99 protein-coding genes, 1 pseudogene and 2 riboswitches (1 of these 102 cut by a window edge) are annotated in these 113,329 nt (G+C 72.3%); of the genes and pseudogenes, 43 read left to right on the forward strand and 57 right to left on the reverse strand.

Annotation, left to right across the window (positions count from 1 at the left end; genetic code table 11):
• Positions 1–250 precede the first annotated feature (250 nt).
• Complete coding sequence (locus tag AB0J08_RS06495; RefSeq protein WP_360627830.1) at positions 251–1,615, reverse strand: NAD(P)-binding domain-containing protein; 1,365 nt, start codon at positions 1,613–1,615, stop codon at positions 251–253.
• A 119-nt stretch (positions 1,616–1,734) separates the two neighbouring features.
• On the opposite strand from AB0J08_RS06495, the gene AB0J08_RS06500 reads away from it, so the two are divergent.
• Positions 1,735–2,088, forward strand: coding sequence for a metalloregulator ArsR/SmtB family transcription factor (locus AB0J08_RS06500; RefSeq protein WP_360627833.1), 354 nt, complete (start codon positions 1,735–1,737; stop codon positions 2,086–2,088).
• Between the two features lie 50 nt (positions 2,089–2,138).
• Entirely contained in the window at positions 2,139–2,612 is a 474-nt protein-coding gene (locus AB0J08_RS06505; RefSeq protein WP_360627836.1) for an N-acetyltransferase family protein, read from the forward strand.
• A gap of 55 nt (positions 2,613–2,667) precedes the next feature.
• Here AB0J08_RS06505 and AB0J08_RS06510 read toward each other — a convergent pair whose 3' ends face one another.
• Together AB0J08_RS06510 and AB0J08_RS06515 are read right to left on the reverse strand one after the other, a co-directional pair.
• The gene (locus tag AB0J08_RS06510; RefSeq protein WP_360628259.1) at positions 2,668–3,381 is read right to left on the reverse strand and encodes an MIP/aquaporin family protein; all 714 of its coding nucleotides are present in this window, start codon (positions 3,379–3,381) and stop codon (positions 2,668–2,670) included.
• 103 nt (positions 3,382–3,484) lie between these two features.
• Positions 3,485–3,796 (reverse strand): metalloregulator ArsR/SmtB family transcription factor, encoded by a 312-nt coding sequence (locus tag AB0J08_RS06515; RefSeq protein ID WP_360627839.1) that lies wholly within the window; start codon positions 3,794–3,796, stop codon positions 3,485–3,487.
• 229 nt (positions 3,797–4,025) lie between these two features.
• Between AB0J08_RS06515 and AB0J08_RS06520 the strand changes: the two genes are divergently transcribed.
• The gene (locus tag AB0J08_RS06520) at positions 4,026–4,448 is read left to right on the forward strand and encodes an arsenate reductase ArsC (protein WP_360627842.1); all 423 of its coding nucleotides are present in this window, start codon (positions 4,026–4,028) and stop codon (positions 4,446–4,448) included.
• Positions 4,449–4,582: 134 nt separating this feature from the next.
• On the opposite strand, the gene AB0J08_RS06525 is transcribed toward AB0J08_RS06520, so the two are convergent.
• Both AB0J08_RS06525 and AB0J08_RS06530 read right to left on the reverse strand, forming a co-directional pair.
• Complete coding sequence (locus AB0J08_RS06525; RefSeq protein WP_360627845.1) at positions 4,583–4,864, reverse strand: hypothetical protein; 282 nt, start codon at positions 4,862–4,864, stop codon at positions 4,583–4,585.
• Positions 4,861–5,676 (reverse strand): phytanoyl-CoA dioxygenase family protein, encoded by an 816-nt coding sequence (locus tag AB0J08_RS06530; RefSeq protein WP_360627848.1) that lies wholly within the window; start codon positions 5,674–5,676, stop codon positions 4,861–4,863. Before AB0J08_RS06530 ends, AB0J08_RS06525 begins: the two co-directional genes overlap by 4 nt.
• Positions 5,677–5,822: 146 nt before the next feature.
• Here AB0J08_RS06530 and AB0J08_RS06535 point away from each other — a divergent pair, with 146 nt between their 5' ends.
• Positions 5,823–6,647, forward strand: coding sequence for a helix-turn-helix transcriptional regulator (locus AB0J08_RS06535; protein ID WP_360627851.1), 825 nt, complete (start codon positions 5,823–5,825; stop codon positions 6,645–6,647).
• A 254-nt stretch (positions 6,648–6,901) separates the two neighbouring features.
• Here the strand turns inward: AB0J08_RS06535 and AB0J08_RS06540 are convergent, their stop codons facing one another.
• Genes AB0J08_RS06540 through AB0J08_RS06555 form a run of 4 tightly spaced genes read right to left on the reverse strand, consistent with a single transcriptional unit; the run spans position 6,902 to position 12,223 of the window.
• A complete protein-coding gene (locus tag AB0J08_RS06540; RefSeq protein WP_360627853.1) occupies positions 6,902–9,271 on the reverse strand; it encodes a glycoside hydrolase family 3 N-terminal domain-containing protein in 2,370 nt (789 codons plus the stop codon).
• On the reverse strand, positions 9,268–10,089 hold the full coding sequence (locus AB0J08_RS06545; protein WP_360627856.1) for a carbohydrate ABC transporter permease: 822 nt from the start codon (positions 10,087–10,089) through the stop codon (positions 9,268–9,270). Before AB0J08_RS06545 ends, AB0J08_RS06540 begins: the two co-directional genes overlap by 4 nt.
• Positions 10,089–10,985 carry a sugar ABC transporter permease gene (locus AB0J08_RS06550; RefSeq protein ID WP_360627859.1) on the reverse strand — a complete coding sequence of 299 codons (897 nt, stop codon included), beginning with the start codon at positions 10,983–10,985 and terminating at the stop codon, positions 10,089–10,091. The genes AB0J08_RS06545 and AB0J08_RS06550 overlap by 1 nt, the downstream gene beginning before the upstream one ends.
• Entirely contained in the window at positions 10,982–12,223 is a 1,242-nt protein-coding gene (locus tag AB0J08_RS06555) for an extracellular solute-binding protein (RefSeq protein WP_360628262.1), read from the reverse strand. The genes AB0J08_RS06550 and AB0J08_RS06555 overlap by 4 nt, the downstream gene beginning before the upstream one ends.
• 235 nt (positions 12,224–12,458) lie before the next feature.
• Between AB0J08_RS06555 and AB0J08_RS06560 the strand changes: the two genes are divergently transcribed.
• Together AB0J08_RS06560 and AB0J08_RS06565 are read left to right on the forward strand one after the other, a co-directional pair.
• Positions 12,459–13,496, forward strand: a complete 1,038-nt coding sequence (locus AB0J08_RS06560; protein WP_360627862.1) for a LacI family DNA-binding transcriptional regulator — start codon at positions 12,459–12,461, stop codon at positions 13,494–13,496.
• 122 nt (positions 13,497–13,618) lie between these two features.
• The gene (locus tag AB0J08_RS06565; protein ID WP_360627865.1) at positions 13,619–15,070 is read left to right on the forward strand and encodes an endo-1,4-beta-xylanase; all 1,452 of its coding nucleotides are present in this window, start codon (positions 13,619–13,621) and stop codon (positions 15,068–15,070) included.
• Between the two features lie 149 nt (positions 15,071–15,219).
• On the opposite strand, the gene AB0J08_RS06570 is transcribed toward AB0J08_RS06565, so the two are convergent.
• Both AB0J08_RS06570 and AB0J08_RS06575 read right to left on the reverse strand, forming a co-directional pair.
• The gene (locus AB0J08_RS06570) at positions 15,220–16,506 is read right to left on the reverse strand and encodes a glycoside hydrolase family 6 protein (protein ID WP_360627868.1); all 1,287 of its coding nucleotides are present in this window, start codon (positions 16,504–16,506) and stop codon (positions 15,220–15,222) included.
• Between the two features lie 106 nt (positions 16,507–16,612).
• The gene (locus tag AB0J08_RS06575) at positions 16,613–17,584 is read right to left on the reverse strand and encodes a glycoside hydrolase family 6 protein (RefSeq protein ID WP_360627871.1); all 972 of its coding nucleotides are present in this window, start codon (positions 17,582–17,584) and stop codon (positions 16,613–16,615) included.
• A gap of 305 nt (positions 17,585–17,889) precedes the next feature.
• Here AB0J08_RS06575 and AB0J08_RS06580 point away from each other — a divergent pair, with 305 nt between their 5' ends.
• Together AB0J08_RS06580 and AB0J08_RS06585 are read left to right on the forward strand one after the other, a co-directional pair.
• The gene (locus tag AB0J08_RS06580; protein WP_360627874.1) at positions 17,890–18,921 is read left to right on the forward strand and encodes a LacI family DNA-binding transcriptional regulator; all 1,032 of its coding nucleotides are present in this window, start codon (positions 17,890–17,892) and stop codon (positions 18,919–18,921) included.
• A 257-nt stretch (positions 18,922–19,178) separates the two neighbouring features.
• Positions 19,179–19,610 (forward strand): hypothetical protein, encoded by a 432-nt coding sequence (locus AB0J08_RS06585; RefSeq protein ID WP_360627877.1) that lies wholly within the window; start codon positions 19,179–19,181, stop codon positions 19,608–19,610.
• A gap of 133 nt (positions 19,611–19,743) precedes the next feature.
• On the opposite strand, the gene AB0J08_RS06590 is transcribed toward AB0J08_RS06585, so the two are convergent.
• The 12 genes from AB0J08_RS06590 to AB0J08_RS06645 all read right to left on the reverse strand — a co-directional run bounded on the left by AB0J08_RS06590 (position 19,744) and on the right by AB0J08_RS06645 (position 31,489).
• Positions 19,744–20,463, reverse strand: coding sequence for a FadR/GntR family transcriptional regulator (locus AB0J08_RS06590; RefSeq protein ID WP_360627880.1), 720 nt, complete (start codon positions 20,461–20,463; stop codon positions 19,744–19,746).
• Entirely contained in the window at positions 20,454–21,467 is a 1,014-nt protein-coding gene (locus tag AB0J08_RS06595) for an aldo/keto reductase (RefSeq protein ID WP_360627883.1), read from the reverse strand. Before AB0J08_RS06595 ends, AB0J08_RS06590 begins: the two co-directional genes overlap by 10 nt.
• Before the next feature lie 62 nt (positions 21,468–21,529).
• Positions 21,530–22,630, reverse strand: a complete 1,101-nt coding sequence (locus AB0J08_RS06600; RefSeq protein WP_360627886.1) for a sugar kinase — start codon at positions 22,628–22,630, stop codon at positions 21,530–21,532.
• Positions 22,627–23,256, reverse strand: a complete 630-nt coding sequence (gene eda / locus AB0J08_RS06605; RefSeq protein WP_360627888.1) for a bifunctional 4-hydroxy-2-oxoglutarate aldolase/2-dehydro-3-deoxy-phosphogluconate aldolase — start codon at positions 23,254–23,256, stop codon at positions 22,627–22,629. The genes AB0J08_RS06600 and eda overlap by 4 nt, the downstream gene beginning before the upstream one ends.
• A complete protein-coding gene (locus tag AB0J08_RS06610) occupies positions 23,253–24,014 on the reverse strand; it encodes an SDR family oxidoreductase (RefSeq protein ID WP_360627891.1) in 762 nt (253 codons plus the stop codon). The genes eda and AB0J08_RS06610 overlap by 4 nt, the downstream gene beginning before the upstream one ends.
• On the reverse strand, positions 24,011–25,054 hold the full coding sequence (locus AB0J08_RS06615; protein WP_360627894.1) for an alcohol dehydrogenase catalytic domain-containing protein: 1,044 nt from the start codon (positions 25,052–25,054) through the stop codon (positions 24,011–24,013). Before AB0J08_RS06615 ends, AB0J08_RS06610 begins: the two co-directional genes overlap by 4 nt.
• Positions 25,051–25,488: an RbsD/FucU domain-containing protein gene (locus tag AB0J08_RS06620; protein ID WP_360627897.1), complete on the reverse strand. Its 438-nt coding sequence runs from the start codon at positions 25,486–25,488 to the stop codon at positions 25,051–25,053. Before AB0J08_RS06620 ends, AB0J08_RS06615 begins: the two co-directional genes overlap by 4 nt.
• Positions 25,479–26,378: an amidohydrolase family protein gene (locus AB0J08_RS06625; protein WP_360627900.1), complete on the reverse strand. Its 900-nt coding sequence runs from the start codon at positions 26,376–26,378 to the stop codon at positions 25,479–25,481. Before AB0J08_RS06625 ends, AB0J08_RS06620 begins: the two co-directional genes overlap by 10 nt.
• Positions 26,371–27,693: an L-fuconate dehydratase gene (locus tag AB0J08_RS06630; RefSeq protein WP_360627903.1), complete on the reverse strand. Its 1,323-nt coding sequence runs from the start codon at positions 27,691–27,693 to the stop codon at positions 26,371–26,373. The genes AB0J08_RS06625 and AB0J08_RS06630 overlap by 8 nt, the downstream gene beginning before the upstream one ends.
• A gap of 89 nt (positions 27,694–27,782) precedes the next feature.
• Positions 27,783–28,826 carry an ABC transporter permease gene (locus AB0J08_RS06635; protein WP_360627906.1) on the reverse strand — a complete coding sequence of 348 codons (1,044 nt, stop codon included), beginning with the start codon at positions 28,824–28,826 and terminating at the stop codon, positions 27,783–27,785.
• Complete coding sequence (locus AB0J08_RS06640; RefSeq protein WP_360627909.1) at positions 28,819–30,381, reverse strand: sugar ABC transporter ATP-binding protein; 1,563 nt, start codon at positions 30,379–30,381, stop codon at positions 28,819–28,821. The genes AB0J08_RS06635 and AB0J08_RS06640 overlap by 8 nt, the downstream gene beginning before the upstream one ends.
• 46 nt (positions 30,382–30,427) lie before the next feature.
• The gene (locus AB0J08_RS06645) at positions 30,428–31,489 is read right to left on the reverse strand and encodes a sugar ABC transporter substrate-binding protein (protein WP_360627912.1); all 1,062 of its coding nucleotides are present in this window, start codon (positions 31,487–31,489) and stop codon (positions 30,428–30,430) included.
• Positions 31,490–31,956: 467 nt separating this feature from the next.
• On the opposite strand from AB0J08_RS06645, the gene AB0J08_RS06650 reads away from it, so the two are divergent.
• The 4 genes from AB0J08_RS06650 to AB0J08_RS06665 all read left to right on the forward strand — a co-directional run bounded on the left by AB0J08_RS06650 (position 31,957) and on the right by AB0J08_RS06665 (position 40,722).
• Positions 31,957–34,188 (forward strand): alpha-L-fucosidase, encoded by a 2,232-nt coding sequence (locus tag AB0J08_RS06650; protein ID WP_360627915.1) that lies wholly within the window; start codon positions 31,957–31,959, stop codon positions 34,186–34,188.
• A gap of 177 nt (positions 34,189–34,365) precedes the next feature.
• Positions 34,366–35,919, forward strand: a complete 1,554-nt coding sequence (locus tag AB0J08_RS06655) for an RICIN domain-containing protein (protein ID WP_360627918.1) — start codon at positions 34,366–34,368, stop codon at positions 35,917–35,919.
• 189 nt (positions 35,920–36,108) lie between these two features.
• Complete coding sequence (locus AB0J08_RS06660; RefSeq protein WP_360627921.1) at positions 36,109–37,212, forward strand: ricin-type beta-trefoil lectin domain protein; 1,104 nt, start codon at positions 36,109–36,111, stop codon at positions 37,210–37,212.
• Positions 37,213–37,653: 441 nt separating this feature from the next.
• The gene (locus AB0J08_RS06665; protein WP_360627924.1) at positions 37,654–40,722 is read left to right on the forward strand and encodes an RICIN domain-containing protein; all 3,069 of its coding nucleotides are present in this window, start codon (positions 37,654–37,656) and stop codon (positions 40,720–40,722) included.
• A 354-nt stretch (positions 40,723–41,076) separates the two neighbouring features.
• Here AB0J08_RS06665 and glnA read toward each other — a convergent pair whose 3' ends face one another.
• Positions 41,077–42,489 (reverse strand): type I glutamate--ammonia ligase, encoded by a 1,413-nt coding sequence (gene glnA / locus AB0J08_RS06670; protein ID WP_360627927.1) that lies wholly within the window; start codon positions 42,487–42,489, stop codon positions 41,077–41,079.
• A gap of 259 nt (positions 42,490–42,748) precedes the next feature.
• On the opposite strand from glnA, the gene AB0J08_RS06675 reads away from it, so the two are divergent.
• Positions 42,749–43,216: an RDD family protein gene (locus AB0J08_RS06675; protein ID WP_360627930.1), complete on the forward strand. Its 468-nt coding sequence runs from the start codon at positions 42,749–42,751 to the stop codon at positions 43,214–43,216.
• A 136-nt stretch (positions 43,217–43,352) separates the two neighbouring features.
• On the opposite strand, the gene AB0J08_RS06680 is transcribed toward AB0J08_RS06675, so the two are convergent.
• From AB0J08_RS06680 to AB0J08_RS06710, 7 genes are all read right to left on the reverse strand, one after another.
• The gene (locus AB0J08_RS06680; RefSeq protein ID WP_360627933.1) at positions 43,353–44,042 is read right to left on the reverse strand and encodes a DUF4191 domain-containing protein; all 690 of its coding nucleotides are present in this window, start codon (positions 44,040–44,042) and stop codon (positions 43,353–43,355) included.
• Between the two features lie 126 nt (positions 44,043–44,168).
• Entirely contained in the window at positions 44,169–44,354 is a 186-nt protein-coding gene (locus AB0J08_RS06685) for a hypothetical protein (protein WP_360628265.1), read from the reverse strand.
• Between the two features lie 216 nt (positions 44,355–44,570).
• Complete coding sequence (locus AB0J08_RS06690) at positions 44,571–45,527, reverse strand: lipoyl synthase (RefSeq protein WP_360627936.1); 957 nt, start codon at positions 45,525–45,527, stop codon at positions 44,571–44,573.
• A gap of 150 nt (positions 45,528–45,677) precedes the next feature.
• Positions 45,678–46,475 carry a lipoyl(octanoyl) transferase LipB gene (gene lipB / locus AB0J08_RS06695; protein ID WP_360627939.1) on the reverse strand — a complete coding sequence of 266 codons (798 nt, stop codon included), beginning with the start codon at positions 46,473–46,475 and terminating at the stop codon, positions 45,678–45,680.
• A 260-nt stretch (positions 46,476–46,735) separates the two neighbouring features.
• Positions 46,736–48,703, reverse strand: coding sequence for a GAF domain-containing protein (locus tag AB0J08_RS06700; RefSeq protein WP_360627942.1), 1,968 nt, complete (start codon positions 48,701–48,703; stop codon positions 46,736–46,738).
• A gap of 123 nt (positions 48,704–48,826) precedes the next feature.
• Positions 48,827–50,206 carry an MFS transporter gene (locus AB0J08_RS06705; RefSeq protein ID WP_360627945.1) on the reverse strand — a complete coding sequence of 460 codons (1,380 nt, stop codon included), beginning with the start codon at positions 50,204–50,206 and terminating at the stop codon, positions 48,827–48,829.
• Between the two features lie 437 nt (positions 50,207–50,643).
• On the reverse strand, positions 50,644–51,405 hold the full coding sequence (locus AB0J08_RS06710) for a 3-hydroxybutyrate dehydrogenase (protein ID WP_360627948.1): 762 nt from the start codon (positions 51,403–51,405) through the stop codon (positions 50,644–50,646).
• 309 nt (positions 51,406–51,714) lie between these two features.
• Here AB0J08_RS06710 and AB0J08_RS06715 point away from each other — a divergent pair, with 309 nt between their 5' ends.
• A complete protein-coding gene (locus tag AB0J08_RS06715) occupies positions 51,715–53,703 on the forward strand; it encodes a regulator (protein ID WP_360627951.1) in 1,989 nt (662 codons plus the stop codon).
• A 53-nt stretch (positions 53,704–53,756) separates the two neighbouring features.
• On the opposite strand, the gene AB0J08_RS06720 is transcribed toward AB0J08_RS06715, so the two are convergent.
• From AB0J08_RS06720 to AB0J08_RS06730, 3 genes are all read right to left on the reverse strand, one after another.
• On the reverse strand, positions 53,757–54,986 hold the full coding sequence (locus AB0J08_RS06720; protein WP_360627954.1) for a cation:proton antiporter: 1,230 nt from the start codon (positions 54,984–54,986) through the stop codon (positions 53,757–53,759).
• A gap of 105 nt (positions 54,987–55,091) precedes the next feature.
• Positions 55,092–56,423, reverse strand: a complete 1,332-nt coding sequence (locus AB0J08_RS06725) for an NAD(P)/FAD-dependent oxidoreductase (RefSeq protein ID WP_360627957.1) — start codon at positions 56,421–56,423, stop codon at positions 55,092–55,094.
• Positions 56,424–56,886: 463 nt separating this feature from the next.
• Positions 56,887–57,792, reverse strand: a complete 906-nt coding sequence (locus tag AB0J08_RS06730; protein ID WP_360627960.1) for a TIGR01777 family oxidoreductase — start codon at positions 57,790–57,792, stop codon at positions 56,887–56,889.
• A 73-nt stretch (positions 57,793–57,865) separates the two neighbouring features.
• Between AB0J08_RS06730 and AB0J08_RS06735 the strand changes: the two genes are divergently transcribed.
• Entirely contained in the window at positions 57,866–58,363 is a 498-nt protein-coding gene (locus AB0J08_RS06735; RefSeq protein WP_360627963.1) for a GNAT family N-acetyltransferase, read from the forward strand.
• 193 nt (positions 58,364–58,556) lie between these two features.
• Entirely contained in the window at positions 58,557–59,624 is a 1,068-nt protein-coding gene (locus AB0J08_RS06740; RefSeq protein WP_360627966.1) for a DUF2510 domain-containing protein, read from the forward strand.
• A 67-nt stretch (positions 59,625–59,691) separates the two neighbouring features.
• On the opposite strand, the gene AB0J08_RS06745 is transcribed toward AB0J08_RS06740, so the two are convergent.
• The 7 genes and pseudogenes from AB0J08_RS06745 to cobU all read right to left on the reverse strand — a co-directional run.
• A complete protein-coding gene (locus AB0J08_RS06745; protein WP_360627969.1) occupies positions 59,692–60,207 on the reverse strand; it encodes a DUF4240 domain-containing protein in 516 nt (171 codons plus the stop codon).
• Positions 60,208–60,475: 268 nt separating this feature from the next.
• Complete coding sequence (gene sucB / locus AB0J08_RS06750) at positions 60,476–62,293, reverse strand: 2-oxoglutarate dehydrogenase, E2 component, dihydrolipoamide succinyltransferase (protein WP_360627972.1); 1,818 nt, start codon at positions 62,291–62,293, stop codon at positions 60,476–60,478.
• A 56-nt stretch (positions 62,294–62,349) separates the two neighbouring features.
• Positions 62,350–63,756 carry a dihydrolipoyl dehydrogenase gene (gene lpdA / locus AB0J08_RS06755; protein ID WP_360627975.1) on the reverse strand — a complete coding sequence of 469 codons (1,407 nt, stop codon included), beginning with the start codon at positions 63,754–63,756 and terminating at the stop codon, positions 62,350–62,352.
• A 465-nt stretch (positions 63,757–64,221) separates the two neighbouring features.
• A complete protein-coding gene (locus AB0J08_RS06760; protein ID WP_360627978.1) occupies positions 64,222–65,727 on the reverse strand; it encodes a leucyl aminopeptidase in 1,506 nt (501 codons plus the stop codon).
• A 302-nt stretch (positions 65,728–66,029) separates the two neighbouring features.
• Positions 66,030–66,827, reverse strand: a complete 798-nt coding sequence (locus AB0J08_RS06765) for an adenosylcobinamide-GDP ribazoletransferase (protein WP_360627981.1) — start codon at positions 66,825–66,827, stop codon at positions 66,030–66,032.
• Positions 66,828–66,939: 112 nt separating this feature from the next.
• Complete coding sequence (locus tag AB0J08_RS06770) at positions 66,940–68,055, reverse strand: nicotinate-nucleotide--dimethylbenzimidazole phosphoribosyltransferase (RefSeq protein ID WP_360627984.1); 1,116 nt, start codon at positions 68,053–68,055, stop codon at positions 66,940–66,942.
• A gap of 28 nt (positions 68,056–68,083) precedes the next feature.
• Positions 68,084–68,638: pseudogene (cobU, locus tag AB0J08_RS06775) on the reverse strand (bifunctional adenosylcobinamide kinase/adenosylcobinamide-phosphate guanylyltransferase); the annotation flags it as partial.
• 217 nt (positions 68,639–68,855) lie between these two features.
• Between cobU and AB0J08_RS06780 the strand changes: the two are divergent.
• On the forward strand, positions 68,856–69,059 hold the full coding sequence (locus AB0J08_RS06780) for a hypothetical protein (RefSeq protein WP_329487330.1): 204 nt from the start codon (positions 68,856–68,858) through the stop codon (positions 69,057–69,059).
• 85 nt (positions 69,060–69,144) lie between these two features.
• On the opposite strand, the gene AB0J08_RS06785 is transcribed toward AB0J08_RS06780, so the two are convergent.
• Both AB0J08_RS06785 and AB0J08_RS06790 read right to left on the reverse strand, forming a co-directional pair.
• On the reverse strand, positions 69,145–69,843 hold the full coding sequence (locus AB0J08_RS06785) for a methyltransferase domain-containing protein (protein WP_360628268.1): 699 nt from the start codon (positions 69,841–69,843) through the stop codon (positions 69,145–69,147).
• A 200-nt stretch (positions 69,844–70,043) separates the two neighbouring features.
• A complete protein-coding gene (locus tag AB0J08_RS06790) occupies positions 70,044–70,643 on the reverse strand; it encodes a DUF3043 domain-containing protein (protein WP_360627987.1) in 600 nt (199 codons plus the stop codon).
• Positions 70,644–70,943: 300 nt separating this feature from the next.
• Between AB0J08_RS06790 and AB0J08_RS06795 the strand changes: the two genes are divergently transcribed.
• Positions 70,944–71,747, forward strand: a complete 804-nt coding sequence (locus AB0J08_RS06795) for a PspA/IM30 family protein (protein ID WP_360627990.1) — start codon at positions 70,944–70,946, stop codon at positions 71,745–71,747.
• A 38-nt stretch (positions 71,748–71,785) separates the two neighbouring features.
• On the forward strand, positions 71,786–72,079 hold the full coding sequence (locus AB0J08_RS06800; RefSeq protein ID WP_360627993.1) for a hypothetical protein: 294 nt from the start codon (positions 71,786–71,788) through the stop codon (positions 72,077–72,079).
• 74 nt (positions 72,080–72,153) lie between these two features.
• Here AB0J08_RS06800 and nadA read toward each other — a convergent pair whose 3' ends face one another.
• On the reverse strand, positions 72,154–73,338 hold the full coding sequence (gene nadA / locus AB0J08_RS06805; RefSeq protein WP_360627996.1) for a quinolinate synthase NadA: 1,185 nt from the start codon (positions 73,336–73,338) through the stop codon (positions 72,154–72,156).
• A gap of 222 nt (positions 73,339–73,560) precedes the next feature.
• On the opposite strand from nadA, the gene AB0J08_RS06810 reads away from it, so the two are divergent.
• From AB0J08_RS06810 to AB0J08_RS06820, 3 genes are all read left to right on the forward strand, one after another.
• Entirely contained in the window at positions 73,561–74,484 is a 924-nt protein-coding gene (locus AB0J08_RS06810) for an NADP-dependent oxidoreductase (RefSeq protein WP_360627999.1), read from the forward strand.
• 139 nt (positions 74,485–74,623) lie between these two features.
• On the forward strand, positions 74,624–75,088 hold the full coding sequence (locus AB0J08_RS06815; protein ID WP_360628002.1) for an Lrp/AsnC family transcriptional regulator: 465 nt from the start codon (positions 74,624–74,626) through the stop codon (positions 75,086–75,088).
• Positions 75,089–75,328: 240 nt separating this feature from the next.
• Positions 75,329–76,696: a pyridoxal-dependent decarboxylase gene (locus AB0J08_RS06820; protein WP_360628006.1), complete on the forward strand. Its 1,368-nt coding sequence runs from the start codon at positions 75,329–75,331 to the stop codon at positions 76,694–76,696.
• A 134-nt stretch (positions 76,697–76,830) separates the two neighbouring features.
• Here AB0J08_RS06820 and AB0J08_RS06825 read toward each other — a convergent pair whose 3' ends face one another.
• Entirely contained in the window at positions 76,831–77,700 is an 870-nt protein-coding gene (locus AB0J08_RS06825; RefSeq protein WP_360628009.1) for a GNAT family N-acetyltransferase, read from the reverse strand.
• A 246-nt stretch (positions 77,701–77,946) separates the two neighbouring features.
• On the opposite strand from AB0J08_RS06825, the gene erpA reads away from it, so the two are divergent.
• Positions 77,947–78,300 carry an iron-sulfur cluster insertion protein ErpA gene (erpA, locus tag AB0J08_RS06830; RefSeq protein ID WP_329487322.1) on the forward strand — a complete coding sequence of 118 codons (354 nt, stop codon included), beginning with the start codon at positions 77,947–77,949 and terminating at the stop codon, positions 78,298–78,300.
• 60 nt (positions 78,301–78,360) lie between these two features.
• Here erpA and AB0J08_RS06835 read toward each other — a convergent pair whose 3' ends face one another.
• Together AB0J08_RS06835 and AB0J08_RS06840 are read right to left on the reverse strand one after the other, a co-directional pair.
• Entirely contained in the window at positions 78,361–79,086 is a 726-nt protein-coding gene (locus tag AB0J08_RS06835; protein ID WP_360628012.1) for a hypothetical protein, read from the reverse strand.
• A 114-nt stretch (positions 79,087–79,200) separates the two neighbouring features.
• Positions 79,201–79,398 (reverse strand): hypothetical protein, encoded by a 198-nt coding sequence (locus AB0J08_RS06840; protein ID WP_360628015.1) that lies wholly within the window; start codon positions 79,396–79,398, stop codon positions 79,201–79,203.
• A 271-nt stretch (positions 79,399–79,669) separates the two neighbouring features.
• On the opposite strand from AB0J08_RS06840, the gene AB0J08_RS06845 reads away from it, so the two are divergent.
• Positions 79,670–80,647 carry a carbohydrate kinase family protein gene (locus tag AB0J08_RS06845; RefSeq protein ID WP_360628018.1) on the forward strand — a complete coding sequence of 326 codons (978 nt, stop codon included), beginning with the start codon at positions 79,670–79,672 and terminating at the stop codon, positions 80,645–80,647.
• Positions 80,648–80,665: 18 nt separating this feature from the next.
• Here the strand turns inward: AB0J08_RS06845 and AB0J08_RS06850 are convergent, their stop codons facing one another.
• Entirely contained in the window at positions 80,666–82,072 is a 1,407-nt protein-coding gene (locus AB0J08_RS06850) for an aminotransferase class V-fold PLP-dependent enzyme (RefSeq protein WP_360628021.1), read from the reverse strand.
• 368 nt (positions 82,073–82,440) lie between these two features.
• On the opposite strand from AB0J08_RS06850, the gene coxB reads away from it, so the two are divergent.
• The 4 genes from coxB (at position 82,441) to AB0J08_RS06870 (ending at position 86,913) form a co-directional block, all read left to right on the forward strand.
• Positions 82,441–83,295, forward strand: coding sequence for a cytochrome c oxidase subunit II (coxB, locus tag AB0J08_RS06855; protein WP_360628024.1), 855 nt, complete (start codon positions 82,441–82,443; stop codon positions 83,293–83,295).
• Positions 83,296–83,381: 86 nt separating this feature from the next.
• Positions 83,382–85,067: a cytochrome c oxidase subunit I gene (ctaD, locus tag AB0J08_RS06860; protein WP_360628271.1), complete on the forward strand. Its 1,686-nt coding sequence runs from the start codon at positions 83,382–83,384 to the stop codon at positions 85,065–85,067.
• Entirely contained in the window at positions 85,067–85,483 is a 417-nt protein-coding gene (locus tag AB0J08_RS06865; RefSeq protein ID WP_360628027.1) for a cytochrome c oxidase subunit 4, read from the forward strand. The genes ctaD and AB0J08_RS06865 overlap by 1 nt, the downstream gene beginning before the upstream one ends.
• A gap of 167 nt (positions 85,484–85,650) precedes the next feature.
• Positions 85,651–86,913, forward strand: coding sequence for an Ig-like domain-containing protein (locus tag AB0J08_RS06870; protein ID WP_360628030.1), 1,263 nt, complete (start codon positions 85,651–85,653; stop codon positions 86,911–86,913).
• A gap of 65 nt (positions 86,914–86,978) precedes the next feature.
• Here the strand turns inward: AB0J08_RS06870 and AB0J08_RS06875 are convergent, their stop codons facing one another.
• From AB0J08_RS06875 to AB0J08_RS06895, 5 genes are all read right to left on the reverse strand, one after another.
• Complete coding sequence (locus AB0J08_RS06875) at positions 86,979–87,362, reverse strand: GntR family transcriptional regulator (RefSeq protein ID WP_360628033.1); 384 nt, start codon at positions 87,360–87,362, stop codon at positions 86,979–86,981.
• A gap of 119 nt (positions 87,363–87,481) precedes the next feature.
• Complete coding sequence (locus AB0J08_RS06880; protein ID WP_360628036.1) at positions 87,482–89,146, reverse strand: ubiquinol-cytochrome c reductase cytochrome b subunit; 1,665 nt, start codon at positions 89,144–89,146, stop codon at positions 87,482–87,484.
• The gene (locus AB0J08_RS06885; RefSeq protein WP_360628039.1) at positions 89,143–90,201 is read right to left on the reverse strand and encodes a Rieske 2Fe-2S domain-containing protein; all 1,059 of its coding nucleotides are present in this window, start codon (positions 90,199–90,201) and stop codon (positions 89,143–89,145) included. The genes AB0J08_RS06880 and AB0J08_RS06885 overlap by 4 nt, the downstream gene beginning before the upstream one ends.
• An 8-nt stretch (positions 90,202–90,209) precedes the next feature.
• On the reverse strand, positions 90,210–91,019 hold the full coding sequence (locus AB0J08_RS06890) for a c-type cytochrome (protein ID WP_360628042.1): 810 nt from the start codon (positions 91,017–91,019) through the stop codon (positions 90,210–90,212).
• Positions 91,020–91,207: 188 nt separating this feature from the next.
• Positions 91,208–91,828, reverse strand: a complete 621-nt coding sequence (locus AB0J08_RS06895; protein WP_360628045.1) for a heme-copper oxidase subunit III — start codon at positions 91,826–91,828, stop codon at positions 91,208–91,210.
• Positions 91,829–92,223: 395 nt separating this feature from the next.
• Here AB0J08_RS06895 and AB0J08_RS06900 point away from each other — a divergent pair, with 395 nt between their 5' ends.
• The 3 genes from AB0J08_RS06900 (at position 92,224) to AB0J08_RS06910 (ending at position 95,609) form a co-directional block, all read left to right on the forward strand.
• A complete protein-coding gene (locus AB0J08_RS06900) occupies positions 92,224–92,649 on the forward strand; it encodes a hypothetical protein (RefSeq protein WP_360628048.1) in 426 nt (141 codons plus the stop codon).
• Positions 92,650–92,773: 124 nt separating this feature from the next.
• Entirely contained in the window at positions 92,774–93,850 is a 1,077-nt protein-coding gene (gene trpD / locus AB0J08_RS06905; RefSeq protein WP_360628051.1) for an anthranilate phosphoribosyltransferase, read from the forward strand.
• A gap of 211 nt (positions 93,851–94,061) precedes the next feature.
• A riboswitch (SAM riboswitch) is annotated at positions 94,062–94,179 on the forward strand.
• Positions 94,180–94,229: 50 nt separating this feature from the next.
• On the forward strand, positions 94,230–95,609 hold the full coding sequence (locus tag AB0J08_RS06910) for an aminotransferase class V-fold PLP-dependent enzyme (protein WP_360628054.1): 1,380 nt from the start codon (positions 94,230–94,232) through the stop codon (positions 95,607–95,609).
• Positions 95,610–95,619: 10 nt separating this feature from the next.
• On the opposite strand, the gene AB0J08_RS06915 is transcribed toward AB0J08_RS06910, so the two are convergent.
• Complete coding sequence (locus AB0J08_RS06915; protein ID WP_329487307.1) at positions 95,620–95,901, reverse strand: Lrp/AsnC ligand binding domain-containing protein; 282 nt, start codon at positions 95,899–95,901, stop codon at positions 95,620–95,622.
• A gap of 41 nt (positions 95,902–95,942) precedes the next feature.
• The gene (locus tag AB0J08_RS06920; protein WP_360628057.1) at positions 95,943–96,725 is read right to left on the reverse strand and encodes a rhomboid family intramembrane serine protease; all 783 of its coding nucleotides are present in this window, start codon (positions 96,723–96,725) and stop codon (positions 95,943–95,945) included.
• Positions 96,726–96,927: 202 nt separating this feature from the next.
• Here AB0J08_RS06920 and AB0J08_RS06925 point away from each other — a divergent pair, with 202 nt between their 5' ends.
• The 6 genes from AB0J08_RS06925 to AB0J08_RS06950 all read left to right on the forward strand — a co-directional run bounded on the left by AB0J08_RS06925 (position 96,928) and on the right by AB0J08_RS06950 (position 104,211).
• The gene (locus tag AB0J08_RS06925) at positions 96,928–97,188 is read left to right on the forward strand and encodes a hypothetical protein (protein WP_360628060.1); all 261 of its coding nucleotides are present in this window, start codon (positions 96,928–96,930) and stop codon (positions 97,186–97,188) included.
• Positions 97,189–97,325: 137 nt separating this feature from the next.
• Positions 97,326–98,810: an NYN domain-containing protein gene (locus tag AB0J08_RS06930; protein ID WP_360628063.1), complete on the forward strand. Its 1,485-nt coding sequence runs from the start codon at positions 97,326–97,328 to the stop codon at positions 98,808–98,810.
• Positions 98,811–99,023: 213 nt separating this feature from the next.
• Positions 99,024–100,067, forward strand: coding sequence for an NlpC/P60 family protein (locus tag AB0J08_RS06935; RefSeq protein WP_360628066.1), 1,044 nt, complete (start codon positions 99,024–99,026; stop codon positions 100,065–100,067).
• 322 nt (positions 100,068–100,389) lie between these two features.
• Positions 100,390–100,545: riboswitch (cyclic di-AMP (ydaO/yuaA leader) on the forward strand.
• A 10-nt stretch (positions 100,546–100,555) separates the two neighbouring features.
• Positions 100,556–101,734, forward strand: coding sequence for an NlpC/P60 family protein (locus AB0J08_RS06940; protein ID WP_360628069.1), 1,179 nt, complete (start codon positions 100,556–100,558; stop codon positions 101,732–101,734).
• 225 nt (positions 101,735–101,959) lie between these two features.
• Positions 101,960–103,018 carry an NlpC/P60 family protein gene (locus tag AB0J08_RS06945; RefSeq protein ID WP_360628072.1) on the forward strand — a complete coding sequence of 353 codons (1,059 nt, stop codon included), beginning with the start codon at positions 101,960–101,962 and terminating at the stop codon, positions 103,016–103,018.
• A gap of 47 nt (positions 103,019–103,065) precedes the next feature.
• Complete coding sequence (locus AB0J08_RS06950; protein WP_360628075.1) at positions 103,066–104,211, forward strand: hypothetical protein; 1,146 nt, start codon at positions 103,066–103,068, stop codon at positions 104,209–104,211.
• A 71-nt stretch (positions 104,212–104,282) separates the two neighbouring features.
• Here the strand turns inward: AB0J08_RS06950 and AB0J08_RS06955 are convergent, their stop codons facing one another.
• Positions 104,283–105,707, reverse strand: a complete 1,425-nt coding sequence (locus tag AB0J08_RS06955; protein WP_360628078.1) for a glycosyltransferase 87 family protein — start codon at positions 105,705–105,707, stop codon at positions 104,283–104,285.
• A 244-nt stretch (positions 105,708–105,951) separates the two neighbouring features.
• Between AB0J08_RS06955 and AB0J08_RS06960 the strand changes: the two genes are divergently transcribed.
• On the forward strand, positions 105,952–107,088 hold the full coding sequence (locus tag AB0J08_RS06960) for a glycosyltransferase family 4 protein (protein WP_360628081.1): 1,137 nt from the start codon (positions 105,952–105,954) through the stop codon (positions 107,086–107,088).
• A 46-nt stretch (positions 107,089–107,134) separates the two neighbouring features.
• Here the strand turns inward: AB0J08_RS06960 and AB0J08_RS06965 are convergent, their stop codons facing one another.
• Positions 107,135–108,928 carry an AMP-dependent synthetase/ligase gene (locus AB0J08_RS06965; protein WP_360628084.1) on the reverse strand — a complete coding sequence of 598 codons (1,794 nt, stop codon included), beginning with the start codon at positions 108,926–108,928 and terminating at the stop codon, positions 107,135–107,137.
• Positions 108,929–109,249: 321 nt separating this feature from the next.
• On the opposite strand from AB0J08_RS06965, the gene AB0J08_RS06970 reads away from it, so the two are divergent.
• The 5 genes from AB0J08_RS06970 to AB0J08_RS06990 all read left to right on the forward strand — a co-directional run.
• Entirely contained in the window at positions 109,250–109,684 is a 435-nt protein-coding gene (locus tag AB0J08_RS06970; protein WP_360628087.1) for an SRPBCC family protein, read from the forward strand.
• Positions 109,685–109,709: 25 nt separating this feature from the next.
• On the forward strand, positions 109,710–110,882 hold the full coding sequence (locus tag AB0J08_RS06975) for an ArsA-related P-loop ATPase (RefSeq protein WP_360628090.1): 1,173 nt from the start codon (positions 109,710–109,712) through the stop codon (positions 110,880–110,882).
• A gap of 193 nt (positions 110,883–111,075) precedes the next feature.
• A complete protein-coding gene (locus tag AB0J08_RS06980; protein ID WP_360628093.1) occupies positions 111,076–111,435 on the forward strand; it encodes a DUF5304 family protein in 360 nt (119 codons plus the stop codon).
• Between the two features lie 192 nt (positions 111,436–111,627).
• A complete protein-coding gene (locus AB0J08_RS06985; protein WP_360628096.1) occupies positions 111,628–112,572 on the forward strand; it encodes an ROK family glucokinase in 945 nt (314 codons plus the stop codon).
• 127 nt (positions 112,573–112,699) lie between these two features.
• Positions 112,700–113,329 carry the 5' portion of an endonuclease/exonuclease/phosphatase family protein gene (locus AB0J08_RS06990; protein ID WP_360628099.1) on the forward strand. The gene runs 114 nt beyond the window's last position, so the window shows 630 of its 744 coding nt (coding positions 1–630); the start codon lies at positions 112,700–112,702; the stop codon falls past the right edge of the window.

Consider the following 113,329-nt stretch of genomic DNA (forward strand, 5'->3'; position numbering starts at 1 on the left):
GCCCACCCACCCCGCTTCCCTCCCGGCCTGCCCCCGCGGCTGGCCCGGCCCCCCCGCGGCCGCGCCGCGGCCCCCCCCCCCGCGGCCGTACGGCGATCGTGGGGCCGCGCCGCCGAGGACTCCGGCTCGGCGGCCCTCGATTCCGCTTCCGAGATCGGGAAGGCGGCCCTCCGGTCCGGTGGCGACGGCGGAGCCGCGGACGGCTGGATGCCGCTGCTGGCCCGGCCGTACGGCGGACGGTGGGCGCCGGTCAGCAGCCGGTCGAGGACCCGGCGGGCGCTCCCAGGCCGATGCTCAGCACCTCGGGTGCGGCGGGTACCGCGCAGCAGCCACCGCCGGCCTGCCCGGCTTCGGGCTCGTCGAAGAGTCCGGCGCCGCCGCACACCCCGGTCTCGGGAAGGGTCAGCTCGACGCGGGCCGCGGCCTCGTGGTCGCCCGCGAGGTGGGCGGCGACGGAGCGGACCTGCTCGTAGCCGGTCATGGCGAGGAAGGTGGGCGCACGCCCGTAGGACTTCATGCCCACCAGGTACACGCCGCTCTCGGGGTGGGCGAGCTCCTTGGCGCCGTGCGGGTAGACGGTGCCGCAGGAGTGCTGGTTGGGGTCGATCAGCGGCGCCAGCTCCACCGGCGCCTGGAGGCGTTCGTCGAGACCGAGGCGGACCTCGGAGAGGAACGACAGGTCGGGGCGAAGGCCGGTGAGGACGACCACCTCGTCCAGGGGCTCACTGCGGCGGCCGTCCTCGGAGACGAGGACCACCCGGTCGCCGTCCCGCTCGACGGCGCTGGTGCGGAATCCGGTGAGCGCGGTGGCGTGCCCGGCGTCGACGGCGGCCTTGGCCCGCAGGCCGAGCGCACCGCGGGCGGGCAGCTCGTCGGCCTCGCCGCCGCCGAACGTGGCGGAGCCGATGCCCCGTCGGAGGACCCACACCGCGTGGGTGCCGGCCTCCTCGGCGGCGAGGTCGGCAAGTCCGGCGAGGGCGGTGAACGCGGAGGCGCCGGCGCCGACCACAGCGGTGCGCCTGCCCGCGTACCGGGCCCGTACGGCGGCGTCCTTGAGGTCCGGGACGCGGTAGGAGATCCGCTCGGTGTGGGTGCGCTCCCCGAGCGCGGGCAGGCCGTCGGAGCCGAGCGGGTTGGGGGTGGACCAGGTACCGGAGGCGTCGATGACCGCGCGGGCCCTGATGCGCTCCTCGCCCCCGTCGGCGGTGGTGACATGGACGGTGAACGGCTGCTCGGCCCGGCCGGAGTCGACGATGCGGTCACGCCCCGCGCGGGCGACGCCACCGACCCGGGCGCCGTAGCGCACGCGCCCGCCCAGGACGTCGGCGAGCGGCTGCAGGTACCGCTCGGCCCAGTCGCCACCGGAGGGGTAGGCCGTGCCGTCCGGGCGGACCCACCCGGTGGGGGCGAGCAGCTTCTCGGCGGCCGCGTCGACCACCTCGGCCCACGGGGAGAACAGCCGCACGTGGCTCCACTCGCGCACCGCGGCCCCCGCCGAGGGGCCTGCTTCCAGCACGAGCGGTTCGATGCCCCGCTCGATCAGGTGCGCGGCGGCGGCCAGGCCGATCGGGCCGGCGCCGATGACGAGGACGGGCAGGTCGTGGTCTTCGGACATGGCGCTGGTCCCCTTCGAGGCGGGCCGGGTGGCTGCGACCACCCAGCTGATTCGACGAACGTCGATGTGATGACGGTCCCGACCTTGCCACTCGAATAGATGGCTGTCAACATAGACACATGTCGAATCCTGAGGTGGCCCTGCTGGAGCCCGAGGCGGTGCCGTGCTGCGCGCCGCTCGCCTCGGCCGAGCTGTCGGTGGAGGACTCGGTGCGGACGGCGGCGATGTTCAAGGCCCTGGGCGATCCGGTGCGGCTGAGGCTGTTCTCCAAGGTCGCCTCGCACGAGGGAGGGGAGGCGTGCGTGTGCGACATCCAGGACGTCGGCGTCTCCCAGCCGACCGTCTCCCACCACCTGAAGAAGCTGCGGGAAGCCGGGTTGCTGACCAGTGAGCGCCGGGGCACCTGGGTCTACTACAAGGTGGCGCCGTCCGTGCTCGCGGGCATGTCCGCCCTGCTCGACCTGAACCGCTGACCGCGGCCATGGAGCACACGGCGCCGCGTCCCACGCTCACCGTCGCCCCGATGGAGCACGGTCACGCCCGGCCGGTCCTGGCGATCTACCAGGCGGGAATCGACGAGGGCAACGCCACCTTCGAGACCGCCGCACCCTCCTGGGAGGCGTTCGACGCCGCCCGGCTGCCCGGCCACCGGCACGTCGCCCTGGGCGCCGGTGGCGAGGTGCTGGGGTGGGTCGCGGTCGGCGCCGTTTCCGCTCGGCCCGCTTACGCCGGCGTCGTGGAGCACTCCGTCTACGTCCATCCCGAGGCCCGCGGTCTCGGGGTCGCACGTGCTCTGCTGGAGGCGCTGATCGACTCCACCGAGGCGGCCGGGATCTGGACGATCCAGTCCGGGGTGTTCCCCGAGAACGCCGCCAGCCTCGCCGTTCACGCCAGGGCCGGGTTCCGGGTCATCGGTACCCGCGAGCGCGTCGCCCGCCAGCGTGGCGCCTGGCGCGACGTCCTGCTGATCGAACGTCGCAGCCCGGCCGTCGACTGACCCTGGGCCGCCGGCATCGCCCCGAGCGCCAGCACCTGAGCGCGCCGGACCTCGTTCACCTCGTACCGGCCGTGCGGCGGCGCTGGTCGAAGATCAGCGCGACCAGCGCGAGCCCCAGTGCGCCACCCACCAGCTGTACGCCGATGAAGCCGGGTACCGAGGCGGGGGCGATCCCGGCGAAGGTGTCGGTGAACGCGCGGCCGATGGTGACGGCGGGGTTGGCGAAGGAGGTGGAGGAGGTGAACCAGTAGGCGGCGCCGATGTAGGAGGCGACCGCGGCGGGGGCGAAGCGCAGCTGGCCGGTCTTGGCGAGGCCGAAGATCAGCAGGACCAGGCCGGCGGTGGCGACGATCTCGCCGAGCAACAGGTGCCCGGCGGAGCGGTCGTGCGTGGACCACTCCACGAGTGCCCGGCCGAACATGGCGTCCGCCAGGACCGCGCCGCCGATGGCGCCGGCGATCTGCGCCGGGATGTAGGCGGCGGCCTCGCGGAGCGTCAGGCCGTGCGGGTCCTTGCGGCCGTTCCACCACTCGGCCAGCGTGACGACGGGGTTGAAGTGTGCGCCGGAGACGGGGCCGAGCAGCAGGATCAGCACACCGAGGCCGAAGACGGTGGCCAGCGAGTTGGCCAGCAGCTGGAGGCCGACGTCCCGGCTCAGTTCGGTGGCCTGGATGCCGGAGCCGACGACGACGGCCACCAGGGCTGCGGTGCCGACCAGTTCGGCCGTCACCCGGTTCAGCAGGGGCGTTGCCGGGGGCTCGGCGGTCAGTGGTCCGGCCTCGGTGGTCTCGGGCTCGGCCTCGGCTGTGGCGCTCAACAGATGTGCTCCTCGTGCGGGGTGGGGCAGGCCGCCAGGGTGGGGCGGGAGTGGTTCAGCAGGACCGTCTGACGCCGGCCTCGGCGGTCAGCCGCGCTGCGGAGGCCAGCGCGGCGAACTCCGCCGACAGGGCCTCCAGGGCTTCGGGGCGGAGCGAGTAGTACGTGAAGCGCCCGCAGGGCTCGGTGTCCACGAGCCCTGCCTCGCGCAGGATCCTCAGGTGGTTCGACAGGTTGGTCTGCTTGGCGCCGGTCTCCTCCGCCAGGTGGGTCGTGCACAGTGCCTCCCTGGAGAGGAGCGCGACGATCCGCATCCGGAGCGGGTCGGCCAGGGCTTTCAACACATCACTGTCGACTGAGGTCACCATGGGCTGATACGTTACCCGGGTCGGCCCGCGCAGGCGAGCCCCTCCTTTCCGGCCGCCGCCGGGCACCCCGCGCGGCGCCCCGGTCGAGCGGGTGCGCGCGATCCGCGACCGGACCGGCTCCGCGTTCAGCCCCCCTGGCCGGCCTCACCACCGGGGCGAGGTGACCCGCCGCCTCCCGCGCCCGGACCACACCCGGACGCGCCCGCCCCGCACAACCGAAGGGACCACGATGACCACCGCCCCCGCCGCCTCCGTCCTGTTCGTCTGCATCCACAACGCCGGCCGCTCGCAGATGGCCGCGGGCTTCCTGCGCCACCTCGCGGGCGACCGGGTCGAGGTCCGCTCGGCCGGCTCGGTCCCCGGTGACCGGATCAACCCGGCCGCGGTCGCGGCGATGGCCGAGCTGGGCATCGACATCTCGGACCAGCGGCCGAAGGTCCTCACCACCGAGGCCGTGCGGGCGTCGGACTACGTGATCACCATGGGCTGCGGGGACGCCTGCCCGTACTTCCCCGGCAAGGAGTACCTCGACTGGAAGCTGGCGGACCCGGCCGGTCAGGGCGTCGAGGCCGTCCGCCCGATCCGCGACGAGATCAAGGGCCTCATCGAGAACCTGATCGCCGAGATCGACGCCAAGTCCGTGCGGGGGTAGTTGACCACTCCGGGGCCGACACCGCCCGGACCGGCGGGGTGGCACGGCGACGTGCGCGAGATCGTCACCGTCGGCTCCGGCCCCGCCGCGCTCCCCATCGCCCGCGCCCGCCGGGGCTGCCCGCCGCGCCGCGGTCAGGGCTCGACGATCCGCTCGAAGAAGAACTCGTGCTTGAGGAAGGAGACGTCGTACTCGTGGCCCGGGTACGGCGGGATCAGCTGGGCGGCCTGGAACAGCCGCCAGCCGTCCCGGAGCGCCGCCACCCCCGTTTCGTACGGCGGCTCGTCGCTGTCGCCGGTGGTGGGTGAGGTGCGGCCGGTGCCGTCGTACCGCGACCAGCCGACGACGTGGGAGTCCAACGCCGAGCTGGACAGGTAGAGCACCAGCACCTGCTGCCGGGCCGACTGTGACGTCATATCGCCTGCTCCTTGGGGCGGTTGGACACCCTGGTCACCCAGTGGTCGAGGTCGTAGCCGTCGTCGCCGGTCAGCGACCGCCACAGCAGGATGCGGTTGTACCGCTCCAGCCGGCCGGTCGCCCCCTCGTACCACGGGAACACCGTGTCCAACTCCGCGTTCACCCGCGGGTCGTGGAGATCCGTGGTGTCCCAGAGCCGTTGTTGGCGCACCCTCGGATTGAAGCGGATCTTGAACATGTAGCGCATCGTGTCGCTGTCGTTGCGCCGGCCTCCGTGCCAGAGGCCGTGGTGCAGAAACGCCACCGTCCCGGCCGGGCAGACCAGCCGGTCCTGGCCGCGCAGGTTCTGGTAGCGGCCGGTGTCCGACTCGTTGGTCCGGCGGAGATGGCTGCCCGGAACGCTGAGCGTGCCACCCATCTCCAGTGTCACCGCCTGCGGGTAGTACATCAGTTGGACGTCGAAGGCGTCCGGCCGGACGTCGATGATGGCGTCCCCGTGCAATGGCTGGGCGTCGCCGCCGTGCGGCTCGCGGGTGTGCACGGCGTGGTGGTCCACCCACGGATCGGGGCCCACCAGGCTGCGCAGTGCCCCTGCGACCTGCGGCAGTTCCAGCAGCCTTCGGACGAAGGAGCCTTCCGGGTACGCCGTGGACACCGGCGTCCCGTACGGCACCGGCGGTACGCCGTCCGCCAGTACCGTCAGGCCCTCGGCGTTCAGCTCCGTCGGGACCACCGCGTCCAGCCGCAGCGACCCGCGCGCGACGAAGCGCGCCATCTGGACCGAGTTGAGCAGTTCCTGCCTCTTCTCCATGACGGCCACGCTAGGACCGCCCGCCGCCCTGCCGGGTGGGCCGCGTTCACTCACTACTGGTCGATTCTCACCACCCCGCCCCGCGGAAGCGGATCGAGGATCGTGGCCCTGGAAGGGGTCGCGGGGGCTGTGGTAGACACGTGACCATGCGCACGGTCATCGCCCACCTCGACGAGCCCCCGACTCTCGCGGCCGTCGGAATCGGCGCGCACGGACCGGCCGGCCAGGTGGACGTGTTCTCGCTGCCCGACCTCTGGCAGCTCCATCTGTACGGCTACGAGGCCGACTTGACGGTCGACGGCACCGAGCACGCGATCCGTCCGGGGCGGGTCAGCCTCGTACCGCCCGGGGCCGAGGTCCGTTACCGCTACCGGGGCCGCTCCCAGCACCTCTACGTCCACCTCCGTCTGGGCGCCGGGGGAGCGCCCACGAGCATCCCGGTGATCCAGCAGGCTGGTCCCGAACTTGCCTTGCTCACGGCACAGTTGCAGCAGGCGCTGGCCTCCTGGCCGCACACGCCGGCGCGGGCCGTGGCCGAAGTGTGGGGGGCCCTGTGGCGGGTCGCCCGGCTGACCCCGCCAGGGGAGCGGACCGCGCGAGCCGTCCATCCTGCCGTGGCGGCCGCAGTGGCCCTGATCGAGGCGCGGCTGACGGGACCCCTGACGGTGCCGGAGATCGCGAAGGCGGTGGGCATCTCCCACAACCACCTGACCCGGCTGTTCCGGGCCGCCACGGGGGATACGGTGGTGGGCTACATCCGGGCCCGGCGGATGGAGCGGGCCCGCCACTTCCTGCGCGCCACCACACTCTCCATCCCCGCCGTCGCCGCCTCGGTCGGCATTCCCGACCTCCAGGCCTTCAACAAGGCCTGCCGCCGCGAACTCGGCACGTCCCCACGCGGCATCCGTGCCGCCCCGCCCGCCCAGGGGGCGCCGGTTCCGGTGCCCGGCCTCCCGCGGGGCGCTTCCTGATCCGGGAGCCTCGGCAACCTTTCCGTCTCCGGCGGCGACAGGGCGGTGGACCACCGACCCGGTCTCCCGCCACCCCCTGGCAGGCCCCGTACGTCGAACTCACCTACCGAATAGGTCTGTTGACCCATACCAACGGCACCCGCCGACCCGCCCGGGAACGCCGCGCCGCCGACCGTCCCGACGGTCGGCGGCGCGGGCCGTCGCCGGTGCGGCGGTACCCGGCTCGCCCGCCCCCGTCCGCTGCCGCGTGGTCCTCACAACTCCCGGAGGGCGAAGGTCGGATGGAGGCGGCGGGTGTGGTCGAGCGGGCGGACCGGGCCGGTGAGGCTGAGCGGCACGGTGAAGCGCGCGTCGGTGCTGGAGGCGGAGATCCGAAGCTCCAACCCGCCCGGTTCGACGATCCGGTGGCCCTCGCGGCCGGTGAAGGAGGCCAGGTCGGCGGGGAGCGTCAGGCTCACGCGGCACCCGGCGCCGGCCGCCAGCTCGATCCGCCGGTAGCCGACCAGCCGCTGTACCGGCTGCACGACGCTCGCCACCGGGTCGTGCAGGTAGAGCTGCACGACCTCGCTGCCCGCCCGGTCCCCGGCGTTGCGCAGCTCGAAGGCGAGTCGGAACTCGCCGTCGGTACCGGCCTCGACGGTCTCCGGCACCAGCCCGGACCAGCTGAACTCGTCGTAGCCGAGCCCGTGTCCGAAGCCGAACGCGGGCGTCGGGTCGGTGCTGGAGACACCGCTCGCCTGGGCGAGCCGCGCGGCGAGGTAGGTCGAGGGCTGGGCGCCCGGGTGCGCGGGGATGCTGACCGGCAGCCGTCCCGAGGGGTTGACCCGCCCGCTCAGCACACCGGCCAGCGCCTGGGTGCCGGCCTCGCCGGGGAAGAAGCACTGCACGATGGCCCCGGCCTCGGTCACCGCGCGCCCCAGTGCGTACGGCCGCCCGGCCAGTAGCGTGACCACGAGCGGAGTGCCGCAGTCGAGCAGCGCGTCGAGCAACTCGCGCTGTCGCCCCGGCAGGTCGAGCGACTCGGCGTCGCAGCCCTCGCCGCTGGTGCCCCGGCCGAACAGCCCGGCCCGGTCGCCGAGGGCCAGCACCACCACGTCGGCCTGCCGCGCGACCCGGACGGCCTCGGCGATCCCGCTCGCGTCCTCCCCGTCCACGCTCACCCCGTCGACCGTCCAGAGCTCGCTGCCGGTGAACTCGGCGGCCAACGCCTCGCGCAGGGTGGGGAGTTCGATGCCGAGCGGCATCTTCGGGTGCTGGCTGCCGACGTGCACCGGAAAGGAGTAGCAGCCGAGCACGGCGGTGGGTTCGTCGGCGTTGGGCCCGATCAGCGCGATCCGGGCGGGTCGGTGCAGCGGCAGCAGGCCGTCGTTGCGCACCAGGACCACGGCCTGCTCGGCGAGTTCGGCGGCGAGCGCGCGGTTGGCGGGCTGGTCGAGGTCGACCAGGCCGCGCAGGGCCTCCGGGTCGCTCAGGTCGGTGTCGGCGAGGACGTCGGGCACCGGGTCCCAACCCGGGTCCAGCAGCCCGAGCTGGGCCTTCTGGACGAGCACCCGGTGCAGCGCCCGGTCGATCAGCCGCTCCGGGACGGTCCCGGCGGCGACGGCGTCGAGCAGGGGCTGCCCGAAGGTCTTCACGGTCGGCAGTTCGACGTCCACGCCGCTGCCGAGGGCCAGCGCGGCGGCGTCGGACCAGTCCTCGGCGACGCCGTGCAGGGCCTTGAGGAAGGCGATGCCGAAGTAGTCGGCGACCAGCGTGCCGGCGAAGCCCCAGGTGTCCCGGAGCAGGCCGGTGAGCAGGGCCTCGTCGGCGGCGGAGGGCATGCCGTCGGTGTCGGTGTAGGCGTGCATGACCGAGCGGGGCCGGCCCTCGCGAACGGCCATCTCGAACGGTGGCAGGATGACGTCGGCGCGTTCGCGCGGGCCCATCGAGACGGGGGCGAGGTTGCGTCCGGCGCGGGAGGCGGAGTACCCGGCGAAGTGCTTGAGGGTGGCGACGACCCCGGCGGACTCCAGGCCCTGGACGTAGGCGGTGGCGACCGTGCCCACCAGGTACGGGTCCTCGCCGATGGTCTCCTCGACCCGTCCCCACCGGGCGTCGCGCACCACGTCGAGGACCGGCGCGAGGCCCTGGTGCACGCCGACGGCCCGCAGGTCGCGGCCGATCGCGGTGGCCATCGCCCGCACCAGTTCCGGATTGAAGGTGGCGCCCCAGGACAGCGGCACCGGGTAGGCGGTGGCGCCCCAGGCGGCGAAGCCGGCCAGGCACTCCTCGTGGGCCAGGGCGGGGATGCCGAACCGGTTGGCGGCCGCGATCCGGCGCTGGGTCCGCAGCAGCGAGAGCGCGCCGAGCGCCGGATCGACCGGCGCGGTGCCGAACGGTCTGGTCAACTGGCCGAGCCCGTGCGGGAGTAGCGCATCGAGTTCGGGCGGCTCCTCCATCTCGTGCTGGTACGGGGCGACTTCGTCGCCCCCCTCCCCGGCGGCGACCCAGACGCCGATCAGCTGGGCGGTCTTCTCCCGCAGGGTCATCGCGGCGATCAGGGCGTCGGCCCTGGCCTCCGGGGTGAGCGTGGTGTCCCGCCAGGCGGGGGTCTCCTCGGGCGCGGGGTCGTGGGTGGTGCTCATTTCCCTCCAACGCCCGTCAGGCCCTGGACGAGGGCGCGACGGGCGAACAGGTAGACGAAGAAGACGGGGAGCGTGGACAGCACCACGGCACTGAGCAGACCGGGTACGTCGACGCCGTGTTCGGTCTGGAACTCGTACAGGCCGAGGGTGACGACCTTGGTGGAGTCGGACTGGGTGAGGATCAGCGGGAACAGGAAGCCGTTCCACGCCTGGAGGGCGGCGAACACCACGACGGAGGACAGGCCGCCCTTGGACAGCGGCAGCACCAGCTGCCGGAAGACCCGGGCCGGGGAGGCGCCGTCCATCGCCATCGCCTCGTAGAGCTCGGGGCTGATGTCGCGCATCGCGCCGGTCAGCACCAGGGTGCAGACCGGGAGGCAGAAGGCGGCGGTCGGCAGGATGACGCCGATCAGGTGGTCGTACAGCCCGGCCTTGCTGATCAGGTAGAACATCGGCACGATCACCGCCTGGGCGGGGATCGCCAGGCCGAGCAGGAACATCCGGAACACCCAGCCGGTCGCCCGGCCGCGGGCCCGCACGATCGCGTAGGCGAGCGGCGGGACGACCAGCAGCACGATGGCGACCACGCTGGCGGTGACGGCCAGGGTGTTGAGGAAGTCCTGCCCGAAGCCGTTGGAGAGGTCGGTGAGGTAGTTCTGCAGGGTCCACTGCGCGGGCAGGCTGAGCGGGCCCTCGGTGGAGTAGTCGGCGCGGGTGCGGACGGTGGCGAGCAGCAGCACGTACAGCGGCAGACCGACCAGCAGCAGCCAGATCAGGGAGCCCAGTCCGGCCAGGACGTTGGGTCGTTGACGCGGCATCACAGGCCCTCCGTCGTCCCGTGCATCCGGTCGTAGCCGGTGAACCTGACCACGGCCAGCGAGATCAGGGTGGCGACGGCCACCAGGACCAGGGCGATGGCCGATCCGCCTCCGAAGTCGAAGCTCTTGAAGGCCTTCTGGTACATGTAGAAGGCGCTGACGGTGGTGTCGGTGCCGGGGCCGCCCTGGGTCAGGATCAGCACGGTGTCGAAGGTGGTGAGGCCGCCGACCACCATCAGCACCGACGAGGTGATGGCGGTGTTGCGCAGCTGCGGCAGGGTGATGTGGAAGAACTGCCGGACGGTGCCCGCCCCGTCGATCGCCGCGGCCTGGTAGAGCACCTGCGGGATGGCCCGGGCGCCGCCCTGGTAGATCAGTGCGTGCAGCGGGGTGAACTGCCACACGCCGACGAAGGCGAGTACCGCGATCGCTCCGCCTCGGCTGCCGAGCAGGTTGCCGTCGCCGAACAGCCAGGTCAGTTGGGACGGGACACCGAAGTTGGGGTCCAGGACGGCCCGCCACACCACGGACACGGCGGTCGCCGACAGCAGCAGCGGTACGAAGTAGATCGCCGAGAGCACGGCCCGGTTGCGCTGGTGACCGGCGGCCCAGACGCCGAGCAGGATGCTGATCGGCGTCTGGAGGACCACACCGAGGACGGTGAGCAGCAGGGTGGTCCCGATCGACTGGATCATCACCGGGTCGTCGATCAGCGCGGTCCAGTTGTCCAGGCCGTTGAAGCGCGGCTCGGTGATGCCGTCCCAGTGGGTGAAGGAGAGCACGGCGACCAGGAGCAGCGGCACGATCGCGAAGAGCGTGAAGAACACGGCGGCGGGCGCCGCCCAGACGAAGCCCGGGCGGGTCACCCCCGCGCCGGACTTCGGGGCGGCCGTCACTCGGTGGGCAAGGCCTGCATGGCCTTGATGAAGCCGTCGGCGTCGAGCTTGCCGTTGAAGAACTGCTGGACGGCCGTCTGGAGCGGGGTTATCGCGCTCGGCGGGTAGGCCTGGTCCCAGGAGAGCTGGAACGACGGCGCGGCCTTGACCAGCTCGTACTGGTACTTGGAGTACGCCGGACTGGCCGCGGTGTCCAGGTACTCGACGGTGTTGACGGTGGTCGGCAGGTTGCCGGCGGCGAGCTGGGCCTTGACGAACTCCTCGGAGTACATCAGCTTCAGGAACGCGGCGGCGGCCTCCGGGTGCTTGGACTTCTTGAGCACCGAGTAGAAGTTGTTGGTGTTGCCGACCACGTCGGCCGCGTCGCCCTGGCCGCCGTCGATGGTGGGGAAGCCGGTGTAGCCGAGGCCCGACTTGGCGAAGTCCGGGTTGCCGTCCTGCTGGGTGGAGTAGTACCAGGAGCCCATCAGCTCGAAGGCGGCCTTGCCCTTGGCCACCAGGGCCGGGGAGCCGCCGTCGGTGAACTTGACGGAGTCGAAGTTGGTGCCGAAGGCGCCCGTGTCGACGAGTTCCCTGAGCGTGGCCAGCGCCTTGCGGCTGTCCTCGCTCGCCCAGGCGGCCCGGTCGCCGCCCACCGCCTTCTGGAGCAGGCCGGGCCCGGCGATCCGGTCGTAGAGGTACTCGAACCACATCAGGGTGGGCCACCGGTCGGCGCCGCCGAGCGCGATCGGGGTGATGCCCTTGGCCTTCAGTGTCTTGGCGTCGGCGATCAGTTCGGGCCAGGTCTTCGGCGGGGTCAGGCCGGCATCGGCCAGCACCTTCTTGTTGTGGAACAGCAGCACCGGCTGGGTGCCGCGCATCGGGATGCCGTACGGCTTGCCGTCCACTACGGCCGAGTTGAACACCGACGGCAGGAAGTTGTCCTTCAGGCCCGGATCCTGGGCGATGAAGTCGTCCAGCGGGAGCAGCAGGCCGGCCTTGACGAACGGCTGGATGGATCCGCCGCCCCAGTTGAAGAAGACGTCCGGGGCCTGCGGGGTGTTGATGACGGTCTGCAGCTTCTGCTGGTAGTCCGCGCCGGGGACGGTGTCGAGCACCACCTTGACCTTGGAGGTCCGGTTGAAGGTCTCGACGATCTGCTTCTCGACCTTGTTGGTGGCGTCGCCGTAGACCAGCACGCGGATCGTCCCGGCACCCCCGTCGGAGGAGGAGCCGCCCGACCCGCAGGCCGCGGTCATGCCCAGGACGAGCGCGGTGGCCGCAGCGATCGCGGTGAATCTCGATCCCATACTCTGCCCCTCGTACGAATGTTGCGATGAAGTTACCGAATGTTGTGGGAAACCTAGGGCCACCCCCTTCGCCCGTCAAGGGTTCCGGCGGGATCCGGTCCGACCGGTCGACCGGCTAGCATCCGTGCCGTACGGACAGCCACAGCAGCGGAATTCGCCCGACAGGGCGGTGCAGGAGGACCTCGTGACCAGAGCCGCGACGCTCGCCGAGATCGCGCGGGAGGCGGGAGTCTCGGCCCCGACTGTTTCGAAGGTCCTGAACGGCCGGGCCGACGTCGCCCCCGCCACCCGGGAGCGGGTGGAGGACCTGCTGCGCCGACACGGCTACCGGCGGCGCGGCGGTGCGCGGACCAGCCCGCTGCTCGACCTGGTCTTCCACGAGCTGGAGAGCTCCTGGGCGACGGAGGTGATCCGCGGCGTCGAGAACGTGGCACGCGAGGAGGGTCTGAGCATCGTGCTCTCCGAGTCCGCCGGCCGGCTCACCCCCGGTCAGTCCTGGGTCGACGGGGTACTCGCCCGCCGCCCCACCGGCGTCCTGCTGGTCCTGTCCGGTCTGGACCGCTCCCAGCGGGACCAGCTGGCCGGCCGCGACATCCCGTTCGTGGTCATGGACCCGGCCGGCGACCCCGGCCAAGGGGTGCCCGCCGTCGGCGCCACCAACTGGGACGGCGGCCTGGCCGCCACCCGGCACCTGGTCGACCTCGGCCACCGCCGGATCGGCCTGATCGGCGGGCCGGGCCGGATGATGTGCAGCCGGGCGCGGGCCGACGGTTACCGGGCGGCCCTCGACATGGCGGGCCTCGCGTACGACCCCGAGCTGGTCCGCGAGGGCGACTTCCACCACGAGGCGGGCCACCGGGTCGGGCTGGAACTGCTGAGCCTGCCCGACCGGCCGACCGCCGTGTTCGCCGGGAACGACCTCCAGGCCCTCGGGCTCTACGAGGCCGCCCGTGAGCTGGGGCTGCGCATCCCCGAGGACCTCAGCGTGGTCGGCTTCGACGACCTGCCGCTGGCCCGCTGGGTCGGCCCGCCGCTGACCACCGTCCGCCAGCCGCTGACCGAGATGGCCGAGGTCGCCGCCCGCCTGGTGATCGACCTGGCCCGGGGCGCCCGGCCCGCCGCCCTGCGGGTGGACCTGGCCACCAACCTGGTCGAGCGCAGCAGCACCGCCCCGCCGCGAAAGTCGTCCCCGACGGTTGACGGAGCGCCGGCCCGGCCCTAGGGTCGCCGCTGGAATCGGCGGAGATTCCGAAAGTTTCGGTCCTTTCGGGTCTCCCTAGCCTCAGCGTTCCACGCACCACCGCACGTCCGTCTCTTGCCACCCACAGAGAAGGGACCACGCCGGTGTCACTCCGGACGCTCCACCTCACCCGCTCCGGGCGCGCCCTCGGCGCCGCCGCCGTCACCGCGATCGCCGCCCTGGCCGCCGTCACCGCGATGCCGACCGGCCAGGCCGGCGCGGCGGGCACCGCCCTGCGCTCGCTCGCCGAGGCGAAGGGCATCTACTTCGGTACCGCCATCACCCAGGGGGACCTGAACAACCCCGCCCTCACCGCCGTCGCCGGCGGCCAGTTCGGCATGCTCACCCCCGGCAACGAAATGAAGTGGGACACCGTCGAGCCCTCGCCGGGCAGCTTCAACTTCGCCCCGGCCGACCGGCTGGTCTCCTTCGCCCGGACCAACTCGATGAAGGTGCGCGGCCACACCCTGGTCTGGCACAACCAGCTCCCGTCCTGGGTGAACAGCCTGGCCGGCGACCAGGTGAAGCCCGCCATGCAGAGGCACATCACCAACACGATGGCCCACTACAAGGGCGGGCTCTACGCGTGGGACGTGGTGAACGAGCCCTTCAACGAGGACGGCAGCTTCCGGGCCGACGCCTTCTACCGGGCGATGGGCACCGGCTACGTCGCCGAGGCGCTCCGCACCGCCCGAGCCGCCGACCCGGGCGCCAAGCTCTACCTGAACGACTACAACATCGAGGGTCTGAACGCGAAGAGCGACGCCATGTACAACCTGGTGAAGTCGCTCAAGTCCCAGGGCGTCCCGCTGGACGGTGTCGGCTTCCAGGCCCACTTCGTGCTCGGCCAGGTCCCCTCCTCCCTGAAGGACAACCTCCAGCGGTTCACCGCACTCGGAGTCGAGGTCGCGATCACCGAGCTGGACGACCGCATCAAGCTCCCCGCGACCGGTGCCGACCTCGCCAAGCAGGCGAGCGACTACGCCTCCGTGATCAACACCTGCCTGGCCGTCACCGGCTGCGTGGGCATCACCCAGTGGGGCGTCGGCGACGCGGACTCCTGGATCCCGGGCACCTTCCCCGGCGAGGGCGCCGCCACCATGTACGACAACGGCTACCAGCCGAAGCCCGCCTACACCGCCTCCGCCAACGCCCTCGGCGGCAGCACCCCCAGCCCCTCGCCGACGCCCACTCCGACTCCTACGCCCACCCCGACCCCCACTCCTACGCCGGGCGGCGCCTCCTGCAAGGTGACGGCCACGGCCAACACCTGGAACACCGGCCTGACCACGGACATCACCGTCACCAACACCGGCTCGACCACGGTCGACGGCTGGGCCCTGGCCTTCACCCTGCCCTCCGGCCAGACCGTGACCAACACCTGGAACGCCTCCATCACCCCGGCCGGCGGCCAGGTCACCGCCGGGAACCTCGGCTACAACGGCACCCTGGCCCCCGGCGCCGCGACCTCGTTCGGCTACCAGGCCACCCACACCGGCAACACCCAGCTCCCCACCCGGTTCGCCCTCAACGGAGTTGTCTGCGCCACCGCATGACGTTCCATCAGCGGCCGAGGGCCCGCACTCCGTCCGGGGTGCGGGCCCGCCGTCCGCGCGGCAGCGGACGGCGCCGGGGGACCGGCCCTGCCCTCCTGGAGGGTGGACCGGTTCCCCCGGCGCCGGGATCCCGCCGGGGCGGCCGCCGGTCAGCGCCAGGCGGTGTTGAAGCCCAGGGCCGGACTGGCTTCGCGCACCAGGGACTTGGCCTGCTCCGGCCACCAGACGCCGGCCGCCGGGTCGACGACGCCGTACTCGGGGTCGACGGTGCCGCCCGGGATGCTGCGGTTGCACTGGCCGTCGGACTGGCCGACGGTCTTGATCCACAGGAAGGCGTCGGCGAGCGGCACGCCGGTGTTCACGGTCGGCCGGTCGCCGACCCCGCGCCCGGGCGCGTTGCACCAGGTCTGCGGGTCGCCGCTGTACTTGCCGGCCGGCGGGGTCCAGCCGCCGCGGCCGGCGCGGCCGGTGTCGACGACGAAGTGAGTGAGCTCGGCGGCGGGCGGGGTGCCGACGTTCTCCCGGTACCACTGGTCGGTCCAGTGCCAGGTGGACGGGTCGTCCGCATTCACCGCGTTTCCCGGCTGCCCGTCGTTCGGCGCGGACGGGGAGTAGTACTGGCTCGCGCACCGGTCGGGGTGACCCTTGGCCCAGTCCGGGCCCTTGGTGGCGAACCACAGGCACTGCGAGATCCAGGTGCCGTAGTGCGTGGACCGGTCGGTGGCGAAGTAGTTGGAGACGTTCAGCGAGAAGCCCTGGGCGCGGCCGACCCCGGCCTGCGTCAGGCGCTCGGTGATCGCGCCGACGCCGTGCCAGTGGCTGTTGCCCGCGTCCAGGTAGACCACGCTGTTCGGCTGCTGCTCCAGCACGTCGATCGCGTGGTTGAGGTCGGCGATCCGGCCGGCGGTCAGCTCGCCGGTGGGGTCGGCGCCGGGGGCGCAGTCGGCGGGGAGGTTGGCCAGCCCGTCGGGCTCCAGCACGACCACGGCCTTGCTGCGGCCCAGGCCCCGGGCGAACGCGCCGATCCACGCGCGGTACTCGGCGTCGGACTGCGCCCCGCCGGCGGAGTACTGGGAGCAGTCGCGCAGCGGGATGTTGTACGCGACCAGCACGGGGACGGTCCCGGTGCGCTCGGCGCGCCGCACCAGGGTGCGCACCCTGGACTCGACCTGGTCCGGTGTGCCGTCGGTGAACCACGCGGCCTCGGGCCAACTGGCCAGCTTCGTCATGGCGGTGGCGCCGTCGTAGTCACCGTGGAGCAGGTCGGTGAAGGCCTGGTGGGCCGCGTCGCTGTCGGGGTCCACGTAGAAGCGGGTGTCCGGGGCGAGCGTGTGGGAGGCCGGCGCGGGGCGCGCCTCGGCGGCGGCCGGGGCGGCGGCGACCAGCAGCGCGAGCGCGCTCGCGGGCAGGACGGCGCGGTGCAGGGGGATACGCACGGGGATTCCTTCGGTCGGGGCGTTCGGTGTCACGGGCCCGGGGCGGCGGGGGAGCCGGTGCCGCGTCAGGCGGCCTTCGTCCGGGCGGAGGCCGCCTGGCGGGGCATCAGTAGCCGTAGATCATCTTGTAGGCGACCTCCGGCAGGAACTGGCCGGCCGAGGAGCCCGCTCCAACGCCGCAGTTGCCGTCGGACTCGCCGGGAATCTTGATCCACAGCAGCATCTCGGCGCCGCCGCCGGTCCGGGTGGGCGTGCCGATCCGGCGGCCGCTCGGGTTGCACCACTGCCCGTTGGAGCCGTTGCCGTTGCGGCTGGTGTCCACCGCGAACGGCTTGGTGTAGCCGTACGCGCTCAGGGCGCTGTTGACCGCGTTGCCGTAGTTGGTGTTGTCGCCGGTGGGGTAGTAGTTCGAGACGTTGAGCGAGAAGCCGTGGGCTGCGCCGACGCCGGCGGCGGCGAGGTGCTGAGCCATGGTCTGGGCGCCGATCCAGCCGGGGTTCCCGGCGTCGAGGTAGACCCAGGTGTTGGGGGCCTTGGCGTTGAACTGCGCGATGGCGTTCTTCAGCATGGCGTTGCGGTCGGCGATCTGGGCGGGCGTCAGGCAGCTCTGGTCGCCGAGCGCGTCGGGTTCGAGGATGACGACGGCCGGGCGGTTGCCGATGCCGCTCGCGAAGGCGGCGATCCAGCTGTCGTACGCGGCGCGGCTGCCGGCGCCGCCGCCGGACTGGCCTCCGCAGATGTCCCGGTTGGGGATGTTGTAGGCGACCAGGATCGGCAGCTTGTCGGAGGCGTCGGCGCGGCCGACGTAGGCGCCGGTGGCCGTGCCGATGTCCCCGCTCCAGTTGCCGAACCAGCGGGCCGCCGGGGTGTTGGCGATGGCGGAGCGGATCGCCTGGGCCCGGCCGTCGCCGGGATTGGCGTTGGCCCAGCGCAGGGCGGAGTTGTCGGGGTCGACGTAGAAGCCGCTGGTCATGGTGGTGGGGTCGGCGGCGTACGCCGGGCCGGCGCCGACCAGCGCGAGGCCGGCGGTGAGGGCGCCGGCCAGCAGCGCGGATGCGGTGCGGATGGACTTGCGCATGGTGCTTCCTCCGATGGGTGGGGGCGGAGAAGTGGAAGCGCTTCCAGTTCAGCGCGAATCGGATCGCGTCGTTGGGATGATTGAGCCAGCCGACGGAACCTGTCAATAGCTTGCGCAGCAGGCACTTCAACGATCTTCGCCTTGCCAGCTGGGGGCACCGAAGGCGGACGGGTACGCTGAAAGCGCTACCAGATTTCGGAGGCCGGATGGTCGGAAGGCGCCGCCCCCGCACAGGTCCGGAGCGGGCCGGCGCGTGGAATCATGGCCCTGTCCGCCGCCCGCGAGCCTGAGGAGCAGCCGTTTCCATGGAGCCGACGCCCAAGCGCATGCCGACCCTCGACGAGGTGGCTCAGCGCGCCGGTGTGTCGCGCACGGCGGCCTCCCGGGCGATCAACAACGCGCCGCACGTCAGCCGGGCCAAGCGGGAGGCAGTCGAACGGGCGGTGCGCGAGCTCGGCTTCGTCCCCAACCCGAGCGCACAGGCGCTGGCCACCCGCCGGGTCGGCGCGGTCGTGCTGGCGGTCTCCAGCGACGAGCCGGGGCTGTTCGCGGACCCGTTCTTCGCCGAGGTGATCGTCGGCGTGAGCGCGGCGCTGGAGCAGACCGACCTGGAACTGATCCTGCTGCTGGCCAACAGCCCGCGCGGCCGGGAGCGGTTCGAGCGCCTGCTGCGCTCCCGCCGGGCCGACGGCGTGATGCTGATGGCGCTGCGCGGCGACGACCCGCTGGGCCGCCTCGCCGAGGAGGCCGACCTCCCGGTCGTCTTCGGCGGCCTGCCACTCGCCGGCGAGCCCCGGTGGTACGTGGACGCCGACAACCGGGGCGGTGCCCGGCTGGCCGCCGACCACCTCGTACGCAGCGGGCGCCGGCGGCCCGTCATGATCACCGGGCAGGTGGACACCAGGGTCGCCGTCACCCGCGAGCAGGGCTTCACCGAGGGCCTGAAGCTGGCCGGTGTCCCGCTGCTCGGCGTCGAGGCCGGCGACTTCACCGAGGAGGGCGGAGCCGCGGCGATGGAGCGCCTGCTCGCCGGCCGTCCCGCGCCCGACGCCGTGTTCGCGGCCTCCGACGCGATGGCGATCGGCGCACTGCGCACCCTGCGGCTGCACGGGCTGCGGGTGCCCGAGGACGTCGCGGTGGTCGGCTTCAACGACCTGGCGAGCGCCCGGCACACCAATCCGCCGCTGACCACCGTGCACCAGCCGGTGCGGGCGCTGGGGCAGGAGATGGCCAGGATGCTGGTGGGCGCCATCGAGGGACACGACCCCAGTCCGCTGATCCTGCCGACCCGCCTCTCGGTGCGCGAGTCCGCCCCCGACGTGCCCGCCCGGGCCTGACCCTCGCGGACCCGTCGAGCACCGAGCCGGGCATCGGCGCAGCCGCCGGGGGCCCGGACCGGACAGGACACCGGCGAGCGTCTGTCGGTCCGGCCGGAACGCGCGCGACACCGGCTGCCGTCGCCGGCCGGCAGGCGGTTTGTGTGTGTCCAGTCAAGGCAATGCAAAGGTCCACTCGACCTTCCTCGGTGCGGCGACCGGCTCCCTAGACTCGCTGGCACTCGCCGGGCTGTCCGGACGAGCCCTAGGGAGGTCACATGATGCGCCACAGGATCGCGGCCCTGACCACAGCCACCCTTCTCCTCGCCGGCGGCGCACTCGGCGGCGCGACGTCGGCATCTGCGACCGTCGACCCCGGCACCAGCTGGGACCACACGTGGACGACCTCGGACGCCGATCACGGCGGCACGGTCTACGTCGAGGAGCACGGCGACATCGTCTCCGTCTGCGACTCGGCAGCCGACGGGATGGCCCCCAGGGTCGAAGTCTTCGTCCAAGGCGGCTCCGGCCAGTACAACCCCCGCTACACCATCGCGGCCACGGGCGGGCTCGGATCATGTACCACCGTCAGTGCTTCCGACGGGGGCGCGTACGACCTTCCGGAGAACGTCAGCATCATGGTCTCCATCTGGCTGGGCACGTCCGTGGGGCATTTCGGAAGCGAACACGTCTACCTCAACGACCACTGAACCCCGGCCGCTCCGCGCCGAACGGGCCACTGAACAAGTGGTTGGGGTGGGTAGGTTGGGGCCCCGGCCGACGGACGTCCTGCCCCGTCGACTGACCCTCGGTCGGCCGACGGGCAGCCGGCCCCACCCCTCACTACTCGGCGGTCGTGCCCCACGGGAGGGCTTCTCCCGACCGCACGTGGTCCCTCAGCCACAGCTCGGTGTTGCTGACGTGCAGCATCGCGGCGGCCTGGCTGAGGAAGGCGTCGCGGGCGGACAGTGCCCGGAAGATCGCCTCGTGCTCGGCGAGGGTCCGGTCCGAGGCCTGGATGTCGACCAGACCGCGCCAGATGCGGGCGCGCAGGGTACGCCCGGAGATACCCTCCAGGAGCGTGAGCAGGCTCTCGTTGCCCGTGGCGGTGATGATGGCGCGATGGAAGGCGGCGTCGTGAGCGTTGAGCCGCTCCACGTCGTCACGGGCTTCGCGCATGGCCTCCAGGTGCCGCTCGACCTCGGCCAGCTGCTCGTCGGAGATCCGGGTGGCGGCCAGCGCGGTGGCGACCGGTTCCAGGAGCCGCCGCGTCTCCATGAGGTCCTGCAGCGCGGTCGAGTCGCCCTGCAGCAGTTCCACCGCACCGCCGAGCCCCTCCAGGAGCAGGCTCGGCTGCAGGCTGGTCACGTAGGTGCCGTCGCCGCGCCGGACCTCCAGGACCCGGGCGACGGCCAGCGCCTTCACCGCCTCCCGGGCCAGGTTGCGGGAGAGGCCGAGCTGGGCGGCCAGCTCCTGCTCCGGCGGGAGCTTCGAGCCCGGTGGCAGCGCCCCGCTGAGGATCAGCTCCCGGATCCGCATGATGGCCTTGTCCGTCAGAGACACCGCGCACTCCTTCCGGGCCCGTTCGCCGCGGGCACGTCCGACCTGATGAGTCCTCGGGCGCGGAGATCGTCCCAAAGACCTTCGGGGATGTGCTGATGGTGGAGTTCCACGTTCCGCCTGACCTCTTCCGCGGTCCGCATCCCAAGGGTGACGTTGATGATAGTGGGATGGCTGTACGGGAAGGCGACGGCTGCTGTGGGCAGCGTCGTACCGTGCGCCGCGCAGACCTCGGCGACCGCCAGGGCGCGGGTCACCAAAGCCGGGGGAGCCTCCCGGTAGTCGTACATCATGCCCGCGGTGGGCTGGTCGAGGGAGAGCAGGCCGGAATTGAACACGCCGACGGCCACCACGCTCTTGCCGAGTTCCGCCGCGGCGGGCAGGACGTCGTCCAGCGCCGACTGGTCCAGGAGGGTGTAGCGGCCGGCGAGCATGACCACGTCGGCCGCCGTCTCGCGCAGGAAGCGGGCGAGCATGGCCGACTGGTTCATCCCGGCGCCGATCGCGCCGATCACGCCCTGGTCGCGCAGCTCCGCGAGCGCGGGCATGGCCTCGTCGGCCGCCTGCCGCCAGTGCTCGTCCGGATCGTGCAGGTAGACGACGTCCAGGCGGTCCAGGCCGGTGCGCTGCAGCGTGTCCTCGATGGAGCGCAGGACGCCGTCACGGCTGAAGTCCCACTGGCGGCGCAGGTCGTCGCGTACGACGAAGCCCTCGCCGTCGACGCCGCGGGGCTCCTCGTTGGGCACCAGCAGCCTGCCCACCTTGGAGGAGACGACGTACTCGTCGCGCGGGCGGCCTCGTAGGGCGGCGCCCAGGCGGCGTTCGGAGAGGCCGAGGCCGTAGTGCGGTGCGGTGTCGAAGTACCGCAGGCCGGCCTCCCAGGCCTGGTCGACGGCGGCCGCCGCGTCCGCGGCCGGGGTGACCCGGTAGAGGTTGCCGATGGTGGAGGCCCCGAAGCCGAGTTCGGTGAGCTCGACGGGGGTGCCGCCGACCTTCCGGCGCGCCATGTTCCGGTGTGTCAACTGTTCTCCCTCAGAAGCGGGTGCGGCATGACCGCCCCGGGGGTCCGTCACCTTCTGACGGCGGCCGAGCCGCCTGCCATGAGGGCCTCCACCTCGGCGCGTGAGGCCATGGACACGTCGCCGGGAGTGGTCATGGTGAGGGCGCCGTGCGCGGTGCCGTAGGCCAGGGCGCGGCTCAGTGCGGCGGCGTCGAGGCCCGCCACGGGCCCTGCACCGCACTCCGATCCGTCCTCTTCACTGTCGGTGGTCAGCAGTCCGTAGATCAGGCCGGCCGCGAAGCCGTCGCCGGAGCCGATGCGGTCAAGGACCTGCAGGCCGGCCATCTGTGGGCCGCGGACGAACCCGGCACGGGCCGACCAGGCGGCCGAGGACCAGTCGTTGACCCCGGCGGAGGGCACTTCCCTCAGGGTCGTCGCGAGCACCTCGGCTCGGGGCAGGAGGCCGGCCACCTCGGCGAGGGCGTCCTGCACCTCGTCCGCCTCGACCCGCAGCGCCCCTGGGCAGGGTCCGGCCAGGCCCAGGGCGCCGACCACGACATCGGCGTGACGGGCGAGCCGCAGGTCGGCCTCGCGGGCGGCCTCCGGGCCGCCGCGGCCGGCCCAGAGGCTCGGGCGGTAGTTGGGGTCGTAGGAGACCGTCACGCCGTGCCGTCGCGCGGCTGCCATGGCCTCGTCCGCGACGTCCACGGTGGTGTCGGACAGACCGGCGAAGACGCCGCCGGTGTGGAACCAGCGCGGGCGCGGTCCCGAGGAGAAGACCGCGTCCCAGTCGACGTCCCCCTTGCGCAGCTGCGAGACGGCCGTGCCCGCGCGGTCGCTGACGCCCACCGCGCCGCGGATGCCGTAGCCGCGTTCGACGAAGTTCAGACCGTTGCGCGCGCCGCGGCCGATGCCGTCACCGGGTACCCAGCGGATCAGCGAGGTCTCGACCCCGCCCTGCAGGATCAGGTCCTCGACGAGCCGGCCCACCTGGTTGTCGGCCAGGGCGGTGACGACGGCCGTGCGCAGACCGAAGCAGCGCCGCAGTCCCCGGACGACGTTGTACTCGCCGCCGCCCTCCCAGACCTGGAAGGTGCGGGCGGTGCGGATGCGCCCCTCGCCGGGGTCGAAGCGCAGCATCACCTCGCCGAGGGCCACCACGTCGGTCATGTCACGCTCCCGTGCACGGCCTCGGCGGTCAGCCGGCGGATCTCCTCGTACTCGCCCCGCCGCAGATGGGCGGCGGTGGCCATCCAGCTGCCGCCCACGGCGAGGACGGCCGGGGCGGCGAGGTAGGCCGGCAGGCGCGGAGCATCGATGCCGCCCGTCGGCACGAACCGTGCCCGGGGGAAGGGCGCGGCGAGGGCGCGCAGCATCGGGATGCCGCCGAGCGGTTCGGCCGGGAAGAGCTTGACGGTGTCGAGGCCGGCCCGCAGGGCGCGCATCAGCTCGGTGGCGGAGGCGATGCCGGGCAGCACGGGCACTCCCAGCTCGCGGCACCCGGCGACGACGTCCTCGTCGAAGCCGGGGGAGACGACGAAGCGGGCCCCGGCGGCCACGGCCCGCTCCGCCTGCTCGGGTGTGAGCACCGTGCCGGCGCCGACGACGAGGCCGCCGTGGGCGGCCATCGTCCTGAGCACCTGCTCGGCGTCAGGGGTGCGGAAGGTGACTTCGGCGCACCGGGCGCCTCCCGCCGCGAGCGCTTCGGCCAGCGGGCCCGCGGTCGTGGCGGAGGGCACGGTCAGCACCGGCATGACGCGGGCTCCGTCCAGCACGGAGGCCAGGTCGGCGGTCATCGGCCGAGCCAGCCGCCGTCGACGGGAAGGACGACGCCGTGGACGTAGGCGGCGGCGTCCGAGGCGAGGAACACGGTGGCGCCGGCGAGGTCGTCCGCGCCGCCCCACCGTCCGGCCGGGATGCGGTCGAGGATGGCCTTGCTGCGCACGGGGTCGTCCTGGAGCGCCCGGGTGTTGTCGGTGGCGATGTAGCCGGGGGCGATCGCGTTGACGTTCACGCCGTGCGGGGCCCACTCGTTGGCCAGCGCCTTGGTCAGTCCCGCGACGCCGTGCTTGGCGGCGGTGTAGCCGGGGACGGTGACGCCGCCTTGGAAGCTGAGCAGCGAGGCCGTGAAGACGATCTTTCCCTGGCCGCGTGCCACCATCGTCGCGCCGACGGCCCGGGTCAGTGCGAACTGCGCACTGAGGTTGACCTGGAGCACCAAGTCCCAGTCCGCGTCGGTGTGTTCGGCGGCCGGGGTGCGGCGGATCGTGCCCGCGTTGTTGACCAGGATGTCCACCGGCCGCTCGCGCCCGGCCAGGTCCGCACCGAGGGCCCGGACGGCCGCGGGGTCGGCGAAGTCGGTACGGACGGCCTCGAAGGTGCGGCCCGCGGCGAGGACGTCCTTCTCCACGTCGCTGCCGGTCTCCTCCAACCGGGCACTGACCCCGATGACGTCCGCGCCGGCCTCGGCGAGTGCGCGGGCCATGGCCCGGCCGATGCCGCGCCGGGCGCCGGTGACGACGGCGAGCCTGCCGGTGAGGTCGAAGGCGCTCATGCGGTCGCTCCCCGAGTGTCGTCGGCGCAGTCGACGAGGATCTTCATCACGTCGCCGCCGCCCTCCAGGGCCTCGAACGCGGCGGGCGCCTCGGTGAGCGGGACGACCTTGCTGATCAGCCGCTCCGCCGGAACCGTCCCGTCGGCCACCAGGGCCACCGCGCGCTCGAAGTCGGAGCGGTCGTACAACCTGGCTCCCACCAGGGTGAGTTCACGCCAGAAGAACCGGTGCAGGTTCACCTCGCGGGGGCGAGGGTGGATCGCCACCAGGCAGAGCCGCCCGCGCACACGCAGCACGTCGACCGCCGTCTCCACACCACCCGCGGCACCCGACACCTCGAACGCCACGTCCGCGCCCGCGCCTTGGGTCCACTCCTGCACCAGCGCCGACACGTCGTCACTCGCCGGATCCCAGGCGGTGATCCCCAACTCCCCGGCCAGCAGCCGTCGGTGATCACTCAGCTCAGCCACCCGCACCTCGGCGCCCGCAGCCCGCGCCACCAGTGCGATCAGAAGGCCGACCGGACCACCACCGACCACCACGACCCTCTCGCCGGCACGCACCCCGGCCCGGCCCACATCGTGCACCGCGACGGCGGTGGGCTCGACCAGCGCGGCCCGGTCCAACGGCAGCGATTCGGGCAGCCGCACCAGCGTCGAGGCCGGTACCGTCCAGCGCTGCTGCATCGCGCCCGGGGAGTCGATGCCGAGGAAGTCCAGGTTGTGGCAGACGTGTTGATTTCCCATCAGGCAGGCAGGGCAGGTGCCGTCCCAGCGCAGCGGCATCACGGTGACCGCGTCACCCGCCTGCCAGCCCTCCACACCCGCACCGACACGCACCACCCGCCCGGACATCTCATGCCCCAGCACGGCGGGCGCGGCCACCCGGGCGTCCATGTCACCGTGGAAGATGTGCAGGTCGGTGCCACAGATCCCGACGAACGCGGGCGCCAACTCCACCTCGCCGGGGCCCGGAGGCCGGGCTTCGGCCGGGGCCGTATCCAGAGTCCGGGCAGCCGTGTAACGCACAGCGAGAGTCATCGTGTCGTCAGGGTCCCTTCGGCGCGGACGCCGATCGTCAGCAGCAGGTTGGCGTAGGTGCGGGTGTCGGCGGTGACGATTGCCAGCGCCAGGTCGGGCGAGCGGGCGGCCTCGTAGAACTCGAAGCGGCCCAGCGTGTCGACCGGCAGGGTCGCCAGCATCGAGCGGTACTCGGCGATGGCGGGCGGTTCCGGTTCGCCCTCGGGCGGCACCATCACGTGGGCCGCCTCGACCGGCAGGGCGCGCAGCAGGACGTCGAGCACGGTGGTGACGTCGAGCAGTCCGGGGGCCAGGTTGAGGTGGACGGTTCTGGCGTGCGCGCCGGTGGCGGTGCTCGCGGGGTAGTGGCCGTCGGCGAGCAGCACCCGGGCGCCGTGGCCGGCGCCGGCGAGGGATTCGAGGATGCCGGGATGCAGTAGTTCGGTCAGGAGCACGGGAGCGTCCTCTCCTTCGGGTCGGGCAGGCGGTAGAAGGCGGTCGCCGTACCGGAGAGCACCGCCTGCTTCTCGCTCTCGGAACAGTCGTTCAGCAATTCCTCGACGGTGACGGCCCAGCGGTCCCAGCCGCCCGCGAGGACGCAGACCGGCCAGTCCGAGCCGAACATCAGCCGGTCGGGGCCGAAGGCGGAGAGCAGCACGTCCCACACCGGCCGGAGGTCGTCGATCGTCCACCGCGCGTGGTCCGCCTCCGTGATCAGCCCGGAGACCTTGCACCGCACCTGGGAGCCGTCGGCCAGAACGCGTACCTTCCTTTCCCAGTCGGCGAGTTCGCCGTCGGCGATGGACGGCTTGCCCGCGTGGTCGAGCACCTGGGGAAGGTCCGGGAAGCGTTCGGCGAGCCGGATCGCCTGGTCGAGCTGGTGGCTGCGGACCAGTACGTCGTAGCCGAGCCCGCGATCCCGGACCGCCGACAACCCCCGTTCGACGTCGGGGCGTTGCAGCCACTCCGGGTCCGTCTCGCCCTGCACGACGTGACGCAGGGCCCGCAGGTACCCGCCGTCGGGTGCCGAGAGCAGGGCGTCGAGTACGTCACCGATGGCGGGCGAGGTGAGGTCCGCCCAGCCGACGACGGCGCCGATCAGCGGGTCCTGGTCGGCCAGGGCCAGCAACTCCCGGGTCTCGGAGACGGAGGTCACGCACTGGACGAGCACGGTGCTCGCCAACCACCGACCGGCGATCGGGCGGGTCGCGGCCAGGCGCAGGTCGTCGACGCCGTACGTACGACGGATCGGCTGGTGGCCCGGCTCGTCCAGCCAGGGCTGGGGGCGACGGTCCAGGTCCCACACGTGGTGGTGGGAGTCGACCAGGGGTGGCAGGTCAGACACGGGCGGACCAGACGGGGCCGTCGGGGTAGGAGTACTCCTTGAGGGACTCGGGGTGCATCTGGGCACTCAGTCCGGGCAGGGTCGGCGCGAGGTAGTGGCCGTCGGCGACGCGGACCGGGTCGATGAAGTGCTCGTGGAGGTGGTCGACGTACTCGATGACGCGGTCCTCGGTGGTGCCGCAGACGGCGACGTAGTCGAACATCGACAGGTGCTGGACCATCTCGCACAGGCCCACGCCGCCCGCGTGCGGGCAGACCGGCACGCCGAACTTGGCGGCGAGCAGCAGGATCGCGATGTTCTCGTTGACCCCGCCGACGCGCGCGGAGTCGATCTGCACGATGTCGACCGCGCCGGCCTGGAGGAGCTGCTTGAAGACGACGCGGTTGGCGATGTGCTCGCCGGTGGCGACCTTGACGGGGCTGACGGCCTTGCGCACGGCGGCGTGGCCGAGGATGTCGTCGGGGGAGGTGGGCTCCTCGATCCAGTACGGGTGGTAGGGGGCCAGGGCGCGCATCCAGTCGATCGCGGGCTGGACGTCCCACCTCTGGTTGGCGTCCACCGCGATGCGGACGTCGTCGCCGACCGCCTCCCGGGCGGTGTGCATGCGCCGTACGTCGTCCTCCAGGGAGGCGCCGACCTTCAGCTTGATCTGGGTGAAGCCGTCGGCGACGGCCTCGCGGGACAGGCGGGCGAGCTTCTCGTCGGAGTAGCCGAGCCAGCCGGGGGTGGTGGTGTAGGCGGGGTAGCCGCGGTCGAGCAGGCCGTCGATGCGCTGTTGGCGGCCGGGTTCGGCGCGGCGCAGGATCTCCAGGGCCTCCTCGGGGGTGAGGGCGTCGCTGAGCCAGCGGAAGTCGACCTGTGCGACGAGGTCCTCCGGCGACATCTCGCCGAGGAAGCGCCATACGGGCTTGCCGGCCCGCTTGGCGGTCAGGTCCCAGGCGGCGTTGACGACCGCGCCGGTGGCCATGTGGATGGCGCCCTTCTCCGGGCCGAGCCACCGCAGTTGGGGGTCGTGGATGAGGGAGCGGGAGAACGCGCCGAGGTCGCCGCAGACCTCCTCGACCGAGCGGCCGACCACGTGCGGGGCGAGTGCCGCGATGGCGGCGGCCTGCACGTCGTTGCCGCGTCCGGTGGTGAAGGCCAGGGCGTGGCCCTCCAGCCCGTCGCCGGCGTCGGTGCGCAGCACGACGTAGGCGGCGGAGTAGTCGGGTTCGGGGTTCATCGCGTCCGACCCGTCCAGGTGCTCGGACGTCGGGAAACGCACGTCCAGCACCTCCAGGGCGGTGATGCGGGCAGCGGACGGGGAGGCTGACATGGCGGCGACTCCTGGGAGGACAGGGGCGGTTCGGGCCCGTGCGACGAGGTGTGGGGCGGTGGTGGAGGGTGTCGGGCCGGCCGCCCGGTTCACTCCTGGACCTTGCCGCCCGTGATGCGCGAGATGCTGAGGGCGACCAGGATGATCAGGCCGTTGAGAGCGCCGATCCACTGGGCCGGGACGCCCGCCAGGGTGAGCACGTTCTGGATCATGAAGAGCAGCAGGATGCCGCTGAACGCCCCGAACATCGTGCCCTTGCCGCCGTTGAGGCTGATCCCGCCGATCACGGCGGCGGCGAAGACGGTGAAGATGTAGCCGTTGCCCTGCGCGGAGGCGACCGAGGCCAGGCGTCCGGACAGCATCAGTCCGGCGAGGGCGGCGAGCACACTGCCGGTGACGATGACGATCCACAGCACCCGGTCGGTGCGGATTCCGGCCGCCTTCGCGGCGTCGACATTGCCGCCGATGGCGTACAGCGAGCGCCCGAAGCTGGTCCAGCCCAGGACGACGACGGCGACGGCGAACAGGGCCAGGCAGATCCAGATGGAGGCCGGCATCCCGAACCACTGGGCGGTGCCCAGGTAGAGCATCGACGGCGGCAGTTGGAAGAAGGTCTGGCCGCCGGAGATGCCGGTGAGGACACCGCGCAGCACGATCAGCATGCCGAGGGTCACGATGAAGCCGTTGAGACCGAACCGGATGATCAGCAGGGCGTTGACGACGCCGATGAGCGCGCCGACGGCGAGGGTGACGAGGACCGCCGATGCTCCCGGCAGGAGCCCGAGACCGTGCCCGACGCCGGTGGGTACCACCAGCCAGGCCGCCACGCCGGGCGCCAGGCCCATGGTGGACTCCAGGGAGAGATCCATCTTCTTGACGATCAGGATCATCGTCTGGGCGAGGACCAGCAGGGCGATCTCGGACATGGTCTGCAGGACGTTGATGAGGTTGTCCGGCTGCAGGAAGACCGGGTTGACGATCTGGCCGACGATCGCGATGACGACGATGGCCGGGACGAGCGCGAGATCGCGCAGTCGTGCCAGGGGTATCCGGCCGCCGAACAGGCCCGTCCGGTTGGCGGGAGAGCCGGCGGCCTTGGGGGCGGACGTCTCCGCGAGGACGGTTTCAGGCATTGAGGTCCACTCCTTCCATCGCGGCCACGAGGTCGTGGTCGTGCCAGCCGCGGGCGATCTCTGAGGTCACTCGGCCCTGGAACATCACCAGGACCCGGTCGCACATGCGCAGGTCGTCGAGTTCGTCGGAGGCGATGAGCACGCCCGTGCCGGTGTCCGCGGTCTCCTCGACCTTGCCGAGGAGGAACTCCTTGGAGCGCACGTCCACGCCCGCGGTCGGGTTGATCAGGACCAGCAGACGCGGGTCGTCCGCCAGGGCGCGGGCCATCACGACCTTCTGCTGGTTGCCTCCGGAGAGCGCGGAGACGGGCAGATCGGGGCCGGGGGTCTTGATCGCGAGGTTCTCGATCATGGCCTCGGCGAGCCGGTCCCGGCGGCTGCGGTTCAAGAACCCGTTCGTGCCGAGCCGTTTCGGCACGGACAGGGTGGCGTTGTCCGCGATCGACATGTCGGGGACGAAGCCCTGGTGGTGCCGGTCCTGGGGGACGAAGCCGGCGCCGGCGGCGAGCGCGGCGGGCACGCTGCCCGGCCGGGGCCGGTTGCCGGCGATCTCCACCTCGCCCGCCGCTGCCGCCCGCAGCCCCACGACGGTTTCGGCGACCTCGGTGCGCCCGCTGCCGGCGGCGCCCGCGAGCCCGACGATCTCGCCGGCCCTCACCTGGAAGCTGACATCGTCGTAAGCGTCGCCCCGCAGGGCGCGGATGCTCAACGCGGCCGTGGCGCCCGGGTCGAGGGTGCCCGGCCGTTCCTCCCGCCGGTCGGCCGTCGCCTCGCCGGTCATGGCGGCGACCAGGTCGGCGCGCGGGAGTTCGGCGACCGGCGCGGTCACGATGTGCCGGGCGTCGCGGAAGACCGTCACCATGTCGCAGATCTCGTAGATCTCCTGGAGGTGATGGCTGATGAACAGGAACGTCACGCCCTGGCGTTGCAGGTCGCGGATGCGGTCGAAGAGACGGTTGATCGCGGCCCCGTCGAGCTGGGCGGTCGGCTCATCGAGGATGATGAACCGTGCCCCGAAGGACAGCGCCCGGGCGATCTCGACGAACTGCCGCTGCTCGACCGTGAGTTCACCGGCGGCGGTCTGCGGGTCGACGTCCACCGACCACGTCGACAGCAGGTCCTGGGCGCGGCGCCGGGTGGCCCGCCAGCTGATCAGCCGGCCGCGTCCGTGGTCGTGCCGGTTGATGAAGAGGTTCTCGGCGACGGTCAGCGTGGGGATGATCGTCGACTTCTGGTAGACGCAGGCCACGCGTTGCCGCCAGGCGTCGCGGTCGCTGACGCGGGGGGCCGGCTCGCCGCCGAAGGTCACCGTGCCCTCGTCGGGGGTCTGAAGGCCGGTGAGGACGGAGACCAGGGTCGACTTGCCGGCTCCGTTGCGGCCGACGAGCGCGTGGGTCTCGCCGGGCCTGATGGTGATCCGGGCGCCGTTCAGGGCCACCGTCGAACCGAATCGTTTGACTATGCCCGTCGCCTCGACGACAGGCGGGTCCGCCGGGACCGGTCCGCCGCCCGCCGGGGCGGGCGCGGGGCTGACTGCTCGCTCCCCGTCGCTCATCTCAACCGCCTTGTTCTCGTGAGCCGTTGCCTGCCGGATGGGGGAATCAGCCGACGTTGTTGCCCCACAGGGACTTGTCGTCGCTCTTGAGGCTGGGCACGCCGCCGTAGGTGCCGCCGTCGGCGGTGACCAGCGGAGCGGCGAGCTGGTCCTCGAGCAGCCCGTCGCGGACCTTGATGATGGTGCTGTCGTGGTCGGTCTTGCCGGGCTCGAAGGTCTTCCCGTCGATCGCGGCCTTCAGGTAGTACAGGGAGTACTTGGCGTAGAGGTCGGCCGGCTGGGAGACGGTGGCGTCGATCTGCCCGGCGGCGATGTCCTTGAGCTCCTCGGGGATGCCGTCGTTGGAGACGATGAACACGTGCTTCTTGTCCTCGGGACCGACCAGCAGGCCCTTCTGCTTGAGGACCTGGAGGGTGCCGGAGAGCGCGAAGCTGGACTGCATGTAGACGCCCTTGATGTCCGGGTTGGCGGTCAGGTCCGTCTGGAGCTTCTGCGCGGCGACCGCCCCGTCCCAGTTGGTGGCCTCACCGAACACCTTGATGTCCGGGAAGTTCTTCTTCATGCACTCGTTGAACGCGTCGGTGCGGTCCCGGCCGTTGATGGAGGCGACGTCGCCCTGGAGCATGACGACCTTGCCCTGGCCGCCGAGCTTGGCGCCGAGGTACTGGCACGCCTTCTCGCCGTACGCGCGGTTGTCGGCCCGTACGACCATGTAGACCCTGCCGGTGTCGGGGCGGGTGTCGACGGTGACGACGGGGATCTTCTTCGCCTCCAGCTGCGCGAGGGTCGGGGCGATGGCGGCGGTGTCCTGCGGGGCCATCGCGATGCCCTTGACGCCCTGGCTGATGAACGCCTGCGCGTTGGCGGTGAGTTTGGCGACGTCGCTCTGCGAGTTGGTGGTCTTCAGCTGCAGGCCCAGGTCCTTGGCGGACTGGGGTGTGTACTTGATGTAGGAGTTCCAGAAGTCGGTGTCGGAGCGGGGGTAGTCGACGCCGATCAACGGCGAGCCACCCGACGACGCCGAGGTGGTGGAGCCGCTGCCGCACGCGGTGAGCAGTGCCAGCGCGGACAGGGTGGAGGCGGCACAGAGGGCGGTCCGGAGTCTCATGAAGGGGCTTCCTCACGCTGGTCCCGTAGCGGGAGATGTTGCACCTCGACGACAGCGGTGTGTCGCCGTGCAGTAGAGATGGGATGTTTATAGGTCTGGCTGTGGTCCGCTGTCTAGGCTTCGCGCTGATTCCTCCAAGAAACCCCAGTTCGCGTCCCGAAGGGGAACTGAGTCGGCGTCGAGGATCAAGGATCCATCCCATCAACTCTCGCTGCTCGATGGCACGATCCGGATGCTGAGCACCCGTCAGACATGCCATGTTTGCGGGACCTCAATGTCTGCCAAATGGGAGTAAAGCGAACAACTCGCTTGTCTGCAGGGCGCTTTCATCCCTGCACGCCTGTTGACATCCCATGGATACATGAACGACCTTCATGCGTAACAGGCGGCGCCCCGGGCACAGCAGCGGCGCCGACTCGTACGTCGCTCCATTCCCTCCTGTCCCCTTCCGCATCAGGGATGTGTCCATGTCGAGCTCGATCAACAGGCGCCAGTTCCTGGCCGGCGCGACCTTCGTGGCCACGACTGCCCTCGCCGGCGGCTTACTCGGCGCCGGCGGCGCCCAGGCGGCGCCCAGCACGTACACGCCCGACTGGAACTCGGTCGATCAGCACCCGGCGGCGCCGGAGTGGTTCCAGGACGCGAAGTTCGGGATCTACTTCCACTGGGGCGCCTTCAGCGTCCCCGCCTTCCACAACGAGTGGTACCCGCGCAACATGTACGAGGCCGACAGCTACGCCAACAAGCACCACGTCGCCACCTACGGCCAGCCCTCGGCCTGGCCGTACCACAACTTCATCAACGGGGCGCAGGACCTGGCGGGCAACCCCGTGAAGTTCGCGCCGAAGCTGAAGTCGGCCGGTGGCAACTTCGACCCGGACGAGTGGGTGCGGCTGTTCGTCGACGCCGGCGCGAAGTTCGCCGGGCCCGTGGCCGAACATCACGACGGCTTCTCCATGTGGGACAGCCAGGTCAACGAGTGGAACTCGGTGAACAAGGGCCCGGGGCTCGACCTGCTGAAGATCTTCTCGACGGCGATTCGCGCCAAGGGCCTGAAGCTGCTGGTGGCCATGCACCACGCGTACCACTACAACGGCTTCTACGAGCACGTCCCGGCGCAGACGGACCCCAGCCTCAAGAAGCTCTACGGACAGCTGGGTGCGGCTGCGGAGAACCAGCTCTGGTACGACAAGCTCAAGGAGGTCATCGACCGCTCCCAGCCCGACATCCTGTGGCAGGACTTCAAGCTGGACGGCGTCGACGAGAAGCAGCGCCTGAACTTCCTGTCGTACTACTACAACCAGGCCAACAGCTGGGGCCGGGAGGTCGTCGCCACCTACAAGGACGGCATGAACGGCAAGGGCGAGGTCTTCGACTACGAGCGCGGCGGCCCGGGCGACACCACTTCCCCGTACTGGCTGACCGACGACAGCATCTCCAGCTCCAGCTGGTGCTACACCCAGGGCATCGGCTACTACAGCACCCAGGAGATGCTGCACTCGTTCATCGACCGGGTCAGCAAGAACGGCAACGTGCTGCTGAACATCGCGCCGATGGCCGACGGCACCATCCCCCAGGCGCAGAAGGACATCCTGCTCGGCATGGGGGACTACCTGAAGCGCTTCGGCGAGTCGGTGTACTCCACCCGCGCCTGGACGGCGTACGGCGAGGGCCCGACGAAGATGGGCGGTGGCTCGTTCACCACCCCCCACGCCGGCACCGCGCAGGACATCCGCTTCACCCGCAACAAGGCCGACAACGTCCTGTACGCCACCGTCCTCGGCTGGCCCGGGAGTTCGCTGACGATCAAGACGCTCGGCGCGGACCGGATCAACCTCTCGTCGCTGACCTCGGTGAAGCTCCTCGGTACCACCGCCGGCACCTACATCGACCTGCCCACACCCACTCAGAACGCCGCCGGCCTCACGGTCGCCCTGCCGTCCACGGCGCCGTACGCCGCCAACGCCTACGTCCTGAAGCTCGCCTTCTCCGGCACCATCCCGGGCCTGCGGCCCGCGGCCGGTGCCATCGCCTTCGCGGACGTCGGCTACACCGGCGCCTCCGCCACGCTCGCCCTCGGCGACTACACCGCGGACGCGCTGACCGCGGCCGGGCTGGGCGTGCGCTCCCTCTCCTCGGTCCGGCCGGCCCCCGGCTACCAGGTGATCGGCTACTCCGGGGACAACTTCACGGGGGCCTCCTGGACCTTCACCGCCGCCAACCCCGACCTGCGGGTCACCGGCAACAACGACCAGATCACCTCGCTGCGGGTGCAGTTCAATCCGGCGACGTACTTCCGGATCACCAACGTCACCGACGGCCTCGCCCTGGACAGCGGCGGCAACGTCGCCTCCGGCTCCAGCCTCAAGCAGTGGACCTGGGACGGCAGTTCGAACCTGCAGTGGCAGGCGGTGGACCTCGGAGGCGGTTACTACAAGCTGGTCAACCGGACGAACGGCATGGTCGCCGACGGCTGGGGCGCCACCGCCAACGGCTCCGAAGTCAAGCAGGCCGCCTGGAACGGTGGCACCAACCAGCAGTGGACGGTCACCCACCGGGGCGGCGACACCTACTCGATGGCCAACCGCACCACCGGCCTGGTCCTCGACGGCGGTGGCAGCGTGACCTCGGGGTCGGTCACCAAGCAGTGGACCTACGGCAGCAGCACCAACCTGCTGTGGAGCTTCACCGCGCTGTAGGCGGTGGAGCGCTGCCGCCGCGGTGGAGCGCCGCCGCTGACGTGGGGCGCGATCCGTGCCAAGCGAACCGGACCCGCTCGGGGTGCGTGTCCCCGGGGCGCACTCGGTGAACGGAACGCTACGTGTCCCCGGGGCACATTCAGTGAAGAGGAGCACGCTCATGAGGATGGCATGCATATGACACTCAGTCCGCGATGGCGCCGCCGCGGGAGGCGTACGGGGGTGCTGACCGCGGTGACCGCCCTGCTGGCGGCTCTGCTGTCCGGGCTGGGTGCCGTCGGGACGGCGCGGGCGGCCACCGTGGATACCGGCGCGTGGTACGTGCTGGTCAACCGTGGCAGCGGCAAGGCGCTCGACGTGTCGGGCGCGAGTACTGCCGACGGGGCGGCCCTCGTGCAGTGGGCCCGCCACGACGGCGCCAATCAGCGGTTCCAGTTCGTCGACTCGGGTGACGGTTACTACCGGCTGAAGGCGCAGCACTCGGGCAAGGTGCTGGACGTCTACGGCTTCTCCACCGTGGACCGCGCGGACATCGTGCAGTGGAGCGATGCGGGCAGCGTCAACCAGCAGTTCCGGTTGGCGGATTCGCCGGACGGATACGTCCGGCTGATCAACCGCAACAGCGGCAAGGCCGTCGAGGTCGACAACGGCTCCACCTCGGACGGCGCCAAGGTGGTCCAGTCCGCCGACCGGGGCGGGGCCGATCAGCAGTGGCAACTGGTCCGCGTGTCAGGGGTGTTGGCTCAGGTGCACACCGCGGGTCGGGTCAAGGACGCCGGCGGTACGGTGCAGTACAGCTGGCCCGGCGTGTACTTCGAGGGCAGGGTCAGCGGCACCGGCGTGGGCGTCGTGCTCAACGACTCGGCTGCCGACTACGACGTCCAGATCGACGGAAACACCGTCGCCACGCTCGTGACGCCGGGCGACACCACGCACTGGATCAACGGCCTGTCGAACAGCACGCACACCGTCCGGCTCGTCAAGCGCAACGACACCCCGGGGGACACCGGCACGTTCGGAGGCTTCGTCGCCGCGCCCGGCGGTGCCGTACTGAGCAAGCCGGCTGCCCGTAGCCGCCAGATCGAGTTCATCGGTGACTCCCTCACGGTGGGCTACGGCAACCTCTCGACCTCCCGCAGCTGCACCGGGGACCAGCTCCGGCGGAGCACCAACGCCGACGTGAGCTACGGCGCCCTCACCGCCCGGCAGTTCGACGCCGACTACCAGATCAACGGCTACTCCGGCCTCGGTATGGTGCGCAACTTCAACGGAGGCTCACCGGACGTCACGTACCGGAGCTTCTACGACCGTGCCCTGCTGAACGTGTCCGGCGACGTCTGGCAGAACCCGGGCACCTGGCGGCCTCAGGTCGTGGTGGTCAACCTTGGCACCAACGACTTCTCGACCGCCGTCAACCCCGGTGAGCCGTGGACGCCGGACAGCCTCGCGGCCGGCTACCGCACCGCCTACGGCGACTTCCTCCAGAAGCTGCGCACGCGCTACGGAGCCGGGACGACCCTCGTGGCGGTCGGCGCCGGCCAGTACGCCGGCCTCGTCCAGCAGACGGTCAAGGCTCGCAACGACGCCGGCGACGGCGGGGTGCGTTACTGGCCCCTCGACGGCTCGGACCTGGACTTCCTCGGCTGCGACTGGCACTACTCGGCCCATGACGACCGGCTCATCGCCGACCGGCTCACCTCGTTCGTCTCCGGCCTGCCGACAGGCTGGTGACGGCGCGGACCGATCACGGTCCGACGATCGAGAAGGCCGATCCGCTCTCAGCACAAGAGGCTCCCCCCATACCGTTCTGACGGTACGTCAGGCAGCTGCCGAGGCCGACGGCACGGCGGCCGAACTGCTGACACGAACGGTTCATCAGCCCCGTTGATCCAGCCCCCACTCGCAGAAGAGGACGCCTGCATGAAGAAGTCCTGGGTTCTACCGCTGATCTCGCTCGTCGCTGCCACGCTCGGGGTGACGGCAGGTGCGACCCCCGCCTCCGCCGCCTCCAACACGCCCTTGCGGGTCATGCCGTTGGGCGACTCGATAACCTGGGGCGTGGGAGGCAGTACGGGCAACGGCTACCGGGGTCCGCTGTGGGACAAGCTCGCGACGGACGGCCATCCACTGGACTTCGTCGGCACGCTGCGGGGCGGTTCGATGTCGGATCCCGACAACGAGGGCCACTCCGGATACCGCATCGACCAGATCGCCGCACTCGCCGACGCTCCGCTGACCCGGTACCGGCCCAACGTCGTGACGCTGGAGATCGGCACCAACGACCTCAACGGAAACTACCAACCCTCCACGGCCGCCGCCCGGCTGAAGTCGCTGGTCAACCAGATCACCGCCGACGTCCCCGACGCAACGGTCCTCGTGGCCTCCCTCGTCGTGTCCACCAGCGGATCGGAGGAGCGGTACCGGGCCGCGTACAACCAGGCCATCCCCCAGATCGTGAGCGAGGCACAGGCCGCGGGCAAGCACGTCGCGTACGTGGACATGAGCAGCCTGACCACGGCCGACCTCGCCGACGCCCTGCATCCCAACGACGCGGGCTACCAGAAGATGGCCGACGCCTTCCACCGCGGTATCCAGGCGGCGGACAACGCCGGGTGGCTGAAGAACCCGGCCCCCGCCGCCGCGCGCGTGCAGTCCGACATCGCCGGCAAGTGCCTGGATGTCAACGGCGCCGGCACCGCCGACGGGACCGCCGTGCAGACCTGGGGCTGCAGCGGCGGCGTCAACCAGCAGTGGTCCGCCTACCTCGACGGCACCCTCCGCGCCATGGGCAAGTGCCTCGACGCCGCGGGCGGGGGGACGGTCAACGGCACCAAGGCGCAGATCTGGGCCTGCCACGGCGGCGCCAACCAGGTCTGGCAGCCCTACAACGGCGGCTACCGCAACCCCGCCTCCGGCCGCTGCCTCGACGTCCCGGGCTCCTCCACGGCCGACGGCACGCAGCTCCAGCTGTGGGACTGCCACGGCGGCTCCAACCAGAAATGGACCACCCTGACCGCCGGATGACCGCCACCTCCCGGGGGCCTGAGCCCGCTTCGGGCCCAGGCCCCGGGGAGACCGTTGGCTCGTATGACTTGACACAGCGTCGGTCCGGGCGGACCGTACCGGCTCACCAGACGGCTGTCGATCTGGCTGCGATCGCAGAGCGTGACGACAGCGAAGCATTTTGCCAGCTGAAACCTGTGCGTAACCAGTGCTTGACGACATACAGCTACAAGGTCTACTTTCATCGCCAGCGCCACAGGTGAGCTCTCTGCACACACCCCCGGGTCGAACAGCGATACCTCAGTCCCGAATTGGCCTGTTCGCCTCGTCGCACGGCCTGCAGCCTTCCATCCGCACACCGACAGCCGCGCTACCAGCTGGGCACCGACGATCGAGGAAACCTGCGGGGCGAATTGTTAGCGCTAACAATCGCAAGATCACTGATGCTCGGGAGATGTTCACATGCATCGACGCATACTGCCGCCCCGCAGGCCAGGCCCCTCGTGGTGTTCCAGGATCACGGTGGCGCTGCTCGCCGCCGCGGTCGCGGCTCCGGTCGCGGCGGCCTCGCGGCCCGCATCGTCGTCCCTCCCCGCCGCTCCCGTCGCGTCGGTATCGGACCTCAACGGCTTCACCGCCGGTAATGGTGCGACCGCTTCGGTGGACCTGTCCGGGACGTGGAGCTTCACCCCGGCGGGCAAGAGCGCGACCTCGATCACGGTGCCCGGCGGCGGTTGGTACAAGCAGGGGTTCACCGACGTGCGCGAGGCGGTGTACTCGCGCAGCATCACGGTGCCGGATTCCGGACAGCCGCAGTCGGTGTGGATCGAGTTCGGCGCGGTGAACCACCAGGCGACGCTGTCGGTGGACGGCCGGGTGGTGGCGACCCAGACCACGGCGTTCACCCCGTCGAACTTCGACATCAGCGCCTATGCCGCCCCGGGCACCACGCACACGATCAGTGTGGACGTGAAGGGCCGCGAGGCCCTGAGGAACCCGAACGGCTCGTACCTCGTTCCCGACGCCGCCGAGTGGGCGGAGTCGGTACCCCAGGGGATCTACCGCTCGGCGTACCTGCGGGTGTACCCGGCGGTGTACGTCAGTGACACCTTCGTGCACACCTCCGTGGCGAACCGGACGCTCAGCTACGACGTGTCCGTCACCAACACCTCCGCGAGCGCGCGGTCGGTGACCCTGACCGGGTCGCTCGCCTCGGACAACGGTACGTCGTTCAGCTACCCGACACTGCCCGGCGCCACCGTCAACGTGGCGGCCCACTCGACCGCGAAGGTCACCGTCGGGCCGGTCGCGTGGAATCTCGGTACGACCTCCTACTGGTGGCCGAACGTGCCCTACCGGTCGGGCTACCGTGCCCAGTTGCACGACCTGGCGGTGCACGCGGTCACGGACAACGGCCGCACCAGCGACGCCACCTACCGGTTCGGGTTCCGCGAGTCCACCCAGAACGGCGAGTACTACTACCTCAACGGCACTCGGGTGAACCTGCGCGGTGACAGCCTGCAGGGCGCCGACTTCGACCGGATCGACAACGGTGGCAAGGGCGACGCCTACGACACCCTGCCCGGCTTCCTCCCGGCGTCGCAGGGCAACGGCGGCTGGCGGCAGACGGTGGACAACTACCAGCGGCTCAACTACAACGTGGTCCGCATCCACCAGGAGCCCGGCAGCCCGTACATGCTCGACGTCGCCGACGAGATGGGCCTGATGGTCATCGACGAGACCGCGATCCGGGGCTCCAGCAACCTCCAGGACTTCGTCAACGGCCACGACAACATGGTCAACCACGCCCGCGCCCTGACCCTGCGCGACCGCAACCACCCGGCGGTCGTGCGCTGGAGCCAGAGCAACGAACCGGGCCTCGGCAGCTACGACTCCGAGCAGTTCGAAAAGGACCTGTACGCGGCCGTCAACGGCGCCGACGGCACCCGGCCGATCAGCGTCGACTCCGGTCCCGGCGCACCGGCCGACCCGTACCCCACGATGACCTACGGCAACTTCGCCGTCTTCGGGCACTACCTCGACGGCCTCGGCACCTACGGCGAGAGCCTGCCGTCGATCGTCGGCCGCCCCGACGGTGAAGGCGAGTACGTCTGGCCGGCGTGCAACACCAAGCAGGGCTTCGAGTGGTTCGCCACGGAGACGGCCGCCAAGCGGGGCAAGGACGCCAGCGACCTGCGCCCGTACACCCTGCTGTCCGGCTGGACCGGCTTCGTGCCGGGCGTACGCACCGCCGACTTCACCGTGGAGGAGGGCGGCAGGCCCATCTACGGCGCCGACAACCTGCCCGACCCCTGGAGCAACCCGCAGATCCAGCGGATACAGGCAGCCTTCAACCCGATCGCCGCGATCGACCTGCCCTACTGGTCGGCCTCCGGCGCGTCGGACACGAACGGCACCTTCCCGCTCCCGAACTCGGTGGACTCCTACCCCTACAACAGTGCGGTCACCCGCAACGTCACGGTGTTCAACGACGACCTCAGCAACACCACGGTCGGCTTCTCGTGGACGGCGCGGCTCGACAGCCCCACCGGCACGGTGGTCGGCTCCGGCAGCACGAACCTGACCATCCCGCTGGGCTCCCGGACCACCCAGCAGATCTCCTTCACCGCTCCGGCCAACGGCTCGCGGGTGTACCTCGTCCTGTCGACCACCAAGGTGGGCAGCACCACGTTCACCGACTCCGTCGAGTACCTCAACCTGGGCAGCTCGACCAAGGTGGACGACGCCGACTCCAAGGTGACCTACGCCGGCGGCTGGGGTCACACCACCGGCGAGTCGGGCCCGTACAGCGGAACCAACTCCTACAGCAACGTCACCGGCGACACGGCGACGCTGAGCTTCACGGGTACCACGGTCACGCTGCACGCCGTGACCGCGCCGAGCCACGGCATCGCGGCCGTCTCCATCGACGGCGGGACCGAGGTGCTCGTCGACGAGTACTCCGCGGCCCGCACCGGCGATGCCGCGGTGTGGACAAGCCCCCGGCTGTCCTCCGGCACCCACACGATCCGTGTGCGCGTGACCGGTAGCCGCCAGGCCGCGTCGACGGGCAACTGGGTCACCATCGACCGCTTCGACGTCGACAACCAGCCCGTGGCGGGCACCGACTACCGCATCGTCAACCGCGTCAGCGGCAAGCCGCTCGCCGTGGCGGGCGGGTCGACGGCCGACGGCGCGTTGGCCGTCCAGCAGACCGGCGGCGCGGCCTGGACCGTCAACGCCGCGCCCGGGGGCTCGTACACCCTGAGCTACACCGGAAGCGGCAAGCTGCTCGATGTCAACGCGCACTCCAGCACCGTCGGACTGCAGTTGCAGCAGTGGACCGCCACCGGCGGCACCAACCAGCAGTGGTACCTGAAGCCCACCACCGACGGGTACTTCACCGTCGTCGCCTTCGACAGCGGGCTGGCTGCGGACGACTACGGCTGGGACGGCAGCGACGGCGCCAAGGTCGTGCAGTGGACCGCCTCCGGCAGCGCCAACCAGCAGTGGCAGCTGGTCCCGGCCTGAGCAGAGGCTGAGTCTTGATCCGTAGCCTCCCGCAGCGTCGCTCATAGTGTGATGTGAGCGCATCGGAAGGGCAACAGGCGTCGCCGGCAGCTGAGTTCGAGGTGGTCCTTCCCCACCTCGACCAGCGCCGGCGGCGCCTGTTCACATCGTCACGTGAGCGCAGGTTGCGCTGTGGGGCTCAGGTCACCGAGAGGTCCTGTGCTGAGTTCGATCCCCGCGCACTCTCATGTCCCACCGCGAGCCGTCAAACCTTTGACGCCGGGCCTTCCCATGGATGTTTCCGCAGGTCAGCAAGGCGCTGACCCGCGGAAACGATGAGAGGCCGACCTGCGTTCCCGCAGGTCAGAGGTACCCCTACAGGTCGTAGTACAGCTCGAACTCGTGCGGGTGCGGGCGCAGCGCGATCGGGGCGATCTCGTTGGTGCGCTTGAAGTCGATCCAGGTCTCGATCAGGTCCGGCGTGAAGACGTTGCCGGCGAGCAGGTACTCGTGGTCCGCCTCCAGGGCCTCCAGTACGGCCGGCAGCGAGGACGGCACCTGCGGCACGTTGGCGTGCTCCTCGGGGGCCAGCTCGTACAGGTCCTTGTCGACCGGCTGCAGCGGCTCGATCTTGTTCTTGACGCCGTCGAGGCCGGCCATCAGCATCGCGGCGAACGCGAGGTACGGGTTGGACGACGGGTCCGGCGCGCGGAACTCGATGCGCTTGGCCTTGGCGTTGGACCCGGTGATCGGGATCCGGATCGCGGCCGAGCGGTTGCGCTGCGAGTACACCAGGTTGACCGGCGCCTCGAAGCCGGGCACCAGCCGGTGGTAGGAGTTCACCGACGGATTGGTGAAGGCGAGCAGCGAGGGGGCGTGCTTGAGCAGGCCGCCGATGTAGTAGCGGGCGGTGTCGGAGAGTCCGGCGTAGCCCTGCTCGTCGTAGAAGAGCGGTGAGCCGTCGGTCCACAGCGACTGGTGGACGTGCATGCCCGAGCCGTTGTCGCCGAAGATCGGCTTCGGCATGAAGGTGGCGGTCTTGCCGTTGCGCCACGCGACGTTCTTGATGATGTACTTGAACAGCATCAGGTCGTCGGCCGCGTGCAGCAGCGTGTTGAACTTGTAGTTGATCTCCGCCTGGCCGGCCGTGCCCACCTCGTGGTGCTGGCGCTCGACCTCCAGCCCGGCCGCGGCCAGTTCCAGCGACATCTCGGCGCGCAGGTCGGCGAAGTGGTCGACGGGCGGGATCGGGAAGTAGCCGCCCTTGTACTTGACCTTGTAGCCGCGCGCGTCGCCCTCGGCGGAGCCGGTGTTCCAGGCGCCGGCCTCGGAGTCGATGTGGTAGTACGACGCGTTGGCGCTGGTGTCGAAGCGCACCGAGTCGAAGACGTAGAACTCGGCCTCGGGGCCGAAGTACGCGGTGTCGGCGATGCCGGAGGAGGCGAGGTACGCCTCGGCCTTCTTCGCGACGTTGCGCGGGTCGCGGCTGTAGGCCTCGCCGGTGACCGGGTCCTGGATGAAGAAGTTGATGTTGAGGTGCTTTTCCTTGCGGAACGGGTCGAGCCGGGCCGTGGCCAGGTCCGGGACGAGTGCCATGTCGGACTCGTGGATGGCCTGGAAGCCGCGGATCGACGAACCGTCGAACATCAGGGTCTCGGACGGGTCGAAGGTCGCCGCGGGCACGGAGAAGTGCTGCATGACGCCCGGGAGATCGCAGAACCGGACGTCGATGAACTTGACATCGTTGTCCTGAATGAACTGCTTCACTTCGGCGGCGTTGTTGAACATCCATCCTCCTCGGCGTGCGAATGGGGCGGGCTCACCCTAGGAACGGCCCGTTTCCAACCGGTGACCCGGCCGTTTCCTGAATGTTAACCGCCACCCGTGGGCGGGCGGCAAAGTCGTACGCTCCGGGGCAAAATGCTTCGCCGGCCCGGGTTGCGGGCGTTGAGTGGTCTGGACCACTTGGGGTGCCCCCGGGAGAAGCGATTCACCCTCCGGGGGTGCCGGTGCCGGGCCGCGGTGTCCGCCCGGTTAGTGTGGATTCGTGGACACCAGAGAAGCGTTGGGATCGTGGATCGACGGCCCGAAGGCGGCCGCCGAGAAGATGGGTGCCGACTTCGGCCACCGCGGTGAGCGCCTCGGACTGCCCCGGGAGGGCGCCGGCTCGATCGCCGGCCCGGGCCGCCGGGTGGGCGCGCTGTTCGTCGACGGCTGGCTGGTCGCCCTGGTCGCCTACGGGCTGCTCGGCAAGGGCTCTCCGGGCTCGGCGAACCTGTGGACCACCCCGCTGTTCTTCGCGGTCACCGTGCTGCTGCTCGCCACCACGGGGACGACCGTCGGCAAGCGGCTGTTCGGTCTGCGGGTGGTCCGCCTGGACGGCCGCCGGGCCACCATCCCGCAGGTCCTGCTGCGCACCGTGCTGCTCTGCCTGGTGGTGCCGGCGCTGGTCTGGGACCGCGACACCCGCGGCCTGCACGACAAGGCGGTCGGCACGGTCGAGGTCCGCATCTAGGCCGTACGGCCCGGCCGCCCGCGGCCGGTGCGGCGAGCGGCGCCGGCCGACCCGGTCGACGCACCGCTACCCGAACGACGAACGGCCCCGCAGCGGAGAATCCGCTGCGGGGCCGTTCGTGTCGATGGGGAGGGGGTCAGCGGACCTGGCCGCCCTTGGGCATCCGGGCACCCTTGGGCATCGGGCCCTTGGGGATCGGCGCCTTGGAGAGCAGGTCGCCCAGCGCGCGGAGGCGGTCGTTGGTCTCGGTGACCTGGGCGGGCGTGATCGCGCGGGGCAGTCGCATCAGGTGGATCTGCAGCTTCTTGAGCGGGATCTCGCCCTCGCCGGTGCCCACCACGATGTCGTGCACCGGTACGTCGCCGACGACCCGGGCCATCTTCTTCTTCTCGGACGCCAGCAGCTGGCGGACCCGGTTCGGGTTGCCCTCGCCGATCAGCGCGATGCCGGCCCGGCCCACGGCGCGGTAGACCGCGTCCTGGTTACGGGTGACCGCCACCGGGGTGGAACTCGCGCTCCACCCTCGCTTGATGTTGTTCAGCACCGCCGCTACGGCCCCCGGCTGCCCTTCCATCTGCCCGAACGCGGCGCGTTCGGCCCGGCGTCCGAAGACGATCGCCATGGCCAGGAAGGCCACGATGAAGCCCAGGATGCCCAGATAGACCGGGTGGTCGATTGCGAAGCCGATGGCGAGGAACACGCCGAAGGTCAGCAGGCCGACGCCGGCGATGATCAGGCCGATCTTGGTGTCGACCTTCTTGGTCATGGTGTAAGCCAGGCGGATCTGCTTCAGTCGCCCGGGGTTCTCGGATGTTTCCCTCGCCATAATGCTCATGGTACGTGCCGTGGGTACGGGATAACCAAGCCCGGGTACCCGTTCGTCCGAACCGTGACCCGGAAGCCCACGGGCGATCGCGCACAGTGGCGGTTCCGGGGCCGAGCCGGGCGGGGTCTAACGGCGCGCGGACTCCACTGCGGGGCCGCCCGGCAGGGCGTCGCGCTCGCGGTCCGCCGCGTAGCGGCGGTTCTCGCAGACCGCGGCCCAGGCGTTGCGCCGGGCCTGCCGCTGCCCGCCCGCCAGCAGCACGCTCTCGGCCAGCCGCAGCGCGGTGCCCACCGACCGGATGCCGACCTGCATGTCGAACAGCTCCTCTTGTGGCGGAAATGATTCGAACGGTTCCATCCTCACCACCCCGTGTTACCAGTCCGTGACCTGTCAGTCAAAGCCCGGTGAACCGGAAGGGGCGGAGCCGAAGCTCCGCCCCTCAGATGGCTCAAACCGAGCGGTCGCCGGACCGGAACCGCCGGCCGGGCCGGAACCCAGGCCGGACCGGACCGAGACCGGACCGTGCGGTCAGACCGCCGCCGTCCGCTCGCGGTGCTCCAGCGCCTGCCGGTACAGCCGCCCGGCGCGGTACGAGGAGCGCACCAGCGGGCCGGACATGACCCCGGCGAAGCCGAGCTCCTCGGCCTCCTGCTGGAGCTCGACGAACTCGTGGGGCTTCACCCAACGCTCGACCGGGTGGTGGCGCAGCGACGGGCGCAGGTACTGGGTGATGGTGATCAGCTCGCAGCCGGCGCCGACCAGGTCGGCCAGCGCCTGGCTGACCTCCTCGCGGGTCTCGCCCATGCCCAGGATCAGATTGGACTTGGTGACCAGCCCGGCCGCCCGGGCCTGGGTGATGACGTCCAGCGAGCGCTCGTAGCGGAACGCGGGCCGGATCCGCTTGAAGATCCGCGGCACCGTCTCGACGTTGTGCGCCAGCACCTCGGGGCGGGACGAGAAGACCTCGGCCAGCTGCTCCGGCACCGCGTTGAAGTCGGGGATCAGCAGCTCGACGCCGGTGCGGCCGGCCTCACGGCCGGCGGTCAGCGCGTGCACCTGGCGCACCGTCTCGGCGTACAGCCAGGAGCCGCCGTCCTCCAGGTCGTCGCGGGCGACGCCGGTGATGGTGGCGTAGTTGAGGTCCATGGTCACGATGGACTCGGCGACGCGGCGCGGCTCGTCACGGTCGAAGTCGGCGGGCTTGCCGGTGTCGATCTGGCAGAAGTCGCAGCGGCGGGTGCACTGGTCACCGCCGATGAGGAAGGTCGCCTCGCGGTCCTCCCAGCACTCGAAGATGTTGGGGCAGCCGGCCTCCTGGCAGACCGTGTGCAGCCCCTCCTTCTTCACCAGCGACTGGAGGGCGTTGTACTCCGGGCCCATCTTCGCGCGGGTCTTGATCCACTCGGGCTTCCGCTCGATGGGGGTCTCGCTGTTGCGGACCTCCAGGCGGAGCAGCTTCCTGCCGTCGGGTGCGACAGCGGACACGTGCGACTCCTAGAACTAGACGGGGTACCCCCAGGGTACGCCTGTGCTTGTACGGCCTTCGCCGGGCCCGTGGCCCGCAAACGCAGGGCAACAGTGCTACCGGCCGGTAGATTCCCGGGTGACGCGGTCGGTCGGCACCCAGGAGCGGGTTCAGCGGCCGAGTGCCGGTTCCGGCAGCTCGGCGAACACCTCCGCCAGGCGCTTCTCGACCACGGTCAGCGCCTCGCCGACCTCGAACGGCCGGCCCAGCTCGCCGGAGAGCGAGGCCACGCCCGCGTCCCGGATCCCGCAGGGCACGATCCGGTCGAACCAGGTCATGTCCGGATTGCAGTTCAGCGCGAAGCCGTGCATCGTCACCCCGCGCGCGACCCGGACGCCGATCGCGGCGAGCTTGCGGTCGTCGCCGCGCTGACCGGCGTTGGACGGCGCGTACTCGGGGCCGGCCAGCCTCGGGTCGATGCCCAGCGGCAGGCCCATCCGCAGGGTCAGCTTGCCGATGTCCACCACCTGCGCCGGGTCCACCACCGCGTCCGGGATGGTCGCGCCCAGCACCCAGACCCCGCTGCGGCCCTCGATCCGGGTGGTCTCCACACCGAACTCGCCGCAGGCCCGGATCAGGGCCTCCTCCAGCCGGCGCACATAGGCGACGACGTCCATCGGCTCGGGGAGCTTCACGATCGGGTAGCCGACCAGCTGGCCGGGGCCGTGCCAGGTGATCTCGCCACCCCGGTTGACCTCGACCACCGGTGTGCCGTCCAGCGGCAGATCGGCCGGGTTGGTGCGGCGGCCCATCGTGTACACCGGCGGGTGCTCCAGCAGCAGCACGGTGTCGGGGATCTCGTCCGCGACCCGCAGGGCGTGCAGCCGCTGCTGCTCCTCCCAGGCCTCCTGGTAGGGCACGGCGCCCTCGCCGATGCCCATCCGCACGAACCGTATGTTCTCGCTCATGCGCCCACCTCGCTGCGCTCTGTGGCCACTGCTGCTCCTTGCCAGGCGTTCGAGACCAACCTCGCCACTGTACGCCCGAGCCGCTTTCGGCCGTTCGGGTGCCCGAGGGTGCCCGGGAGCGGCCGAGGGGGAGCCCCGGGAGGAACGGCGGCATGGGCCCCGGAGGAACCGCCGGCGGAAGCCCTCGGGCCGGACCGTGGGGCGGGCCCGGGGGAGCGGCCCGTGGGGCGTGCCGTGGGGGAGCCCCGGCCAGGGCCGGATCAGCCGCCCGCGAGCAGTTGCAGGCGCAGCGCCAGCTGGAGTTCCAGCGAGCGCTCGGGGTGGTTCCAGTCCCGGCCGAGCAGCGCCTCGACCCGGTCCAGCCGCTGCACCACGGTGTTCACGTGGACGTGCAGCTCGTCCTTGGCGCGGGTCAGGCTGCCGCCGCAGTCGAAGTAGGCGCGCAGGGTGCGGACCAGTTCGGTGCCGCGTCGGGCGTCGTAGTCCAGCAGCGGGCCGAGCGTCGCGCCGACGAAGCCGTCCACGTCGTGGCCGTCGCCGAGCAGCACGCCGAGGAAGCCGAGTGCGCGGGCCGAGGCGCCGTCCCCGGCCCGGCCGAGCACCCGCAGGGCCCGGACGCAGCGCAGGCCCTCGGCGTAGGAGGCGGCCAGCGCGACCGGCCCGGCGGCCGGGCGGCCGGCGCCCACCGTGACCGGGAACCCGGCCAGTCGGGCCAGCCGTTCGGCGGCCAGCTCGGCGACCTGCTGAGCGCCCGCCGCGCCCGTCATGCCCGCCGCGCCCGCCGCACCCGTCAGGCCCGGCGCCGAGCTGTCGTCCGGGAGCAGCAGGACGACCGCCTCGCCGTGCTCCGCGCTGATGCCCCGCGAGCCGAACAGGTACCGCCCGGCGGCGCCCGCCAGCCGGCCGCGGTCGGTCACCGCGGTGCCGGGGGCGCCGGCCGGTTCGGCGACCAGCACCAGATGCGGGCGCCCGAGGTCCACGCCCAGCCGGCGGCCGCGCGCGGTCAGGCCGGCCGGGTCGCGGTCGGGGGCGGTCAGCAGGTCGGCCAGCAGTTCGCCGCGGACCCGGTTCTCCGTCTCGGCCACCGAGCGGCGCAGCAGCAGGAGCAGCGCGGTCACCACACTGGCCCGTTCGAAGAGCCGCCGGTCGGCGTCCTCCAGGTCGGGCCGCCCGCGCAGGACCAGCGCCCCCAGCGGCTCCTGTCCGGCCAGCACGGCGCAGACCCAGTCCTCGCCGTGCCGCACCGACCGGCCCTCGGCCCGGGAGGCGGCGACCGCCTCGGCCAGCCCCTCGGCGGGCCCGGCCCGGCCGGCCAGCGGCTCACCCTCGGTGTCCAGGACGGCTATCCCGCCGCCCAGCAGGGCGGCCACCTCGGCGGCCACGTCCGGCACCTCGGCGCCGCGCAGGACGAGGTCGGTGAGCCGGTCGTGGCCCTGTTCGGCCCGCTGGACGGCGGCGGAGTGGGCCCGGATCAGCTCGTTGGCGCTGTTCAGCTCGGCCAGTGCGGCCCGGGTGTCGGCCAGCGACTTCGCGGTGTCCAGGGCGATCGCGGCGTGTGCGGCCAGCGAGCAGAGCAGCGCGACCTCGTCGGGGGAGAAGGCGCGTGGGGAGCGGTCGGCGGCGAACAGCACCCCGATCACCCGCCCGCCGAGCAGCAGCGGCACCCCGATGATCGCGACCAGGCCCTCGTCCAGCACGCCCGCGTCGATCGTGCCGGTGTGGTGGAACCGTTCGTCGGTCCGGTAGTCGGGGGTGGCGTACGGGCGGGCGGTCTGGGCGACCAGGCCGCCGAGGCCGTCGCCCAGGCTCAGCCGCAGGGTCTGGAAGAGCACCGAGACCGATCCGTCGGTGACCCGCATGTAGGTGTCGCCGGCGGCCTCGTCCGGGAGGGTCAGGTAGGCGGTGTCGGTGCCGAGCAGCAGCCGGGCCCGGCGGACGATCGCCTGGAGCACGGTGTCCAGGTCCCGGGAGGCGGCGAGGTCCCCGGCGGTGTCGAAGAGCGCGGTCAGCTCGGCTTCGCGGCGCCGGTGCTGACGCAGCGTCCGGTGCACCCGCAGCGCCTGCCAGGTGGCGTCGTCGATCTCGCTCAGCACAGCGGCCGGCGCGCCCCGGCGGCGCGCGTCGGACAGGACGTCGGCGAAGTCCTCGGTGGCGGCGCCGGAGGCGAGGAGGTCGAGCAACCGTCGCAGCGCCGGCGCCGCGCTGGTGTCGGGACGGAGGTCGTTCACTGTGCGGCCGCCAATCGGCAGTGGGTCTCTGGCCCCGGGGACGGAAGCGCGATCGTAGCGGCTCGGCCCCGGCGGGTGTCGGCGGACGGCGCTCCTGCGGTACGAGCGCCGTCCGCCGGGTCGTCAGGCGATCGCGGGCTTCCCGGCCGGGGCCTGGTCGGCCTCCGCGGCCCCCTCCTCCGCCTCGGCCAGGTCGCGGCCGCGGGTCTCCCGGCTGCAGAGCACAGCCAGCACGGTGACGGCCGCCGCGATGGCCACGTACACCGCGATCGGGGTGGAGCTGCCGTAGTCCTTCAGCAGCGCCGTCGCGATCAGCGGAGCCGGCGCGCCGGCCGCCACCGAGGCGAACTGGGCGCCGATCGACGCGCCCGAGTACCGCACCCGGGTCGAGAACAGTTCCGAGAAGAAGGCCGCCTGCGGTGCGTACATCGCGCTGTGGAAGACCAGACCGATGGTCACCGCCAGCACCAGCGAGCCGAACGACTTGGTGTCCACCAGCCCGAAGAAGACGAAGGCCCAGATCCCGACGCCCACCGCGCCGACCAGGTACACGGGCTTGCGGCCGACCCGGTCGGAGAGCGCCCCGAAGAGCGGGATCAGTGCGAACTGGATCGCCGAGGCGATCAGTACCGCGTTCAGCGCGGTCTGCTTGGGCAGGTGCACCTGGGTCACCGCGTACGCCAGCACAAAGGTGGTCATCACGTAGTACGAGATGTTCTCGGCTATCCGGGCGCCCATCGCCACCAGCAACTCCCGCCAGTGGTGCCGCAGTACCGCCACCATCGGCGGCTGCTCGGCCTGCCGGTGCGCGGCCTTGCGCGCCTCGGCCTTCGCCAGCGCCTCCTTGAACAACGGGGACTCGTCCACCGCCAGCCGGATCCAGAGACCGACCGCCACCAGCACCGCCGACAGCAGGAACGGCACCCGCCAACCCCAGGAGAGGAAGGTGGCGTCCGACTGCACGGTGGTCAGCAGCGAGAGCACGCCCGCTGCCAGCAGGTTCCCCGCCGGGGCGCCGCCCTGCGGCCAGGAGGCCCAGAACCCGCGCCGCCGGGCGTCCCCGTGCTCGGAGACCAGCAGCACCGCGCCGCCCCACTCACCGCCGAGTGCGAAGCCCTGCACCAGCCGCAGCGCCGTCAGCAGCACCGGCGCGGCGACGCCGATCGAGTTGTACGTCGGCAGCAGCCCGATCAGCGTGGTCGACCCGCCCATCAGCAGCAGGCTCACCACCAGCAGCTTCTTGCGGCCGATCCGGTCCCCGAAGTGCCCGAACACCAGCGCGCCGAGCGGCCGGGCGGCGAACCCGATCGCATACGTGAGGAAGGAGAGCAGGGTCCCGGTCAGCGGATCGCTCGCCGGGAAGAACACCTTGCCGAAGACCAGTGCGGCGGCGGTGCCGTACAGGAAGTAATCGTAGAACTCGATGGTTGTTCCTATGAGGCTCGCGGCCACAACTCGTGGCAGCGAGCCTCTTGTGCTCTTCGGGGAGTCGGAGCCGCTCATGGTCACCACTTCCAGACGGGGGACGGTGTCGCCACAAGGTAGGAAGTCGCGGTCCACGGCACTATGTGGGTGAACCACACAGTGCCGTGGACTGTTGTGAGAGGGGCAGCCATGACCGGCCTTCCGTGCGGTGATCAGGAACATGGTGCGAGGCCGCCGCGGGATGGAACCGGTCCGCCGCGGGCGCGGCAGGGCGACGGCCAGGACACCACGGCGGTCGAGACGGCGAGAGCACGCGCCGAGGATGCAGGAGGGCTCAGTTCGCGCGGCGGATCTGCCTGGCGGAGCGGTCCAGTCCGACTGCTACCGCCCCGGCGGTGGTGAGGCGGGTGAGCCGGGGGCGCCGTCGTCGAGCATGTCGACTCGTCCGCCTCGCCGTTGTCGGCGAGGCGGACGGGTTTGTCGCGCGCTTCCTCTCGGTCTCCCCTTCTCGTGGCTCAGCGCGCCGTCCAGCCGCCGTCGACGGGGAGGCTGGCGCCGGTGATGTAGGAGGCGTGCGCGGAGCAGAGCCAGAGGGCCAGCTGCGCCACCTCGTCGGGTTCGATCAGCCGCTTGACGGCGGTGCGGTCGAGCATGATCCGCTCGACCACCTCGTCCTCTCGGATGCCGTGTGCCAGCGCCTGGTCCGCGATCTGCCGCTCCACCAGCGGGGTCCGGACGTACCCCGGGTTGATGCAGTTGCTGGTGACGCCGTACGGCGCGCCCTCCAGGGCGACCGTCTTGCTCAGCCCCTCCAGTGCGTGCTTCGCCGTCACGTAGGCCGACTTGAAGGCGCTGGCCCGCAGGCCGTGGACGGAGGAGATGTTGACCACCCGCCCCCAGCCCTGCGCGTACATGTGCGGCAGGGTGCGGCGCAGGATGCGGAACGGCGCCTCGACCATCACCCGCTGGATCAGGGCGAAGCGGTCGATCGGGAACTCGTGGATCGGCGCGACGTGCTGGAGGCCGGCGTTGTTGACCACGATGTCGGCGTCGTCCGGCAGCGCCTCCACCGCCTCTGGGTCGGCGAGGTCCGCGACGTGCGCCACGCCGCCGATCCGGTCGGCGAGCTCCCGGGCCGGGGCGGCCGCGAGGTCGACGACGTAGACCCGGGCGCCGGCCTCGGCGAAGGCTTCGGCGCAGGCCCGGCCGATGCCCGAGGCCGCCCCGGTGACCAGGGCCGTACGGCCGTCGAGCGGGCGGGCTGAAGTGGTGTCCATGGCCGAGAACGGTAGGAATCCGGCGGCCCGACTCCCATGTGCTGGTGCACCACAGTGACCGGCCCACCTGTGGCGGTCATCGCTATGACGGTCGATCAGCGGTTCGGCCACCTCGGGCCAAACCCATGCGGTCCGGGCTTCCCCACAATGGGCGCCGATGCTTCACCCGTTCGGAGGATTGCTCGGTCAGAACCGCCCATAGCGCCCGAATGCTCGCTACATTCACGCCGATTCCCGACAGGGGGCGCCGCCACAGGCAGCCGAAGTGCTGGTGGAGCCGGTACGGCGTCCGAGAGGTGTTGACTGACTATGCCCCAACGGCCTGCAACCGACAGCCCGGCGTACGGACCGCTCGACCCGCTCGACCAGCACCGAGGTCCGGTCGGCCGGGCCCTTCCGGACGCCCCCGAGGCCCTGGCCACCGACGACATGCGGCTGCCCGTGCAGGTCGCGACCGCACGGCACCGGAGCGCCCCGGCGCCCGCGGAGGCGCCCGTCGCGCCCACGCCCGCCCAGTCCCCGGCCACCGCCCAGTCCCCGGCCACCGCTCAGCCCCCCGCGCCCGCCCAGTCCCCGGCCGCCGCTCAGCCCCCCGCGCCCGCCCAGTCCCCGGCCGCCGCTCAGCCCCCCGCGCCCGCCCAGTCCCCGGCCCCCGCCCAGCCCTCCGCGCCGGCCGCCCCCGCCGGCCCGGCCCCGCAGAACGGCCAGCTGGCCGCCCTGATCGAGGAGGCCGGGTTCTCGCACGCCGGCCTGGCCCGCCGGGTGGACCAGCTCGGTCTGGAGCACGGCCTGGACCTGCGGTACGACAAGACCTCGGTCACCCGTTGGCTCCGCGGCCAGCAGCCGCGCGGCGCCACCCCCGCGCTGATCGCCGAGGTGTTCACCCGCCGGCTCGGCCGCCGCCTCACCGCCCAGGACCTCGGCCTGGACGCCTGCGCCCCGGTCTACGCAGGCCTGGAGTTCGCCGAGACGCCGCAGGAGGCGGTGGACATCGTGGCGAGCATGTGGCGCAAGGACAACGGCCCGCAGTCCGAGCTGCGCCGGATCGCCTTCACTCCGGCCGGCCTGGTCGTCCCCAGCCGGGACTGGCTGATCGGGCGCACCGACGAGCGGGTCGCCCGGGACGGATCCACCCTGCCCCGACCCGATGCCGGCCCGGGGGCGGCGTCCGTCGGGCCGGCCGGGCCCGGGGGAGCCGCTGCACCCCCGGCGCGCGGCACGGCGCCCGCCGCGCCGTCCGTCCGGAACTCCGCCGGGGCGCCGGCCGCCCCGGTCTCCGCCAACCCGGCCGCCGCCGCCGCGCTCGGCCGGGTGCCGACCCAGAGCCGCCGCCCGCCCGTCGCCGTCGAGCCGCCGTACACCGACCCGGCCCGCGACCCGAGGCCGGCGCTGCGGGTCGGCCGCGGCGACATCGCCGCGATCCGCGCCGTCGGGGACCTCTTCCGAGCGCTGGACCACGCCTACGGCGGCGGCCACGCCCGCCAGGCGCTGGTCCGGTACCTGGAGAGCGAGGCCGAGCCGATGCTGCGCGGCCGCTACGGCGAGCAGATCGGGCGGGCGCTCTTCGGGGCCGTCGCCGACCTGACCAGGCTCGCCGGCTGGACGTCCTTCGACATTGCCGCGCACGGCCTGGCCCAGCGCTACTTCGTCCAGGCCCTGCGGCTCTCCCAGGCCGCGGGGGACCGCGCGCTCGGCGGCTACATCCTGGTGACGATGAGCCAGCAGGCCGTTCACCTCGGCCACGGCCGGGAGGCGGTCCAGCTGGCCCGGGTCGCCCAGCAGGGCGTGGGCACCGCGGTACCGCCCACCGTGCAGTCGCTGCTGCACGCCGCCGAGGCCCGCGGGCACGGCCTGCTCGGCGACGTCCGGTCCTGCACCACCGCGCTGGTGCGCTCCGAGCGGGCCCTGGCCGGGGCCCGGGTCGGCGACGAACTGCCCTCCTGGGCGCGCTACTTCGACGAGGCGCAGCTCTCCGACGAGTTCGCCCACTGCTACCGCGACCTCCAGCAGTGGCGGACGTCGGCCCAGCACGCGGAGAAGTCGCTGCGGCTGCGCTCGCCCGCCTACGCCCGCAGCCGGATCTTCTGCCGGCTGGTGCTGGCCACCGCCCGGCTCGGCATGGGGGACTTGGACGAGGCGTGCACCATGGCCACCGATGCGTTGCGGGCCGCCGGGGAGATGCGCTCGGCCCGTTCGCTGGAGTACGTCCGGGACTTCCACCGCCGGCTCACTCCCTACCGGGGCAGCCCGGTGGCCCGCGCCTTCGAGGAGACGGCGCGCCAGGCGGGGGTGATCTGACGGCGGGCCGGGCCGGGGCCGGCCGGGTGCGCCGCCCGACCGGCCGGCCGCGGCTACCAGCTCTCGGCGTTGACCCGCTGCCGGTCGCCCTCGGTGGCGGGCGGGCGGACCGTCCCGCGCAGCCGCTGGGCCAGCAGCGGGAAGGCCAGGACGGAGAGCATGCCCGCGCCGACCAGCGCGGCCGCGGTGGAGGACGGCAGGTGCCCGGCGTCCACCTCGATCGTGGTGATCACCACGACCAGCGGCAGCGCGGTCGCGCCGTAGAGGCCGAGCGCCGCCCGGTCGCGCCGGCCGAGTCCGATCGGGGCGAGGAGGGCGGCCGGCAGTCCGCGCACGGTCAGGAGCAGCAGCAGGAAGACCGGGACGAGCAACAGGTGGCCCGGGTCCCGGAGCAGCGCCTCCAGGTCGAACTTCATCCCGCTGACCACGAAGAACACCGGGACGAGGAACCCGAAGCCGATGCCCTCCAGCTTGGCCTCGATGACCTCCTCCTCGGCCTCCGGGACACCGGTGAGCAGCAGGTGGGAGACGATCCCGGCGGTGAACGCGCCGAGCAGCATGTCCAGATCGAGCCAGATCGCGGCGGACACCATCGCGGCGAGCACCAGGATCACCGTGCGGATCGCGAACTGGCCGGAGGTGCGCAGGGTCCGGCGGATCAGCCGGGTCATCCAGTCCGGCCGGGGCCGGCGGGCGCAGCCGACGGCGGCCGCCGTGATCACCGCGAAGGCGGCCAGGATGACGGCGGTCCGGAGCGGGCTGTTGCCGCTCAGCAGGATCGCGACCGCGATGATCGGCCCGAACTCGCCGATCGCGCCGGTGGCCATCACCAGCGAGCCGAACGGGGTCGGCAGCTCCCCGGCGTCCCGCAGGATCGGCAGGATGGTGCCGAGCGCGGTGGTGGTGAGGGCGAGTCCGGCGAAGGCGCCGTTCAGCGGGTTCCGGTTGACCATCGCGCCCACGCCGAGTGCCACCACCAGGGACACCAGCCACGCGGCGCCCGCCCGTTTCAGCGGGCCGCCGCGCAGCTTGGCGAAGTCGATCTCGTATCCGGCCAGGAACATCAGCATCGCCAGGCCGAACTCCGAGAGCGTGTCGACCAGGCCACCGACCTGCGTCCAGTCCAGTACGTCGGGCCCGATCAGGACGCCGAGCACGATCTCGAACACCACCGTGGGGACGGCGACCCACCGCAGCAGCCGGTCGGCGAGCAGCGGTGCGACCACGGCGGCGGCCGGGATCAGGATCAGCGCGAGCGGATCGACCTGGCAGCCGGCGCTCACCGGGCGACGGGCCCGGGGTTCTGGACGGAAAGCATCCGATTAGCGGTCATATCGGGATACTGGCGCGCCGCGGCCTGCCGCCTCGGTAGGCCTCCGGGCGCGTGTTTACGCCGCCGCCTCCGCCTCTCGGGCGGCGGCCGGCAGCCCGAGGTCGCGCACCACGGCCTGCGCCGCCCGCCGCCCCGAGACCAGCGCGCCCTGGACGCTGCTGGTGTCCCGGTGGTCGCCGCAGACGTAGAGCCCGGCCAGCAGTCGCACCGGGCGCCGGCTGTTGTGCGGCGGCGGCATGGCGGGCACCGCGTCCGGGACGTGACGCACGCTCAGGAACTGCCAGCCCTTGGCCGGGGCGCCGTACAGCTCTGCCAACCGCGCGCGAACCGCGGGTTCGAGCGCGGCCGGTCCGCCGGCGTCGAAGGACCGCCGCCCCAGCACCGTCGTGGCGACCAGTGCCTGTCCGGCCGGGGCGTACGAGGGGTGCAGCTCGCTGAGCACCAGGGAGTGCGAGACCAGCGGCGGGTGGCCGTTCGGCCGTTCGCCGTCCAGCAGCAGCACGGCCTCGGCGATCGGCGCCCGGTCCGTCGCGTGGTAGAAGGTCGTGACGGGGTGGAAGTCAGGCAGGCGCAGCCCGGGCAGCAACCCGGCGGCGGAGCGCGCGTCGGTCGCCACCACGACGGCCTGGGCGCCGATCCGGCCGTGGCCGGCGGTCTCCACGCCGTCGGCGGCTATCGAGGTGACCCGCACTCCGGTCCGCAGGGTCCCGGCCGGCAGGTCGGCGGCCACCTGGGCCGGCACGGCCGCGATCCCGTCGGCGGGCAGACAGAGCCGGCCGCGCGCGTAGCAGCGCAGCACCAGGTCGGCGATCCGGCTGCTGGTGCCCAGGGCCGGGTCGCTGAGCAGGGCGCCGAGCAGCGGCCGCAGGAAGCCGTCGACGGTGCGCGGGGCGAGGCCGCGTTCGCCGAGCGCGCGGGCGGTGGTGGTCTCCGGCCGCGCCTGCAGTCGGCCGGCGGGGGTGGCGGCCAGGCGGCTGAGCCAGCTGCCCAGCCGGGCCTTGTCCAGCGGACTGCCGAGCGGTGCCCGGGAGGCCGCCTGTCGGGCGGCGGTCAGCTGCGGATCCCCGGCGCGGTACCGGCGGCCGCCGCTGTACACGAGCACGCCGGGGGCGAGCGGGTGCAGGTCGAGCCGGTCGAGGTCGAGCGCGCGGCCCAGCTCGGGGTAGGCGGTGTTCAGCAACTGGCTGCCGTGGTCGAGCCGGAACCCGTCCAGCTCGCGGGTGGCCATCCGGCCGCCGATCCGGCCTGCGGCCTCCAGGACCTGGACGGTCAGGCCGTGGCCGGTCAGCGCGCGGGCGGCGGCCAGGCCCGCGAGTCCGGCGCCCACCACGACGACGTCCGGATCGGACTGTCGGCGGGTGCGGCGAGTGAAGTCGTATGTGGGCACTGGCGTGCTCCCTCCCTGGTCCCGGAGCTTCGGCCGACGCAGGCAGCGGGGTGCCGGGACACGGTCCGACGATGTGATGCCCAGTCAGTGTGAGCGTCAGACAAGCACGCCGGACCCGATCCGGGCCCCGGATAGGGTTCGACAGCATGCGGTGGGGGTGCGGTCACGCACGGTGCGCGCAACCGGCCGGGTTCGGGGTCGGCGGGCGCGCACGGTCACCAGGGGCGTGCGGCGCGCCTGTTGCGTGCTCCTGTGCGCCCCCTCCCGGAGCCCCGTCCGAACCCCGCTCGGCATATGCCCCCGGCCAGGGCGGATGCCGTACGGGGCGTACGCGGGCCCGCCCGCACGGGGTGCCGCACCGGGAGCACCGGGCCTACCGCACCGGGTCTACCGTGCGCGGCCGCCCTGAGCACCCCGCCCGCCCGGCCTCCCCGGCGACGCCCGCCCCGCCGCTGCAACGCCGCTACAGCGCCGCCCGCACCGCCGCGTCCACATCCGGGTGCTCGAAACGGAAGCCGGCCTCCAGCAGCCGCCGCGGCACCACCCGGTGGCTGCCGGTCACCTCGACCGCCAACTCGCCCAGCACCGCCTTGAGCACCGCCTCCGGCACCGGGAACGGCGTCGGCCGCTTCAACACCCGGCCGAGCGCCGCCGTCAGCTCGGCGTTGGTGACCGGCTCCGGCGCGCTGAGGTTGAACGCGCCGCTCAGGTCGTCCCGGTCGAGCAGGAACCGCAGCGCCGCGACCTCGTCCGCCAGTGAGATGAAGCTCCAGTACTGCCGGCCGTCGCCGAGCCGCCCGCCGAGTCCGAGACGGAACAGCGGGAAGAGCCGGCCGCCGGCCCCGCCGGCGGCCGAGAGCACCAGCCCGGTGCGTGGGTGGACCACCCGGATCCCGGCCCGCTCGGCAGGCCGGGCGGCAGCCTCCCACTCGACGCAGACCTCGGCCAGGAAGTCGTCCCCGACGGGGGAGTCCTCGTCGATCACCCGGTCGCCGGTCTGTCCGTAGATCCCGACGGCCGAGGCGCTGACGAAGACCCGCGGCGGCTCCGGGAGCTCCCCCAGCGCGACGGCCAGGGTCTCGGTGCCGAGCACCCGGCTCTCCCGGATCTCCCGCTTGTAGGCGTCCGTCCACCGGTGGTCGCCGACCCCGGCGCCCGCCAGGTGCACCACCGCCTCGACGCCCGCCAGCCCGGCCCGGTCGACCTGCCCCAGCAGTGGGTTCCAGCCGATCGCCGTCGTCCCGTCCGGCTGCGGCCCGGTTCTGGAGCGGTGCCGGACCAGCCGGACCACTTGGTGGCCGTCGGCCAGCAGCGAGCGGACGAGTGTCGAGCCGATCAATCCCGTGGATCCTGTGACCGCGATGCGCATGGGGCCATCCTTACAGCACCGGGCGGCCGGAATTCCGTGTACGCCCCGGGTGCCGCTGATTAGCATGACGCGCATGTACGACGAAGATCTGATCATCCGTCCCGCGCAGACCGAGGACGAGAAGGAGCTCTCCGAACTCAACCGGGCCGCCTGGTCCTGGCAGAGCGACGTCGCCCCGCAGCCGCCCGAGGGTGACGGGGTGTTCGACGAGCGCCACACTCCGGACCAGTTCCTGCTCGCCCTGCTCGACGGCCGGATCGTCGGCTACATCCGGGTGGTTGCGCCCACTCCGCTGGCCAGCAACCGGCACGTGCGGCAGATCCAGGGCCTGGCGGTCTCCTCCTCGGCCCGCGGCCGGGGCATCGGCCGGGCGCTGGTGGAGGCGGGTTGTGCGGCCGCCAGGGAGCAGGGGGCGCGCCGGGTCACCCTGCGGGTGCTGGGGCACAACGCGCCGGCCCGCCGGCTCTACGAGGCCTGCGGCTTCGTGGTCGAGGGCTCGCTCGCCGAGGAGTTCCTGATCGACGGCCGGTACGTGGACGACATCTGGATGGCCCGTTCGCTGGCACCCTGAGCCCCCGGGCCCTCCCGCGCCACATGACGGCCCCCGCGTCCCGCCTCCCGCGCCACGTGACGGCCCCCGCGTCCCACCTCCCGCTCCGCGCGCAGAGGTTGCTGACTGGTCGTCAGATCGACTGTGAGGGTGGTGCAGACTCGTGACAAACCCAACCTGTCTGGAGTAGTGCCGCGCCGGGTACCGTACGGCCGTGAGCAACTCGACGCCTCCCGGGTGGTACCCGGTACCGGGTACGGACGGCACAGCCGGTCATGAGCGCTGGTGGGACGGCAACGCCTGGACCAGCGACGTCCGCCCCGTCCAGGCGGGCGGCGGCGGGCTCGCCGACGCCCCGACGCAGGTCTCCTGGCAGACCCCGCAACCGCCGGCCTCCGTCTCCCCGCCGCCGGCCCCCGTCTCCCCGCCCGCCTACGGGTACGGCGCCCCGCAGCAGGGCGCGCCCGGTTACGGCTACCCGGCGCAGGACCAGCAGGGCTACGGCTACCCGCAGGGCGGCTATCCGCCGCCGCCACTGCAGTCCGGCCGGATGAAGCCGGGTGTGGCCGTCGCGATCGTGGTCGGGGTGCTGGCCGTGGTCGGTGTGGTGGCCGCGATCGCCCTCAACAGCGGCGGCGATCCGAAGGCGGACCCGGCGCCCGTGCCGACGGTCACCGTCACGGACGTCCCGAGCCCGTCGCCGACCCGCGGCCCGGCCACGCGCACGCCCGCGCCCACCGCCACTCCCACCCCCGTGCCCAGCCTGCCGCCGGTGCCGGTGGTCAAGGACACCGCCGCCGACGCCCAGCACGCCATCACGGTGCCGATCTTCCAGGGCTGGGACGCGCAGACCGACACCACGCACTCGACGGTCTTCCTGGGCAGCGGCCGCTACACCTGCCCGACCGGCGGCTCCTGCATCCGGGGCCAGTTCTCGGTGGAGAAGGACACCATCGCGGGGGCCTCGGCCCGGGCGGCGGCCGAGGCGGCGATGCCCACCTACGCGGCGGCGATCTTCACCGGCATCACCTCGCACACCGATGCCGGCTCCGCCAACACCACCGTGGCGGGCGTCTCGGGCTACGTGGTGCGGTGGCACATCACCACCTCGGACGGCACCAAGGGCTACATCCTGCTGGCGGCCGTCCCCGCAAAGGGCGGTGGCTTCGTGGCCTTCGAGGGCGGGGTGGACGACGCCGCGGGCGCGCCCGACCCCACCGTGCTCGACCAGATCCTCAAGGGCATCAAGCAGGACGGCAGCGCCTCCGGCTCCGGAACCTGAGCCGGAGGCCCCCGGGCCGTCCCCGGCGGCGCCCGGTCCCCGGGCCGTCACCGGCCGCCGTCCCGGGTCAGTCCCCGTAGCGCTCCCAGAGCTTGGGGAACCGTTTTGCCATGGCCTCCGGGTCGTCGAAGTCCAGGGCGGCGCCGGACGGCCGCGCGGGCTGTCGCTCGCCCACCTCGGGCAGCGGAAGCCCGGTCAGCTGCTCGTACGCCTCGTCGGCCGCGTAGCCCAGGTCCTCGGCCTCGCCGTCCTCCTCCTCGTCGAAGTCGGGGAGCAGGTCGGCCAGGTCGTCCGGCTCGTGCAGCCCGCCCTCGAACACCTCCCGCCCCTGGCCGATCAGCCAGCAGCGGAAGTAGTCGAAGGTGTCCTCGGAGGCGCCGTCCAGCAAGAGGTAGGCAGCGCCCCACAGGTCGGAGCGGTAGGCGCGCTGGAACCGGGCCTCGAAGAGCCGGGCGAAGTCGATGACGTCGTCCGGGGTCAGTTGGACGAGCCGTTCCACCAGCCGTTCCGCCTGCTCGTCGGGGTCGCCGTCGGCGTCCTCCCGGGTGTCGTCGATGATCTGCCAGAAGTCGGTCTCGTCCATCACCGCTCCAGCATCCCTGTTCGCCCGCGCGATCGCATGCGATGGGCTCGGCGAAACGCGGGCGGACGCGGCCGCCGCCGGCGCCCACGAGCGGACAACCACCGTGCTGCCGGCGCCCACGGGCGGACAACCACCGTGCTGCCGGCGCCCACGGGCGGACAACCACCGTGCCACCGGCGCCCGGCGGGCGGACCGAACGCGGAACCCCGCGCCGTCCGAGGACGACGCGGGGTTCCGTACTGCCGTGGCTGCCTCGCGGGCTGCTGCCTTACAGGCCGAGCTCGACCTCGAACTCGCCGGCCTCGAGGATCTCCTTGACGGCCACCAGGAAGCGGGCGGCGTCGGCGCCGTCCACCAGGCGGTGGTCGTAGGAGAGCGACAGGTAGGTCATGTCGCGGATGCCGATGGCGGTGCCGCCGTCGGCCTCGATGACGACCGGGCGCTTGACCGTCGCGCCGATGCCCAGGATGGCGACCTGGTTCGGCGGCACGATGACGGTGTCGAACAGCGCACCGCGCGAGCCGGTGTTGCTGATGGTGAAGGTCGCGCCGGACAGCTCGTCCGGAGTGATCTTGTTGCCGCGCACCTTGCCGGCCAGCTCCGCGGTCTTCTTCGAGATGCCGGCGATGTTGAGGTCGCCCGCACCCTTGATGACCGGGGTCATCAGACCCTTCTCGGAGTCCACCGCGATCCCGATGTTCTCGGAGTCGAAGTAGGTGATGGTGCCCTCGGCCTCGTTGATGCGGGCGTTGATCACCGGGTGGCTCTTCAGTGCCTGGGCGGCGGCCTTGACGAAGAACGGCATCGGGGACAGCTTCACGCCCTCGCGGGCGAGGAAGGCGTCCTTGGCCTTGCCGCGCAGCGAGATGATCTTGGTGACGTCCACCTCGACCACGCTGGTCAGCTGTGCCTGCTCGTGCAGGGCCTTCAGCATGTTGTCGCCGATGGCCTTGCGGATGCGGGTCATCTTGACCGTCTGGCCACGCAGCGGGGACGGCGCGGCGGCGGCCTTCGGCGCGGCGGCCGGGGCAGCGGCGACGGGGGCCGGAGCGGCCTTCGCGGCCTCGGCGGCGGCGATGACGTCCTGCTTGCGGATGCGACCGCCGACACCGGTGCCGGTGACGGAGGCCAGCGTGACGCCCTGCTCGGCGGCGAGCTTGCGCACCAGCGGGGTGACGTAGGCGTCACCGCTGTCGGTGGCCGGCGCGGCGGCGACGGGAGCCGGGGCGGCGACCGGAGCGGCCGGAGCCACCGGAGCCGGAGCGGCGACCGGGGCAGCCGGGGCGGCGACGGGGGCCGGAGCCACCGGGGCCGGGGCCGGGGCGACCGGAGCGGCCGGAGCCGGAGCGGCGGCCGGGGCGACCGGAGCGGCCGGAGCCGGAGCGGCGGCCGGGGCGACCGGAGCCGGCGCAGCGGCCGGAGCGGGAGCGGCAGCCGGGGCCGGTGCGGCCGCGGCCGCACCCGGGGCGCCGATCAGCGCGAGCTGGGCGCCGACCTCGGCGGTCTCGTCCTCGCCGACCAGGATCTTCACCACGACGCCGGCGACCGGCGAGGGGATCTCGGTGTCGACCTTGTCGGTGGAGACCTCGAGCAGCGGCTCGTCGACCTCGACCGTCTCACCCTCGGCCTTCAGCCAGCGGGTGACGGTGCCCTCGGTGACCGACTCGCCCAGCGCGGGCAGCAGCACCGGGGTGGCGTCGGCGGCCGGAGCGGCGGCCGGGGCGGCCGGAGCCGCCGGGGCCTCGGCGACCGGGGCGGGGGCGGCGGGCGCCTCCGCGACCGGTGCGGCGGCCGGGGCCGGAGCGGCCTCGGCGGCCGGGGCCGGAGCGGCGGCGACCGGGGCGCCGGAGCCGTCGTCGATGATCGCCAGCTCGGCGCCGACCTCGACGGTCTCGTCCTCGCCGACCTTGATCGAGGCCAAGATGCCCGAGGCCGGGGCCGGGATCTCGGTGTCGACCTTGTCGGTGGAGACCTCGAGCAGCGGCTCGTCGACCTCCACACGCTCACCCTCGGCCTTCAGCCAACGGGTGACGGTGCCCTCGGAAACGCTCTCGCCCAGCGCGGGCAGTGTTACTGAGACCGCCATGGTTTCAGCGACTCCTATCAAGTCTTGCGTACTGGAATGGGGGGTGTGGGGCGCGATCAGTCGTGCGCGTGCAGCGGCTTGCCGGCCAGCGCCAGGTGCGCCTCGCCCAGGGCCTCGGACTGGGTCGGGTGGGCGTGGATGAGCTGCGCGACCTCGGCAGGCAGAGCCTCCCAGTTGTAGATCAGCTGCGCCTCGCCGACCTGCTCGCCCATCCGGGCGCCGACCATGTGGACGCCGACCACGGCGCCGTCCTTGACCTGGACGAGCTTGATCTCGCCGGCGGTCTTCAGGATCTTGCTCTTGCCGTTGCCGGCCAGGTTGTACTTGAGGGTGACGACCTTCTCCTTGCCGTACAGCTCGACGGCCTTGGCCTCGGAGATGCCGACGGAGGCCACCTCGGGGTTGGAGTAGGTCACGCGCGGGACGCCGTCGTAGTCGATCGGCACGGCCTTGAGACCGGCCAGGCGCTCGGCGACCAGGATGCCCTCGGCGAAGCCGACGTGGGCCAGCTGCAGGGTCGGGGCGAGGTCGCCGACGGCGGAGATGGTGGGCACGTTGGTGCGCATGTACTCGTCGACGAGCACGTAGCCGCGGTCCATCGCGACGCCGTTCTCCTCGTAGCCGAGACCGGCCGAGACCGGGCCGCGGCCGATGGCGACGAGCAGCAGGTCGGCGTCGATCTGCTTGCCGTTCTCGGTGGAGACGCGCACACCGGTCTCGGTGTACTCGACGCCGGAGAAGCGGGCCTTCAGCTCGAACTTGATGCCGCGCTTGCGGAACGCGCGCTCCAGCAGCTTGGAGGAGTTCTCGTCCTCCAGCGGGACCAGGTGCGGCAGTGCCTCGACGATGGTGACCTCGACGCCGAAGGACTTCCAGACCGAGGCGAACTCGACGCCGATCACGCCGCCGCCGAGGATCACGGCGGACTTCGGGATGCGGTCGAGCTTGAGCGCGTGGTCGGAGGAGATCACGCGGTCGCCGTCGATGGTCAGGCCCGGCAGCGACTTCGGCACGGAGCCGGTGGCGAGGACGATGTGGCGGCCCTCGACGCGCTGGCCGTTGACGTCCACCGAGGTCGGCGAGGAGAGCTTGCCCTCGCCCTGGATGAAGGTCACCTTGCGGGAGGCGACCAGGCCCTGCAGGCCCTTGTACAGGCCGGCGATGACGTCGTCCTTGTACTTGTGGACGCCGTTGATGTCGATGCCCTGGAAGGTGGCCAGCACACCGAACTCGGCGGCCTCCTTCGTCTCGTCCGCGATCTCGGCGGCGTGCAGCAGTGCCTTGGTCGGGATGCAGCCGCGGTGCAGGCAGGTGCCGCCCAGCTCACCCTTCTCGACCAGGGCGACGCTCAGACCCAGCTGAGCGGCGCGGAGCGCCGCGGCGTAACCGCCGCTTCCGCCTCCGAGAATGACTACGTCGAAAACGGTGCTGGCGTCGTTCGCCACGTCACGTCCTCCATGCAATGGGGTGGGTCGCCGGGCCGGTCGCGGTCCGGTGGGTCGGAAGCCTTTGTGGGGCGCCCAGTCGTGCCGGAAATACATCTTCGCACTTGTTCGCGGCAGCTGATGTCCGGGTCCGCCCCAGGGGTGTCCCGAAGGGTGGTCACGGGGGCGGGAATGCCCTCGACGGAAGGGCATCATCGCAGCTCAACGCGGGGTTGACAGCGGCGGGGGCGCCGTTTCGGGCAGGCCGGACCATGCCCGGTTCCGCACTGTGGAACAAAGTTTCGCCCGCAGCGAACAGAGGTGCGGGCCGGGTCCCGCTTTCTACCCGCAGGTAACAGCGCCGCGGGCGGGATCGCGCACACCGAGCGTTCGCGCACACCGAGCGTTCGCGAACGCCGAACGGGTCGCGAACGCCGAGCGGGCCCGGGAAGGCGGACGGGGTCCGGCGCGTTCGCGCCGGACCCCGTCCACCCGGGACCCGGATCAGGCCTTGTCGCCCGCCGCGGTCCGCTCGGCGAAGCGGACCAGGGTGCGCACCGCGCTCGCGGTGCCGCCCTTGGGGGTGTAGCCGAACGGCGCGCCCTCGTGGAAGGCCGGACCGGCGATGTCCAGGTGGGCCCAGTCGATGCCCTCGGCCACGAACTCCTTGAGGAACAGGCCGGCCACCAGGCCGCCGCCCATCCGCTCGCCCATGTTGGCCAGGTCGGCGATGGTCGACTCGGTCATGCCCTTGCGCAGCTCGGCCGGCAGCGGCATCGGCCAGGACTGCTCGCCGGCCTCGCCCGCGACGGTGTGCAGGGTCTCGCGCAGCTCGTCGTTGTTGGCCATCACGCCGAAGGTGCGGTTGCCCAGCGCCAGCATCATCGCGCCGGTCAGCGTCGCCACGTCGACGATCACGTCCGGGTTCTCCTCGCCGGCCCGCACGATGGCGTCGGCGAGCACCAGGCGGCCCTCGGCGTCGGTGTTCAGCACCTCGACGGTCTTGCCGCCGTACATCTTCAGCACGTCACCCGGGCGGGTGGCGGTGCCCGACGGCATGTTCTCGGCCAGCGCCAGCCAGGCGGTGACGTTGACGGCCAGGCCCAGGCGCTTGGCGGAGACGACGGCGGCGAACACCGCGGCGGCGCCGGCCATGTCGCACTTCATGGTCTCGTTGTGGCCGGCCGGCTTCAGCGAGATGCCGCCCGAGTCGTAGGTGATGCCCTTGCCGACGAACGCCAGGCTCGCCTTGGCCTTCGGGTGGGTGTACGCCACCTTCACCAGCCGCGGCGGGTTGGCCGAGCCGTTGCCGACGCCGAGCAGGCCGCCGAAGCCGCCCTTGAGCAGCGCCTTCTCGTCCAGCACCTCGACCTTGAGGCCGTGCTCCTTGCCGGCCGCCTGGGCGATCGCGGCGAAGATCTTCGGGTTCAGGTCGTTCGGCGCGGTGTTGACGAGATCGCGGGCGCGGTTCATCTCCTCGCCGACGACCAGGGCGCGCTCGACGGCGGCCTTGGCGTCCTTGCTGCCCTTGCGGGCGGTCAGCAGCACCAGCTCGCCGACCGGCTCCTTGGCGCTGCCGTTGCCCTTGTAGGTGCCGAAGGAGTACGCGCCGAGCAGGCCGCCCAGCGCGACCGCCTCGACCTCGTCGGCGGACTCGACCGGCAGGGCCAGCCCGGCCTTCTTGCTGCCGGCCAGGGTGCGGGCGGCGACACCGGCGGCGCGGCGCAGCGTCTCCAGGCCGTAGCCGCCGTCGGCGGCCTCGCCGAGGCCGACCGCGAGCACGAGCGCGGCCTTCAGGCCGGCGGGGGAGGGGACCTTGACGGCCTCGCCCTCGGCGCCGGTCGCGCCCAGGGTGGTGAGGACCTCGGCCAGCTTGCCCTCGAACGCCTCGCTCACGGCCTCGGCGCCCGGCGCCAGCACGATGCCCTTCGGGCCCTTCGCCACACCGATCACCAGCGCGTCCGTGCGCAGCGAGGCGGCGGAGGAGGTGCTCACAGACAATGCAGTCACGTAATGCGTCCTGTTCTATCGCGGTCCACGGCACCGGTGACGGCACGGCTGCCGCACCGGCGCAGCCCGGGGCCGCCACTGCGGGCCGTCCCGCCGGCGCGGGTCCGGTCCGGGGCCCCTGGCGCGTGCGCCCACCGATCCCGGCGGCCGCACACACCAGAAACCCCGGCTCCTTGACGCGCGTCGGCCGGGCTGGACCTGCAACGGTGCAGGGCTGCGGTGCTCCCCGCATGGTAGTCCGCATGCTGGGATCACGCGCCGCCCGGTGCCCCGCCGTCCGGTCCGGGGCCCGTAGGTGCGCCTCAGCCCAGCAGTGCGAGGGCGAACACCGCGCCGGTCGCGGCGGTCTCGGCCATCGCGCCGAGGACGTCGCCGGTGATGCCGTCGAACCGGCGTACGCAGCGCCGCAGCAGCAGCCAGGAGCAGCCGAGGCCGACCGCAACGGCCAGTGGCAGCCGCAGAACTGACCATCCGTCAAACAGGCCGAGAGCGGTCAGCAACAGCGCCGAGCAGGCCGTCGAGGCCGCCGCCGCGCCCAGCGGCACGGTACCCGCCACCATCGCGCCGAGCCCGCCCGGACGGGCGGCCGGCACCGGGCGCGCGCAGCCCCAGGCGAGTGCGCACCGGGCCGCCGTCGCCGAGGCGAGCACCGCGAGCGCGCCGCGCGCCGGGGACGCGTCGAACTGCCCGGCCAGTGCGGCGATCTGGGCCAGTAGCACCAGCACCAGGGTGAGTACGCCGAACGGCCCGATGTCGGACTGCTTCATGATGCGCAGCGCGTCCTGCGCCGGCTTGCCACTGCCCAGACCGTCGGCGACATCGGCCAGACCGTCCAGGTGCAGGCCCCGGGTCAGCGCGGCCAGGACGCCGACGGCGGTCACCGAGCCGAGCAGGCCGCCCGCGCGCCAGGCCACCGCCGCTCCCGCGCCGGCTGCCAGGGCGCCGAGCGTCAGGCCGACCACCGGCGCCGCCGTCATCGCCCGGCCGGCCGTCGGGCGGTCCCACCGCTCGACCCGCACCCGCAGCACGGAGAGCGTGCCGAACGCGAACCGCAGCCCTTCACCCCAGCCGGCCGGTGCCTCCGGTGACCCGTCCCGCATGGCCCGCCGCTCCTCATGTCCGTACGTCGGGGCGCGGCCCCGTGCCGCGCCGCGCTCCGGGCGGCCCGGTCCCGCCCGGCCTTCGGGGCGGCGGGAGTCGGGGAGCCGGCGGTCAGACCCGGCCGAGCAGCTCCGCCGCCGAGGGCAGCTTCGGCTGCTCCTTGGGCGTCGCCGGAGTCCTCGGGGCGGGCGCGTGCTCGGCCAGGGCGTCCGCCGCGGCCTGGAGCAGCGGCAGCGCCATCAGCGCGCCGATGCCCTCGCCCATGGTGATCTCCTGCTCCTGCAGCGGCGTCAGGGTGAGCCGGTCGTAGGCCTTGGCCTGGGCCGGCTCGCCGGTGGATTGTCCGGCCCGCCACCACTCCGGCGCCCGGAACGCGATCCGCTGGGCGACCAGCGCGCAGGCCGCGGAGACCACGCCGTCCAGCACCACCGGGAGCTTGCGCACGGCGGCCTGCAGCAGGAAGCCGGTGATCGCCGCGAAGTCGGCGCCGCCGGTGGCGCCGAGCAGCGCCAGCTGGTCGCCGAGCACCGGCCGGGCCCGCCGCAGCGAGTCCCGGACGGTCGCGCACTTGACCATCCACACCCGGTCGTCGATGCCCGAGCCGCGCCCGGTCACCGCGGCCGCGTCCGTCCCGCAGAGCGCGCCGACCAGGACCGCCGCCACCGTGGTCGCGCCGACCCCGAGGTCGCCCAGGACCACCAGGTCGGTACCGGCGTCGGCCTCCTCGTCGGCGACGGCCATCCCGGCCCGGAAGGCCTTGGCCGTCTCCTCGGCGCTCAGCGCGTCCTCGACGTCGATCCGGCCGGAGCCGCGCCGCACCCGGTGCGCGACCACCTCGTCCGGGAAGTCGGACGGGTCCGCGTCGACCGCGACGTCCACCACCCGCACCTCGGCGCCGAAGCGCCGGGCGAGCAGGGCCACCGGCGCGGTGCCGTCCAGCACCGCCCGCACCCGGGCGGCCGTGCCGCCCTGCGCGGGCAGCCGGGACACCCCGAGGGCCGCCACCCCGTGGTCGGCGGCGAACAGCAGCACCTTGGGCGCCGACAGCGGCCGCACCGGGGAGCGCCCCTGTACGGACGACAGCCAACTGCCCAGCTCCTCCAGCCGGCCGAGCCCGCCGCGCGGCCGGTCCAGCGCCTGCCAGCGCTCCTCGGCGGCCCGCCGGGCGCTCTCGTCGGGGCGCTCGACGAGCGAGGAGAACGTATCGAGATCCACGGTCGTGTCCATCGGTCGGAAGGCTACACGCCGTAGATGGTCAGCCTGCGGCGGGCTTGACCGTCAGAACCTGCCCCGCCACGACGAGCAGCACACGCTCCGAGGCGTCGGCCACCGTCATGTTCAGCCGGCCCAGGGTGTCGCGGAAGCGGCGGCCCGAGGCGGTCGCCGGGACGACACCCATGCCCACCTCGTTGCTGACCGCGATCACCGGTCGCCGGGTCGCCGCCCAGGCCCGGGCCAGCCCCTCGCAGCGCCGCTGGACCGCCGCCTCACCCCCGTCCGCCCAGACCGCGTCGTCCCAGGCGTCGCACTCGTCCATCACCGCGGTCAGCCAGAGTGCCAGGCAGTCGATCAGTACCGGCGCCGGGTCGGCGGCGTCCGCCAGCACCGCCTCCAGGTCGCAGGTCTCGGTGGTGCGCCAGCTCGCCGGCCGCCGGTCGCGGTGCAGCGCGACCCGCTGCGCCCACTCGGTGTCGCCGTCCCGGGTGCCGCCGGTGGCCACGTACAACACGTCCTGGTACCGGGCGAGCAGCTGCTCGGCCCTGGTGGACTTGCCGGACCGGGCGCCGCCGAGGACCAGGGTGCGGGGGGGTGCGGGGTGGGCTGCCATGCGTCCATCCTGCCAAGTGGGCGCCGCGCAGCCCCGGTCGGGCCCGGACCGGCCGACAACGCGGCCCCGGCCAGGCATATCGAAGATCGGGCCGGGAAGGCTAAGAGCCTCCGACATCCCGGTGCCGGAGGCACTAAGGTGCGCAGCGCACAGGCAGTGCACAGGCAGCGCACAGGTCGTCAGTGGGAGGAAACCGGACATGGTCTGGACGTGGCGGTACGAGAAGGCGGACGGCACCGTGGTGGCCCCGAGCGGCGGCCAGGAGGAGGAGTTCGCCGGCCAGGGGGACGCCGAGACCTGGATCGGGGAGAGCTGGAAGCAGCTGGCCGAGGACGGCGTGGACACCGCGGTCCTGCTCGACGACGGCCGGGAGATCTACTCGATGAGCCTGCACGAGGCCTGAGCCGGCTGCTCCGCCGACCTGAAAGCCCGCGCGACGCGTCGGCACCGGGACAGACCGCCCCGGAGGCGAGCGCGCGAAACAGCGGCTACTTGGCCCCGAACACGTGCAGCAGCGCGGCGACCTGCCGGTACGGGTCGGTGCGACCGGCCCGCTCCTCGGCCTCCAGCAGCTGGGCCAGCTGCCGGCCGTCCACCGGCGGCGCCGCGTCGTCGGGCGCGTTGTCGGTGAAGACCCGCACGCCGTACCAGTGCCGCAGCGGCACGGACACCTCGGAGAGGGTGACGGCGAGGTCGGCGAGCCGGTCGGCCCGGGCGGCCAGCCCGAGCCGGTTGTAGTAGCGGTCGCTCTCGAACGCGTGCAGGGCGGCCCGCCAGTCCCCGGCGGCGGCGGGCCGCAGGGCCAGCGCGTCGCGGTTGCGGACCAGCAGCGAGAGCAGCCCGCCGGGGGCCAGCAGTCGGGCCAGCGAGGCGATCATCGGATCCGGGTCCGGCAGGTACATCAGGACGCCGTGGCAGAGCACCACGTCGAAGCTGCGCGGCCCGAACCAGCGGCCGCACTGGTGGCCGTCGCCGCTGAGCAGCTGCATCCGGCCGCGCACCTCGGGCGGCTCCTCGGCCAGCGCCCCCTGGGCGACGCCGAGCGCGACCGGATCGGAGTCGATCCCGGTGACGTAGTGGCCGGCCCGGGCCAGCCGCAGCGCCTGGGTGCCCTGGCCGCAGCCGATGTCCAGGACGCGCTGTTCGGCGCGGCCGGCCAACTGCTCGGCCAGCTGCCGGGCGACCAGCTCCTGCCGGACGAGGTTGCGCAGGCCGCCGAGGCGTTCCAGCCACGGGCCGGTGCCGCCGGCGAAGGAGCCGCTGCGCGAGGGCAGCCGGCGCTCCTGGGCGATCCGGTCGTGGCCGCCGTCGCCCTGGCCCGGAAGCGCGTACAGGCCGGGCCCCTCCCATGCGGGAGGGGCCCAGCCGGAGTCCACCGGTTCGGCGGTCAGGGCTTCTCTCCGCGCCGCACCTGCGGCTTGGGCAGGCGCAGCCGGCGCATCTGCAGGATGCGCATCAGGCCGTAGGCCACCGCACCGCGGGTGTTCTGGTCCGCGAACCGCTCGCCGAGCTGCTTGCGCAGACCGAAGCCGAGGCGGACGAAGTCCAGCACCACCAGCACGAAGAAGGCCAGGAAGAGCAGGGTGGAGAGCAGCTGGAGGGCCGGCACCTTGACGATGCTGAGGACCAGGATCACCACGGCGGCGGGCAGGAAGAACTCGGCGAGCGACCAGCGGGCGTCCACGTACTCGCGGGTGAACTTGCGCACCGGGCCCTTGTCACGGGCCGGCAGGTGCCGCTCGTCACCCTCCAGCAGCGCGGTGCGCTGCTTCTCGCGCTCGCTGCGCATCCGCTCGCGCGCCTGGCGGGAGGCCTCCTTGCGGTCCTTGGGCACGGTCACCCGGGTACGCCGGTTGGCCTCGGCCGCACTGCGCTTGGGCGTGGGCCGGCCCTTCTTCGCCTGCGGGTCGCGGGCCTGGGTCGTCTCGTCCTGCTTCTCCAGCACAGCGGCGGAGGCAGCGGCATCATCTGAACGGCGTCGGAACACACCCCCAGCGTACGGGGTGCGCGACCGCTTCCACGGGTGCCCTTGGACCCAAACGCATATCGATCGTGCCGGTCCGGGCCCGGAGCCGGGTTTGCGGGCGTCTTCCCGTAGGGGATCACACCGGCGGACGGTGGCTGGGATGAGGGGCGGATCCACCCCGGGGATGAGGCCGCCGCCGGGTCGCTGTAGCAGTCTTGTTGCAGGCAGGTGCACTGCGGCGACGGGCTCGCTGCACATACACTCGTCGTGTCTGGTAACGAGATAGATACCGCAGGCCGGAGAAGGGGGCACCCGAGGCCCATGAGCGACGGAATCATGAAGCGTATGGGGTTGATCTTCCGCTCCAAGGCGAACAAGGCCTTGGACCGGGCGGAGGATCCCCGTGAGACGCTCGACTACTCGTACCAGAAGCAGCTCGAACTGCTGCAGAAGGTACGTCGCGGCGTCGCGGACGTGGCCACCTCGCGCAAGCGTCTGGAGCTCCAGCTGACCCAGCTGCAGCAGCAGTCCGCCAAGTACGAGGACCAGGGCCGCAAGGCGCTCTCGCTCGGTCGGGAGGACCTCGCGCGCGAGGCCCTCACCCGCAAGGCGAACATGCAGTCCCAGATCACCGATCTGGAGGTGCAGTACCAGCAGCTCCAGGCGGAGGAGGAGAAGCTCACGCTCGCCTCCCAGCGGCTGCAGGCCAAGGTCGACGCCTTCCGCACCAAGAAGGAGACGATCAAGGCCACCTACACCGCGGCCCAGGCGCAGACCCGGATCGCCGAGTCCTTCTCCGGCATCTCCGAGGAGATGGGCGACGTCGGCCTGGCGATCCAGCGGGCCGAGGACAAGACCGCCCAGATGCAGGCCCGCGCGGGTGCGATCGACGAGCTGCTGGCCTCCGGCGCGCTCGACGACGCCAGCGGGCTCGGCCGCAAGGACGACATCGAGGCGGAGCTGGAGCGGGTCGCCGGTGGCTCGGACGTCGAGCTGGAGCTGGCCCGGATGAAGGCCGAGCTGACGGGTGGCTCGCCGGCTTCCGGTCCGCAGGCCATCGAGCCGGGCGCGGCGCAGCCGCAGGACGCCCGGCCGGACAACCCGCGGATCAACTACAACAAGTGACCTGAGCTTCACCCCACTGAACCAGGGAGACGCGAGGCATGATCATGAGGGTCATGGGCGAGGGCCAGTTCGAGGTGGGCGACGCCCATCTGAACCGGCTGAACGAGCTCGACGACGAGCTTCTCGCCGCACTGGAGTCGGGGGACGAAGAGCATTTCCGTCGAGCGCTCGGGGAGCTGCTGGGCGCCGTCAAGGAGCTCGGCACCCCGTTGCCGGACACCTCGCTGGAGCCCTCCGACCTGATCCTCCCCGATGCCGACTCGACGATCGACCAGGTTCGGCAGCTGCTGCGGGCCGAGGGTGACGGCCTGATCCCCGGCTTCCCCGAGTAGCAGCCGTCTCGCGCCAGACGAAAGGGCGGGCCCCTCCGGTACGGAGGAGCCCGCCCTTCGTCGTGCGGCGCGGGCTACGGCAGGGCGAGCATCCGGTCCAGCGCCGCCTTGGCGTACTTCTCGGTCTCCGGGTCGACCCGGATCACGTTCGGCACCCGGCCCTCGACCAGCGACTCCAGCGCCCAGACCAGGTGCGGCAGGTCGATCCGGTTCATCGTGGAGCAGAAGCAGACCGCCCGGTCCAGGAAGACGACCTCCTTGTCCGGGTGCGCCTTGGCGAGGCGGCGGACGAGGTTGAGCTCGGTGCCGATGGCCCACTTGGAGCCGGGCTCGGCGGCGTCCAGCGCCTTGATGATGTACTCGGTCGAGCCCACCATGTCGGCGGCCGCGACGACCTCGTGCTTGCACTCGGGGTGCACCAGCACGGTGACGCCCGGGATGCGCTCGCGGACGTCGTTGACCGAGTCCAGCGAGAACCGGCCGTGCACCGAGCAGTGGCCCCGCCAGAGGATCATCTTGGCGTTCCGCAGCTGCTCGGCGGTCAGGCCGCCGCCCGGCTTGTGCGGGTTGTAGAGCACGCAGTCGTCCAGCGAGAAGCCCATCTCGCGCACCGCGGTGTTGCGCCCCAGGTGCTGGTCGGGCAGGAAGAGCACCTTCTGCCCCTGCTCGAAGGCCCACTCCAGGGCCCGCTGGGCGTTGGACGAGGTGCAGATGGTGCCGCCGTGCTTGCCGGTGAAGGCCTTGATGTCGGCGGAGGAGTTCATGTACGAGACCGGGACGGTGACGTCGGCTATGCCGGCGTCGGTCAGGACGTCCCAGCACTCGGCGACCTGCTCGGCGGTGGCCATGTCGGCCATCGAACAGCCGGCCGCGAGGTCCGGCAGGACGACCTGCTGGGCGTCACCGGTGAGGATGTCCGCGGACTCGGCCATGAAGTGCACGCCGCAGAAGACGATGTACTCGGCCTCCGGACGGGCGGCCGCGTCACGCGCGAGCTTGAAGGAGTCGCCGGTGACGTCGGCGAACTCGATCACCTCGTCGCGCTGGTAGTGGTGGCCGAGGATGAAGACGCGCTCTCCGAGCGCCTCCTTGGCGGCCCGGGCGCGGGCGACCAGGTCCGGGTCGGAGGCGGCGGGAAGGTCGCCGGGGCACTCGACGCCGCGCTCGCTGTTCGGGTCGGCCTCACGGCCGAGCAGCAGCAGAGCGAGCGGCGTCGGAGTGGGGTCGACGCCGTAGGTCTCGGTGATGGTGGTGGTCACGGGCGGGTGCCCTTCTGTGCGGCCGATCAGTCGGTGCAGCCTTCTCGTCTATCTGACGTTATCTATGATAACCGCTTAGCGTCAGACTGACGATGGCCATCCTGTCGATGTGACGAGAACCGCTCGCCGCTTTGGACCCGTTCGGTGGCGCCGGAAGCACGATACGGCGAGGTCCGGCGTGGCCGAATCGAAATCCGGACCGGGCCGGGTTTGGCTGGGTCCATGAAGGCAATCGCGATCCGCCGCTACGGCGGCCCCGAGGTGGTCGAGTACCTCGACCTGCCGGACCCCAAGGTCGGGCCGGACTCGGTACTGGTGGAGGTCAGGGCGGCCGGGGTGAACCCGGTGGACTGGAGGATCCGGGACGGCGGCCTGGCCGGTCTGCTGGACGCCCACTTCCCCCTGGTGATGGGCTGGGACGCGGCCGGGGTGGTCCGGGCGGTCGGTGGCGGGGTGACCGAGTTCGCGCCCGGCGACGAGGTCTACGGCTACGTGCGCAAGGACTCCGTCGAGCACGGCACCTACGCCGAGTTGGTCGCCGCACCCGTCCGTACGCTGGCCCGCAGGCCCGCGGCCCTGGACTGGGCGCAGAGCGGCGGCCTCCCGCTGGCCGGGCTCACCGCCCTGCAGAGCCTGCGGGCGCTGCGGGTGCGGGCGGGCGACACCGTGCTGGTGCACGCCGCCGCGGGCGGGGTCGGCCACCTGGCCGTGCAGATCGCCAGGGCGTTCGGTGCCCGGGTGATCGGTACCGCGGGCGTGCGCAACCACGACTACCTGCGCGGCCTCGGCGCCGAGCCGGTCGCCCACGGCGAGGGCCTGGCCGAGCGGGTCCGGGCGCTGGCGCCCGGCGGTGTGGACGCGGCCCTCGACCTGGTCGGCGGCGGGGCCGTCGACGTCTCGGCCACCCTGGTCGCGGACCCGTCCCGGATCGCCTCCGTCACCGACTACCGGGTGAAGGCGCTCGGTGGCCACTACGTCTGGGTCCGCCCCGATGCCGCCGGGCTGGGCGAGCTGGCCGCGCTCGCCGACGACGGCCGGCTCACCGTCACCGTCGCCTCCACCTTCCCGCTCGCGCAGGCCGGCTCCGCCCAGGCACTCAGCGCCGAGGGCCGGACCCGGGGGAAGATCGTCCTCCTGGTCGGTTGAGACCGCCGGACCGGGAAAGGACCCCGATCCGTCATCTGTCAGCGGTGGACTCGGTCCTGTCATCCGCCAGAATGGTGCAGAACCGTTTCGGCGGCTGTCGCCCCCGCCGACCCCGTACGACCTGTGGAGCCCCGCACCGATGACCAGCAGTCGAGCACACGAGACGGTCGGGGCCGACCTCGACGAGACCGATCGTCTCCTGCTCGCCCGGCTGGGAAGCGACGGCCGGGCCTCGTACGCCGAGATCGGCCTGCAGGTGAACCTCTCCGCCACCGCCGTCCGTCGCCGGATCGACCGGCTGCGGGCGCGCGGGGTGGTCCGCGGCTTCACCGTCGTCCTCGACCCCTCGGTGCTCGGCTGGCAGACCGAGGCCTTCGTCGAGGTCTACTGCCGCGAGCGGACCGCCCCCGAGGAGATCCTGGCGAGCCTGCGCCAGTTCCCCGAGGTGGTCGCCGCCTGGACGGTCACCGGCGACCCCGACGCCCTGGTCCATCTGCGGGCCGCCGACATGCGGCACCTGGAGGCCGTGATCGAGCGCATCCGGCGGGAGCCCGGTGTCCAGCGCAGCCGCTCCTCCGTGGTGCTGTCCCAGCTCATCGGCTGATCCGAACGGTCCAGTCCGGTCCCGCGAGGGGCCGCTCGGCCCCGGCCCGGGCCCGCCCCGGGGCGGGCGCAGGAATCCTGCGCACGCCCCGGCGAAGACGCTCGAATCCTGCCTGACCAGCCGCGTTCGGACGCGCGGCGAAGGCCCTGCGCTGCCTAGGCTGATCACAACCGGCGGAGCGGTGAGACGTCCCGCGCCGCCGGCCCTCCCCCCGACACCCCACAGCCGAGAGGGACCCCCGTGTCCGCAGCCCCCGACCGCATGCACCGGCCCGACAACGAGCTGGTCGACCTGGTATTCGACTACATGCGGGAGCGGCTGCAGTACGACCCCGTCCCGCTCGACCACCCCGGCGACGGCGAGCACCTGCGCACCCAGCTGGCCGGCCTGCTCAACCCGGACGGCAACGACCCGGCCGACGTGCTGAAGCTCTACGACCACGAGCTCTCCCGTGCGGTGATCTCCGCCGACAGCCCGCGCTACCTCTCGTTCATCCCGTGCGCGCCGACCAAGGCCGCGCTGCTCTTCGACATGGTCGTCTCGTGCGCCTCCCTCCAGGGCATCTCCTGGCTGGAGGCGGCCGGCGCCATCGCCGCCGAGAACCAGGTGCTGCGCCTGATCGCGGACCGGGCCGCAATGCCCGAGTCGGCCGGCGGCACCTTCGTCTCCGGCGGTTCGGCCGGCAACCTCTCCGCCCTGGTGGTCGCCCGCGACACCGCCCGCCGCCGACTCGGCGTCGGGCCGGAGGCCCGGCTGCGGATCGCCGTCGCCGACCAGGTGCACTCCTCGGTCAAGAACACCTTCAACATCATCGGCGTCGAGGCCTTCAAGGTCCCCACCGTCGACCGCCGCTTCACCGGTGAGGCGCTGCGCGCCGCCCTGGCCGCCGACCCGAACCCCGAGACGGTGATCGCCGTCGTCGGCACGGCCGGCACCACCAACGAGGGCATCATCGACGACCTCCAGGGCCTCTCCGAGGTGGCCCGCGAGCGCGACCTCTGGTTCCACGTGGACGGCGCCTACGGCGGCGCGGGCCTGTTCGCCCCCTCCGTCCGGGCCCGCTACAACGGCATCGAGCACGCCGACTCCTTCGTGGTGGACCCGCACAAGTGGCTGTTCGCCCCCTTCGACTGCGCCGCCCTGATCTACCGCAACCCGCAGCTCGCCCGCGCCGTGCACACCCAGGACGCGTCCTACCTGGACGTGCTGCACACCGAGGGCGACGAGTGGAACCCCACCGACTACGCCTACCACCTGACCCGGCGCGCCCGCGGCCTGCCGCTCTGGTTCTCGCTGGCCGTGCACGGCACCCAGGCCTACACCGACGCCATCGAGACCGGCCTCACCCTGGCCCGCGACACCGCCCAGCTGATCCGCGACACCGAGCACCTGGAGCTGCTGTTCGACCCGCAGCTCTCCGCGGTCTGCTTCAAGCGCACCGGCTGGACCAACGACGACTACTACCGCTGGTCGCAGCAGCTGCTCGCGGACCAGATCGGGTTCGTCACCCCGACCGGCTGGGACGGCGAGACGGTCGCCCGCTTCGCCTTCCTGCACCCGGGCACGACCATGGAGATGGTCCGGGAGATCCTGGAGACGATGATCTGAGGCCCCTTCGCCGCCGGGGGCCGGCGGGGCCGGGGCCGGTGGGACGGGCCCGGGGACGGCGCTGCGGGTAGGTGCGGCCGTCCTGAGCGTTCCCGTCGAACCCCCGCCGGGTGTGCCCGGCGGGGGTTCGACGTCTACAGCAGGGCGCCGTTGGGCAGGTAGGGCGCCGGCGGGCGCATCCCGCGCAGTCCCAGGTAGCCCCGGGTCCCCGGGGTCAGACCCACCTCCAGGCCGACGTCCAGCGCCCACTCCTGCTCGGCGGTCAGGTACTCCACCCGGGCCTCCACGCCGTCCGGCACCCGGGCCAGCGCCTCGCGCAGCAGCCGGGCGGCGATCCGCTTCGAGGTCGCGGCCAGCAGCTTCACCTCGCCGCCGTCCCGGTAGCAGTAGCCGCTGCCGGCCAGCGCGTCGGCGATCAGCAGTTCCTCGCAGTGGGCCAGCATCAGCTCGTGGTCCGGCCCGTGCGCGGCCCCGCGCAGCCGCCGGTCCACCGAGTCCAGCAGGTGCCGGTGGGTGGCGTTGCCGGGGTGCACCGGGATGTCCCCGGGGTCGAGCAGCCCGGCTCGGTCCACCTGCCCGGTCAGCGTCATGGCCGGGTGCAGGGTGAACCCGGCCAGCCGGTACCGGCGGGCGGCCGCCGGGGACGGCGAGGCGCAGAGCATCCCGCGCAGGCAGCCGCGCCCGTACGCGGCGGCCCGCTCCAGCAGGAGCCGTCCGAGCCCCTGGCCCTGAGCCTCGGGCCGCACCACGAGCAGCGCCAGGATCCAGAGGCCCTCGCGGCGCAGCGACAGCACCGCGCCGACCGGCTCGCCGTCGCTCTCCGCCAGCCAGCAGCCCTGCTGGTCGGTGCGGACGAGGTGTCTGATCCGGGCCAGCCGGCGGACCGGCGACCGGTCCTGCTCGGCCGTGCCGGGGGAGTCGGCGAGCGAGGCGAACGAGGCGCGGGCGATGTGCTGGACGGCCTCCGCGTCGGCGGCGGTGTCCTGGACCAGGCGCAGGATCATGGCCACCATCCTGGCCGCCGCGGTGTCCGCCCGGGGCCGGTTCGGCCGGATCGGCGGTCGAGGCGGTGTCCGACCCGCGCGGGTTGTGCGAGCATGGGGAGCGTAGGGGAGCGGGTGGTACACCCGGCCCACGAAAACATTCCGCCGCCGAAAGCCGCCGAAAACACACCGCCGTCCGGGAAATGAATCCGGACGGCCGTTGGTTGGCACTGGCGGCAGACCGTCGTCAAGACCGGGAGAAAGCAGATGACCGTCCAGGACGAGACCACCGTCGAGAGTGGCATCCTCCTTACCGATGCCGCCGCGGCCAAGGTCAAGGGCCTGCTGGAGCAGGAGGGCCGCGACGACCTTGCGCTGCGCGTTGCCGTCCAGCCCGGTGGTTGCTCCGGCCTGCGTTACCAGCTGTTCTTCGACGAGCGCTCGCTCGACGGTGACGTGCTCAAGGACTTCAACGGTGTCAAGGTCGTCACCGACCGGATGAGCGCCCCGTACCTCGGCGGCGCCACCGTCGACTTCGTGGACACCATCGAGAAGCAGGGCTTCACGATCGACAACCCGAACGCCACGGGCTCCTGCGCCTGCGGCGACTCGTTCAGCTAGTCGGCAGACGGCGAAGGCGGCCCCGGATCCTCCGGGGCCGCCTTCGCCGTTTCCGCGGCCCTACTGCCCGCTGATCTCCGGGCCGGCCGGGTCCGGTCCGACGTGCGGGTCGCTCTCCAGCGGCACCGGCTGGCCGGTCGCGAGGTCCGTCACCGCCCGGCCCATCAGCGGCTGCTTCAGCTCGGCCGTCACCGTCTGCCGCTTGGCCAGCTCGGCGCAGGCCTGCCCGGCCGGCATCGGTGCCGCCACCGCGACCCGGACGTCCACCCGCCCGGGCTTGGACTCGTCCACCTTCAGCGCGTACTTCTCGCAGATCCCGCCGTAGAACCAGACCGTCAGCTTGGAGGCGTCCACCCGGTAGGTGATCGCGGGGTGGACCGGCTGCCCGTTCGGCGCCGGCTCGCCGACCGCGATGCCCGGGGGAGTGGGCGCCGGTGTGGGTGTCTGCGCCGGGCCCGTGCCCGGCGCTGGGCCGGTCGGCCGGGGATCGGGGCTGCTCGCCGCCGGATCGGCCGGCGGGGTCGACACCGGTGGCGAGGCCGTGGCGGGGTCCGTCGGCGCGGCCGAGGAGGTCGCGGAAGTCGAGGCACCGGGGGAGGCCGTCGCACTCGTCGTCGGCTGCGCCGAGCCGGACGCCGAATCCGCGGCCGACTTGCCGTCGCCGTCACCACATCCGGCCAGCGCGGCCGCCGCCAGCAGCAGACCCGCCAGCGCCGCCGCCCGCCGTCCGCGCGGCCGGCCGGCCCGTGCTCCACCGGTACGCCGGGGCATCGTCTCCAGATCCATCTGAACATCCTCCCGAGGGTTCAGCGGCGCCGCCCCGACGGCCGCACCGCGCGGATGTGACGTGCCTCGGACGAATCCGGTTCCCGCTCTCCCGCGGGCCGCCCCCGGGTGGGATCACATACCGTATTCGGCCATTCCCGCGACCAGCCGCTGCGCCCCGGACGGCACGCTGATGCCGATCCGGGCGGGTGCGCTGGGCTCGGGGCCGGTCGCCAGCAGCGGCCAGAAGCGGCGCAGCTGCCGGGAGGAGTCCACCAGCGCGTCCAGGGTCTCGCCGTCGGCGTCGCCCCGCAGGGCGGGCGGAACACGCAACGGGTGGTGACTTGGCATCATCGGGCATCGCTCCGATCCACGGTGCCGCGGCCGCACTGCCACGGCTCGGTCAGGGCCGTTCCGGCCCCTGCCAGCGACCCTAGGCCGCCCCTCCGGCCCCCACCAGAGCTACCCGGGGGTAGTACACGTTCGACGGTGGCCGGTGCCAATACAGGCGGTCTTGCTGTCGCCCGGCCCCCGCCCGGTACCGTGGGTGGGTTCCGCCCCTTGCTTTCTTTGTGGCCATGCCGCCCTCCTGAGGAGACTTCCCGTGCGTATCGCCGTCGCCGGTTCGATCGCGACCGACCACCTGATGACGTTCCCCGGTCGGTTCTCCGACCAGCTCGTCGCCGAGCAGCTGCACACCGTGTCGCTGTCCTTCCTGGTCGACACCCTCGACATCCGTCGCGGTGGTGTCGCGCCGAACATCGCGTTCGGTATGGGTGTCCTCGGCCTGAGCCCGATCCTGGTCGGCGCCGCAGGCGCGGACTTCGGCGAGTACCGCAGCTGGCTGGAGCGCAACAACGTGGACTGCCAGTCGGTCCACATCTCCGAGACCCGCCACACCGCCCGTTTCATGTGCACCACGGACGAGGACCACAACCAGATCGCCTCGTTCTACACCGGCGCCATGGCCGAGGCCCGCAACATCGAGCTCAAGCCGATCGCCGACCGCGTCGGCGGCCTGGACCTCGTGCTGATCGGCGCCGACGACCCGCAGGGCATGGTCCGCCACACCCAGGAGTGCCGGACCCGCGGCTACGCCTTCGCCGCCGACCCGTCCCAGCAGCTGGCCCGCCTGGACGGCGAGGACATCCGCGAGATCGTCGACGGCGCCGCGTACCTGTTCACCAACGAGTACGAGGCCGCGCTGATCGAGACCAAGACCGGCTGGGACGCCGAGGAGATCCTGACCCGGGTGGGCACCCGGATCACCACCCTCGGCAGCAAGGGCGTCCGGATCGACCGCAAGGGCGAGTCCCCGGTGGTGGTCGGCTGCGCGCCCGAGGAGGCCAAGGTCGACCCGACCGGCGTCGGCGACGCCTTCCGGGCCGGTTTCCTGGCGGGCCTCTCCTGGGAGCTGGAGCTGGAGCGCTCGGCCCAGCTCGGCTGCATGCTCGCGACCCTGGTGATCGAGACCGTCGGCACCCAGGAGTACGAGCTGCGCCCGCTCGCCTTCCTGCAGCGCTTCGAGGCCGCCTACGGCGCCGAGGCCGCGGCCGACGTCCGGGCACACCTGGTCAAGTAGCCCGCCCGGCGCACCCGCTCAGGCGGTGCGCCGCACCAGGTAGGCCGAGCCCCGGTCGCCGCCGAAGTCGGCGGCCGGGGCCTCGCCCAGGTACTCCTGGCCGCGCATCCCGCACCAGGCCGGGATGTCCAGCCGGGCCGCCTCGTCGTCGGCCAGCACCGCGACCGTCCCGCCGGCCGGCACCTCACCGATCCGCTTGGCGAGCTCGATCACCGGCAGCGGGCACCGCTTGCCGAGGGCGTCGATCACCAGGGCGTCGATCACCGGGGCCGGTCGGCCCGCCGGTGCCGGCTCCGGCAGCGACAGGTCCAGCCCGAGCGGGGCGCGGACCCGGGCCACCACTTCCGGCAGCACCTGGAGGAACCGTTCGACGTCCGCCCCGGCCGCGCCGAACGGCAGCGAGACCCGGACGTTGCCCTCGGTGAGCACGCCCATCGCCGCCAGCACGTGGCTCGGCGTCAGGGTGGAGGAGGTGCAGGACGAACCGGAGGAGACGGCGAAGCCGGCCCGGTCCAGCTCGGTCAGCAGCACTTCGCCGTCGACGTACAGGCAGGAGAAGGTGACGAGGTGCGGCAGCCGCCGCACCGGGTCGCCGACCACCTCCACCTCGGGCACGGTCTGCGGCACCCGGGCCCGGATCCGCTCGACCAGGGCGTGCAGCCGGGCGTTCTCCCGCTCGGCCTCGGCCCGCACCGCCCGCAGCGAGGCGGCCGCGGCCACGATCGCCGGGACGTTGACGAAGCCCGGCACCCGGCCGCCCTCGCGCTCGTCGGCCGGCAGCGGTGAGGAGTACCGGACCCCCTTGCGCACCGCCAGGACACCGACCCCGGCCGGGCCGCCCCACTTGTGCGCACTGGCCGTCAGCAGCGACCAGCCGCCCGGGACGTCCACCCGCCCGGCGCTCTGCGCGGCGTCCACCAGCAGCGGGACGTCACCGCAGAGCTCGGCCACCTCGGCCACCGGCTGGACCGTGCCCACCTCGTGGTTGGCCGACTGCAGCACGGCGAGCGCGGTGTCCGGCCGCAGCGCCGCGGCGAACTCCTCCGGCGCGACCCGTCCGTACCGGTCGACCGGTACCACGCTCGTCTCCCCGCCGGCCGCCTCGTGCCGCTCCGCGGTGTGCAGCACGCTGGAGTGCTCGACCGCGGAGTGGACCAGGTGCGCGCCGTGGCGCCGGCGGCCCGCCAGCGCGCCGAGCACGCCCAACTGGACGGCCTGCGTCCCGCCGGCGGTGAAGGAGATCTCGTCGGCCCGGGTGCCGAGCACCTCGGCGACCGTCTCGCGGGCGGCGTCCAGCAGCATCCGGGCCTGCCGCCCGGCGCGGTAGAGCCGCGCGGGATCGGCCCACCCCTCGTCCAGGGCGGCGGTCAGTGCCTGCCGCGCGACGGGGTGGAGCGGGGCCGTGGACGCCACATCGAAGTACACGGTCACATTTAACGACACTCCCGGGCGTGTTCCGGCCTCCGACCACCGCTCACCGGCCGTCAGTCGATCAACCCGAATGTCCGATTCGTCCGCGTCCGACGGACCGTCACCCACGTTGTCCGAGCTCATCCCCCGATCGGGCGTACGGACCTCTAATGCCTACGATGACCTGCGGCGCAGCCCTTGCGGGGCCTGATCGGGCGACCGGGCGGCGCGTTACCGGGACCTGCCCGTCAGCAGCGCATAAGGCTGGAGTAGGGTTTGGCCCGCATAAGCATTCAAACCGTGCCCGTGGACGGGTCGCCGGGGAGGCTCACAATCCTCCGCGGGGCGACGCGAAGGCGGGCGAGACTTCGGGAAGGCGCTACGTGAGTCCCAACGGCTCCGACCGCTCGCCGCGGCGCACGATGCGGCGGAAGCTGCCTCAGGCGCTGGCACTGGGCCTCGTCATCGCGACCGCCACCGGCTGCTCGGCCAACGACCTCCCCAGGCTTGGCCTCCCGAGCCCCGTCACCGAGGAAGGGCCGCTGGTCCTCCACATGTGGCAGGGGTCCTGGATCGCGGCGCTGGTGGTCGGCGTACTGATGTGGGGTCTGATCATCTGGAGCGTGATCTTCCACCGGCGCAGCCGCACCGGCGTGCAGATCCCTCCGCAGACCCGGTACAACGTGCCCATCGAGGCGCTCTACACCGCGGTCCCCATCATCATCGTGTCGGTGCTCTTCTACTTCGTCGCCCGCGACGAGTCGAGGCTGATCTCCGTCTCCGAGAAGCCGCAGCACACGGTCAACGTGGTCGGCTTCCAGTGGAGCTGGGCGTTCAACTACGAGAACACCGAGCACCCCGACCCGGCCAACAAGGACGCCGCGTACGACGTGGGCACCCCCAAGGAGGTGCCGACCCTGTACCTGCCGGTCAACGAGTCGGTCAAGTTCGTCCTCACCTCGCGTGACGTCATCCACGACTTCTGGCCCGTCAACTTCCTGATGAAGATGGATGTCGTGCCGGGCGTGGTGAACCAGTTCGAGGTCACCCCGAACGTCAAGGGCGAGTACATGGGCAAGTGCGCCGAGCTCTGCGGCGCCGACCACTCGCGCATGCTCTTCAACGTGAAGGTCGTCGACCGCGCCGAGTACGACAAGCACCTGGCGGACCTCCGGGCCAAGGGCCAGACCGGCGCGGTGCCGTCCGGCATCACGACCATGGGAAGTGAAGAGAAGTGACCATCCTCAACGAGCCCGCCGCGGCCGGCGGGGGCGCCGGGGCCGTCACGGTCGGGGCGCAGCGGACCCGGAAGCCGGGTTCGACCATCATCAAGTGGCTGACCACCACTGACCACAAGACGATCGGCACGCTCTACCTGGGCACGTCGTTCGCCTTCTTCCTGATCGGTGGCATCCTCGCCCTGGTCATGCGTGCCGAGCTGGCTCGTCCCGGGACCCAGATCCTGTCGAACGAGCAGTTCAACCAGGCGTTCACGATGCACGGCACGATCATGCTCCTGATGTTCGCGACGCCGCTCTTCGCCGGCTTCGCGAACTGGATCATGCCGCTCCAGATCGGCGCCCCGGACGTGGCGTTCCCGCGTCTGAACATGTTCGCGTACTGGCTGTACCTGTTCGGCTCGACCATCGCGGTGGCCGGCTTCGTCACCCCGCAGGGTGCGGCCGACTTCGGCTGGTTCGCCTACTCCCCGCTGTCGGACGCCGTCCGCTCGCCGGGCATCGGCGCCGACATGTGGATCATGGGCCTGGCCTTCTCCGGCTTCGGCACCATCCTCGGTGCGGTCAACTTCATCACCACCATCATCTGCATGCGCGCGCCCGGCATGACGATGTTCCGGATGTCGATCTTCGTCTGGAACGTCCTGCTGACCGCCGTGCTGGTCCTGCTGGCCTTCCCGGTCCTGGCCGCCGCGCTGTTCGCCCTGGAGGCGGACCGTAAATTCGGGGCACACGTCTTCGATCCGGCCAACGGCGGGGCGTTGCTCTGGCAGCACCTCTTCTGGTTCTTCGGCCACCCCGAGGTGTACATCATCGCGCTGCCGTTCTTCGGCATCGTGTCGGAGATCATCCCGGTCTTCAGCCGCAAGCCGATGTTCGGCTACTCCGGCCTGATCGCGGCCACCATCGCGATCGCCGGTCTGTCCGTGACGGTGTGGGCCCACCACATGTACGTCACCGGCCAGGTGCTGCTGCCGTTCTTCTCCTTCATGACCTTCCTGATCGCGGTCCCGACCGGTGTGAAGTTCTTCAACTGGGTCGGCACCATGTGGAAGGGCTCGCTGAGCTTCGAGACCCCGATGCTCTGGACGGTCGGCTTCCTGGTCACCTTCCTCTTCGGTGGTCTGACGGGCGTTCTGCTCGCCTCCCCGCCGATCGACTTCCACGTCTCGGACTCGTACTTCGTCGTCGCCCACTTCCACTACGTGGTCTTCGGCACGGTCGTCTTCGCGATGTTCGCCGGCTTCCACTTCTGGTGGCCGAAGATGACCGGCAAGATGCTGGACGAGCGCCTCGGCAAGATGACCTTCTGGACGCTCTTCATCGGCTTCCACACCACCTTCCTGGTGCAGCACTGGCTCGGTGCGGAGGGCATGCCCCGCCGCTACGCCGACTACCTGGCCGCCGACGGCTTCACCACGCTGAACACCGTCTCGACCATCGGCTCGTTCCTGCTCGGCCTGTCGATCCTGCCGTTCCTCTACAACGTCTGGAAGACGGCCAAGTACGGCGAGAAGGTCGAGGTGGACGACCCGTGGGGCTACGGCCGCTCGCTGGAGTGGGCGACCTCCTGCCCGCCGCCGCGGCACAACTTCCTCACGCTGCCCCGGATCCGCTCCGAATCCCCGGCCTTCGACCTCCACCACCCGGAGATCGCGGCGCTGGACTACCTGGAGAACCACGGTGAGCCGGCCAAGCACCTCGCCGGTGTGACCCCGGCCAAGTACGACGCCCCGCAGCTGGGCAAGGGCAAGAAGGAGGGCGACGCCTGATGAAGGAACAGGGCAAGATCTTCCTGGGCCTCGCGGTCTTCACGCTCGCGATGGCGATCACCTACGGCGTCTGGACCAACCACTCCGACCTCGGGGTGGAGGCCGCCGGTACCACCGCGCTGTTCCTCGCCTTCGCCCTCTGCGCCTTCATCGGGTACTACCTCGCCTTCACCGCCCGCCGGGTGGACAGTGGCGCGGGTGACAACCCCGAGGCCGAGGTCGCGGACGACTCCGGCGAGCAGGGCTTCTTCGCCCCGCACAGCTGGCAGCCGCTCTCGCTGGCGATCGGTGGTGCGCTCGCCTTCATGGGCGTGATCTTCGGTTGGTGGCTGCTCTACTGGTCGATCCCGATCATCGTGATCGGCCTGTTCGGCTGGGTCTTCGAGTTCTACCGGGGCGAGAACCAGAACCAGTAGGCCTCCCCCTCGCACAGGGCCGGACATTCCGCACGGGATGTCCGGCCCTTTTGCGTCCCCGGAGTGACGGCCTCACCCTCATGGTCCAACGGGGGGTCGCCCGGATGTCGCTCCTCCGCTCTCCGTTCCTACGATCTGATCAATCGTGCGACCCCTCGGAGGCGGTCATGGCCGACAGGCGCGGTATCGCAGGTATCGGCACCATTTCGCTGGCTCTCGCAGTGCTGGCTCCGCTGGCCGCCTGCTCGTCCGGTGGTGAGGACGACGCCTCGGGCGGCGTCCACCGGGTGAACGTGGCCCCACTGGTCCACGTGTCGGCCGAGGGAACGGTGGATCCGTCCCAGCCCGTCACGGTGACCGCCGTCCCGGGCAGCCGGCTCACCGACGTCACGGTGGTCGGCCCGGACGGCCGGGTGGTGGCCGGGCAGCTCTCGGCGGACCAGCTCAGCTGGCAGACCACCGGGCGACTGAAGGCGGCCACCGCCTACACCGTCCGGATCGCCGCCGACGACGGCAAGGGCGGCCGCGGCGACACCACGGCCGGGTTCAGCACGCTGGCCGGACAGCGGCTGCTCACCGCCAAGCTCGGCCCGGACTCCTCCGGCACCGGCCTCTACGGGGTCGGCCAGCCGCTCACCGTCCAGCTCTCCGAGGCGGTGAAGGACCCGCAGGCCCGCCAGGAGGTCGAGCGCGCCCTCGGCGTCACCTCGCAGCCCGCCGTCACCGGCGCCTGGTACTGGGTGGACGACAAGAACCTGCACTTCCGGCCGGCGGAGTACTGGCCGACCGGCACCACCGTCAGCCTCGTCTTCGACGGCACCGGCAGCCGGATCGCGGACGGCCTCTACGGGGGCGACCGCTCCGCGCTCTCGCTGCGGATCGGTGAGCGGGTGGAGTCGGTGGTGGACGCCGCCGCCCACGAGCTGACTCTGACCCGCGGTGGCGAGGTCGTCCGGACCATACCCGTGACCACCGGCAAGCCCGGCTTCGACACCCGCAACGGCGTCAAGGTGGTGCTCGGTCAGGAGCGCCAGGTGCGGATGAGCGGCGAGACGATCGGCATAGCCGCCGGCAGCTCGGAGGCCTACGACCTGAACGTCGAATGGGCCACCCGGGTGACCTGGAGCGGTGAGTACGTGCACGCCGCCCCCTGGTCGGTGGGCTCGCAGGGCGTGGCGAACGTCAGCCACGGCTGTACCGGCATGAGTACCGAGAACGCGAAGTGGTTCTACCAGAACACCCGGGTCGGCGACCTGGTCACGGTGGTCAACAGCCAGGGTCCGAGCATGGAGCCGTTCGGCAACGGCTTCGGGGACTGGAACATCTCCTGGACCGACTGGGTCAAGCACAGCGCCCTCGGACAGCCCCTCAGCACCACGCCGCCGGCCTCCCGGGCCCCCGCCACCGGGATGATCCGCCCGGAGATCTGACACCCCCTCCCGGCCCCCGGGGCCCTCCGGGCCCCGGCCGTCCCTCCCGCCCCGCCGGGGCCCGCTCAGCCCTCCTGGTCGGGTCCCCGGTCGGCCAGCCGCAGCGCGGTCGCCACGGCCGCCAGGGCGTCCGCCGCCGGCACCCCGAGCCGCCGGACCCGCTCGGCGTACTCGGTGGCCGCGGCCGCGGCCAGCCGGTGCGCGGTGTCACCGGTCGCGGCGATCAGGGTGCCGCGCCGCCCGTGCGTCTCCACCACCCCGTCCGCCTCCAGCTCGCGGTAGGCCCGGGCCACCGTCCCGGCGGCCAGTCCGAGCCGCTCGGCCAGGGCCCGGACGGTGGGCAGCCGCAGCCCGGTCGGCAGTTCGCCGGTGCGGGCCTGCTCGGCGATCTGCTCCCGGATCTGCTCGTACGGGGGAGTGGCGGCGGCGGGGTCGACGGACAGCTCCACGGGGGCTCCTGACGGTGGGACGCGCGGTGGGACGTGCGGACGGCGAAAGCCCGAGGGCCGCCGACCAGGAAGAACTCTGGTCAGCGGCCCTCGGGGGTGACGCGGGAGTGTGTACGGGATCAGTGGTGGCCGTGGCCGCTGGTGATCTCGTGGTGCTCCTCGGCGGTGGGCTTGGGGATCTGGCTGCCCTCGCCGAAGTAACCGCGGGAGACCTTGGCCCGGGTACGGGTGAGGATGCCGGCCTTGCGGGCCACGCCGTTCTCGTCCGTCTGGGCCGGCAGCTCGAACGGCTGCTGCTGCTCGTGCGCGGTGAGCTTGTGCAGCTCGCCCTGCGGCAGCTGCGCGTGCACCTCGATGAACTCGCCGTGCGGCAGGCGCTTGATGACGCCCGTCTCGCGGCCGTGCAGCACCTTCTCCTTGTCCCGGCGCTGGAGGCCGAGGCACCAGCGCTTGGTGATGATGAAGGTGAGGACCGGAATCACGAAGAAGCCGACCCGGACGAAGTACGTGACGTCGTTGAGCGACAGGTGCAGGTGGGTGGCGAACAGGTCGTTGCCACCGGCCACCAGCAGCACCAGGTACAGGCTGATCCAGGCGGCACCCAGCGCGGTACGGACCGGGGCGTTGCGCGGGCGGTCCAGGATGTGGTGCTCGCGCTTGTCGCCGGTGACCCAGCCCTCGATGAACGGGTAGGCCGCGATGGAGACCAGGACCAGCGGGAAGACCACCATCAGCGGGATGAACACACCCAGGTTCAGGGTGTGGCCCCAGAGGCCGATCTCCCAGCCCGGCATGATGCGGATCAGGCCCTCGGAGAAGCCCATGTACCAGTCCGGCTGGGCGTCCGTGGACACCTGGTCGGGGCGGTACGGGCCGTACGCCCAGATCGGGTTGATCGAGGCGACCGCGGAGATGACCGCGATCAGACCGAAGACGAGGAAGAAGAAGCCACCGGCCTTGGCCATGTAGACCGGCATCAGCGGCATGCCGACGACGTTCTTCTCGGTCTTGCCCGGGCCCGCCCACTGGGTGTGCTTGTGGTAGAAGACCAGGATCAGGTGCGCGACCAGCAGGCCGAGCATGATGCCCGGGATCAGCAGGACGTGGATGGTGAAGAACCGCGGCACGATGTCGTGGCCGGGGAACTCGCCCCCGAACAGGAACATCTGGATGTAGGTGCCGATCAGCGGGGTCGCCAGGACGGCGCCCTCCATGAACCGGATGCCGGTACCGGAGAGCAGGTCGTCGGGCAGCGAGTAGCCGAAGAAGCCGTCGAACATGCCCAGGACCAGCAGCAGGAAGCCGAAGACCCAGTTGATCTCACGCGGCTTGCGGAACGCGCCGGTGAAGAACACGCGCAGCATGTGCACGAGCATCGCGGCCACGAAGACCAGCGCGGCCCAGTGGTGGATCTGGCGGACCAGCAGACCGCCGCGGACCTCGAAGCTGATGTCCACCGTCGACGCGTACGCCTCGGACATCGGGATGCCCTTGAGCGGGACGTACGAGCCGTCGTAGATGACCTCGCCCATGCTGGGCTTGAAGAACAGCGTCAGGTAGACACCCGTCAGGATGATGATGACGAAGGTGTACAGGCAGATCTCGCCCAGCATGAAGGACCAGTGGTCCGGGAAGATCTTCCGCAGGTTGGCCTTGGCGAGGGAGTAGATCCCCAGCCGGCCGTCCGTCCAGTCAGCAGCCTGCTCCCACTTGTTGGCGGGCTTGGCACGCGTGCTGCCGGCGGGCTTGGCGGCACCGGAGGTGGTGCTGCTCGCGCTACTCATCGAGCACGCTCCCAGTAGCTCGGGCCGACGGGCTCGTCGAAGTCGCCGGTGGCGATCAGGAAGCCCTTCTCATCAGTGGTGATCTTCAGCTGCGGCAGCGGGTGGCCGGCCGGGCCGAAGATGACGCGCGCGCCGTCCGCCAGGTCGAAGGTCGACTGGTGGCAGGGGCAGAGCGCGTGGTGGGTCTGCTGCTCGTACAGGCTGATCGGGCAGCCGACGTGGGTGCAGATCTTGGAGTAGGCGAGGATGCCCTCGAAGCCCTTCTCCCGGGACTCGCTGTCCTTGATGTCCTCCGGTGCGATGCGCACCAGCATCAGGGCGTCCTTGGCGATCTGCTGCTGGAAGTCCTCGTCGTGCGTGCTCAGACCCTCCGGCATGGCGAAGGTCAGCGAGCCGACGATGAGGTCCTCGGCCTTCATCGGCAGGTTGGTGTTCATGTTGATGAGCTGCAGCGGCTTGGCATCGGTGGCCTCGCGCCAGCCGGTGTGCTCCAGCTTGTCCTCGGGCAGCGGCCCCAGGTCGCGCAGCAGCACCACGCCGGAGAGCGGCACCAGCGCCATCGAACCGATGAGGGTGTTGCGGATCATCTTGCGGCGGCCGAAGCCGGACTCGGCGGCGCCGGTCCTGAACTGCTCGATGACGTCCGCGCGGACCTCGTCGTCGGCCTCGATCGGGTGGCGCTCGGCCGGGATCTCGTGGTCCGACATCAGCGTGCGGGCCCAGTGGACCGCGCCCGCGCCGATGCAGAACAGCGCGACGCCGAGCGTCATCCCCAGCGCGAAGTTCAGCGCGCTGATGTGGCCCAGCGGCCAGATGAAGACGATCTTGTCCGGGTCGATGGCCACGTAGGAGGCGATGAAGCCCACGGTGGCGAGCATCGAGACCACGAACATCAGCGAGACCTGACGCTCGGCCCGCTTGGCGGCCCGCTCGTCGATGTCGGTGCGACGCGGTTCGTGGGCCGGCAGGCCCGGGTCGGCGAACGGATCGCCGTGGGCGGCCACCTCGTGGTGCCCGGCGGAGCCGTGCGACTCCGGGAGCTTCTCTTCTGACATGTCGTGGCTCATGACTTCTTGGCCTTGGTGGTGTGGGCGGCGACCCAGATCGCGACCGCGATGAGCGTGCCGAGACCGAAGATCCAGCCGAACAGACCCTCGGTCACCGGACCGAGGCTGCCGAGCGTGAGACCGCCGGGGTTGGGCTCATCGTTGGTGGTGTGGCGGACGAAGGCCACGATCTGCTTCTTCTGCTCCTCGGGCATGGTGGTGTCCGGGAACGACGGCATGTTCTGCGGGCCGGTCTGCATGGCCTCGTAGATGTGCTTGGCGTCCACACCCTCCAGCGACGGGGCGTACTTGCCCTTGGTCAGGGCACCGCCCTGACCGGCGAAGTTGTGGCACTGGGCGCAGTTGGTGCGGAACAGCTCGCCACCCTTGGAGAGGTCCTCCGGGTTGGTCGAGGTGTACTGCTCCTCGGTCGGGATCACCGGGCCGGGGCCGAGCGAAGCCACGAAGGCGGCGAGCTGGTCGATCTCCGCCTGCGAGTAGATGTTCTTCTTGCTCGGCACCTGGGCGCCCGGCTGCTGGGCCGGCATGCGGCCGGTGCCGACCTGGAAGTCGACCGCGGCGGAGCCGACGCCGACCAGGCTGGGACCGTCGCTGCTGCCCTGGCCGTTCAGGCCGTGGCAGGAGGAGCAGCCCACGGCGAAGAGCTTCTTGCCCTCATCGATCGCGAGCGACTGCGCGGCGACGTCGGCCTGCGCCTTGTCGGCGGGCGCGAACGCGGCGTACAGCCCCCCGGTTGCCGCCAGGGCGAGAAGTAGGACGACCAGCGCCGCCAATGGGTGGCGCCGTCGTGCGGAGAGCTTTTTCACGGAATAACCCCGGTGTCAGGATCTGGTCGACTGGTGGGTGCACCCGGCGGCCGGTCTGGCCGGCACGAGGCGGCCTGTCTAAGGGCTGCGCGCGCGGTCGGTCGGTTGGGAGCGTAGGCACCGGCAAATCGGGCCGTCGCCGGTGAGGGCGGGACCCGGAGCCGGTGGCCAGCGACCTGATCAGCTGGTTACTTGATCAGGTAGATGGTCGCGAACAGGCCGATCCACACGACGTCGACGAAGTGCCAGTAGTACGACACCACGATGGCGGCGGTGGCCTGCTCGTGCGTGAAGCGCTTGGCTGCGTACGTCCGTCCGAGGACCAGCAGGAAGGCGATCAGACCACCCGTCACGTGCATACCGTGGAAGCCGGTGGTCAGGTAGAACACCGTGCCGTACGGGTCGGAGGACAGCGAGAGGCCGTCCGTCTTGACCAGCTCGGTGTACTCGAAGATCTGGCCGCCGATGAAGATCGCGCCCATCACGAAGGTGATGACGAACCACGAGCGGAGCTTCTTCACGTCCCCGCGCTCGGCAGCGAACACGCCGAGCTGACAGGTGAGTGAGGAGAGCACCAGGATCGTGGTGTTGACCGAGGAGAAGGGCACGTTGAGGGCGTGCGCCTTCTCGCTCCAGAACTCGGCTCCCTTGACGGAGCGGAGCGTGAAGTACATCGCGAAGAGGGCCGCGAAGAACATCAACTCGGAACTGAGCCAGACGATCGTTCCGACGCTGACCATGTTCGGCCGGTTGACCGATCCGTGCGCGTGCCCGGTTTCTACTGCTGTTGCTGTCGCCACGACGGACATTATGTCGGTCCCTTATTCCGTCTTCACGCCGGGGGGTCTCCCTCGGAGTGTCCGGTGCGTGCGGTATGCCCCGGTGACGGCCGCCCAGGGGTCCGGACGGCGGCTGAGCAGCGGCGTGTCCCATTTCTGACGGTTCCTCGAAGGCGTCTTCGACCCTGATGCCCGGCGTGTCGCTCCACCCCTTCGGGGACGGCCGGGAGTAAGGGGCCGGCCGTCGCGTCGGCCGTACGGGTGGACCGCGCCGCCGGGGGTGACGGGCTGTCCTCCGAGCGGGTGAGTCATGGGCGCGGCGGCTTGAGAAGGATCGCGCGGGAGTGGCTCGGCGGGCGGTGATCGGGAGTAGCATCCGGGTTGAGGCGAACGTGGTCCGGATCACACTTGAGGGAGCAGGGCCCATGGCGGACACCACCGACGAGACGCTGACCGTTCTCGTCTACAGCCACGACCGCAACACCCGCGAGCAGGTGCTGACGGCCCTCGGCCGCCGGCCCGCCGAGGATCTGCCGGAGCTGACCCACCTGGAGTGCGCGACCACCCCCGCGGTGCTGAAGGCACTGGAGAAGGGGGGCGTGGACCTCTGCGTGCTGGACGGCGAGGCGGTGCCGGCCGGTGGCCTGGGGCTCGCCCGGCAGTTGAAGGACGAGATCTACGGCTGCCCGCCGCTGCTGGTGCTGATCGGCCGGCCGCAGGACTCCTGGCTGGCCGCCTGGAGCCGGGCCGATGCCGCCATCTCCCGCCCGGTCGACCCGGTGGCGCTGGCCGAGGCGGCCGCCACCCTGCTCCGGGCCCGGCTGGCCAAGCGGGCGCCGGCCGCCCGGTAGCGGGGCGCGTCTCAGTACGAGAGAAGTGAAGGCCGCGGCGGGGCGGTGGCGTCCCGCCGCTCGATAGGCTGACTCCATCCTTACGGAGATCCCCTCGGGGAACCGACAAGAGCTGGAGTCAGCCATGGTGAACGTGAACCCTGCGAACGGCGGCAAGGACCCCGTGCAGGTGGTCCGCACCTGGCCGGACATCCTCTCGGCGCTGCTGCGGGGCGAGGACCTGAGCCGGGCGGACACCGCCTGGGCGATGGACCGGATCATGAGCGGCGAGGCGTCCGCGGTACAGATGGCGGGCTTCATGGTCGCCCTGCGGGCCAAGGGCGAGACGGTCGACGAGATCGTCGGCCTGGTGGACTCGATGTACGCGCACGCCGAACCGCTCTCCATCCCCGGCCCGGCGGTGGACATCGTGGGCACCGGCGGCGACCGGGCGAGGACCGTCAACATCTCGACCATGTCGGCGATCGTCGCGGCCGCGGCCGGCGCCAAGGTGGTCAAGCACGGCAACCGGGCCGCCTCCTCGGCGAGCGGCTCCTCGGACGTGCTGGAGAAGCTCGGCGTCAATCTGGACCTCTCGGCCCGACGGGTCGCCGAGGTCGCCGAGGAGGTCGGCCTGACCTTCTGCTTCGCGGCCAGGTTCCACCCCGCGATGCGGCACACCGCCCCGGCCCGCAGCGGCCTCGGGGTACCCACCGCGTTCAACACCCTCGGCCCGCTGACCAACCCGGCCAAGGTGACCGCGCACGCGATCGGCTGCTTCGACACCCGGCTGGCGTCCCTGATCGCCGGGGTGCTGGCCCGGCGCGGATCGACCGCGCTGGTCTTCCGCGGTGACGACGGCCTGGACGAGCTGACCATCACCACCACCTCGCGGGTCTGGATCGTGCGCGACGGCGAGGTCACCGAGACCTCGTTCGACCCCCGCGAGGTCGGCATCGAGCTGACCGGCATCGAGGCGCTGCGCGGTGGGGACCCGGCCTTCAACGCGGACGTCGCGCGCCGGCTGCTGGCCGGGGAGCGCGGGCCGGTACGGGACGCCGTCCTGATGAACACGGCGACGGCACTGGTGGCGCTGGACCTCACCGACGCACCGCTCGCCGAGCAGCTGGCGGCCGGGATGGAGCGCGCCGCGGCGGCCATCGACTCGGGCGCCGCCCAGGACCTGCTGCGACGCTGGTCGGAGGCCACCACCAAGGCGTGAAGCGGCAGTTGAGGCCCGCGGGGACACTCTCTCCGCGGGCCTCCGTGCGCCCCCGGGTCGCAGAACGCCAGCGCATCACCGCCCGAGGCCGGAGGGACCCGAGCCCGTCCCGCCCGTCCAGAGTCCGGCCCGAACGGAGCGGGCGACGGACCGGTCCGGATGGTGGACCCCTGTTTGACCACCCGGCGGGCGCGACCTAGAGTCTTCGCCAGGTCATGAGTGACAGCGTCAAGCCCCAGCTTGCTGTCCGGCAACCCTCCGTCCGTGGCGGGGTGCCCTGGGTGAGGACCGGGTCTCGCGGCAATCCGTCCGCGCGACAAGCGCGGACGCCGGTGACACGTACTCCCGGGGTCCTTACCCGTCGAAGGAGTGCACCCCTATGTCCGTCGCCACCGAGATCTGCGCCCCGCTCCCCGTCCTCGGCCACGATGTCGAGGTCCCGCTGGTCAACGGTGAGAAGGTCACCTACGCCGCGCTCGACTACGCCGCCAGCTCCCCGGCGCTGAAGCGGGTCTGGGACGACGTCGCCGCCTACGCCCCCTACTACGGCAGCGTGCACCGGGGCGCCGGGTACCTCTCCCAGCTCTCCACCGACCTCTTCGAGCAGAGCCGCCGCACCGTCGCGGACTTCCTCGACCTGAGGGAGGGCGACCAGGTGGTCTTCACCCGGGCCACCACCGACTCGCTGAACCTGCTGGCCGGCGCCGTTCCGGCCGGTACCCGGGTCTTCGCCTTCGAGACCGAGCACCACGCCTCGCTGCTGCCCTGGCGCCACGCCGGGCTGAGCGTCACCTACCTGCGCGCCCCGCGCTCGCGCGCCGAGGCGGTCGCCGCCCTGGACGCCGCGCTGGCCGAGGCCCCTGAGGGCCCCAAGCTGCTCTGCGTCACCGGCGCCTCCAACGTCACCGGTGAGCTCTGGCCGGTCGCCGAGCTGACCGAGACCGCCCACCGGCACGGGGCCCGGGTGGTGCTGGACGCCGCGCAGCTCGCCCCGCACCACCGGGTCTCGGTGCGCGAGCTGGGCGTGGACTGGATCGCCTTCTCGGGGCACAAGATCTACGCGCCGTTCGGCGCCGGGGTGCTGGCCGGCCGGGCGGACTGGCTGGACGAGGCCGAGCCGTACCTGGCCGGCGGCGGTGCCACCCGCACGGTGGCCCGGGAGGCCGACGGCTCGGTGGCCGTACAGTGGCACACCGGTCCGGCCCGGCACGAGGCCGGTTCGCCGAACGTGATCGGCGCCTACTCCATCGCCTCGGCCTGCCGGGCGCTGACCGAGGCCGGCTTCGACGCGCTGGAGGCCCGTGAGCAGCAGCTGGTCGCCCGGCTGAAGGCCGGTCTGGCGGAGGTCCCGCAGGTGCGGGTGCTGAACCTGTTCGGCGCCGACTCGGCCCGGGTGGGCGTGCTCTCCTTCGTCGTCCAGGGCTGGAACAGCTCGCACTTCTCGGCCGCGCTCTCCGCCGAGTACGGCATCGGGGTGCGCGACGGTCTGTTCTGCGCGCACCCGCTGGTGCGCACCCTGCTCGGCGACGAGGACGTGGCGCCGTCCGAGTGCGGCGCGCCGGAGGCGTCGCTGCCCGGGGAGCGCAGCCTCAACGCGATCCGGGTCAGCTTCGGTGCGGGCACCCCGGACGAGCATATCGACCGGTTCCTGACCGCCGTCCGCGAGCTGGTCACGGACGGCGCGGCCTGGAACTACCGCAACGAGGGCGGCCGTTGCGTCGCCACCGTGCAGATCGACAGGAGTCGGCGCGAGAGCTGAGGGGGAGGGGTCACTCGCCCAGGCCCAGTGCGAAGGCGGTCTCCAGGTCGTGCTGGGAGTAAGTGCGGAAGGCGATCTGGGTCTCGGTGTGGGCCACGCCCGGGACCTTGTTCAGCCGGCCGGGGATCACCTCGGCCAGGTCGTCGTGCCGGCGTACCCGCACCATCGCCACCAGGTCGTAGCCGCCGGTGACCGAGTAGACCTCGCTGACGCCCTCGATGGCCGCGATCGCCTCGGCGATCTCCGGGATGCGGTCGACGCTGGTCTTGATCAGGACGATGGCGGTGATCACTGTTCGGGCTCCTTTGTGAGGTGTCGCCAGGGTATCGGGCGTCAGCCGGGCCGTCGCGAGGGGCGGGTGGCCGATGTGCAGGCGTACAGGAAGCCCGCCGAGAAGCCGATCACATGGCACAGGTAGGCGACGCCGGGCCCGGCCGAGTGCACCGACCACCACTGCAGCGCGAACCAGAGGCCGAGCACCAGCCAGGCCGGGAACCGCAGCGGCAGGAAGAGCAGCAGCGGGACGAGCGTGGTCACCCGGGCGCGCGGGTGCAGCCGCAGGTAGGCGCCGAGGACGGCGGCGATCGCCCCCGACGCGCCGATCAGCACCCGCGTCGAGTTCGCCGAGTGCGCCTCGGCCAGCGCGAAGCCGTAGGTGGCCAGCGAGCCGGCCGCCAGGTAGAAGAGGGCGAAGCGGGTCCGGCCGAAGCGTTCCTCGATGGTGGGGCCGAAGACCTGGAGGAAGAGCAGGTTGCCCAGCAGGTGCAGCCAGCCGGCGTGCACGAAGAGCGAGCTGAGGACCGACAGGGCCGGGTGCTTGCCCGGGGTCGGGGCGGCCGGGCAGCCCGGGACCGGATCGGGGGCCTCGGCCAGCTGCTCGGCGCTCAGCGGGCGCCCGGCCAGCAGCTCGGCGGGGACGGCGCCCCAGCGCTGCTCGTACCGCTGCTCCGCGCAGACCCGGTCCTGGCCCTGGCCGTACAGCGGATTGAGCCCGGCCGCCGGGCCGATCAGGAAGACCAGGACGTTGAGTGCGATCAGCGCGTAGCTGACGGCCGGGACGGGTGCGGCCGGGCGGCCGCCCCGCGCCCCGGTGTGGTCGAGGACCGGGATCGCCATGCGACCAAGCATCCCTCCGTCCGGCGCGGGCGACACCGCGTTGTACGGCAGGTGGACCACCCCCGCGATCGCCGTGACCGGTGGCCGGGGTGGTTGCCTCAGGCAATAGGCTTGGGGCGGGCATTCCCGCCTCCCGCCGCCGATGCCGGGGCCCCGGGGGGAGCGCCTGAGCCCACCCAGGGACCACCCGAGAGGACCCCCGATGACCGTCCCCGCCCTGACCGCAGAGACGCGTTGGCGCTGCACCCTGTGCGGCAACCTGACCCGCTTCGACGTCACCCGTTCCGCCCGGGTGACCGAGTTCCTGCACTTCGACCTGGCCGGCGAGTCCAAGGTGGAGGAGACCGAGGTGCTCAGCGAGACCGTCGAGTCGGTGCGCTGCCGCTGGTGCAACGCGGTGGACCAGGTCGAGCTGGTGGCCCGTCCGGGAGCCGAGGCCGCCGAGGCCGCCGAGCAGGCTTGATGCCCGCCCCGCGCGGTGGACGGTGCGCGGCACGGCCGTCCGCCGCGCGGGACAATACAGACAGAGCGCACGGAGCGTGACGACCAGGGGTACGGCCGACGGCCGTACCCCGTTGGACGAGGATCGGAGCCGAGGACGTGGTGGACGCAGCGAAGGAGCCCGCCGGGCCGCAGGGGCGGCAGCCCGCTGTGGACGCGCAGGCGCCGGACGCGGTCGAGGCTGCCGCACCCGGCACCGGCGCCCCCGCCGAGGAGGCCGCCGGCGAGGAGTCGGGCGGCTCCGGCGGTGAGGAGCCGGCGGCAGGCCGCGCGGCGGAGAAGCTCGACCGGCCGCTGCCCGAGGGGGTGCGCCGGCGCGTGGTGGGCCTTGCCGCCGACGCGCTCGGCGGGCTGCCGTTGGCGGAGCTGCCGCAGACCCTGCGCCCGTACGCCAAGTTCACCCCGGCGCGCCGTGCCAAGTACGCCGCCACCGCACTGGCCGCGGCGCTGGAGTCCGAGCCGGCGTTCCGGGTGCGGATAGCGGAGCGGCTGCGGCTCGGGCAGCCGGATCTGGTCAGGGCGCTGGAGTCGGGCAACGTGCCGGGCGCCGCCGATCCGATGGACGTGGCCGCCGCGGCGTACCTGGTGCGCCCGGCGGGCTGGAGCCGGCTGGTCGCCGAGGCCGGCGAGGAGGCCGAACGGGTCGGCGCCGAGGGCGCGGCGGCGGAGGCGACCCGGCTGGCGGAGAAGCTGCAGGCGGAGCTGGCCGAGGTGCGCGCCGCCGCTCGCGCGGACCTGGACCGGCAGCGGACCGAGTCGGAGGACGTCCGCAAGGAGGCGGAGTCGCTGCGCAAGAAGGTGCGTTCGCTGGAGAGCGACACCCGCCGGGCGCAGGCCGAGACCCGTCGGCTCGCCGGGGAGCTGGAGGCGCTGAAGGCGCAGTCGGCCGCCGAGCGCGGCGCCGGCGAGAGCGAGGTTCGGCGGCTGCGGCACCGGATCTCCGAGCTGGAGAACGCCGCCGAGCAGGGCCGCCGTTCGGCCCGCGAGGGGCGCAGCGTCGAGGACATGCGGCTGCGGCTGCTGCTGGACACCGTGCTGCAGTCGGCGCAGGGGCTCCAGCGGGAGCTGGCCCTGCCGGTCTCCCAGATCCGTCCGGCCGACCTGGTGGAGGCGGTGGTGCCGGGCTCGGCCTCGCCGCACGACGTGGCGCGGCGCGGCCTGGCCGAGGACGACCCGGCGCTGCTCGACCAGTTGCTGGCGATCCCGCAGGTCCACCTGGTGGTGGACGGCTACAACGTGACGAAGACCGGCTATCCGACGCTGCCGCTGGAGCAGCAGCGGATCCGGCTGCTGGGCGGGCTGGCGATGCTGGCCCAGCGAACGCAGGCGGAGGTCACCTGTGTGTTCGACGGGCAGGACCTCGACGTGCCGGTGATCATGGCGCCTCCGCGCGGGGTCCGGGTGCGGTTCAGCCGGACCGGGGAGACGGCGGACGAGCTGATCCGCCGGCTGGTGCGGGCCGAGCCGCAGGGGCGTCCGGTGGTGGTGGTCTCCGCCGACCGGGAGGTCGCGGAGGGCGTGCGGAAGGCGGGCGCGCGCCCCGTGGCTTCCGTTCTGCTGTTGAACCGGTTGGCCCGGCCCTGACCGCGGCCGGGAGCTGTCCGGGTCGGAGTGACGCCTGGTCAGCGCCCGGTTTGCGGGGATGTGTGGGTCCGGTGAAGTCATCGCGGGGGGCCGGAGTTCACGCCATCGGGGGAGTGGCGGAATGCGTGGATCTTCACTAGGGTCTGGCGTCAAACCTATTTTCCGGATTCTCACCCAATCGGGTGAGTCCCGTTGGAAGAAGGAGCCGGTCTTTTGGCCACCCACCGCCGTCCCAAGCAGCCGAGCCGCGCGCGGGTCTCCGTGCTCACCGCTGCCGCGGCGACCGCGGTCGCCCTCTCCGCTCAGGTCGCCGCCCACGCCGCGCCCACTCCCTCCCCCAAGAAGGAGGACGTGAAGGCGCAGATCGACCAGCTGCAGGAGGAGGCCGAGCAGGCCACCGAGAAGTTCAACGGCGCCAAGGAGCGGGCCGACCAGCTGCGCAAGCAGTCGGACCAGCTCCAGGACCAGGTGGCCCGTGGCCAGGACCAGATGACCCAGCTCCAGGGCGGGCTGGCCGAGGTGGCGGCCGAGCAGTACCGCACCGGCGGCATCGACCCGTCCGTCCAGCTGATGCTCTCCTCCGACCCGTCCGGCTACCTGGACAAGGCCTCCAGCGTCCAGCAGGCCAGCTCCAGCCAGACCGAGGCGCTCAAGGGTCTGCAGGACCAGCAGCGCCGGCTGGACCAGCAGAAGGCCGAGGCGGCCGCGATCCTGGCCTCCCTGGACAGCACCACCAAGGACCTGAACCAGTCCAAGGCCGAGGTCAACAAGAAGCTCAAGGAGGCCCAGGACCTGCTGAACTCGCTCAGTGCGGCGGACCGGGCCGCGCTGAAGGCCGCCCAGCAGCAGGCCGACCGGGCCTCGCGCGGCAGCGAGCGGACCGACCTGAGCAGCCTGCCGCAGGGCAGTGGCATGGCCGGGGCGGCCGTCGCCAACGCGATGAGCAAGCAGGGCTCGCCGTACCAGTGGGGCGCGGTCGGCCCGAGCGGCTTCGACTGCTCCGGTCTGATGGTCTGGTCGTACGCGAAGGCCGGCGTCTCGCTGCCGCGCACCTCGCAGGCGCAGGCCAACTACGGCTCCAGGGTGCCCTCGCTCGCCGAGGCCCAGCCGGGCGACCTCATCATCTACCGCGCCGACCGCAGCCACGTCGGGATGTACATCGGCAACGGGATGGTGGTCCACGCGCCGCACACCGGTGACGTGGTGAAGGTGATGAAGGCCGACGCGATGCCGATCAACGCGATCCGCCGGGTCTGACGGACCGACACGCCCACGGGCCGGGATCCGGCCCTGTGATCCACGCCACCCCCTGACCGGGGGTGGCGTCGGCGTTCGCGGCTGCTTGATGACAAACGATCAGCTCCGCGTGGGCAGGTGATCACGTCCGGTCATATCCACACAGGACCTTGGATCTTCTTTCGGCATTTTTCTGACAAGGATTTGAACGGATCACGGTTCTGTTACTAGGGTCGTGCCTCGAACCACCGCACAGTCGATCACCCAGCAGGGGTGGCGGCGGAGGTTTACCGCCGAGTTCGCGAAGCAGCGGGGCAGAGCATCTGCCCGAGTGGGAGCCCAGTCGTCGGGGGCGCTGTGGAACGGAGCCGGGGAACCATGTTCCTCCGGGGTGAATCGGCGCCAGGTCGACCGCAGGAGCGGTCGGTGAGGCGTCGTAGGGCAATGCTTCCGGCCCGAACCCGTCAGCTCACCCGGTAGGCGGACGTAGGAAGAAGGAGTCCGCCTTCGTGGCGTCCCATCGTCGTCCCAAGCCCGCCGGCCGCGCCCGGGTCTCGATCCTGACCGGTGTCGCCGCTGCCGCGGTCGCCCTCTCCGCGCAGTCCGGCGCCCACGCCGACCCGACGCCGACCAAGGACCAGGTCAAGGAGCAGGTCGACCAGCTCAACGAGCAGGCCGAGCAGGCGACCGAGAAGCTCAACGGTGCCCAGGCCAAGCAGCAGGAGCTGCAGAAGCAGGTCGGTGAGCTGCAGGACAAGGTGGCCCGCCAGCAGGCCTCGGTGACCGAGGCCCAGGGTGGCCTCGCGGAGATCGCCGGCGAGCAGTACCGCAACGGCGGCATATCGCCGACTGTCCAGCTGATGCTCTCGTCCAGCCCGGACAGCTTCCTCACCCAGGCCGGTGCGATCAACCAGGCCGGCAGCACCCAGTCCAACGCGCTGAAGGACCTCCAGGAACAGCAGCGCAGGCTCGACCAGGACCGCAACGAGGCCCAGGCCAAGCTCGGGGAGCTCGAAGCCACCACCCAGCAGCTGAAGGCCTCCAAGGACGAGGTCCAGGACAAGCTGGCCAAGGCCCAGGAGCTGCTCAACACGCTGACCGAGCAGGAGCGCCAGGCGCTGCGCGCGGCCGAGGAGAAGGCCGCCGCCGAGGCGAAGGCCAAGGTGGACGCCGCCAAGGCCGAGGCCAAGGCCAAGGCGGACGCCGAGCGGGCCTCCCGCGACAACAGCCGCGACAACCTGGCCGGTTCGGCCGCCAAGGCCGCCGCGCCGACCGCACCGTCGACGCCGGCCGCTTCCTCGGCGCCGGCCGCACCGCCGGTGGCCGCCGCCGGCAGCTCGCGCGCCGCCGCGGCGATCGCCGCCGCCGAGAGCAAGCTGGGTGCGCCGTACGTCCGCGCCGCCGCGGGCCCGAACTCGTTCGACTGCTCCGGCCTCACCAGCTGGGCCTACGCCCAGGCGAACGTGTCGCTGCCGCGTACCTCGCAGCAGCAGGCCACCGTCGGCACCAACGTCGGCACCAATATCGCCAACGCCCAGCCCGGCGACCTGATCATCTACCGCGCGGACCGCAGCCACGTCGCGATCTACGTGGGCGGCGGCCAGGTCATCCACGCGCCGAAGCCCGGCGCGAACGTCCGGTACGAGACCGCCAGCATGCTGCCGATCAACGCCATCGTGCGCGTCTGATCCGGCGTCCGCCTTCACGGGCCCGGTCTCCCCTCGTGGGAGGCCGGGCCTGCGGCTTTTGCGCAGGATCGTGCTGGTGTCCGATTGCGGGTCAAATATTCGGGTTGGGAGGGGTTTGGACTCGCTCGCCCGGACTCGCTAACGTCTGCCACTGGACTCCCGCTTGAGAGCCGCCCGCTCCGGTGCGGCGGCGGGGCCGGGCCGCAGGATCGGAGCCACTGTCGTATGGCCGTGCACCGCCGTTACCCCCTGCCGGGCGCGCTCGCCCGCGCGCTGGTGCTGACCGCCGCGGCCACCACCGCGCTGGGGGTGGCGACGGGTGGTACCGCCCAGGCCGCCCCGGGCGCGCCGGACGGCCCGTCGAACCGCAAGGACGTCAAGGCGCAGGTGGAGCAGCTGTACGACGAGGCCGAGCAGGCCTCGGAGAAGTACAACGCGGCACTGGACGCCCAGCAGCACCTCCAGGACGAGACCGGCACGCTCCAGCAGCAGGTCGCCCTCGGTCAGGACGAGCTCAACCAGCTGCGCGGCGACCTCGCCACCGTGGCCGGCGCCGAGTACCGGGGCGGCGGGATGGCACAGACCGTCCAGCTGATGCTCTCCAGCGACCCGGAGGGCTACCTCTCCAAGGCCCGCGCGCTGGACCAGGCCGCCGAGCGGCAGAACGAGACGCTGCACGAGGTGGTGGCCCGTCAGCGCCGGCTCGACCAGCGCCGTGCCGAGACCTCCCTGAAGCTCACCGAACTGGATCAGACCCGCCGCGCCCTCGCCGAGAGCAAGCAGCAGATCCAGCAGCGGCTGGCCAAGGCGCAGCGGCTGCTCAACGGCCTGGGTGCCGGTGAGCGGGCCCGGATGGCGGCCCAGGACGCCCGCGAGGCCGAGCAGCGCGCCACCCGCGGCACCGACCGGCTCGACCTGGGCACCGCCCCGCCCGCCTCCGAACGCGGCGCCGCCGCGCTGGCTGCTGCCGTGAAGATGATCGGTTCGCCCTATGTGTACGGATCCACCGGGCCGCGCGCGTTCGACTGTTCCGGTCTGATGTACTGGAGCTGGCGGCAGGCCGGAGTGACCCTGCCGCGCACCTCGCAGGCCCAGGCGTACGCCGGCCGGCGGGTCGGCATCTCCGACGCGCGACCGGGAGACCTGGTGATCTTCTACCGGGACATGCACCACGTCGGCATGTACGCCGGCGGCGGGGTGATCGTGCACGCCCCCTACCCGGGCGCCAAGGTCCGCTACGAGAGCGTCGACGCGATGCCCGTCGCGGAGGTGATCCGGCTCTGAGCCGGCCCGGCCCGACACCTCCCGCCGAAGCCGGGGTACGCCGCCGCGTGCTGTCCCGGCGCGGTGCCCTGCTGCTCGCGGCGGGTGGACTGGCTCAGCTCTCGCTGCCGCGGGCCGCTCCGGCGGCCCCCGTGGCCGCGCTGGTGGCGGACCACCGGGCCGAGGTGGCCGCTCTGCTGGCCGAGCGGGCCCGGGCGCTGACCGCCGGGCCGGCCGCACCCCCGGTCGAGGCGGCCTACCGGAACCTCGTGCTCGGGCCGGCCGGTGGCCCGGACTGGCTCGGCGTCACCGCCGAACTGACGGTCCGGGTGGTCGGCTACGAGGAGTACCCGGTGGTCCACCCGCGCCGGCTGGTACTGCTGCGTGCCGGCGACGGCTGGCGGGTCGAACGGGAGGAGGGCACCGGCGGGCCGGCGCCGCTCTGGGACCTCGGGACCGTCCGGGCCGCGAGCGGTGCGCACTGCCTGGTGCTCGGCCTGGCCGGCGGGTCGGACCCGGCGCAGCTCGCGGCCGTGGCCGACCGGGCCGTCCCGGCCGTCACCGCCGTCTGGGGGACCGCCTGGGCGGGCCGGCTGCTGCTGGAGCTGCCCGCCACCGAGGAGCAGTTCGGCCGGCTGCTGGACGCCGACCCGGCCGGCTGGGCCGGCATGGCGGCCGTCACCACCGCGGCGCCCGGCGCCCCCTGGCACACCCCGGCGGACCGGGTGCTGGTCAACCCCGAGGCCTATCGGGGGCTCAGCGACTTCGGCCGCCAGGTGGTGACCACCCACGAGGCGGTGCACGTGGCGACCCGGGCCGACACCCGCGCCTGGACGCCGCTCTGGCTCTCCGAGGGCGTCGCCGACTGGACCGGCTACCGGGACTCCGGCCGCTCCCCGCGGCAGATCGCCCCCGAGCTGGCCCGTGACGTCGCCGCCGGGAAGGTGCCCTCGGCGCTGCCCGCCGACCGGGACTTCACCGCGGGAGCCGCCGGCATCGCCCAGGCCTACGAGCAGTCCTGGCTGGCCTGTGACCTGATCGCCCGCCGTTTCGGGCCGGACCGGCTGGTCGCCTACTACCGGGCGGTCGGCGCGGCGGGGGCGGGTGCCGGCCGGGAGCAGCAGTCGGACCGCGTCCTGCGGGACGAGCTGGGGCTCGGACTGGGCGAGTTCACCGAGCTCTGGGTCGCCGAGGTCCGCCGGCTCGCGGGGTAGGCCCGACGCCACGGGTGCCCCGCCGGCGTCCGAGGCCCGTCCTGCCGGTCCCGCCGGGCGGGCGGGCGGCCCTAGCGGCGTCGCTGGGCCGGCGGTCCCGGCCGGTCGATGCCGTCCAGCAGGTCCTGCTCGTACGCGATCCCCGGGCGTACCGGGTAGCCGGTGGCCGACCCCGGCTCCGCGCGGTCCAGCACGACGGTGGCGGGGAGCTGGGCGGACCCGCGGGTCGACCGCCAGAGCCGGACGCAGGAGAGCCCGGCGGCGGTCAGCAGCAGCAGGTTGCGCAGGGTCAGCGCGGTGACGGCCCAGGGCTCGCTGCCGACCAGTTCGCTGAAGAGCAGCGGGAACTCCACCAGGGTCAACGGCGTCGCGGCCAGGATCAGCAGCGCCACCGGCCGCTGGCTGGTGCCGCGCACGGTCAGGCAGACCGCCGCCACGCCGACCAGCCAGACCAGGTACTGCGGGCTGATCACCCGGCTGGTCACGGTGAAGATCAGCAGCGCGGCCAGCGCCGCGTCGTACATGGTGGCCGCGTTGCGGCGCTTGGAGGTGAAGCGCCAGAGCAGCAGCCAGGCGAAGCCCAGCAGGCTGCCGGCCATCATGACCTTGCCGACCACGTACACCCACGGCCCGAGCATCTCGACCGAGCCGTAGTTCATCGTCACCCTGCCGTCCCAGGCGCCGGCCATCCGGGCGAAGTGCAGGGGCAGGGCGCCCACCGACTCCACCTCGACGCCTCGGTCCTTCTGGAAGGTCAGGAACTCGAACGCGCCGTTCATCCCGGCCGCGAGCAGGAAGCCCACCGAGACGGCGGTGGCCGCGGCGGCGGTCCACGCACGGCGGGTGCGGCGGCCGGACGGGGTGCCGATCAGGCCGATCAGCGGCCAGATCTTGATGATCCCGCCCAGTCCCAGCAGGAGCCCGCCGATCGCCGGGCGGCGGATCAGCGCCAGCAGGCCGGCCACCGCGACCGCGGTGACGATGACGTCGTACCGGTTGTAGATCATCGGGCCGAGCAGCGGCACGCCGGCCACCCAGACCCAGGCGCCGGTCAGGGCCCGGCCCTTGCGCAGTCCGGTCCGCACCAGCAGGGCCATCGCGACGGCGTCGGCGATCCCGCAGATCACCCAGAAGGAGACCACGTAGGACCAGGGCAGCAGCCCGGGCAGCATGATCACCAGGGCGGCGCCGGGCGGGTACTGCCAGGTCACGTCGTCCAGCGGGAAGGTGCCGGTCTGCAGGACGCCGTACCAGCCGTGGTAGATCAGCCAGACGTCGGTGGTGATGTCCCCGCCGGCCATCCGCAGCACGCCGGTCACGAGCAGCAGCAGCAGCGTCCGGGAGGCCAGCCACGTCCCGACGAGCGCACAGAGTGCCCCGGTACGCCGGGAGGGGCCTGCGGGGGCCGGTACGGGCTCCTGGCGGACGGCCAGCGCCGTGCCGGGTCCGTCGGCGCCGCTGGGTGAACCGGACTTGGTGGCCGGGGCCAACTCCACTGCGCTCCCTCGTTCGTCTCGGACGTCCCACCGGAGGCGCCGCGCGACGGACGCCCGGGCGGCCGGTGCCGGGCGCGGCGCCACGTTCGGCGGGGCCACAACGGCTGCCTAGGTTCTAGGACAGACCCGGGGGTGAAACGGTTGCCGTGCGCGGATCCGTTCCCGGCGGGTCATGGTGTTGACCTATCGTACGGATCACCCAGCGGTACACCGAGCACCCCCCGACCGAGCGAGCCGTGGCCTGATGCACAAGACCTTGATCGTCACCAACGACTTCCCGCCGCGCCCCGGCGGCATCCAGGCCTTCGTCCACAACATGGCTGTCCGTCAGCCCGCCGGGAGCGTGGTGGTCTACGCGTCGACCTGGCGTGACGGCAGCGAGGTCGCCCGCTTCGACGCCGAACAGCCGTTCCCGGTGATCCGCGACCGGACGAAGGTGATGGTTCCCACACCGCGGGTCACCCGCCGGGCCGCCGAGATCCTCCGGGCCGAGAAGTGCGACTCGGTCTGGTTCGGCGCGGCCGCCCCGCTCGGGTTGATGGCACCCGCGCTGCGCCGCGCCGGGGCCCGGCGGCTGCTCGGCATGACGCACGGGCACGAGGCCGCCTGGGCCCAGCTCCCGGCGGCCCGGCAGCTGCTGCGCCGGATCGGCGCCGGCACCGACACCCTCACCTACCTCGGCGAGTACACCCGCTCCCGGATCGCCGACGCGGTCGGCCCGCAGGCGGCGGCCCGGATGGTGCAGCTGCCGCCGGGGGTCGACGAGGGGACCTTCCACCCCGACTCGGGCGGCGCCGAGCTGCGCCGCCGGCTCGGGCTCGCCGACCGGCCGGTGGTGGTCTGCGTCTCCCGGCTGGTGCCGCGCAAGGGCCAGGACACCCTGATCGAGGCGATGCCGCAGATCCTCGCCGAGGTGCCGGACACCGTGCTGCTGATCGTCGGCGACGGCCCCTACCGGGCGGACCTGGAGAAGCTCGCCGAGGCCCGGGGCGTCCGCGCGGCGGTGCGGTTCACCGGGGCGGTGCCGTGGTCGGAGCTGCCCGCGCACTACGGCGCCGGGGACGTCTTCGCGATGCCCTGCCGCACCCGGCGGGGCGGGCTGGACGTCGAGGGCCTGGGCATCGTCTACCTGGAGGCCTCGGCGACCGGGCTGCCGGTGGTGGCTGGGGACTCCGGCGGCGCGCCGGACGCGGTGCTGGAGGGCGAGACCGGCTACGTGGTGTCGGGCGGCTCGCCGGCCGCCGCGGCCGAGCGGATCGTCCGGCTGCTGAACGACGAGGAACTGCGCCGGCGCCTCGGCGAGGCCGGCCGGCGCTGGGTGGACCGTTCCTGGCGGTGGGACCTGCTCGCCGGGCGGCTCACCTCGCTGCTGGCCGGTTGACGGCGCGGTGCGGGGCCCCGCCGCGGCGGGGCCCCGCACCGTACGGTCAGCGCTGGTAGATCGCCTCGACGTCGGCCGCGAAGTCCTTCAGCACGAGGTTGCGCTTGAGCTTGAGCGACGGTGTGAGGTGGCCGCTCTCCTCGGAGAGGACCGTGTCCAGCAGGCGGAACTTCTTGACGGCCTCGGCATGCGAGACGGCGGCGTTGCCGTCGTCCACGGCGGCCTGGACGGCGGCGAGCAGGTCCGGGTCCTCGCGCAGCTCGGCCACCGTGGCGGTGGCCGGCTTGCCGTTCAGCTCCTTCCACTTGGGGAAGAAGTCCTCGTCCACGGTGACCAGGCAGCCGATGAACGGCTTGCGGTCGCCGACCACCATCACCTCGCCGATCAGCGCGTGCGCGCGGATCCGGTCCTCGATCACGGCCGGGGCGACGTTCTTGCCGCCCGCGGTGACGATGATCTCCTTCTTGCGGCCGGTGATGGTGAGGTAGCCCTCGGAGTCCAGCGAGCCGATGTCCCCGGTGGAGATCCAGCCGTCCTTCAGCGCGTCGGCGGTGGCCTGCGGGTTGTTCCAGTAGCCGGTGAACACCTGCGGGCCCTTGAACAGGACCTCGCCGTCCTCGGCGATCCGTACGGCGGCGCCGGGCAGCGGCTGGCCGACCGTGCCGATCTTCGGCTTGTCCCACGGGTTGAAGGCGGTGGCCGCGCAGGTCTCGGTCAGGCCGTAGCCCTCCAGCACGGTGAAGCCGATGCCCCGGTAGAAGTGGCCGAGTCGCTCGCCGAGCGGGGCGCCGCCGGAGATCGCGTGGGTGGCCCGGCCGCCGAGCGCGGCGCGCAGCTTGCTGTAGACCAGCTTGTCGAAGATCTTGTGCTTGATCCGCAGGCCCAGGCCCGCACCGCCGGCGTCCAGCGCCCGGCTGTACGCGATCGCGGTGTCGGCGGCCCGGTCGAAGATCTTGCCCTTGCCGTCGGCCTGGGCCTTCGCCCGGGCGGTGTTGTAGACCTTCTCGAACACGCGCGGCACACCCAGGATCAGGGTGGGCCGGAACGCCGCCAGCTCGGCGGTGACGTCCTTGATGTCCGACACGTGGCCGAGCTTGATCGGGGCCATCGCGGGGGCGATCTCCGCGATCCGGCCGAGCACGTGGGCCAGCGGCAGGAAGAGCAGGACCGAGCTCTCGCCGGTGCGGAACAGCGGGGCCAGCCGCTCCACGATGTTGCCGCACTCGGCCATGAAGTTGGCGTGGGTCAGCTGACAGCCCTTGGGGCGGCCGGTGGTGCCCGAGGTGTAGACGATGGTGGCGATCGAGTCGGCCGTCGCCAACGAGCGGCGCTCGGTGACGGTGGTGTCGGGGACGTGCTGCCCCGCCTCGGCCAGCGCGGCCAGCGCGCCGCCCTCGATCTGCCAGGTCTGCCGCAGCAGCGGCAGACGCGCCCGGACCTCCTCGACCACCGCCGCGTGCTGGGCGGTCTCGGTGAGCACGGCCACCGCCCCGGAGTCGCCGAGGATCCACTCCACCTGTTCGGCGGAGGAGGTCTCGTACACCGGCACGGTGATCGCGCCGGCCGTCCAGATCGCGAAGTCCAGCAGCGTCCACTCGTAGCGGGTGCGGGACATGATGCCCACCCGGTCGCCGGGCTCGATGCCCGCGGCGATCAGTCCCTTGGCGGCGGCGTGCACCTCGACCAGGAACTGGGCGGCGGTCAACCCCTGCCACCGGCCGTCCACCTTGCGGCTGAGCACCACGACGTCCGGGTGTCGCTCGGCGTTCTGGTGCACGAGGTCGGAGAGGTTACCGCCGCTCGGTACCTGGTAGAGGGCCGGAAGGCTGAAGTCGAGCAAGACTGCTCCTCGTTCGCGACGCTGCGGGACGGCAGGACGTTACTGCCCGGTAGGCAGCTTCGACCAGGGGGGTCGGCTCCGGTGTTCGAAGTGTCACACCTTTACCCGGTCCGACCAGGCCGTGACCGGGTCGTTCGAATGGCACCCTACGGCAGCCCGGCGGTGACCGGCCGGTAGCCTGCGAGTGCCCCCGGGCCCGGGACTTCGCGCCTGACAGCCCTGGACCTGAGGGATCGCCGGTCGCGATAGCCTGCTCCGGGCGCACCCGACCGAGCAGGCTCGGCCGGGCCGGCAGCAAGGGACGACGCGGAGGGCCATTCCATGGCGGAGCACACCAGGTCGAGCATCACCATCGACGCGACCCCGGCGAAGGTCATGGCCGTGATCGCCGACTTCGCCGCCTACCCGGCCTGGACCGGCGAGGTGAAGGAGGTCGAGGTGCTGGAGACCGCCGAGAACGGCCGCGCCGCCCAGGTGCGCCTGCTGCTCGACGCCGGCGCCATCCGTGACGAGCACGTCCTCGCCTACACCTGGGACGACGACCGCGAGGTCGGCTGGACGCTGGTGCGCAGCCAGATGCTCCGCTCGCTGGACGGTTCCTACTCGCTCGCCCCGCTGGACGGCGGCCGGACCGAGGTCACCTACCAGCTGGCCGTCGACGTCAAGATCCCGATGCTCGGGATGATCAAGCGCAAGGCCGAGAAGGTCATCATCGACCGGGCCCTGGCCGGGCTGAAGAAGCGCGTCGAAGGTTGACGCCGAGAAAACGGGGCTGGACGGCATGACGGCGACACGCACCATCCTGGTCAGCGGCGACGCGGCGGCGCCCATGGTGGCCGCCGCCACCGCCCTGCACGCCGCCCGGCAGGGCCGGCGCACCCTGCTGCTGGCCGCCGACGACCCGCACCGCACCCTGGACACCGTCCTCGGTACGCGGTTGGAGCCCGAACCGGCCGTGTACGCCCCCGGCCTGACCGTGGCCCGGATCGACGAGCAGGCCGCGTTCCGCCGCGTCCTCGGCGACATCGGCGGCCGGATCAAGCCCGCTCTCGACCTGCTCGGCGCGGAGCCGCTCGACCCCGAGGAGCTCACCGCCCTGCCCGGCACGGCCCGGCTCGCCCTGCTCCGCGCCCTGCCCGCCGCCGAGGCCGACGTCCTGGTGGTGCTCGCCCCGCCGCCCGCCGAGCTGATCGCCACGCTCGCCCTGCCCGAACAGCTGGAGCGCTACCTGGCCCGGCTCGTGCCCGAGCAGCGCCAGGCCGCCCGGGCGCTGCGCCCGCTGCTGGCCGGTCTGGCCGGGGTGCCGATGCCCGCCGACTGGCTCTACGAGGGCCGGACCAAGGCGGCCGCCGCCCTCGCCGAGGCCCGCGCGGCGATCGCCGCGCCCGGCACCGGCGTCCGCCTGGTCACCGCCGCCGACGCCCACCCGTTCGAGGAACTGCGCCGGATCCGGGCCGGGCTGGCCCTGCACGGCCACCGGCCGGACGCCGTGGTGGTGCACGGCGCGCTGCCGGACGCCGCCGCCGACTCGGCGGACCCCTGGCTGGCCGGGCTGGCCCGCCGCCGGCAGGAGGAGCTGGCCGGGCTGGCCGCCGCGAGCGACGTCCCGGTGCTGGTCACCGGGCTCGCCGAGGTCACCCTGGAGGCCGTCGCCGACCGCCTCTACGGCACCGGCCCCGGCCCGGCCCCGCTCGACCCCGAGCCGTGGACCGTCGAGGACCGGCTGGCCGAGGACGGGCTGCTGGTCTGGCACCTCCCACTGCCCGGCGCGGAGCGGGCCGACCTGGACCTGGTGCGACGCGGTGACGAACTCGTGGTCGGCCTCGGCGCCCACCGGCGGGTGCTCGCGCTGCCCTCGGCGCTGCGCCGCTGCACGGTCGCGGGCGCGGGCCTGCAGGACGGGGCGCTCGCCGTCCGCTTCGCGCCCGATCCGGCGCTCTGGCCGCGCGGCTGAGCTGTCCCTCGCCCGCTCGCCGCCGGGCGCTCCGACCCGGTGCCGACGGTCGGCGCTCCCTCACCTCTCCCCTTCGGTACCGGCGCGCCCTTCGGCCCGGGGCGGTCCGGCGCTCGTCCGGGGCCCGTCGCGGGGTCCGGTAGCGTCGGGCCCAGGGGCCGCAGGCGCGGCCGGAGCTGAGGAGACGCCCGCGATGACCACTGCCGACGACCGCACCGAGCAGGCCGCCGAGCACCCGTTCGGCCCGGAGCTGGGCCCGCTGGTGGACGAGGTGCGCCGGTTCGCCGCCGTCGTCGGCCAGAAGGCCCAGGAGACGAGCGCCGAGACCCTGATCTCGCTGGCCGGCCTCGCCGACCGCCTGCGCGAGAAGCAGCCCGAGGTGTACGACCACCTGTCGGCCGCCGGTACCGGACTGGCCGCCGCCGGCAGCGAGCTGCTGGCCGCCTACCGGGCCGCCGTGGCCGGCCACGAGTACCGCTGGACGGCCGGCGACGGCGCCCGCAGCGAGCGGATCGATCTCGACACGCCTGACGGACCGTCCGACAAGCAGTGAAGCCCTGACCCCCGGGTAGTGACGGTGTGGACTCCCGCTGTGACGGAGCGGGTCGGAATGTACGACTTTTGAAGCTGATCAGCGAGCTTGGCTACGAATTGTCTTCGGTTAATGTAGGCGACGGTGTGTACGGGAGCAGGGTTGGGCGGTACCGTTCCGTCCAGCGGGAACGAGTGAATAGCTGAGGGACACATGGCTCTGACCATCGGCGTCGATGTCGGCGGGACCAAGATCGCGGCAGGCGTGGTCAACGAGGCGGGCGAGATCCTGGCCCGGACCAGGGTGCCCACCCCGGCCGACCCGCAGTGGGCGGTCGACGCCATCGCGCAGGCCGTGCGCGAGCTCAAGGAGCAGTACCCCGACGTCGTGGCGGCCGGTGTCGGCGCCCCCGGCTTCGTCGACCGCGACCGCTCCACGGTGATCTTCGCCCCCAACATCGACTGGGAGGACGAGCCGCTGCGCGGCCGGATCGAGGAGCTCGCCGGCCTGGACACCGTGGTCGAGAACGACGCCAACTGCGCCGCCTGGGCCGAGTTCCGCTTCGGCGCCGCCGCCGAGTACTCGGACATGGTGCTGATCACCGTCGGCACCGGCATCGGCGGCGGGATCGTGCTGGACGGCCGGCTGCACCGCGGCCGGTTCGGCGTGGCCGGCGAGATCGGCCACCTCAACATGGTCCCCGACGGCCTGCCCTGCGGCTGCGGCGGCAAGGGCTGCTGGGAGCAGTACGGCTCCGGCCGGGCGCTGCGCCGCTACGGCCGGGAGATGGCCGCCGCCGACCCGGTGCGCGGCCGGCGGATGCTGGAGCTCAACGACGGTGTCGCCGAGACCATCCGCGGCATCCACATCACCGAGGCGGCCGAGGCGGGCGACCCGCTCGCCCTGGAGTGCTACGCGGAGCTGGCCGACTGGCTGGGCCGGGGCATGGCCGACCTCGCCGCGCTCTTCGACCCGGCCGTCTTCGTGCTGGGCGGCGGGGTCTCCGACTCCGGCCGGCTGCTGCTCGACCCGGTCGCCAAGGCCTTCGAGCACTACCTGACCGGCGGGGTGCACCGCCCGCGCGCCGAGGTGGTGCTCGCCTCGATGGGCTCCGCCGCCGGGATCGCCGGTGCGGCGGACCTGGCCCGTACCGTCTGAGCCGGATCCGCCGACGGCGGCGGCGCGACCGGACCCCCGAGCCCGGTCGCGCCGCCGCCGTCGTGTTCCGCCCGCCCCGGCGGGCCCCTGCCGTACGGTCGTCACCGGACGAAAGGGGAGGACCGCCATGACCACCGGACCGACCGACCTGCCGCCGCCCGGGCCGCGGCGGCTGCGGCTGCTCAGCTACAACATCCGCTCGCTGCGCGACGACCGGCATGCCCTCGTTCGGGTGATCCGGGCCTGCGAGCCGGACGTCGTCTGCATCCAGGAGTCACCGCGCTACTGGCGCCCGCAGGGCCGGGCGGCCTGGCTCGCGCAGCAGACCGGCACCGTGGTGCTGGCCGGCGGCGGCCGGACCGCCGCCGGCCCGCTGCTGCTCGGCCGGCTCGGCGTGGAGGTGCTCGCCGTCCACGACCGGCTGCTGCCCAAGACCCGCGGGCTGCACGCGCGCGGCATCGCGAGCGCGCTGGTCCGGGTGGCCGGCTCGGCGCCGTTCACTGTCACCAGCTGCCATCTGAGCCTGGACGCCGAGGAGCGGTACGGCCAGTTCGAGCTGCTGCTCGACCAGCTGAAGATCGCCGAACTCGGCGTCGTGGCGGGGGACTTCAACGAGCACCCGGACGGCGCCGGCTGGCGGCTGCTGGCCGGCCGGCTGCAGGACGGCCACCTCGCGGCGCCCTGGGGCGGCACCTTCACGTCCGTCCCGGAGAACCCCTACCAGCGGATCGACGCCGTCTTCGCCGGCCCCGGCATC

The sequence above is a fragment of the Kitasatospora sp. NPDC050463 genome, from assembly GCF_040655255.1.
In the GTDB taxonomy this organism is placed as follows: domain Bacteria; phylum Actinomycetota; class Actinomycetes; order Streptomycetales; family Streptomycetaceae; genus Kitasatospora.

Excerpts from the sequence above, each read along its gene's own strand:
- AB0J08_RS06545 (WP_360627856.1), bottom strand. The coding sequence starts at position 10,089 with ATGCCGCGTCAACGACCCAACGTCCTGGCCGGACTGGGCTCCCTGATC.
- AB0J08_RS06870 (WP_360628030.1), top strand. The coding sequence starts at position 85,651 with ATGGCCGACAGGCGCGGTATCGCAGGTATCGGCACCATTTCGCTGGCT.
- AB0J08_RS06895 (WP_360628045.1), bottom strand. The coding sequence starts at position 91,828 with ATGTCCGTCGTGGCGACAGCAACAGCAGTAGAAACCGGGCACGCGCAC.
- AB0J08_RS06595 (WP_360627883.1), bottom strand. The coding sequence starts at position 21,467 with ATGGCGCGCCGGAAGGTCGGCGGCACCCCCGTCGAGCTCACCGAACTC.
- AB0J08_RS06540 (WP_360627853.1), bottom strand. The coding sequence starts at position 9,271 with ATGAGCACCACCCACGACCCCGCGCCCGAGGAGACCCCCGCCTGGCGG.
- AB0J08_RS06925 (WP_360628060.1), top strand. The coding sequence starts at position 96,928 with ATGACCGTCCCCGCCCTGACCGCAGAGACGCGTTGGCGCTGCACCCTG.
- AB0J08_RS06530 (WP_360627848.1), bottom strand. The coding sequence starts at position 5,676 with ATGGAGAAGAGGCAGGAACTGCTCAACTCGGTCCAGATGGCGCGCTTC.
- AB0J08_RS06800 (WP_360627993.1), top strand. The coding sequence starts at position 71,786 with ATGATCATGAGGGTCATGGGCGAGGGCCAGTTCGAGGTGGGCGACGCC.
- AB0J08_RS06600 (WP_360627886.1), bottom strand. The coding sequence starts at position 22,630 with ATGACCGACGTGGTGGCCCTCGGCGAGGTGATGCTGCGCTTCGACCCC.
- glnA (WP_360627927.1), bottom strand. The coding sequence starts at position 42,489 with ATGTTCAACAACGCCGCCGAAGTGAAGCAGTTCATTCAGGACAACGAT.
- AB0J08_RS06655 (WP_360627918.1), top strand. The coding sequence starts at position 34,366 with ATGACACTCAGTCCGCGATGGCGCCGCCGCGGGAGGCGTACGGGGGTG.
- AB0J08_RS06825 (WP_360628009.1), bottom strand. The coding sequence starts at position 77,700 with ATGATCCTGCGCCTGGTCCAGGACACCGCCGCCGACGCGGAGGCCGTC.
- AB0J08_RS06815 (WP_360628002.1), top strand. The coding sequence starts at position 74,624 with ATGACCAGCAGTCGAGCACACGAGACGGTCGGGGCCGACCTCGACGAG.
- AB0J08_RS06835 (WP_360628012.1), bottom strand. The coding sequence starts at position 79,086 with ATGGATCTGGAGACGATGCCCCGGCGTACCGGTGGAGCACGGGCCGGC.
- lipB (WP_360627939.1), bottom strand. The coding sequence starts at position 46,475 with ATGAGCGAGAACATACGGTTCGTGCGGATGGGCATCGGCGAGGGCGCC.
- eda (WP_360627888.1), bottom strand. The coding sequence starts at position 23,256 with ATGACCGCCGACCTGGCCTCCGTGCTGGACGGAGCCCGCGTCATGCCG.
- AB0J08_RS06960 (WP_360628081.1), top strand. The coding sequence starts at position 105,952 with ATGCACAAGACCTTGATCGTCACCAACGACTTCCCGCCGCGCCCCGGC.
- AB0J08_RS06810 (WP_360627999.1), top strand. The coding sequence starts at position 73,561 with ATGAAGGCAATCGCGATCCGCCGCTACGGCGGCCCCGAGGTGGTCGAG.
- AB0J08_RS06575 (WP_360627871.1), bottom strand. The coding sequence starts at position 17,584 with ATGCGCAAGTCCATCCGCACCGCATCCGCGCTGCTGGCCGGCGCCCTC.
- AB0J08_RS06865 (WP_360628027.1), top strand. The coding sequence starts at position 85,067 with ATGAAGGAACAGGGCAAGATCTTCCTGGGCCTCGCGGTCTTCACGCTC.
- AB0J08_RS06610 (WP_360627891.1), bottom strand. The coding sequence starts at position 24,014 with ATGAGCGCCTTCGACCTCACCGGCAGGCTCGCCGTCGTCACCGGCGCC.
- AB0J08_RS06650 (WP_360627915.1), top strand. The coding sequence starts at position 31,957 with ATGTCGAGCTCGATCAACAGGCGCCAGTTCCTGGCCGGCGCGACCTTC.
- AB0J08_RS06765 (WP_360627981.1), bottom strand. The coding sequence starts at position 66,827 with ATGCGGGACGGGTCACCGGAGGCACCGGCCGGCTGGGGTGAAGGGCTG.
- AB0J08_RS06535 (WP_360627851.1), top strand. The coding sequence starts at position 5,823 with ATGCGCACGGTCATCGCCCACCTCGACGAGCCCCCGACTCTCGCGGCC.
- AB0J08_RS06780 (WP_329487330.1), top strand. The coding sequence starts at position 68,856 with ATGGTCTGGACGTGGCGGTACGAGAAGGCGGACGGCACCGTGGTGGCC.
- AB0J08_RS06920 (WP_360628057.1), bottom strand. The coding sequence starts at position 96,725 with ATGGCGATCCCGGTCCTCGACCACACCGGGGCGCGGGGCGGCCGCCCG.
- AB0J08_RS06730 (WP_360627960.1), bottom strand. The coding sequence starts at position 57,792 with ATGCGCATCGCGGTCACAGGATCCACGGGATTGATCGGCTCGACACTC.
- AB0J08_RS06985 (WP_360628096.1), top strand. The coding sequence starts at position 111,628 with ATGGCTCTGACCATCGGCGTCGATGTCGGCGGGACCAAGATCGCGGCA.
- AB0J08_RS06710 (WP_360627948.1), bottom strand. The coding sequence starts at position 51,405 with ATGGACACCACTTCAGCCCGCCCGCTCGACGGCCGTACGGCCCTGGTC.
- AB0J08_RS06630 (WP_360627903.1), bottom strand. The coding sequence starts at position 27,693 with ATGTCAGCCTCCCCGTCCGCTGCCCGCATCACCGCCCTGGAGGTGCTG.
- AB0J08_RS06900 (WP_360628048.1), top strand. The coding sequence starts at position 92,224 with ATGGCGGACACCACCGACGAGACGCTGACCGTTCTCGTCTACAGCCAC.
- AB0J08_RS06555 (WP_360628262.1), bottom strand. The coding sequence starts at position 12,223 with ATGACCGCGGCCTGCGGGTCGGGCGGCTCCTCCTCCGACGGGGGTGCC.
- AB0J08_RS06580 (WP_360627874.1), top strand. The coding sequence starts at position 17,890 with ATGGAGCCGACGCCCAAGCGCATGCCGACCCTCGACGAGGTGGCTCAG.
- AB0J08_RS06735 (WP_360627963.1), top strand. The coding sequence starts at position 57,866 with ATGTACGACGAAGATCTGATCATCCGTCCCGCGCAGACCGAGGACGAG.
- AB0J08_RS06880 (WP_360628036.1), bottom strand. The coding sequence starts at position 89,146 with ATGAGTAGCGCGAGCAGCACCACCTCCGGTGCCGCCAAGCCCGCCGGC.
- AB0J08_RS06665 (WP_360627924.1), top strand. The coding sequence starts at position 37,654 with ATGCATCGACGCATACTGCCGCCCCGCAGGCCAGGCCCCTCGTGGTGT.
- AB0J08_RS06885 (WP_360628039.1), bottom strand. The coding sequence starts at position 90,201 with ATGTCAGAAGAGAAGCTCCCGGAGTCGCACGGCTCCGCCGGGCACCAC.
- AB0J08_RS06945 (WP_360628072.1), top strand. The coding sequence starts at position 101,960 with ATGGCCGTGCACCGCCGTTACCCCCTGCCGGGCGCGCTCGCCCGCGCG.
- AB0J08_RS06970 (WP_360628087.1), top strand. The coding sequence starts at position 109,250 with ATGGCGGAGCACACCAGGTCGAGCATCACCATCGACGCGACCCCGGCG.
- trpD (WP_360628051.1), top strand. The coding sequence starts at position 92,774 with ATGGTGAACGTGAACCCTGCGAACGGCGGCAAGGACCCCGTGCAGGTG.
- AB0J08_RS06615 (WP_360627894.1), bottom strand. The coding sequence starts at position 25,054 with ATGACTCTCGCTGTGCGTTACACGGCTGCCCGGACTCTGGATACGGCC.
- AB0J08_RS06715 (WP_360627951.1), top strand. The coding sequence starts at position 51,715 with ATGCCCCAACGGCCTGCAACCGACAGCCCGGCGTACGGACCGCTCGAC.
- AB0J08_RS06525 (WP_360627845.1), bottom strand. The coding sequence starts at position 4,864 with ATGACGTCACAGTCGGCCCGGCAGCAGGTGCTGGTGCTCTACCTGTCC.
- erpA (WP_329487322.1), top strand. The coding sequence starts at position 77,947 with ATGACCGTCCAGGACGAGACCACCGTCGAGAGTGGCATCCTCCTTACC.
- AB0J08_RS06505 (WP_360627836.1), top strand. The coding sequence starts at position 2,139 with ATGGAGCACGGTCACGCCCGGCCGGTCCTGGCGATCTACCAGGCGGGA.
- sucB (WP_360627972.1), bottom strand. The coding sequence starts at position 62,293 with ATGGCGGTCTCAGTAACACTGCCCGCGCTGGGCGAGAGCGTTTCCGAG.
- AB0J08_RS06980 (WP_360628093.1), top strand. The coding sequence starts at position 111,076 with ATGACCACTGCCGACGACCGCACCGAGCAGGCCGCCGAGCACCCGTTC.
- AB0J08_RS06705 (WP_360627945.1), bottom strand. The coding sequence starts at position 50,206 with ATGAGCGGCTCCGACTCCCCGAAGAGCACAAGAGGCTCGCTGCCACGA.
- AB0J08_RS06495 (WP_360627830.1), bottom strand. The coding sequence starts at position 1,615 with ATGTCCGAAGACCACGACCTGCCCGTCCTCGTCATCGGCGCCGGCCCG.
- AB0J08_RS06500 (WP_360627833.1), top strand. The coding sequence starts at position 1,735 with ATGTCGAATCCTGAGGTGGCCCTGCTGGAGCCCGAGGCGGTGCCGTGC.
- AB0J08_RS06910 (WP_360628054.1), top strand. The coding sequence starts at position 94,230 with ATGTCCGTCGCCACCGAGATCTGCGCCCCGCTCCCCGTCCTCGGCCAC.
- AB0J08_RS06660 (WP_360627921.1), top strand. The coding sequence starts at position 36,109 with ATGAAGAAGTCCTGGGTTCTACCGCTGATCTCGCTCGTCGCTGCCACG.
- AB0J08_RS06795 (WP_360627990.1), top strand. The coding sequence starts at position 70,944 with ATGAGCGACGGAATCATGAAGCGTATGGGGTTGATCTTCCGCTCCAAG.
- AB0J08_RS06745 (WP_360627969.1), bottom strand. The coding sequence starts at position 60,207 with ATGGACGAGACCGACTTCTGGCAGATCATCGACGACACCCGGGAGGAC.
- AB0J08_RS06645 (WP_360627912.1), bottom strand. The coding sequence starts at position 31,489 with ATGAGACTCCGGACCGCCCTCTGTGCCGCCTCCACCCTGTCCGCGCTG.
- AB0J08_RS06975 (WP_360628090.1), top strand. The coding sequence starts at position 109,710 with ATGACGGCGACACGCACCATCCTGGTCAGCGGCGACGCGGCGGCGCCC.
- AB0J08_RS06640 (WP_360627909.1), bottom strand. The coding sequence starts at position 30,381 with ATGAGCGACGGGGAGCGAGCAGTCAGCCCCGCGCCCGCCCCGGCGGGC.
- AB0J08_RS06685 (WP_360628265.1), bottom strand. The coding sequence starts at position 44,354 with ATGCAGGTCGGCATCCGGTCGGTGGGCACCGCGCTGCGGCTGGCCGAG.
- AB0J08_RS06585 (WP_360627877.1), top strand. The coding sequence starts at position 19,179 with ATGATGCGCCACAGGATCGCGGCCCTGACCACAGCCACCCTTCTCCTC.
- AB0J08_RS06680 (WP_360627933.1), bottom strand. The coding sequence starts at position 44,042 with ATGGCGAGGGAAACATCCGAGAACCCCGGGCGACTGAAGCAGATCCGC.
- AB0J08_RS06770 (WP_360627984.1), bottom strand. The coding sequence starts at position 68,055 with ATGGACACGACCGTGGATCTCGATACGTTCTCCTCGCTCGTCGAGCGC.
- AB0J08_RS06515 (WP_360627839.1), bottom strand. The coding sequence starts at position 3,796 with ATGGTGACCTCAGTCGACAGTGATGTGTTGAAAGCCCTGGCCGACCCG.
- AB0J08_RS06635 (WP_360627906.1), bottom strand. The coding sequence starts at position 28,826 with ATGCCTGAAACCGTCCTCGCGGAGACGTCCGCCCCCAAGGCCGCCGGC.
- AB0J08_RS06520 (WP_360627842.1), top strand. The coding sequence starts at position 4,026 with ATGACCACCGCCCCCGCCGCCTCCGTCCTGTTCGTCTGCATCCACAAC.